At 69.6% G+C, this 115,343-nt stretch carries 84 protein-coding genes and 2 riboswitches (1 of these 86 running past the window's edge); of the genes, 46 read left to right on the top strand and 38 right to left on the bottom strand.

All coding sequences use genetic code 11. The features are described from left to right. Window positions 1–2,010, top strand: the 3' portion of a protein-coding gene (locus tag AC2YHT_RS14950; protein WP_487290580.1) for a TonB-dependent receptor. Its footprint begins 558 nt before the window's first position; only the last 2,010 of its 2,568 coding nucleotides appear in the window; its start codon lies beyond the left edge, outside the window; the stop codon is at window positions 2,008–2,010. On the opposite strand, the gene AC2YHT_RS14945 is transcribed toward AC2YHT_RS14950, so the two are convergent. The 6 genes from AC2YHT_RS14945 to AC2YHT_RS14920 all read right to left on the bottom strand — a co-directional run bounded on the left by AC2YHT_RS14945 (window position 2,007) and on the right by AC2YHT_RS14920 (window position 10,707). Beyond that, entirely contained in the window at window positions 2,007–3,419 is a 1,413-nt protein-coding gene (locus AC2YHT_RS14945; protein WP_487290579.1) for an efflux transporter outer membrane subunit, read from the bottom strand. The two genes, AC2YHT_RS14950 and AC2YHT_RS14945, sit on opposite strands and share 4 nt — an antisense overlap. Beyond that, window positions 3,406–4,590: an efflux RND transporter periplasmic adaptor subunit gene (locus tag AC2YHT_RS14940; protein WP_487290578.1), complete on the bottom strand. Its 1,185-nt coding sequence runs from the start codon at window positions 4,588–4,590 to the stop codon at window positions 3,406–3,408. The genes AC2YHT_RS14945 and AC2YHT_RS14940 overlap by 14 nt, the downstream gene beginning before the upstream one ends. Then, window positions 4,583–7,810, bottom strand: a complete 3,228-nt coding sequence (locus tag AC2YHT_RS14935) for an efflux RND transporter permease subunit (RefSeq protein ID WP_487290577.1) — start codon at window positions 7,808–7,810, stop codon at window positions 4,583–4,585. Before AC2YHT_RS14935 ends, AC2YHT_RS14940 begins: the two co-directional genes overlap by 8 nt. A 214-nt stretch (window positions 7,811–8,024) precedes the next feature. Next, window positions 8,025–8,678, bottom strand: coding sequence for a winged helix-turn-helix transcriptional regulator (locus AC2YHT_RS14930; protein WP_487290576.1), 654 nt, complete (start codon window positions 8,676–8,678; stop codon window positions 8,025–8,027). Then, the gene (locus tag AC2YHT_RS14925; RefSeq protein ID WP_487290575.1) at window positions 8,679–10,040 is read right to left on the bottom strand and encodes a sensor histidine kinase; all 1,362 of its coding nucleotides are present in this window, start codon (window positions 10,038–10,040) and stop codon (window positions 8,679–8,681) included. Then, window positions 10,027–10,707 (bottom strand): response regulator transcription factor, encoded by a 681-nt coding sequence (locus AC2YHT_RS14920; RefSeq protein ID WP_110120700.1) that lies wholly within the window; start codon window positions 10,705–10,707, stop codon window positions 10,027–10,029. The genes AC2YHT_RS14925 and AC2YHT_RS14920 overlap by 14 nt, the downstream gene beginning before the upstream one ends. 61 nt (window positions 10,708–10,768) lie before the next feature. Between AC2YHT_RS14920 and AC2YHT_RS14915 the strand changes: the two genes are divergently transcribed. After that, window positions 10,769–11,218 carry a DUF2322 family protein gene (locus tag AC2YHT_RS14915; RefSeq protein ID WP_487290574.1) on the top strand — a complete coding sequence of 150 codons (450 nt, stop codon included), beginning with the start codon at window positions 10,769–10,771 and terminating at the stop codon, window positions 11,216–11,218. A 180-nt stretch (window positions 11,219–11,398) separates the two neighbouring features. Here AC2YHT_RS14915 and AC2YHT_RS14910 read toward each other — a convergent pair whose 3' ends face one another. The 7 genes from AC2YHT_RS14910 to AC2YHT_RS14880 form a co-directional block, all read right to left on the bottom strand. Then, entirely contained in the window at window positions 11,399–12,919 is a 1,521-nt protein-coding gene (locus AC2YHT_RS14910; protein WP_487290573.1) for an alkaline phosphatase D family protein, read from the bottom strand. A 25-nt stretch (window positions 12,920–12,944) separates the two neighbouring features. Then, window positions 12,945–15,449: a TonB-dependent receptor gene (locus AC2YHT_RS14905; protein ID WP_487290572.1), complete on the bottom strand. Its 2,505-nt coding sequence runs from the start codon at window positions 15,447–15,449 to the stop codon at window positions 12,945–12,947. A gap of 110 nt (window positions 15,450–15,559) precedes the next feature. Beyond that, entirely contained in the window at window positions 15,560–16,516 is a 957-nt protein-coding gene (locus AC2YHT_RS14900; protein ID WP_487290571.1) for a FecR family protein, read from the bottom strand. Then, the gene (locus AC2YHT_RS14895) at window positions 16,516–17,070 is read right to left on the bottom strand and encodes an RNA polymerase sigma factor (protein ID WP_487290570.1); all 555 of its coding nucleotides are present in this window, start codon (window positions 17,068–17,070) and stop codon (window positions 16,516–16,518) included. Before AC2YHT_RS14895 ends, AC2YHT_RS14900 begins: the two co-directional genes overlap by 1 nt. 64 nt (window positions 17,071–17,134) lie before the next feature. Then, window positions 17,135–18,157, bottom strand: coding sequence for an alpha/beta hydrolase (locus AC2YHT_RS14890; protein WP_487290569.1), 1,023 nt, complete (start codon window positions 18,155–18,157; stop codon window positions 17,135–17,137). 157 nt (window positions 18,158–18,314) lie between these two features. Further along, entirely contained in the window at window positions 18,315–19,496 is a 1,182-nt protein-coding gene (locus AC2YHT_RS14885) for a (R)-mandelonitrile lyase (RefSeq protein WP_487290568.1), read from the bottom strand. Between the two features lie 44 nt (window positions 19,497–19,540). Continuing rightward, window positions 19,541–20,539: an aldo/keto reductase gene (locus AC2YHT_RS14880; protein WP_487290567.1), complete on the bottom strand. Its 999-nt coding sequence runs from the start codon at window positions 20,537–20,539 to the stop codon at window positions 19,541–19,543. A gap of 235 nt (window positions 20,540–20,774) precedes the next feature. On the opposite strand from AC2YHT_RS14880, the gene AC2YHT_RS14875 reads away from it, so the two are divergent. The 3 genes from AC2YHT_RS14875 (at window position 20,775) to AC2YHT_RS14865 (ending at window position 24,690) form a co-directional block, all read left to right on the top strand. Further along, complete coding sequence (locus AC2YHT_RS14875; RefSeq protein WP_487290566.1) at window positions 20,775–21,668, top strand: LysR family transcriptional regulator; 894 nt, start codon at window positions 20,775–20,777, stop codon at window positions 21,666–21,668. A gap of 114 nt (window positions 21,669–21,782) precedes the next feature. After that, complete coding sequence (locus AC2YHT_RS14870; RefSeq protein WP_487290565.1) at window positions 21,783–22,913, top strand: alpha/beta hydrolase family protein; 1,131 nt, start codon at window positions 21,783–21,785, stop codon at window positions 22,911–22,913. A gap of 166 nt (window positions 22,914–23,079) precedes the next feature. Beyond that, on the top strand, window positions 23,080–24,690 hold the full coding sequence (locus tag AC2YHT_RS14865) for a sensor histidine kinase (RefSeq protein WP_487290564.1): 1,611 nt from the start codon (window positions 23,080–23,082) through the stop codon (window positions 24,688–24,690). A 26-nt stretch (window positions 24,691–24,716) separates the two neighbouring features. Here AC2YHT_RS14865 and paoC read toward each other — a convergent pair whose 3' ends face one another. From paoC to AC2YHT_RS14845, 4 genes are all read right to left on the bottom strand, one after another. Further along, window positions 24,717–26,912: an aldehyde oxidoreductase molybdenum-binding subunit PaoC gene (paoC, locus tag AC2YHT_RS14860; protein ID WP_487290563.1), complete on the bottom strand. Its 2,196-nt coding sequence runs from the start codon at window positions 26,910–26,912 to the stop codon at window positions 24,717–24,719. A gap of 4 nt (window positions 26,913–26,916) precedes the next feature. Then, window positions 26,917–27,867 carry an FAD binding domain-containing protein gene (locus tag AC2YHT_RS14855; protein ID WP_487290562.1) on the bottom strand — a complete coding sequence of 317 codons (951 nt, stop codon included), beginning with the start codon at window positions 27,865–27,867 and terminating at the stop codon, window positions 26,917–26,919. Then, window positions 27,864–28,508 (bottom strand): aldehyde dehydrogenase iron-sulfur subunit PaoA, encoded by a 645-nt coding sequence (paoA, locus tag AC2YHT_RS14850; RefSeq protein ID WP_487290561.1) that lies wholly within the window; start codon window positions 28,506–28,508, stop codon window positions 27,864–27,866. Before paoA ends, AC2YHT_RS14855 begins: the two co-directional genes overlap by 4 nt. A 199-nt stretch (window positions 28,509–28,707) precedes the next feature. Continuing rightward, window positions 28,708–29,940 carry a LysR family transcriptional regulator gene (locus tag AC2YHT_RS14845; RefSeq protein WP_487290560.1) on the bottom strand — a complete coding sequence of 411 codons (1,233 nt, stop codon included), beginning with the start codon at window positions 29,938–29,940 and terminating at the stop codon, window positions 28,708–28,710. Window positions 29,941–30,227: 287 nt separating this feature from the next. On the opposite strand from AC2YHT_RS14845, the gene AC2YHT_RS14840 reads away from it, so the two are divergent. The 18 genes from AC2YHT_RS14840 to AC2YHT_RS14755 all read left to right on the top strand — a co-directional run bounded on the left by AC2YHT_RS14840 (window position 30,228) and on the right by AC2YHT_RS14755 (window position 55,373). Further along, a complete protein-coding gene (locus AC2YHT_RS14840; RefSeq protein WP_487290559.1) occupies window positions 30,228–33,077 on the top strand; it encodes a TonB-dependent receptor domain-containing protein in 2,850 nt (949 codons plus the stop codon). A 39-nt stretch (window positions 33,078–33,116) separates the two neighbouring features. After that, window positions 33,117–34,514, top strand: a complete 1,398-nt coding sequence (locus AC2YHT_RS14835; protein WP_487290558.1) for a hypothetical protein — start codon at window positions 33,117–33,119, stop codon at window positions 34,512–34,514. A gap of 38 nt (window positions 34,515–34,552) precedes the next feature. Beyond that, the gene (locus AC2YHT_RS14830; protein ID WP_487290557.1) at window positions 34,553–34,819 is read left to right on the top strand and encodes a hypothetical protein; all 267 of its coding nucleotides are present in this window, start codon (window positions 34,553–34,555) and stop codon (window positions 34,817–34,819) included. Further along, entirely contained in the window at window positions 34,819–35,673 is an 855-nt protein-coding gene (locus AC2YHT_RS14825) for a class III extradiol dioxygenase family protein (protein WP_487290556.1), read from the top strand. The genes AC2YHT_RS14830 and AC2YHT_RS14825 overlap by 1 nt, the downstream gene beginning before the upstream one ends. Then, complete coding sequence (locus AC2YHT_RS14820) at window positions 35,673–36,956, top strand: MFS transporter (protein WP_487290555.1); 1,284 nt, start codon at window positions 35,673–35,675, stop codon at window positions 36,954–36,956. The genes AC2YHT_RS14825 and AC2YHT_RS14820 overlap by 1 nt, the downstream gene beginning before the upstream one ends. A gap of 137 nt (window positions 36,957–37,093) precedes the next feature. Continuing rightward, window positions 37,094–39,592 carry a TonB-dependent receptor gene (locus AC2YHT_RS14815; protein WP_487290554.1) on the top strand — a complete coding sequence of 833 codons (2,499 nt, stop codon included), beginning with the start codon at window positions 37,094–37,096 and terminating at the stop codon, window positions 39,590–39,592. Window positions 39,593–39,655: 63 nt separating this feature from the next. Further along, a complete protein-coding gene (locus AC2YHT_RS14810; RefSeq protein ID WP_487290553.1) occupies window positions 39,656–41,023 on the top strand; it encodes a hypothetical protein in 1,368 nt (455 codons plus the stop codon). Window positions 41,024–41,117: 94 nt separating this feature from the next. Continuing rightward, complete coding sequence (locus tag AC2YHT_RS14805) at window positions 41,118–42,578, top strand: prolyl oligopeptidase family serine peptidase (RefSeq protein ID WP_487290552.1); 1,461 nt, start codon at window positions 41,118–41,120, stop codon at window positions 42,576–42,578. A 193-nt stretch (window positions 42,579–42,771) separates the two neighbouring features. Further along, on the top strand, window positions 42,772–43,335 hold the full coding sequence (locus tag AC2YHT_RS14800; protein WP_487290551.1) for a cytochrome b: 564 nt from the start codon (window positions 42,772–42,774) through the stop codon (window positions 43,333–43,335). 168 nt (window positions 43,336–43,503) lie between these two features. Beyond that, a complete protein-coding gene (locus AC2YHT_RS14795; RefSeq protein WP_110132841.1) occupies window positions 43,504–44,127 on the top strand; it encodes an RNA polymerase sigma factor in 624 nt (207 codons plus the stop codon). Beyond that, window positions 44,108–45,070 carry a FecR family protein gene (locus AC2YHT_RS14790; RefSeq protein ID WP_487290550.1) on the top strand — a complete coding sequence of 321 codons (963 nt, stop codon included), beginning with the start codon at window positions 44,108–44,110 and terminating at the stop codon, window positions 45,068–45,070. The genes AC2YHT_RS14795 and AC2YHT_RS14790 overlap by 20 nt, the downstream gene beginning before the upstream one ends. A gap of 101 nt (window positions 45,071–45,171) precedes the next feature. After that, window positions 45,172–48,303 (top strand): TonB-dependent receptor domain-containing protein, encoded by a 3,132-nt coding sequence (locus AC2YHT_RS14785; RefSeq protein ID WP_487290549.1) that lies wholly within the window; start codon window positions 45,172–45,174, stop codon window positions 48,301–48,303. A gap of 131 nt (window positions 48,304–48,434) precedes the next feature. After that, entirely contained in the window at window positions 48,435–50,636 is a 2,202-nt protein-coding gene (locus tag AC2YHT_RS14780) for a carboxylesterase family protein (RefSeq protein WP_487290548.1), read from the top strand. Beyond that, window positions 50,633–51,547 carry an amidohydrolase family protein gene (locus AC2YHT_RS14775; protein WP_487290547.1) on the top strand — a complete coding sequence of 305 codons (915 nt, stop codon included), beginning with the start codon at window positions 50,633–50,635 and terminating at the stop codon, window positions 51,545–51,547. The genes AC2YHT_RS14780 and AC2YHT_RS14775 overlap by 4 nt, the downstream gene beginning before the upstream one ends. Window positions 51,548–51,575: 28 nt before the next feature. Next, the gene (locus tag AC2YHT_RS14770) at window positions 51,576–52,166 is read left to right on the top strand and encodes a hypothetical protein (protein ID WP_487290546.1); all 591 of its coding nucleotides are present in this window, start codon (window positions 51,576–51,578) and stop codon (window positions 52,164–52,166) included. Between the two features lie 116 nt (window positions 52,167–52,282). After that, complete coding sequence (locus AC2YHT_RS14765; RefSeq protein WP_487290545.1) at window positions 52,283–53,641, top strand: hypothetical protein; 1,359 nt, start codon at window positions 52,283–52,285, stop codon at window positions 53,639–53,641. A 357-nt stretch (window positions 53,642–53,998) separates the two neighbouring features. Next, complete coding sequence (locus AC2YHT_RS14760) at window positions 53,999–54,325, top strand: hypothetical protein (RefSeq protein WP_487290544.1); 327 nt, start codon at window positions 53,999–54,001, stop codon at window positions 54,323–54,325. Window positions 54,326–54,377: 52 nt separating this feature from the next. After that, the gene (locus AC2YHT_RS14755; RefSeq protein WP_487290543.1) at window positions 54,378–55,373 is read left to right on the top strand and encodes an alpha/beta hydrolase; all 996 of its coding nucleotides are present in this window, start codon (window positions 54,378–54,380) and stop codon (window positions 55,371–55,373) included. Between the two features lie 91 nt (window positions 55,374–55,464). On the opposite strand, the gene AC2YHT_RS14750 is transcribed toward AC2YHT_RS14755, so the two are convergent. Continuing rightward, entirely contained in the window at window positions 55,465–56,622 is a 1,158-nt protein-coding gene (locus AC2YHT_RS14750) for an alpha/beta hydrolase-fold protein (RefSeq protein ID WP_487290542.1), read from the bottom strand. Between the two features lie 330 nt (window positions 56,623–56,952). On the opposite strand from AC2YHT_RS14750, the gene AC2YHT_RS14745 reads away from it, so the two are divergent. The 8 genes from AC2YHT_RS14745 to AC2YHT_RS14710 all read left to right on the top strand — a co-directional run bounded on the left by AC2YHT_RS14745 (window position 56,953) and on the right by AC2YHT_RS14710 (window position 67,208). Then, a complete protein-coding gene (locus AC2YHT_RS14745) occupies window positions 56,953–59,190 on the top strand; it encodes a TonB-dependent receptor (RefSeq protein ID WP_487290541.1) in 2,238 nt (745 codons plus the stop codon). A 66-nt stretch (window positions 59,191–59,256) separates the two neighbouring features. Continuing rightward, on the top strand, window positions 59,257–60,879 hold the full coding sequence (locus tag AC2YHT_RS14740) for a tannase/feruloyl esterase family alpha/beta hydrolase (RefSeq protein ID WP_487290540.1): 1,623 nt from the start codon (window positions 59,257–59,259) through the stop codon (window positions 60,877–60,879). Between the two features lie 91 nt (window positions 60,880–60,970). Further along, the gene (locus AC2YHT_RS14735; RefSeq protein ID WP_487290539.1) at window positions 60,971–61,453 is read left to right on the top strand and encodes a MarR family winged helix-turn-helix transcriptional regulator; all 483 of its coding nucleotides are present in this window, start codon (window positions 60,971–60,973) and stop codon (window positions 61,451–61,453) included. Window positions 61,454–61,455: 2 nt separating this feature from the next. Continuing rightward, window positions 61,456–62,859: an aldehyde dehydrogenase gene (locus AC2YHT_RS14730; RefSeq protein ID WP_487290538.1), complete on the top strand. Its 1,404-nt coding sequence runs from the start codon at window positions 61,456–61,458 to the stop codon at window positions 62,857–62,859. Window positions 62,860–62,897: 38 nt separating this feature from the next. After that, a complete protein-coding gene (locus AC2YHT_RS14725; protein ID WP_487290537.1) occupies window positions 62,898–63,725 on the top strand; it encodes a p-hydroxycinnamoyl CoA hydratase/lyase in 828 nt (275 codons plus the stop codon). 39 nt (window positions 63,726–63,764) lie between these two features. Next, window positions 63,765–65,255 carry an AMP-binding protein gene (locus AC2YHT_RS14720; RefSeq protein ID WP_487290536.1) on the top strand — a complete coding sequence of 497 codons (1,491 nt, stop codon included), beginning with the start codon at window positions 63,765–63,767 and terminating at the stop codon, window positions 65,253–65,255. Beyond that, on the top strand, window positions 65,252–65,797 hold the full coding sequence (locus tag AC2YHT_RS14715; protein WP_487290535.1) for a DUF3237 domain-containing protein: 546 nt from the start codon (window positions 65,252–65,254) through the stop codon (window positions 65,795–65,797). Before AC2YHT_RS14720 ends, AC2YHT_RS14715 begins: the two co-directional genes overlap by 4 nt. Window positions 65,798–65,855: 58 nt before the next feature. Further along, window positions 65,856–67,208, top strand: a complete 1,353-nt coding sequence (locus AC2YHT_RS14710) for an MFS transporter (protein WP_487290534.1) — start codon at window positions 65,856–65,858, stop codon at window positions 67,206–67,208. Between the two features lie 75 nt (window positions 67,209–67,283). Here the strand turns inward: AC2YHT_RS14710 and AC2YHT_RS14705 are convergent, their stop codons facing one another. The 5 genes from AC2YHT_RS14705 to AC2YHT_RS14685 all read right to left on the bottom strand — a co-directional run bounded on the left by AC2YHT_RS14705 (window position 67,284) and on the right by AC2YHT_RS14685 (window position 75,318). Further along, on the bottom strand, window positions 67,284–69,584 hold the full coding sequence (locus AC2YHT_RS14705; RefSeq protein ID WP_487290533.1) for a molybdopterin guanine dinucleotide-containing S/N-oxide reductase: 2,301 nt from the start codon (window positions 69,582–69,584) through the stop codon (window positions 67,284–67,286). 8 nt (window positions 69,585–69,592) lie between these two features. Continuing rightward, a complete protein-coding gene (locus AC2YHT_RS14700; RefSeq protein WP_487290532.1) occupies window positions 69,593–72,004 on the bottom strand; it encodes a TonB-dependent receptor in 2,412 nt (803 codons plus the stop codon). Window positions 72,005–72,214: 210 nt separating this feature from the next. Then, on the bottom strand, window positions 72,215–73,165 hold the full coding sequence (locus AC2YHT_RS14695) for an ABC transporter substrate-binding protein (RefSeq protein WP_487290531.1): 951 nt from the start codon (window positions 73,163–73,165) through the stop codon (window positions 72,215–72,217). Between the two features lie 132 nt (window positions 73,166–73,297). Then, entirely contained in the window at window positions 73,298–74,659 is a 1,362-nt protein-coding gene (locus AC2YHT_RS14690; RefSeq protein WP_487290530.1) for a sensor histidine kinase, read from the bottom strand. Then, window positions 74,656–75,318, bottom strand: a complete 663-nt coding sequence (locus AC2YHT_RS14685; protein ID WP_487290529.1) for a response regulator transcription factor — start codon at window positions 75,316–75,318, stop codon at window positions 74,656–74,658. The genes AC2YHT_RS14690 and AC2YHT_RS14685 overlap by 4 nt, the downstream gene beginning before the upstream one ends. Window positions 75,319–75,371: 53 nt before the next feature. On the opposite strand from AC2YHT_RS14685, the gene AC2YHT_RS14680 reads away from it, so the two are divergent. The 4 genes from AC2YHT_RS14680 (at window position 75,372) to AC2YHT_RS14665 (ending at window position 82,813) form a co-directional block, all read left to right on the top strand. Next, window positions 75,372–76,448, top strand: coding sequence for an ABC transporter substrate-binding protein (locus AC2YHT_RS14680; protein ID WP_487290528.1), 1,077 nt, complete (start codon window positions 75,372–75,374; stop codon window positions 76,446–76,448). 267 nt (window positions 76,449–76,715) lie between these two features. Next, window positions 76,716–76,804: riboswitch (glycine riboswitch) on the top strand. Window positions 76,805–76,808: 4 nt separating this feature from the next. Then, window positions 76,809–76,895: riboswitch (glycine riboswitch) on the top strand. Window positions 76,896–77,034: 139 nt separating this feature from the next. Next, entirely contained in the window at window positions 77,035–79,743 is a 2,709-nt protein-coding gene (locus tag AC2YHT_RS14675; protein WP_487290527.1) for a TonB-dependent receptor domain-containing protein, read from the top strand. A 74-nt stretch (window positions 79,744–79,817) separates the two neighbouring features. Continuing rightward, entirely contained in the window at window positions 79,818–81,782 is a 1,965-nt protein-coding gene (locus AC2YHT_RS14670; protein ID WP_487290526.1) for a prolyl oligopeptidase family serine peptidase, read from the top strand. 68 nt (window positions 81,783–81,850) lie between these two features. Next, on the top strand, window positions 81,851–82,813 hold the full coding sequence (locus AC2YHT_RS14665) for an amidohydrolase family protein (protein ID WP_487290525.1): 963 nt from the start codon (window positions 81,851–81,853) through the stop codon (window positions 82,811–82,813). Between the two features lie 18 nt (window positions 82,814–82,831). On the opposite strand, the gene AC2YHT_RS14660 is transcribed toward AC2YHT_RS14665, so the two are convergent. Beyond that, window positions 82,832–83,941, bottom strand: coding sequence for an alkene reductase (locus AC2YHT_RS14660; RefSeq protein WP_487290524.1), 1,110 nt, complete (start codon window positions 83,939–83,941; stop codon window positions 82,832–82,834). A gap of 279 nt (window positions 83,942–84,220) precedes the next feature. Between AC2YHT_RS14660 and AC2YHT_RS14655 the strand changes: the two genes are divergently transcribed. Beyond that, window positions 84,221–85,543: an LLM class flavin-dependent oxidoreductase gene (locus tag AC2YHT_RS14655; RefSeq protein WP_487290523.1), complete on the top strand. Its 1,323-nt coding sequence runs from the start codon at window positions 84,221–84,223 to the stop codon at window positions 85,541–85,543. Here AC2YHT_RS14655 and AC2YHT_RS14650 read toward each other — a convergent pair. The 8 genes from AC2YHT_RS14650 to AC2YHT_RS14615 all read right to left on the bottom strand — a co-directional run bounded on the left by AC2YHT_RS14650 (window position 85,540) and on the right by AC2YHT_RS14615 (window position 96,921). Further along, on the bottom strand, window positions 85,540–86,505 hold the full coding sequence (locus AC2YHT_RS14650; RefSeq protein WP_487290522.1) for an ABC transporter substrate-binding protein: 966 nt from the start codon (window positions 86,503–86,505) through the stop codon (window positions 85,540–85,542). The two genes, AC2YHT_RS14655 and AC2YHT_RS14650, sit on opposite strands and share 4 nt — an antisense overlap. Continuing rightward, entirely contained in the window at window positions 86,505–88,982 is a 2,478-nt protein-coding gene (locus AC2YHT_RS14645; RefSeq protein WP_487290521.1) for a TonB-dependent receptor plug domain-containing protein, read from the bottom strand. Before AC2YHT_RS14645 ends, AC2YHT_RS14650 begins: the two co-directional genes overlap by 1 nt. Before the next feature lie 235 nt (window positions 88,983–89,217). Beyond that, entirely contained in the window at window positions 89,218–90,111 is an 894-nt protein-coding gene (locus tag AC2YHT_RS14640; RefSeq protein WP_487290520.1) for a TauD/TfdA dioxygenase family protein, read from the bottom strand. Window positions 90,112–90,122: 11 nt separating this feature from the next. Further along, entirely contained in the window at window positions 90,123–91,052 is a 930-nt protein-coding gene (locus AC2YHT_RS14635; RefSeq protein WP_487290519.1) for a TauD/TfdA dioxygenase family protein, read from the bottom strand. 33 nt (window positions 91,053–91,085) lie between these two features. Continuing rightward, window positions 91,086–92,492, bottom strand: coding sequence for an MFS transporter (locus AC2YHT_RS14630; RefSeq protein ID WP_487290518.1), 1,407 nt, complete (start codon window positions 92,490–92,492; stop codon window positions 91,086–91,088). A gap of 16 nt (window positions 92,493–92,508) precedes the next feature. Continuing rightward, on the bottom strand, window positions 92,509–93,876 hold the full coding sequence (locus tag AC2YHT_RS14625; protein ID WP_487290517.1) for an LLM class flavin-dependent oxidoreductase: 1,368 nt from the start codon (window positions 93,874–93,876) through the stop codon (window positions 92,509–92,511). Window positions 93,877–93,887: 11 nt separating this feature from the next. Beyond that, a complete protein-coding gene (locus tag AC2YHT_RS14620) occupies window positions 93,888–96,224 on the bottom strand; it encodes a TonB-dependent receptor (RefSeq protein ID WP_487290516.1) in 2,337 nt (778 codons plus the stop codon). A gap of 169 nt (window positions 96,225–96,393) precedes the next feature. After that, window positions 96,394–96,921: a hypothetical protein gene (locus AC2YHT_RS14615; RefSeq protein WP_487290515.1), complete on the bottom strand. Its 528-nt coding sequence runs from the start codon at window positions 96,919–96,921 to the stop codon at window positions 96,394–96,396. 166 nt (window positions 96,922–97,087) lie between these two features. Here AC2YHT_RS14615 and AC2YHT_RS14610 point away from each other — a divergent pair, with 166 nt between their 5' ends. The 5 genes from AC2YHT_RS14610 (at window position 97,088) to AC2YHT_RS14590 (ending at window position 101,972) form a co-directional block, all read left to right on the top strand. Next, the gene (locus AC2YHT_RS14610) at window positions 97,088–97,492 is read left to right on the top strand and encodes a GNAT family N-acetyltransferase (RefSeq protein WP_487290514.1); all 405 of its coding nucleotides are present in this window, start codon (window positions 97,088–97,090) and stop codon (window positions 97,490–97,492) included. A gap of 187 nt (window positions 97,493–97,679) precedes the next feature. Continuing rightward, complete coding sequence (locus AC2YHT_RS14605) at window positions 97,680–98,375, top strand: DOPA 4,5-dioxygenase family protein (protein WP_487290513.1); 696 nt, start codon at window positions 97,680–97,682, stop codon at window positions 98,373–98,375. Between the two features lie 5 nt (window positions 98,376–98,380). Continuing rightward, window positions 98,381–100,675, top strand: coding sequence for an arylsulfatase (locus AC2YHT_RS14600; RefSeq protein WP_487290512.1), 2,295 nt, complete (start codon window positions 98,381–98,383; stop codon window positions 100,673–100,675). Beyond that, window positions 100,662–101,573 (top strand): formylglycine-generating enzyme family protein, encoded by a 912-nt coding sequence (locus AC2YHT_RS14595; protein WP_487290511.1) that lies wholly within the window; start codon window positions 100,662–100,664, stop codon window positions 101,571–101,573. The genes AC2YHT_RS14600 and AC2YHT_RS14595 overlap by 14 nt, the downstream gene beginning before the upstream one ends. 72 nt (window positions 101,574–101,645) lie before the next feature. Continuing rightward, a complete protein-coding gene (locus tag AC2YHT_RS14590) occupies window positions 101,646–101,972 on the top strand; it encodes a hypothetical protein (protein ID WP_487290510.1) in 327 nt (108 codons plus the stop codon). A 152-nt stretch (window positions 101,973–102,124) separates the two neighbouring features. Here AC2YHT_RS14590 and AC2YHT_RS14585 read toward each other — a convergent pair whose 3' ends face one another. Next, complete coding sequence (locus AC2YHT_RS14585; RefSeq protein ID WP_487290509.1) at window positions 102,125–102,562, bottom strand: NUDIX hydrolase; 438 nt, start codon at window positions 102,560–102,562, stop codon at window positions 102,125–102,127. A 145-nt stretch (window positions 102,563–102,707) separates the two neighbouring features. Here AC2YHT_RS14585 and AC2YHT_RS14580 point away from each other — a divergent pair, with 145 nt between their 5' ends. The 3 genes from AC2YHT_RS14580 (at window position 102,708) to AC2YHT_RS14570 (ending at window position 105,090) form a co-directional block, all read left to right on the top strand. Beyond that, on the top strand, window positions 102,708–103,043 hold the full coding sequence (locus AC2YHT_RS14580; RefSeq protein ID WP_487290508.1) for a hypothetical protein: 336 nt from the start codon (window positions 102,708–102,710) through the stop codon (window positions 103,041–103,043). 297 nt (window positions 103,044–103,340) lie between these two features. After that, window positions 103,341–104,345, top strand: a complete 1,005-nt coding sequence (gene dusA, locus AC2YHT_RS14575; RefSeq protein WP_487290507.1) for a tRNA dihydrouridine(20/20a) synthase DusA — start codon at window positions 103,341–103,343, stop codon at window positions 104,343–104,345. A 67-nt stretch (window positions 104,346–104,412) separates the two neighbouring features. Continuing rightward, window positions 104,413–105,090 (top strand): hypothetical protein, encoded by a 678-nt coding sequence (locus AC2YHT_RS14570; RefSeq protein WP_487290506.1) that lies wholly within the window; start codon window positions 104,413–104,415, stop codon window positions 105,088–105,090. Between the two features lie 163 nt (window positions 105,091–105,253). On the opposite strand, the gene ybaK is transcribed toward AC2YHT_RS14570, so the two are convergent. Beyond that, complete coding sequence (gene ybaK, locus AC2YHT_RS14565; protein WP_487290505.1) at window positions 105,254–105,727, bottom strand: Cys-tRNA(Pro) deacylase; 474 nt, start codon at window positions 105,725–105,727, stop codon at window positions 105,254–105,256. Between the two features lie 91 nt (window positions 105,728–105,818). Here ybaK and AC2YHT_RS14560 point away from each other — a divergent pair, with 91 nt between their 5' ends. Then, a complete protein-coding gene (locus AC2YHT_RS14560; protein ID WP_487290504.1) occupies window positions 105,819–106,964 on the top strand; it encodes a pyridoxal phosphate-dependent aminotransferase in 1,146 nt (381 codons plus the stop codon). A gap of 116 nt (window positions 106,965–107,080) precedes the next feature. Further along, on the top strand, window positions 107,081–109,852 hold the full coding sequence (locus tag AC2YHT_RS14555) for an exo-rhamnogalacturonan lyase family protein (protein WP_487290503.1): 2,772 nt from the start codon (window positions 107,081–107,083) through the stop codon (window positions 109,850–109,852). 857 nt (window positions 109,853–110,709) lie between these two features. Here the strand turns inward: AC2YHT_RS14555 and AC2YHT_RS14550 are convergent. The 4 genes from AC2YHT_RS14550 to AC2YHT_RS14535 all read right to left on the bottom strand — a co-directional run. Beyond that, window positions 110,710–112,749: an ATP-binding protein gene (locus AC2YHT_RS14550; RefSeq protein WP_487290502.1), complete on the bottom strand. Its 2,040-nt coding sequence runs from the start codon at window positions 112,747–112,749 to the stop codon at window positions 110,710–110,712. Continuing rightward, window positions 112,746–113,480: a response regulator gene (locus AC2YHT_RS14545; RefSeq protein WP_487290501.1), complete on the bottom strand. Its 735-nt coding sequence runs from the start codon at window positions 113,478–113,480 to the stop codon at window positions 112,746–112,748. Before AC2YHT_RS14545 ends, AC2YHT_RS14550 begins: the two co-directional genes overlap by 4 nt. A 122-nt stretch (window positions 113,481–113,602) precedes the next feature. Continuing rightward, entirely contained in the window at window positions 113,603–114,598 is a 996-nt protein-coding gene (virB11, locus tag AC2YHT_RS14540) for a P-type DNA transfer ATPase VirB11 (protein ID WP_487290500.1), read from the bottom strand. Continuing rightward, the coding region (locus tag AC2YHT_RS14535) for a TrbI/VirB10 family protein (RefSeq protein ID WP_487290499.1) at window positions 114,595–115,343 on the bottom strand (749 nt) is incomplete at its 5' end. The genes AC2YHT_RS14535 and virB11, both read right to left, overlap by 4 nt.

Raw genomic sequence — 115,343 nt, 5'->3', positions numbered from 1 at the left:
CTGGTCATTCGCGGCCAGCGCCGGGCGACGGCCGGGGAGTCGGCCCTGTCGGTGATCACCTATGTCAACGAGGCGCCGCTGCCCAACAACGGCTCCATCCTGCCGTCCTTCGACCTGGCCGAGGTGCAGGTGCTGCGCGGGCCGCAGGGCGTGCTGTTCGGGCGCAACACCACCGGCGGGGCGCTGCTGATCCACACCGCCGAGCCGGGCCGCCCCGGCCATGCCGGGGTGACGGTCGGCTCCTACCGCCTGCGTGAGGTCGAGGCGGCCGGCGATCTCACCCCGTCCGGCGCGCCGATCGCCGCGCGCCTGGCGGTCTATGTTCTCAAGCGCGACGGTCTCGTCGAGAACCTCGGCGTCGGCGACGATCTCGACGACCGCAACCAGGCGGCCGCGCGGCTGTCCCTGGCCTGGCGTCCGGACGGGCCGTTCTCGGCCCTGCTGGTGCTCGACGGCTTCCGCGCCGACGAGACGGGTAACGCCAACATCCTGTCGGGGACCTATCCCAATCCGCCCGACGTGACCGGCGGCGGCACGGGTCGCACGCCCGAGGCCGCGCCCTATTTCGATTGCGGCGTGGCGGGATGCGACATCGACATCGCGCTGGCCCGGCAGCGGGCCTGGGGTCCGCGCAAGACGCAGGTCGATCTCGCGCCCCGCTCGGATCGCCGCAACGACGGCGCGACCCTGCGGCTCGACTGGCTGGGACAGGCGATGAGCCTGCGCTCGGTCACGGCCTATCGGCGCAGCGTGCTCGACAGCGCGCTGGACTCCGACGGCTCGCCGCTGCCGCTCAACCAGCTCGTCCGCCACATCGACCTTGGCCAGCTGACCCAGGAACTGCGCGCGAGCGGTACGGGGGAGGGCGGCGCTTGGCAGGCTGGTCTGTTCTACCTGTCGACGACGCCGATCGGCGTGCAGAAGAGCCTGTGGGCCAGCGCCGTCACCCCGACCAATCCCGCGCGGGTTGAGTTCCAGTACCGCCGCGGCGAAAGCCTGGCCGGCTTCGTCGACGCCAACCGCCGCCTCGGGCAAGGTTTCGAGCTGGAGGCGGGCCTGCGCTACACCCGCGACGTGTCGAGCGCCTGCCTGGTCCGCGTCGCCGCCCCGGCGCCGGATATCTCGGAAGAGGCCTGCGGCGAGGCCGGGCGGGCCCAGTCCTCGGCCCCGACCTGGACCCTGGGCCTAACCTGGCGCGGCCAGCCGAACCTGACCGTCTACGCGGTCACCCGCCGGGGCTACCGGGCCGGCGGGGTCAATGCGCCGGTGTTCGGCCCGCTGCTGTCGGCCTATCAGGTCTATGCGCCGGAAAGCCTGACCGACGTCGAGCTTGGCCTGAAATGGGCGGGCGGCGCGGGCGACTGGCGCCATCGCGTCGATGCGGCCCTGTTTCGCGGCTGGTCGCGCGACGTCCAGCGGGCGTTGTTCCCGGCCGAGAACTTCGACGGCGACGGTATCGCCGCCAACGATCCGCCCAGCTTCATCATCAACGCCGGTTCGGCGACCATCAGCGGGCTGGAACTGGGCTGGAGCGGCCGTCGGGGTGAGCGGCTGACTCTGTCGGCCTCGGCGACCCTGACCCAGGCCCGGTTCACCGCCCTGACCGTCCCGGCCTCGCTGGCCAGCCTGACGCCGACCGACCCGGCCTCGCTGCGCTTTTCCTACTCGCCGCCCTACACGGTGCGGCTGGCGGCCGAGTGGCGGGCGATCCAGTCGGCGCGGCTGGGCCTCTGGACCCTCTGGGGCGACGTCTACCAGAGCGGCCGCGTGCGCTATGTCGAGCGGGCGCACGACAGCAACGGCCTGCAGCACGCCTTCGCGGTCGCCAATCTCGGCCTCGACGTCCGGCCGCCTGGGCGCGGCGACCTGACCGTTTCCGTCGCCGTCCAGAACCTGTTCGACGAGGTCTACGCCGCCGGCGGCGGGGCGATCACCCCGGCCGTCACGGCGACGACCCTGATCTACGGCGAGCCGCGCACGCTGTCCGTCGGCTTGCGTAAGCGCTTTTAGACGGCTGGGCCGCCGCCCAGGGCCCGCACCAGATCGACCGAGGCCTGCAAGCGCCGGGTCTCCAGGACCAGGGCCGAGCGTTCGGCCTGCAACGCCGCGGTCTGGGCGGTGACGACCTCCAGATAGTTGGCTGCGCCCTGGCGGTAGCGGATCATGGCGAGTTCCTCGGTGCGCTTGGCCGAAGCCATGGCGTCGTCCTGGTCCTTGGCCTCGTCGGCCAGGCGGTTGGACAGGGCCATCTGGTCCTCGACGTTGCGGAACGCGGTCAGCACCACGCCGCGGTAGTTCTCGGCGGCCTGGGCGTGGGCGGCCCGGGCGGCCTCGACCCCGGCCTTGCGCTTGCCCGCGTCGAAGATCGAGCCCGCCAGTTGCGGGGCCAGCAGCCAGACGGCGTTGGGTGCGCTGAACAGATCCACGCCGCCGTCCGACTGCCAGCCGGCCTGACCGGCGATCGTCAGGGTCGGGAAGCGCGCGGCCTGGGCGACGCCGATCTGGGCGTTGGCGGCGGCGGCGCGGCGCTCGGCGGCGGCGATATCGGGCCGGCGCTGCAACAGCACCGACGGCACGCCGACCGGCGTCTTGGGCACGCTCATCGACGCCTGGACCGGCGGCAGGTCGAAGCTGGAAGCGGTCTCGCCGACCAGTGCGGCGATGGCGTGCTCGTAGAGCGCCCGCTGGGCGGCCACGTCGCTAAGCTGGGCCTTGGCGGTCGACAGCTGGTTCTTCGCCCGGCTGACATCGAGGCCGGTCGCGGCCCCGCCGTCGTGACGGATCTGGGTGAGGTCCAGCGCCTTCTGGTAGGCCGCGACGGTGTCGGCCAGCAGGCGTGACTGGGCGTCGAGGCCGCGCAGGGCCAGATAGCTGTCGGCCAGTTCGGCCTGCAGGCTCAGGCGCACCGATTGCAGGTCTGCGGCGCTGGCCTGCGCCTGCGCGCCACTGGCGGCGACCTGGCTGCGCACCCGGCCCCAGAGATCGACCTCGTAGGACGCGCTGGCGACGGCCTGGCGGGTCGAATACTCGTCCACGCCGCCGTTGCGCAGCGGAGCGTTGTCCGAGCGGCGCTGGCGGCTGGCCAGGGCCCCGCCGTCGATCGTCGGGAACAGGCCCGATCGCGCCTGACCGGCCAGGGCGACGGCCTGGTCATGGGCGGCGGTCGCGGCGGCGAGGCCGGGATTGGCCTTGGCCGCCCGCGCCTCCAGGTCGTTCAGCACCGGGTCGTCATAGACGGCCCACCAGTCGCCGCGCGGCTGGTCGTCGGCCGGCGCGGCCGGGGTCCAGGGGCCGGCCTCCTTGAAGGCGACCGGCGCGGCGACGCTCGGTGCGACATAGGCCGGAGCGCTGGCGCAGGCGGCCAGGATAGAGGCCGCCGCCGAGACCAGCAGCAGGGCGCGCGCCTCAGCCCTTCGCATGGGCTGCTCCTTGGGCGGCGCCGGCCACCCGCACGAGGTCGCCGTCGGACAAGGCCTCGGGCGGATTGTCGATCACCCGCTCGCCCGCTTGCAGACCCGCGCCGATCTCGACCTCGGTTCCCAGGTCGCGGACGATGGTGATGGTGCGCACCTTCACGCGGCCGTCGCCGCCGACCACGGCCACGGTCGGGCCGCCGTGCTTGAAGAGGATCGCCGTCGCCGGTATCCGCGTCGTCGTCGCGGCGGCCGGCAGCTTGAACGCCGCCTGGGCGTAGGCGCCGGGCTTGAGGCGGCCGTCGGGATTGTCGATCTGCAGCTCGACCAGCATGGCGCCGTTGCGGCCCACCGACTGGGCGTCGTTCACCACCGAGGCGGTGAAGGTCTCGCCCGGATATTCCGGCACGCTCAGCTGCGCGCTCAGGCCGCGATGCACCAGGGCCGAATAGTTCTGCGGCACGCTGACATAGATCCGCATGCGGTGCTGGTCGGCGACGGTGAACAGCGCCGCATCGGCCGAGCCGCCCACCGAGATCAGCTGGCCGATGTCGGTGTTGCGAGCCGTGACCACCCCGTCGAAGGGCGCGGTGATCCGCTTGAACGACTGCTGGGCCAGCAGTCGGGCCAGATCGGCCTGGGCGGCGTTGACCGCCGAGTTGCGGGCGGCCAGGTCGCCGGTCTTCTCGTCGGACTCCTGGCGGGAGACGGCGTCCTGGGCGACCAGGCCCTCCCAGCGCTTGGCGGTCAGGGCCGACAGCCGCTGGTTGGCCTGGGCGGTCGCCAGGTTGGCGCGGGCCTGCAGCACCTGCTGGTCGAGGTCGGGCGTGTCGATCTCGGCCAGCACCTGTCCGGCCTTCACCCGCTGGCCGATGTCGGCGTACCAGCGCTTGAGATAGCCGCTGGTCCGGGCGTGGATCGGGGCGGTGTAGAAGGCCTGTACGTCGCCCGGCAGCACCAGGTCGGCGTGGCCGCCGCCGGCCACCGGGGCCAGGGCCACGGTCGGGATGGCCTGGTCGTGGGTCCAGGTCTTCAGCGACTGGTCGGCGTGGACGCGGGCGGCGAGCCCCCCCGCCACCACCACGGCGGCAAGGACCAGTCCGGCGGCGCCGGCCAGCTTCAGCCGGCGGGGCGAGATCGCGCTTTTGGCGGGAGCAGCAGCTTGTTGATCAGGCATGGGACGATGCTCCGGTGGTCGGTCCGGCGGGAAGGGTTTGGTCGGCGGTCTTGCGGCCGTGGACGAGGCGGAAGACCACGGGCACGAACAGCAGGGTGGCGGTGGTGGCGAAGATCAGGCCGCCGATGACGGCCCGGCCCAGCGGCGCGTTCTGCTCGCCGCCTTCGCCCAAACCAAGAGCCATGGGCGCCATGCCGATGATCATGGCCAGGGCGGTCATCAATACCGGGCGGAAGCGGGTGAAGCCGGCCTCGATGGCGGCGGTCAGGGCGTCGCCGGTGGCCTCCAGCCGCTCGCGGGCGAAGCTGACCACCAGGATCGAGTTGGCCGTCGCCACGCCCATGCACATGATCGCCCCGGTCAGGGCCGGCACCGACAGGGTAGTGCCGGTGGCGAACAGCATCCAGACGATGCCGGCCAGGGCCGCGGGCAGGGCGGTGATGATCACGAACGGGTCCAGCCACGACTGGAAGTTCACGACGATCAGCAGGTAGATCAGCACGATCGCGGCGACGAGGCCAAAGCCCAGGCCCGAGAAGGCGGCGTTCATGGTCACCATCTGGCCGCGCAGGGCCACCGTCGCGCCTTTCGGACGCTCCTTGGCAAGGTCCTTGAGCACCTTGTTGATATCGGCGGTCACCGCGCCCAGGTCGCGTCCCTGCGGGGTGGCGTAGATGTCGAGCACCGGCTGGATGTCGTAGTGGCTGACCACGGCCGGGGCGCTGTCGCGCTTGATCACGCCTAGGCCGCCCAGCATCTGGGCGTGCTGCGCATTGGCCGCCGTGCTGGTGATCGGGATGCCGTTCAGGTCCGACAGCGAGCCGGCGCGGTATTCCGGAACCTGGGCGACGATCGGGTAGGACACGCCGTTCTTGGGGTTCAGCCAGAAGGTCGGCGAGACCTGCGAGCTGCCGGCCAGCGAGGCCACGACGCTGTTGGTCACGTCGCGTTCGGTCAGGCCCAGCTGGGCCATGCGCGAGCGGTCGACGTCGACCCGCAGCTGCGGCGCGCCTTCCGGCTGGTGCAGGCGCACGTCGGCCAGGCCCCGGATGGTCTTCAGTCGCGCCAGGATCTTGGCGGCGTAGGCGCGGTTGGCCGCGGCGTTGGGGCCGGAGATCTGCAGGTCGATGGGCGAGGGGGCGCCGAAGTTGAGGATCTGGCTGATGATGTCGGCCGGCAGGAACGAGAAGGTCGCGCCGGGGAACTGGCGGGGCAGCTCCTCGCGCAGTTTCTTGACGTAACCGGCGGTCGGGCCGTGCTCGGCCTTCAGGGCCACGAAGATGTCGCCGTCCTGCGGACCGATCAGACCCGAGTTGCTGTAGACCATGTTGATGGCGCTGTTGGGGATGCCGATGTTGTCGACGATCGAGCCCACCTCGTCGGCCGGCACCACCTTGCGGATCGCCTCTTCCACTTGGCCGAACAGCAGCGAGGCGTCGTCCAGGCGCGTGCCGACGGGCGCGCGGACGTGCAGGGTGATCTGGCCGGCGTCCACCGTCGGGAAGAAGTTGCGGCCCAGAAACGGCGTCAGGGCGAACGAGGCCACGACCACCACCATGAAGCCGATGATGAACACCCGGCCCGAGCCCAGGGCCATGACCAGCAGGTTCTTGTAGCCTTCCCGCAGCTTGCCGAAGGCGGTCTCGAAGCTCCGCTGGAAGCGCACCAGCGGATTGCGCGAGGGCTTGCCGGCGCCGCCATGCTCGGCCGCGTGCTCGTAGTCCAGGCGCTCGCTGGCGTGGGGCTTCAGCAGATACATCGCCAGGGTCGGCACCAGGGTGCGCGACAGGATGAACGAGGCGATCATCGCGAAGACCACGGCCTCGGCCATCGGCACGAACAGGAAGCCGGCCACGCCCTTGAGCATGAACATCGGCACGAAGACGATGCAGATGCAGAGCAGGGAGACGAAGGCCGGGACCACGATCTGGGCCGCGCCGTCGAGGATGGCCGTGCGCACGTCCTTGCCGTGCTCCAGGTGCCAGTTGATGTTCTCGATGGTCACCGTGGCGTCGTCGACCAGGATGCCGACGGCGAGGGCGAGGCCCCCCAGGGTCATGATGTTCAGGGTCTGGCCGATGGCGGACAGGGCGGCGATGGCGGCCAGGATGGCCAGCGGGATCGACACCGCGATGATCACCGTCGAGCGCCAGCTGCCCAGGAACAGCAGGATCATCAGGCTGGTCAGGGCCGCGGCGATGACGCCTTCCTTGACCACGCCCTCGATCGCGCCCTTCACGAACAGCGACTGGTCGTTCAGCGGCGTGATCTTGAAGTCGTCCGGCAGGTTTTCCTTGAGCGCCGGCAGGCGGTCCTTGATCCCCTGGACGATGGCCAGGGTCGAGGCCGAGCCGTTCTTCAGGATCGTCGACAGCACCGCCCGCGCGCCGTCCACATGCACCACGTTGGTCTGCGGGGCCGAGCCGTCGCGCACCTGGCCGACGTCGCGGATGTAGATCGTCGCGCCGTCGACCGTCTTGATCGGCAGGCTGTTCAGCTCCTCGATCGTCTCGGCCGCGTCGTTGAGACGGACGTTGTACTGGAAGGTCCCGATCTTGATCGTGCCGGCCGGCAGGATCTGGTTCTGGGCGGCCAGGGCGTTGGAGACGTCCTGCGCCGACAGCCCCTTGGACTGCAGGGCGACCGGATCCAGGTCGATCATGATCTGGCGGACCTTGCCGCCATAGGGATAGGGGATCGCCGCGCCGGGCACGCTGATCAGGTTGGGGCGCACCACCGTCTGGGACAGGTCGAACAGCTTCTGTTCCGACAGCCCTTTGCCCGACTGGGCCAGCTGGAGGATCGGCACGGTGGCGGCGCTGTAGTTGATGATCAGCGGCGGGGTGGTGCCCGCCGGCATCTGCTTGACGGCCGTCTGCGAGATCGAGGTCACCTGGGCGGTGGCCGTGCGGATGTCGACGCCGGGCTGGAAGTAGATCTTCACCACGCCGATGCCGGGCAGCGACTGGCTCTCGATGTGGTCGATGTCGTTGACGGTGGTCGACAGCACCCGCTCGTAGGGGGTGACGATGCGGCCCGACATCTCCTGCGGCGACAGGCCGGCATATTGCCAGGCCACGCCGATCACCGGCACGCGGATCTCCGGAAAGATGTCGGTGGGCGTGCCGAGGGCCGCCAGGACGCCGAAGATCAGGATCAGCATCGCCATCACGATGAACGTGAGCGGGCGTTGCAGGGCGATGCGGACGATAGCGTTCAAGCGGCCTGCTCCGGACTTGCAGCAGTTGACGATTCCGCGCGCCCTGCGTCCGGGGGGGAGGGGCCGGGCGCGCGGAATCTGCGCGTACTCAAGCTGCGCCGCCGGGTGATGCGCCCGCCCGCCTAAACCTGCCGTCTCGGGCAGATGAAAATCCTGTCATGTTGGGGGCGCGGGACGAAAAATGGGCTGGACCGCGCCGGCCCCCGCAGTTGCGCTATTCGAGGTCCAGCCGGTAGCCGTGGCCGCGCAGCGTGGCCAGCAGGGGGCGTCCGAACGCGATCTCCAACTTCAGGCGCAGGCGCGCCACCGCCGTGCGCACTCGTTCGGGGCGCGGATCGTCGCTTTCGCCCCAGACGTGCTTGAGGATCTGCTCGGCGCTCAGCACCTGGCCGGCGTGGTCGGCCATGTAGGCCAGCAGGGCGTATTCGCGGCTGGGCAGGACGAGGCCGGCCTCGCCCAGCGTCACCTTGCGGCCGGCGGCGTCGAACCGCAGGCCCGTCGCGACCGCCGAACTTGGCGTCGGCGCCAGGCGGGCGAGGGCGGTCAGGCGGGCCTCCAGCTCGACCACGTGCACGGGCCGGGTCAGGCAGGCGTCGGCTCCGGCGCGCAGGGCGGCGGTCCGGGCGGCGGGCGAGGCCTGGTCGGCAATCAGCACCAGCAGGGCGCGTTCGCCCCGGCGCGCCAGGGCGGCCAGGGGAGCGTCGGCCAGGGCGGCCACCTCCAGCAGCACGGCGTCATAGTCCTCGCCGGCGCTGGCGCTGGCCGCGTCGTCCAGGCTGTCCAGGCTCTCGACCACGTGGCCGGCCTGGATCAACGCCCGGGCCAGGTAGAGGTCGCGGGGGCGATGGCTGGCGTGCAGCAGCCGCATCTAGGCCTCGAGACCGCGCGGCCAGCAGTCGATGGCGATCCGCAGGCCGGGCTGTGCGTCGTCCAGCGACAGGGTGAAGTGATGCATGCGCGCGATGGCCGCCACGATGCTGAGGCCCAGGCCCGAGCCCGGCTGCTCCAGCGTCCGCTGCGAGCGGTAGAAGCGGTTCAGCACCGCCTCGCGCTCGCCTTCCGGCACACCGGGGCCGTTGTCGACCACCTCGATGCGCGGGCCTTCGTCGAGGGCCAGCAGGCGCAGCGTCACGCGCCCGCCGCGCGGGGTGAACTTCAGGGCGTTGTCGACCAGGTTGCTGACCGCCTCGAACAGCAGGGCCGGATCGGCGAACACCGCCGGGGCCTCGGGCGCAAAACGCGTTTCGATGGCGACGCCCAGCTCCTCGGCGGCCGGGTCGTGCAGCTCGAACACCTGCTCCAGCACGTCCTGCAGCCGCACAGCCTCGAAACAGGCCTGGCGGTCGCGGCGCTCGATCTCGCCGATCCGGGTCAGGGCGCGGAAGCGCACCAGCAACTCGTCGGTTTCCTCCAGCGCCCGCTCGATCATCTCGCGCCGGCCGGCCTCGTCGGGGCTCGCGTCCTGGGTGGCGCGGTAGAGCGCCGCGCGCAGCCGGTTCAGCGGCGTGCGCAGGTCGTGGGCGACGTTGTCGCCGACGCTCTTGACCTCCCACAGCAGGCGCTCGGTCTCGTCCATCATGCCGTTGGCGAGGCTGGCCAGCATGTCGATCTCGTCGCGGCGATGCGACACCGGCAGGCGCACGCCCAGCCGGCCGGCCAGCGCCGCGCGGCTGGCGACCCGCAGCTGTTCGACGCGGCGCAGGGCGGGAAGGCTGAGCAGGGCCGCCGCGCCCAGACCCAGCAGCAGGATCAAGGCGCCGCTGACCATCAGGGCGTTGACGATGATGTCGCGCAGGCCCGTCAGCACCTTGGCGTCGTGGACGATGAACAGCTGCTCGCCCCACGGCAGGCGGCGCACCAGCCCGCGCGCGCCGGGCTGCAGGCCGGGCTCGTTTAGGGTGCGCGGCCGGTTGTCGGCCTCGGCGTTGGCGGGCAGGCGGCGGACGTTGCCGGTGATCCAGACCCCGTCGGCCGAGAACAGGCCGTAATAGGCGATCGCCCGGCCGTCGGCGGCCACGGCGGCCCGCACCCGCTCGGGCAGGGTGTCGGCCGGGCCGTTGGCCAGCATGGTGCTCTCGCTGACGATGATCGCGTCGAGCTGGCGGGTGATGTAGCCGGCGGTGCGCCAGTAGATCATGCCCAGCAGGGCGACCAGGGCCACGGCGAACACCGCGCCGTTCAGCAGGGTCAGGCGGAACGGGCTGGCCCGCCAGAGCTCACGCGGGCGCATGCAGCGCGTATCCCGAGCCGCGGACGGTATGCAGCAGCTGCGGCGCGCCCGGCCGGTCGACCTTCCTGCGCAGGCGTCCCAGGTGCACGTCGATGAGGTTGGTGCCGGGGTCGAAGTGATAGCCCCACACCGCCTCGAAGATCATCGTCCGGGTCAGCACCTGGCCGGAGTTGCGGGCCATGAACTCCAGCAGCTTGTACTCGGTGGGCATCAGCCGGATCTCGACGCCGCCGCGATGGACGGTGCGGGCCAGCAGATCGATCACTAGGTCGGCCACGGTCAGGGTGGTCTGGCGCGGGGCGCTGGCCCGACGGCGCAGCAGCACCTCCAGCCGCGCGGCCAGCTCCTCGGAGGCGAAGGGCTTGGTCATGTAGTCGTCGCCGCCGGCCCGCAGGCCCTTGACCCGCTCGTCGACGTCGCTGAGCGCGCTGATCATCAGCACCGGCGTCTCGACCCCGGCGCCGCGCATCACGGTGACGATGGCCAGGCCGTCCAGGCCGGGCAGCATGCGGTCCAGGGTGACGGCGTCGAAGTCGCCGCTGGCCGCCCGGATCAGGCCCTGGCGGCCGTCGGCGACCAGCTCCACCTCGAAGCCGTGCTGCTCCAGCTCGGCGACGATCTCCTGGCCGGTGCTCGGATCGTCTTCGATGGCGAGGATCTTGGGCATCTGGTCCCGCACTACTCCCTCCCGCCGCGCCCCTCAAGCGCGCCGAGAGCCGGCCCTCGCCGTGCGGTCGGTCTTCGACGGCGAGGCGGCGATCTACGACACGCCGCATGGCGGACGTCCGCGCGGGGTGCTAGAGGGCCGCGCGATGACCTCAGGAATTCGAGAAAACCAGGCGATGATTCAACCGGGCGCGACCTTCAAGGACAATCTCCAGCAGTTGCCGGCCATCGACGGCGTCGAGCGCATCGATCTGGTCGCCGCCGATGGAGCGGTGGTCGCCAGCATCGAGAACCAGCCGGGCAAGCAAGGCTCGCTCGCCGTCTACCAGGATCTGAAGCAGCGCTTCGGCGCCCTGAACGCGGAAGCGGCCGAGCACGGCCTGGCCGTGTTCGCCGAGCACACGGCGGACGCGCGCGAGCGTCCGGGCGCGCATCCGAACGTCGATCGCCTGCTCGCGATCGCCGCCGGCGGCGCCCCGCTGAGCATCGAAGTCGTCGCCGTCGGCGGCTGACCGGGGCCAGGGACATGTCCAGCTTTATCGGACCGTAGTCGTAGAGCGCGAAGTCCATGACGTAGCCGGGGCGGGCCTTGGGCGAGGGCGCTTCCAGCTCGAACATCGTCGCCAGCAGTTCGCGGCAGGCGGCGAACTGCGCTGGAGGCGCAGCAGCCTGCTCCCGTGATGAGCGACGCCTCAAGCCGATTGTGCGCCGGGCCGCCGGTCCTCGACGACGAAGCGGGCAAGGCTGGCGGTCGTCGCGTTCGGATCGGCCTGATCGGAGACCGCGCGCAGATCGATCTCCAGACGGTCGGGCCGGGCGTCGAGCAGCAGGTAGCCGGACCGCTTGATGTCGGCGAAGCGCAGGTGCGGATTGCGGGCTCGGGCCTCGCCGTAGCGGGCGCGCGGCGCGTGGCTGGCGGCCAGGCAGGTGGTCACCAGTTCGGTGGCGACCACGGGCGTTTCTGGCCGTTCGGGCGTCGCATGCAGGTTGGCGACCAGGAAGGCGTGGATGTCGCCGCCCAGGGTCACGGGGTTGCGGACGGCCGGCTGGGTCAGGGCCTCGATCAGCCGGCGCCGGGCGGCAGGGTAGCCGTCCCACTGGTCGGACATCACGCCCTCGGGGGTGTCGATCGGCGCGATCGGGGTCTGCTGGGCCAGCAGGGTCCAACGGGCGGTCTCGCGCTTCAGGCCGTCGGCCAGCCAGGCTTCCTGGGCCGCGCCGAGCATGGTGCGGTCGGAGGCGTCGAGTTCCGCGCAGTCGCGGCGCGGACGGTTGCCGGCCTGGCGCGGGGCGTTGCAGGCCTGGGGCGAGCGATACTGGCGACCGTCGAGGATCGGCAGGCCGACCAGATCGCCCCAGGCCAGGCGGCGATAGAGCCTGGGCGCGTCCGGCCGCGCCCACAGGCTGGGCCGCACCGGCATGTGCTCGAAATAGGCCTGGTAGGCGGCCTGGCGGCGGCGGGCGAAGACCGGTTCTTCCAGCGCCTTCAGATTGGCCAGGTCGGCATAGTCGTTCTCGACCTCGTGGTCGTCCCAGGTCACCGCCCAGGGCAGCAGGCGATGGGCTTCGCGCAGGTCGGCATCCGACTTGTAGAGCGCGTGTCGGCGGCGATAGCCCTCCAGGTCCGTGGGCTCGGGGCAGTCGAAGGCGCGGACCTTGGGAAACTGGGCGTAGCTGTTCTCGTAGATGTAGTCGCCCAGCTGGACCACCAGGTCCGGTTCGGCGGCGACCAGGTCGCGATAGGCGGTGAACCAGCCGAGCTCGAAGTGCTGGCAGGAGGTCGCCGCGATCCTGGCTCGGCTCGCCTGGCGCGGGGCCGTGGCGGTGCGGCCGACCGGGCTGACCGCGCCCAGGGCGTGGAACCTGTACCAATAGGGCCGGCCGGGACGCAGGCCGGTGATCTCCACGTGCACGGCGTGGGCCAGGGGCGGCGACGCGGCCCGCCGGCCCTTGCGGATGATGCGTGCAAAGGCCTCGTCCTCGGCGACCTCGTAGGTCACCGGCACGGAGGGCGCGTCCAGCGGCGCGCCATGGGCGCTGAGTCGGGTCCACAGCACGAAGCCGTCGAGGCTCGGGTCGCCGCTGGCGACGCCGAGCGCGAAGGGATCGAGGCCCGCCCTGCAGTCCATCTCCAGGCCCAGCACGGCGTCGGCGCGCGCCAGGGCCAGGGCGGCCGAGGCGGCGACCAGGCCGCGGCGGGTGAGATGGGACATGGCGGGCCTCCTTCAGCTTACGACATCAGAAGTCGAACCGCGCGCCGACGCCCCAGGTGGCCGGCGCCCCCACGAGACGGGCCGCGCCGTTCAGCTCGGGGAAATAGACCTCGTCGGTGATGTTCTTGCCGTAGGCATAGAGCGTCCAGTTCGACGGGGTCGCTAGCTCCATCCGCAGATTGACCAGGGTGTAGGGCTGGGCGGTGTTGCCCGGCAGGGCGTTGAGGCGATTGCTCTCCTCGCCGTGATGGGTGACGCCAACGCGGCTGCGCAGGTTCCAGCCGCCGTCCAGGAACAGCACGTGGTTCAGCGCCAGGGTGGCCGAGACGTCCGGCGCGCCCGGCAGCGGGTCGCCGACCGTCGCCAGCACGTCGGCCACGCGGTTAGAGCTGAACGACAGCACCTCGGTGTCCAGCCAGGTGGCGTTGGCGTCCAGCTGCAGGCTCTGGCGCTCGCTGCGCAGCACCTGCACGTTCAGGCCGACCTCGAAGCCCTCGCTGCTGGCCTTGCCGACATTGGCCCGGCCGTTGGTGTCGTTGGCCAGGCGGGTCGTGGCCTGCAACTCGCTGAACCGATAGCGGAAGGCGTCGAGCGACAGGCGCACGCGGCCGGTGGTCCAGCGCAGGCCGGCCTCGTAGGCTTTCACGGTCTCGGACGCGAAGGGCTTGGTCTCGGCAACGGTGAAGATCGAGGTGCCGTCGAAGCCGCCGCCGCGATAGCCGGTGCCGGCCGAGACGAAGACGTTGAGGTCGTCGGTGACGTCGTACTTGGCGGTCAGGCGGCCCGAGACGTTGTCGTCATTGAAGGTCTCGTCCCACGAGAAGTTGGCCGTGGTCGCGAAGGTGGTCGTGAAGGTGCTGATGCCCCACGGATTGCGGTCGACGTTCCTGCCTTTGTAGTCGGCGTCGTCGCGCGTGTAGCGCAGGCCCGCTGAGATCTGCAGGCGCTCGATCGGCCGATAGTCGACCTGGCCGAACAGGGCCAGGCTGGACCGTTGCTGCTTGTGCAGGTTGTCGTAGACGGTCAGGGCTGTGTAGCTGATCCAGTTGGTGTCGAACTTGACCTCGTCGGTGACGTAGAAGGCGCCGGCGATCCAGTCGACCTTGCCGCCGGTGTCGTCGGCAAGGCGCAGTTCCAGCGAGGCCTGGCTCAGCTTCTCATCGGCGTCGAAGTACGAGGCCGGGTAGGGCGAGCCGTCGCCGTTGCCCTGGATCGACCGCGTCGAGCCCTGCCAGCCGCCGACGGCGGTGAAGTTGAGGTTCTCCTTCACGCGATGGGCCAGGGTGGCCGAGCCGCCGTAGATGTCGATGCTCTGGGTCGGATAGCCGGTCGAGTAGAACTCGTAGGGATCTGCGTTCTCGCCGGCGTTGGCGATGGTGGCGTCCTGGCTACGGGCGATGCGGTCGTACTGGCGGGTGTCGCCGCGGTCGCGGCTGCCGAACAGCTTGATGGTCAGGTCGGTCTCGGGAGCCAGGGCCAGGTCGATGGTGGCGCGGGCGGCGAACAGGTCCTTGTCGCCGAAGCCTTCGCGGCGGCCGGGATCGGTCAGGGGCGGAACCTGCGTCTGGACTACGCCGCGCACCGACGGCTGGTAGCCGGCCAGCGTGCCGGCCCCCGCGCCGGTCATGAACCCGCCGCCGTTCTGCGCCAGCACCGCGATGCGGACGCCGAGGTTGTCGCTGACCGGACCGCCGGCCGAGGCCTCGAACTCGGTGTAGTCGTAGCTGCCGTATTCGACGCGGGCCGAGCCCTCGAACTCCTTGCCGGGACCGCGGGTGATGGCGTTGATCACGCCGGCCGTGGTGTTGCGGCCGTAGAGCGTGCCTTGCGGGCCTTTCAGCACTTCGACGCGGTCCAGATCGAACAGCGGCATGCCGAGATAGGCGTTGGAGGTCTGATAGACGCCGTCGACATGCAGCGCGACGGACGGATTGCCGTTGGGCTTGTAGTCGTCGGCCCCGCCGATGCCGCGGATGCTGATCAGGCCGTAGTTGGTGCCGCCGAAAGCGTAGTTCACCGACAGGCCGGCGACCTCGTCGACGAGGTCGGTGACGCTGGTGATCCCGCGACGGGAAGCGTCGGCGCCTTCGACCACGGCGACGGCCATCGGCACGTCCTGGATGGCGGCCGAGCGCTTCTGGGCGGTGACGACCACCTCTTCCAGCTGGCTGACCTCGGCGCGCTCTTCGGCGGCGGCGGTGATGGTGAAGGTGCGCTCGCCGGTGGCGACGGCCTTCAGGCCGGTGCCGGCCAGCAGGCGTTCCAGGGCCTCGGCCGGGGTGCGGGCGCCGGCCACCGCCGCGCCGCGCTTTCCGCGCACCAAAGCGGGCGCATAGAGCAGCTGGATGTCGGCCTGGCGGGCCAGGGCCGGCAGGGCCAGCTCCAGCGGCTGGCTTTGCAGGCTCAGCGCCGCAGGGCCGCTCGCCTGGGCCAGGGCCGGGGAGGCCAGGCCCGACGCCAGGCCGAGGGCGACGACCGCGCCGCAGGCCAGCAGGTTGCGTCGAAGCGCGCGTGAATTGAAGCTCGTCATGGATATGGTCCTAAACAGCCGCCGGCCCCCTGACCGATCGACTCCAGGAACCGCCGCCATGGCCGAACCCTCATCCCGTCGTGAAAATTTCACGCAACGAACGGCGGTCTCTAGGTCGTGGAGGCGGCCGTGATCGACCAGGTCGAGGCCCCGACCTGGCGCACGTCGAGGCCGAAAGCCGCCTGCATGGCCTGGGCGAATTCGCGCGCGCCGTCGTAGCGGAACGAGCCGGAGATCCGGATCGACCCCAGTTCCGGCTGGGCCAGCACCAGCTGGTCGCGGGAATAGCGGTTGAAGGCGGCCACGACGTCGGCGAGCGCCTCGTCGTCGAACACCAGCCGCCCCGTCCGCCAGGCCGTCAGCCCCTCGGCGTCCGACGTCGTGGTGACGGCCGGAGCCTCCGCCGGACCCGAGACCATCTGGCCGGCGCGGATCGCCAGCGGTCGGGCGCCGCCCGCGTCGGCGGCGACCTGAAGGGCGCCGTCCTCCAGCAGGATCTGCGCCCGCGCGCCGTCGAGCGAGACCTGGAAGCGGCCGCCCGCGCATTCGGCGACCCGGTCGCCGGCGATCAGCCTGAACGGCTTGCCCTGGCGGATCTCGAAATAGGCCTGGCCCTCGTCCAGCCGCGCGGCGCGCTTGGAGCCGCCGTAGCCGACCCGCAGCTTCGACAGCGGGGCCAGGGTGACGCGCGAGCCGTCGGGCAGGGATGTCGTCAGCCGCTCACCGGGACCGGTGCGGATGGTGGCCTGGGCCGCGCCGGCCATCATCAGGCCGATCCCGCCGGCGACCGCCGCGGCGGTCGCGCCGCCGGCCATGCCGAGGATCGCCCGCCGGCTGGGTCCCGACGCCTTGCGCAGGGCGGCCGAGCGCATGCGCAGCAGCTCGCGGTCGCCGCCGGCCTCGCCCAGTGCTTCCCAGCTCTGTTCCAGTTCGTCGAAGGCCCGGGCGTTGTCGGCCTCGCCCAGCCAGTCGGCGAAGTCCCGCTGCTCGTCCAGCGACAGACGGCCGCCCTCGACCTTGGCGAACCAGCGGGCCGAGGCATCGGTTGACTTGGGGGAGCCGGCCATCAGACCCCCTCCCGCAAGGCGTCGCGCAGCACGATCATGGCCCGGGCCAGGTGCTTTTCGACGGCGCTGACCGAGATCCGCAGGCGGGCGGCGATCTCGGCGTGGGTCATGTCCTCGAACCGGCGCAGGATCACGATCGTCCGGGCGCGCGGCGGCAGCGACTTGAGCGCCGTGCGCAGCCGCGCCAGGTTCTGGCGTCCGCCGACCACCTGCTCGGCGCCCGGCAGGTCGTCGGCCGGATCTAGCGTCTGAAGGTCCACGGGGCCGCCCTCGATCCGCGCCCGGTCGCGACGCGCCTTGTCGCGCAGCAGGTTGGCGGCCGCCTCGAAGACGTAGCCGTCGACGTTCTCCAGCGCCATCAGCCCCCGGCGACGCAGCAGCCGCAGGAACAGGTCCTGCACCAGTTCCTCGGCGTCGAGCCGCGAGCCGGTGCGGCGGGTGAAGTAGCTGAGCAGCGGCGCGCGCAGGCGGCGGGTCAGGGCCTCGAAGCGCTCGGCGCCGTCGATGTCGCCAGATTCTCGAACCGCGCAGCCGTCATAAAGGGGCAAGGGCATGGGCGGCCCATGCCAGCGGGCGGCGACAGTCGTGTGACACACGACGCCTTGGAGGCTGGCCTGGTCAGGCGGGACCCGTCGCCAATGTCCTCGCGAAGAACGGCGTCAGCTGACCCATCGCCGCATCGACGTACTTCGGAACCCAATAGGTCTCGATGTGCGTGGCGCCGTCGATCAGGAACAGGGTCTTGTCGGTCGCGCCGGTCGCCTTGGGGAAGGCGTCTTTGGTCATGTAGAGGCTGTCGGCCTTGCTGCCGGCCAACATGAGCAGCGGAACGTCGATCAGGTCGATCTGGTCGGTGGCGTCCCAGCGCATCAGGTCCAGCAAGCTGCTGGTCGTGTACTTGAAGGTCGAGCCCGGATGGGCGTGGGTCTTCCAGTAGTATGCATAGCCCTGCCGATAGAGATCGAAAGGCAATGCGGCGATCTGCGCGTCGGTCAGGTTGGCGTCCCCGGAATAGAGGATCTCGCCGCCGGCCGCTTCCTGGGCGCGGGCGCGCGAGGCTTGCTCGAGCCGGTCCTGGATCGTCGCCAGCTGCGAGTCCTGATAGCCGTTGCGCCGCACCCGCCCGGAATTGAACATGCTGAGCGTGGCGATCGACTTGAAGCGCTTGTCGGTCTTGGCCGCGGCGAGGGAATAGCCGCCGCCGCCGCAGATGCCGAACAGGCCCAGGCGCGCGGCGTCCACGCCGGGATAACGGCTGATGAAGTCGGCCATGCCGTGGATGTCCTCGATCCTGAACATCGGCTTGTCCACGCTGCGCGGCAGGCCGCCGCTGCCGCCCTGATAGGCCGCGTCGGCGGTGATGGTGATGTAGCCGTGTTCAGCCAGGCGCTGGGCGTAGAGCCCCGCGACCTGTTCCTTCACGCCGCCGTTGGGGTGCGCCACGACGATAGCCGGATAGGTCCGTCCAGGATCGTAGCCGGCTGGCGTGTAGACATTGGCCACGATATCGAGGCCGCCGAGCTTGTAGGTGACCGGATGGATATTGACCTGACCGGCCTCGTTCCTGGTGATCGCGCCGCCATAGACCAGGGTGAAGGGATTGGCCGTCTGGTCCGACGCGGCGGCGGGAGTCGTGCTCATCGTCGTAACTCCGAGAAGTGAACTGGAAAGGACGAGCGCGGATCCCGCGAGGATATCGCGCCTGCTTTTGCCGATCGGGCCGTTGGCCATCGGAAACTCCACGGGCGTGGGCTCCATCGAAACCCCGCCGTCTGTTGATGGGAATTGAGGCCGGCCCCTATCGGGCCGGCGCGCGGTATTCGGCGTCCGTCACGGGACCCAGCCAAGTCACGCTCTTGCCGTCCAAGGCCTCGGCCACCGCCACGTGGGTCATGGCGCTGGCAGGGGTCGCGCCGTGCCAGTGCCTGACGCCCGGCGGCGTCCAGACGACGTCGCCGGGCTTGATCCGCCGAACCGGCTCGCCCTCGGCCTGGACCAGGCCTTCCCCTTCGGTGACGATCAGAAGCTGGCCGAGCGGGTGGCTGTGCCAGTTGGAGCGCGCGCCCGGCTGGAAGGTGACGGTGGCGCCGCCGAGCCGCGCCTCTCCGCCGCCCTTGAACGGCGAGGCGACTGTGACCGCTCCGGTGAAGGTGGCGGCCGGCCCCTGGACCGGCTGAGCGCCTGGCGGGATGATCACCAGGCCTTCGGCGGCCGGTGCCGCGTTCGCGTCCAGGCCCTTGAACACCTTGTCGGCCAAGGCGACCGCGGCGGTCGCCTTGGGCCAGCCGGCGTAGAAGGCCAGATGGGTCAACGCTTCTCCGACCTGCGCCCGCGTCAGGCCGTTTTCGAGCCCCAGGCCGATGTGGAACGCCAGCCCGGCCTCATCGCCGTTGGCCGCCAGCGCCGCGATCGTCGCCAGGCTGCGGTCGCGTGGGGCGAGGTCGGACCGCCGCCACAGGTCGCCGAACAGGACGTCGTTGGTCAGGGTCGCCAGCTTGGGCGCGACCGGCCCGATCGTCGCCGCCACCGTCCGGGCGCGCGCGGCGTCCGAAGCGGGAGCGGGCAGGCTCGCACCCGCCGACGCGCGCAAGGACGCCATGTCGACGCCTCGGTCGGTGAACACCTTTTCGACCACCTCCAGCGACGACACCGCATTGGGCCAGCCGGTGTAGAAGGCCAGATGGGTGACGACCCCGGCGATCTCGTCGGGTTTGACGCCGTTATCCAGCGCGCGGCCCAGATGACCGGTGAGCTGGGCGGTCTTGCCGGTCGCGATCAGCACCGACACGGTCACCAGGCTGCGATCGCGCGGGCTGAGCGCGGGGCTCACCCAGACGTCGCCGAATAGCACATCGTCGGTATAGCCGGCGAGGCCGGGCGCGACGGCCTGCATGGCCTTTGGCGCGACGGACTTGCGCTCCTGGGCCTCGACCGGGGTCGCCAGCGTCAAGGCCGCCATGGCGGCGACAACAGGCTTCATGGGAAACTCCTTTGGAGAGGGGAGAGCTGTCAGCGCGTGGCGGTCTAGCGGCCGGTCTGGGCCAGGACCGCTTCGGGCAGGCGCGCGCCCTGGATCGGGATCTTCGCGGCGGCCTCTTCGATCGCCGCCAGGTCCTCGGCCGTCAGTTCGACGCCGGCCGCGCCCAGGTTCTCGTCGAGGCGATGGCGCTTGGTGGTGCCCGGGATCGGCGCGATCCAGGGCTTCTGGGCCAGCAGCCAGGCCAGGGCGATCTGGGCCGGCGTGGCCGACTTGGTTTCGGCGATCGCCTTGAGCAGATCGACCAGCGCCATGTTGGCGGCGCGGGCTGCGGCGGCGAAGCGCGGCGAGATCGAGCGGAAGTCGGTCGGGTCGAGCTTGGTGGTCTCGTCGATCTTGCCGGTCAGGAAGCCGGCCCCCAGCGGGCTGAACGGCACGAAGCCGATGCCCAGTTCCTCGCAGGCCGCCAGGATCCCGTTGTGCTCCACGTCGCGGGTCCACAGCGAATACTCGTTCTGCAGGGCGGCGACCGGCTGCACGGCGTGGGCGCGGCGCAGCGACTCGACGCTGGGCTCCGAAAGCCCGAAGTGTCCCACCTTGCCGGCTGCGATCAGGTCCTTCACTGCCCCGGCCACGTCCTCCATCGGCACGGCCGGATCGACCCGGTGCTGGTAGAGCAGGTCGATCCGGTCGGTGCGAAGGCGCTTGAGCTGCGCCTCGGCGACGGCCTTGATGTGGTCGGGCCGGCTGTTGAGGCCGCCGGTGCGCGCGCCGGTCGCGAGATCGATGTCGAAGCCGAACTTGGTGGCGACGACCACCTGATCGCGGAACGGCGCGACGGCCTCGCCCAGCAGGGTCTCGTTGGCGAACGGGCCGTAGGCCTCGGCCGTGTCGAACAGGGTGACGCCGCCGTCGAAGGCCGCGCGGATGACCGCCACGGCCTCGTCGTGAGGCGTCGCCGGACCATAGGCGGCGGTCAGCCCCATGCAGCCGTAGCCGAGGGCGGAGACTTCCAGGCCGGCCTGACCGAGTTTGCGCTTTTGCATGTTGGTTCTCCGGGGATTGAGGGATCAGGCGCTGGCGCCGGCGGCCAGGACGATGGCGGCGGACGCTCCAAAGGCGGTGCGGCGCGACATGCCCGGGTCCTGGTCTTGCATTCGGTGCTCCTGACGTTCGCGAACGCGGAGCCCTCAGCGCCTTCGCATGACCGGCAAGATAGGCCTGGCCCGTTCCGGCGATTAGGCCCCATAATCGCCATGTAGCTTTTAGTGGGGCTAACAAATGGGCCAGGGCTTCGACGAACTTGCCGTCTTCGCCGCGGTGGCCAGGGAGCGCAGCTTCACGCGCGCCGGCGCCAAGCTGGGCGTCTCGCCCTCGGCGCTCAGCCAGACGATCAAGGGCCTGGAAGGCCGGCTGGGCGTTCGCCTTCTGACGCGCACGACCCGCAGCGTCGCGCCGACCGAGGCGGGGGATCGCCTGCTTCAGACCATCGCGCCGCGCTTCGAGGAAATCGAACAGGCGCTGGTCGCCCTGGCCGAGATGCGCGAGCGCCCGGCCGGCACGATCCGCATCACGGCCGGCGAGCATGCCGCCCGGTCTGTCCTGCAGCCGGGCCTGGCCAGGCTGTTGCCGGACTATCCCGACATCCGCGTCGAGATCGTCGTCGATTACGGCATGGTCGACATCGTGTCGGAGGGGTTCGACGCGGGCGTGCGCCTGGGCGAACAGGTGGCCAAGGACATGATCGCCCTGCGCATCGGCCCCGATATGCGCATGGCCGTGGTCGGCTCACCGGCCTATTTCTCAAGCCGCCGGAAGCCGGAAAGCCCCCAGGACCTCACCGATCACAACTGCATCAACATGCGCCTGCCCACCTATGGCGGCCTCTTTCCCTGGGAGTTCGAGAAGGACGGCCGCGAGGTGAAGGTGCGGGTCGACGGCCAGTTGATCTTCAACACCATCCGCCAGCGCCTGGATTCCGCGCTGCAGGGCCTGGGCCTGGCCTACATGCCCGAGGACGTCGCCGCGCCCTGCATCGCTTCAGGCGAACTGGTCCGGGTTCTGGAGGACTGGTGTCCGCCGTTTTCCGGCTATCACCTCTACTACCCGAGCCGGCGCCACGCCTCGCCGGCGTTCGCGATGCTCACCGATGCGCTCCGGTTCAAGGACCGCTGACAGGGGCCATCGGTCGATTTGTTAGAAGAGCTAACGAGAGCAAGTCCTTTCCGCCCGCTAATCGCGCTTTCCGGGGCGCGATAGTCTTTCTTCGACACCGAAGGGAGACCCATCATGGGCCGGACGAACAGCTTCTCATCCCGCGCCGGCGCCCTGGCGCTCTGCGCGGTCCTCGGCCTTCCCTTCGCGGGGACCGCGGCGGCGCAGACCCTGAAGTCCATCCAGACGCCGGGCAAACCGCTGGTGCTGAAGGTCAGGGGCAGCTTCTTCGTGGGCGGACGATCGGTCGAGCAGAAGGCCGGGGAGATCCTGCTGGGTCCCGACGACAGCGTCACTGTCGACCAGATGTACGTCGAGTACATGGTCCCGACCGGCAGGACCAAGGTCCCGGTGGTGATGATCCATGGCGCGGGCCTCAGCGGAAAAAGCTACGACACCACGCCCGACGGCCGCATGGGCTGGTACGAGTATTTCGTTCGCAAGGCCCATCCGACCTATGTCGTCGACCAGGTCGGCCGGGCGCGGTCCGGGTTCAATCAGGCGGCGATCAACAACAGGCTGTCGGGCGCAAGCAGCGCGCCGTCGGGAGCGGTGGCGCCGACCACGCCGGGCGCGCCGGCCGCGATCGGGCAGGGGGCGTTCCGCTTCGGCGACCGGGTCGGCGTCTGGACCAACTTCCGCTTCGGGCCGAAGTTCGGTGAAGCGTTTCCGGGCGCCCAGTTCCCCGTCGAGGCCGTCGGCGAGCTTTCCAAGCAGGCCATCCCCGACCTGACCTCGCAGCTTCCCTCGCCCAATCCCACGTTCAAGGCCCTGTCCGATCTGGCGATCGACCTGGATGGCGCGGTCCTGATCAGCCACTCCCAGTCCGGACCCTTTCCGATGGATGCGGCGCTGGTGAACCCGCGAGGCGTCGCGGGCATCGTCGCCGTCGAACCCGGCGCTTGCCGGGCCAGCTACACCGACGAGCAGATCGCCAGGCTGGCCAGGATCCCGACCCTGGTCGTGTTCGGCGACAACCTGTCGGTCCAGACCGGCCTGGGCGGCATCACCTGGCAGGACCGGCTGGAGGGGTGCCGCGCCTACGCCAGGCGCATCGAGGGGGCCGGCGGACGGGTGGACGTCATCGCGACGGCCGAGCAGGGCGTCCGCGGCAACAGCCACATGTTGATGCAGGACCGGAACAACCTCCAGATCGCCGACCTCATCCTGGCGTGGATCGACAAGCGGGCCGTACGCAATCCATAGGCCGGTTCCCGACCGGCTGGACGCGGATCGCGCCAGGGGGCAAGACTAAGCCGTATCAGCGAGGCGGCTCATCCTGCACCATCACCATCATGTCTGGACCTTCGTCGCGCTTTCGTTCGGCGTCGCGGTCTTCGGCTCCTGGACCGCGCTCGACCTGGCCCGGCGTGTGTCCGGCCATCTTGGCCGCGCGCGGCTCGTCTGGACCAGCACCGCCGCCATCGCGATGGGCCTGAGCATCTGGTCGATGCACTTCATCGCCATGCTGAGCTTCGATCCCGGCGCCCCGGTCGCCTATGACCCCGGCCTGACGCTCGCTTCCCTGGCCCTGGCGGTCGGTTCGACCTGGGCCGCCTTTCTCAGCGCGACGCGCGAGCGGGCGGGGCGGCCGAGCCTGCTCGCCGCCGGCGCGGCCATGGGGGGCGGGATCTGCCTGATGCACTATGTCGGCATGGCGGCGCTGCATTCGGCGGTGTCGCTGGGCTATCGGCCGGACCTCGTCGCCGTCTCGCTGGTCATCGCCGTCGTCGCTTCGACCGCCGCGCTGGTCGTCGCGCGCGGCGCCCATGGCGCGGCGGCCAGGCTCCTGGCCGCGGTGCTGCTGGGCGCGGCCGTTGTCGGCATGCACTACACCGCCATGGCCGCCCTGGAGCTGGCGGTCGTGGGAGAGGCCCGGCATGCGCCGCCGCCCGGCGTGCAGCCTTTCCTGGTCGGGGTGGGCGTGGCGGCCGGCACGCTGCTGGTCCTGTTCCTGGCGCTGATGGCCTCGCTCTATGATCAGCGGGGCAACATCCTTCAGGCCCTCGGCGCCGGCGGCGTCGGCTATTGGGAGTTCGACCTGACGACCGGAGTGTTGCGCGTCTCCGGGCACGGCAAGGCCCTGTTCGGGCTGAAGCCCGACGACGAACTGACCTTGGAGCGATGGCTCGGCGCCTTGTCGGAAGAAGACCGCGCGCGGCGCGAGAAGGCCTTCGAGAGCGTGCTGCGCACCGGCGGCGACTACGACATCGAGTATCGCCTGGTCGAGCAGGACCGCTGGGTCAATGTCCGCGGCAAGGTGCTGCGCGACGCCCGGGGGCGGCCTCGGCGGATGATGGGCGTGGTGCTCGACGTCACTGACCGCCACATGGCCTTCGCGGCGGTCACCGCCAGCGAGCGGCGTCTGCGCCTGCTGACCAACGAGCTGAACCACCGGGTCAAGAACACCCTGGCCACCATCCAGTCGATCGCGGCCCATACCGCCCGGCGCTCGGGCTCGGTGGCCGAGTTTCGCGCCGCCTTCGAGGATCGCCTGATGGCGCTTTCGGGGACGCACAACATCCTGACGCAATCGAGCTGGGAGGCGGTGGCGATCGGCGATCTCCTGGCCCAGGAACTGGCGCCCTATCCCGAGGGCCAATACGTGCTCAGCGGCGAGCGTCTGGAGTTCGGATCGCGCCAGGCCCTGGCGCTGGGGCTGATCTTCCATGAACTGGCGACCAATGCGGCCAAGTACGGCGCCCTGTCGGTCCCCACGGGCTGCGTGCACGTGACCTGGCGCGCACGGCTGTCGCAGGGCGGATCCGGGCGCCTGACCCTCGAGTGGCGGGAGGAGGGCGGTCCGGCGGTCACGCAGCCCAAGGCCCTGGGCTTCGGCTCGCGTCTCATCCAGGTGAGCGGCCAGCAGGACCTCGGAGGGACGGTGCGCATGGCCTACGAGGAAAGCGGGCTGGTCTGCGTCCTGGAGGCGCCGCTGCCCGACCTCGCGCCGTCGGCGCCGCTCGACGCGGTTCTGGATTAGCGGTCCGGTCGTCAGCCGCCCCGATTTCAGGCGAGCGTCGGCATGCCGTCCAGCAACTTGTCGAGCGTCACCGGATAGTCCCGCACCCGCACGCCCGTGGCGTTGTAGACGGCGTTGGCCACGGCGGCGGCCACGCCGCAGATGCCCAGTTCTCCGACGCCCTTGGCCTTCATCGGCGACGACATCGGGTCTGTTTCGTCGAGGAAGATCACCTCCTGGTGCGGAATGTCCGCATGGACCGGGACCTCGTAGCCCGCCAGGTCGTGGTTGACGAAGAAGCCCAGACGCTTGTCGACCGCCAGCTCCTCCATCAGCGCCGCGCCCGCGCCCATGGTCATGGCGCCGATCACCTGGCTGCGGGCGGATTTGGGGTTCAGGATCCGGCCGGCCGCGCAGACGGCCAGCATGCGGCGGATGCGGATTTCCGCCGTGGCGGCATCGACGCCGACCTCGACGAAATGGCCGCCGAAGGTCGATTGCTGGTGGGTCTTGGTCAGGTCGCCGTATTCCATGGCGTCCTCGACGACCAGCGGCGCTTCGGCCACGGCCTGGGCCAGCGGCGCACTGCGGCCGCCCGCCTTCACCTGGCCGTCCGAGAACTCGGCGGTCGCCGGATCAAGGCCCAGCTTGGCCGCAACCGCCTCGCGCAGCTTCATGCAGGCCGCGTAGACCCCCGCCGTGGAGCTGTTGCCGCCCCACTGGCCGCCGGACCCGGCCGAGACCGGAAAGGTGGAATCGCCCAGCTTCACCGTCACGCGGTGCAACGGCACGCCCATCATCTCGGCCGCGGTCTGGGCGATGATCGTGTAGCTGCCGGTGCCGATGTCGGTCATGTCGGTCTCGACCGTGATCTGGCCGGAGGTCTCCAGCCGCACCCGCGCCGCTGATTTCATGACCATGTTGTTGCGGAACGCCGCCGCCACGCCCATGCCGACCAGCCAGCGGCCGTCGCGAACCTGGCCCGGGCGCGCCTGGCGCCTGTTCCAGCCGAACCGGTCGGCGCCGGTGCGCAGGCATTCGACCAGTCGCCGCTGCGAGAAAGGGCGTCCGGGCTTTTCCGGATCGACCTGGGTGTCGTTGAGAACACGCAGCTCGACCGGGTCCATGCCCAGCTTTTCGGCCAGTTCGTCGATCGCCACTTCCAGCGCCATCAGGCCGGGCGCCTCACCGGGCGCGCGCATGGCGTTGCCCTCGGGCAGGTCCAGCACGGCCAGCTTCATCTTGGTCATGCGGTTGGCCCCGGCGTAGAGCAGCCGGGTCTGCTGGGTGGCGGTCTCGGGCCCGCCGCCGGGCAGGTCGCCCGACCAGCTCTCGTGACCGATGGCCGTGATCCTGCCGTCCTGGGCCGCGCCGATGCGGATGCGCTGGATGGTGGCCGGGCGGTGGGTAGTGTTGTTGAACATCAGCGGCCGGGGCAGGGCGATCTTGACCGGCCGCCCCGTCGCCTTGGCGCCCAGCGCCGCCAGGATCGCGTCGGCGCGGACGAACAGCTTTCCGCCGAAGCCACCGCCGATATAGGGCGACACCAGCCGGACGTCGTCCTTCGGAATCCCAAGCGTCTTGGCCACGTCGCCCCGGCTCCAGGCGATCATCTGGTTGGACGTCCAGAGGGTCAGCTTGTCGCCCTTCCAGGCCGCGATGCTCGCATGCGGCTCCATCATCGCGTGGGCCTGGTCGGGCGTGGTGTAGGCCTCGTCCAGCTTGACCGGGGCGGCGGCGAAGGCCGTGTCGAAGTCGCCGACGGCGGTGTCGGGATTGTCCTTGGCTGGCGGCGCGCCGTCCTTGGCTAAGGCCAGGTCGAACGTTCCCTTCGCGCGCTCGTAGTCGATCTTGATCAGGGCGGCGGCGGAGCGGGCCTGCTCGAAGGTCTCGGCGACCACGACCGCGACGGCTTGGTGGTAGTGCTCGATCTCAGGGCCGCCCAACAGCCTGGCGGTGTTGTTGTCGCCCTTGCCCAGCTTGCCGGCGGTCTGGGCGGTGACGACGGCCAGCACGCCGGGCGCGGCCTTGGCGCGGCCAAGGTCCATGGCCTTGATCCGGCCCTTGGCGATGGCCGAACCCACGACGTAGCCGTAGGCGACGCCTTCGAGCGCGTCGTGGCGCTCATAGGCGTAGGGCGCGGTTCCCGTGGTCTTCAGCGGGCCGTCGATGCGGTCGACCGGCTTGCCGACGATCTTCAGCTGATCGATCGGATTGGTCGTGGCGGGGGTGAGAAACTTCATCGGATCATTCCCGGGCCTGGGCCATCGTCGCGCCCAGGGCGCGCTCGGCCAGGGTCAGCTTGAAGGCGTTCTGCGCGGTGGTGCGGGCGCCCGAGAGCAGGGCCTCGGCCGCCGCCTTGGCGCCGCGCGGCATGGCGACTTCGGCTTCCTCGACGCGCCAGGGCTTGTGCGCCACGCCGCCGAGCGCGACGCGGCCGGAGCCGTCTTCGTGAATGATCGTCGCCACCGACACCAGTGCGAAGGCGTAGGACGCCCGGTCGCGCACCTTGTGATAGGCCTGCCTGCCGCCGACCGGCTTGGGCAGGGTGACGGCGGTGATCAGTTCGCCGGACGCCAGGGTCGTCTCGATGTGCGGCGTCTCTCCGGGCAGGCGATGAAACTCGGCGATCGGGATCGTGCGGGTCGCGCCGTCAGGCCGGACGGTCTCGACCACAGCGTCGAGCAGCCGCATGGCCACCGCCATGTCGCTGGGATGGGTGGCGATGCAGGCCTGGCTGCTCCCCAGCACCGCGTGCGAGCGGGTGACCCCGCCGATCGCCGAGCAGCCCGCGCCGGGGCTGCGTTTGTTGCACGGCATATTGGTGTCGTAGAAATAGGGACAGCGTGTGCGCTGCAGCAGGTTGCCGGCGGTGGTCGCCTTGTTGCGCAGCTGTCCCGAGGCACCGGCCAGCAGCGCGCGCGACAGCACCGGATAGTCCTTGCGCACCCGTTTGTCGGCGGCGAGGTCGGTGTTGCGCGCCAGGGCGCCGATGCGCAGGCCGCCGTCCCGCGTGGCCTTGATCTCGTCCAGCTTGAGGTCGCCCAGGTCGATCAGGCGGCGCGGCGTCTCGATCTCCAGCTTCATCAGGTCGAGCAGGTTGGTGCCGCCGGCGATGAACCGCGCGCCGGGATCGCCGGCCGCCGCCGCCGCGGCCGCCGCCGGCGTGCGGGCGCGCTCATAGGTGAAGGCCCTCATGCCGGCTCTCCCTTGACCAGGTCTCCGGCGACTTCGGCGATCGCCTCGACGATGTTGGAATAGGCCCCGCAGCGACAGATGTTGCCGCTCATCCGCTCGCGTAGTTCGGCCTCGGTCAGCTTGGGCTTGTCGGACAGGTCGGCGGTCACGTGGCTGGGAACGCCGGCCTTGATCTCGTCCAGCATCGCCTTGGCCGAACAGATCTGACCCGGCGTGCAGTAGCCGCACTGATAGCCGTCGTGCCTGACGAAGGCCGCCTGCAGCGGATGTAGTCGGTCGGGTGTTCCCAGGCCTTCGATCGTGGTGATCGCGTCGCCCTCGTGCATCACCGCCAGGGTCAGGCAGGCATTGATCCGCCGCCCCTCGACGATGACCGTGCAGGCGCCGCACTGGCCATGGTCGCAGCCCTTCTTGGTCCCGGTCAGCTTCAGGTGCTCGCGCAGGGCGTCGAGAAGCGTGGTGCGGGTGTCGAGGTTCAGGCTCTGCTTGCGGCCGTTCACCTCGAGCGTGACCGTGGCCAGGCTCGGAGCGTCCTGCGCCGGGGCGGCCGTGGCGCCGGGAGCGCTGGCGACGGCGGCCGAGGCCGCGCCGACGGCCATCAGGCCGCGCCTCGAAAGGCCGGTGTCCGATTGTGCGACCATGCCATCCTCCGCTCCTCCGCGCGCCAACAACGACTAAGCGGGCGGCAAGGCCGCCGGTTGCCACGGATCGATCGAGGTTAGCCGAGGGGAGGCAAGCGGATTGGCGGCTTTTCCTCCACGAGGTGCTGAGCCGCGCTCATCAATCTGCATTTAACGCGCCGGAAGCTCGAGTTCGGTAGCGACGCTTCGAAATCTCGGATCAGGCGACCCGTCGCGACGCGCCGCCGATCGACTCGGGCGCCTCCACATTCAAATGAGCCCGCAGCAGATCGACCAGTTCGAGATGCAGTTGCGTGGGGGCGCGATCCGCCCGGCTGACGACGTCGATCCCGAGGCCTGCCTCGACTGGAAAGAACGGCATCTTCGCCAGCGCCAGGCCGCCGCAACGGCTTTCGTGCTCGGTCATCAGCGCCAGCCGGTCGCTGCCCGCGACGAAGTGGCCGACGATGGCCCCCTCGGAGGCGGCGAAGGCGACCTGAGGCGGGGACATGCCGGCGAACAGCGTCTCGCGCGCGGTCTCGCGCGCCGACCCCGGCGTTCCCCCGACCCAGTCATAGGCGATCAACTGGTCGAGCGTGGCTGTTTCCGAGCCGCTCAAGGGGTGTCCGGGCCGTCCGAACACGAAATAGGGCGTGCTGACCAGCCGCTCCTTGATCTGGTCGCGTCCGATTGCCTCGATGTCGCCGACGACGAGATCGACCTCGCCCGCGCGCAGCCTTTCCACCAATTCTACAGGGCCCTCGCGAAGCACCGTAATGCGCGCGCCGGCGTGCCGCGTCGCCAGTTCGGCCAGGACGCGCGCCAGGAAGCGGTTGCCGAACGCCTGGGCGGCGCCGACGACGATGGATTTCTCGGCGTTGGTCTGCTGCGCGTGCAGTTCGCGGACCCCGATCGCCAGATCGTCCAGGAGGGCGCGAAGGCGTTCGGCGAACGCCTGGGCCCGCGGGGTGAAGCGGGTCCCGTCCGACGTGCGGACGAAAAGCGGTCCGGTCAGCTTTTCCAGGACGCCGGCCGATCGACGAAGCCCCTCCCGCGTCACGCCGCCGGCGAGCGCCGCCCGCTCGATAGATCCGGTCTCGAGCACGGCTGACAGGGTCCTCACCTGGGCGGGGGTCAGGCGATGCTCCACGGCCTTGGTGTCGGCCGGATCAAGATCGGCGATCACCTCGTCCAGTTGGGCGCAGATCCGATCGACCCGGGCGTGAAACAGCCTGCCGAGCGGGGTCAAGGTCATGCCGCCCAGGCCGCGTTCCAGCAGGGTCGCCGCCACCTTGTCCTGAAGCTGCGAAAGGGCTTGGGTCGCGGCGGGCTGGGAAACGCCAAAGGCGTGCGCGGCGCGTTGTATGCCGCCGTGATGTCCCACGGCGGCGAACAGCCTCAGCTGCCTGAAGCTGATCGAGGCGCAGCGATCATGCACGTCCCTCGGGGTCATAGTCCGTCATCGATCCAGCGGCCACCGGCGATTTGGGCCAGGATTGCCGATCTAAATACCATCTAGGCTTGCCCTCCAGCAAGCCGACCGCCGGCCCGGATAAGGGCCGCCTTCCTCTATCTGCGCCACGGGCAGGGTCGCGAGACACGCGGACCCGACAGCAATCCGCCATGTCCGCAATCTGCGTGAAAATTATATAATAACGACAAAAACAAATATGCATGCACGCAGCCGCCTGCGTGACAGTGCGGACAAATAAAACAATCGACAGGGGAGTGAACGTGCCAATGAGCCATCGGCTTTCGAAGGGCTTGCTGCTTAGCGCCAGCGTGTCCGCTCTGGCGTTGCCTGCGCATGCGCAGACCACGGCGGACGCCAGCGCCACCGTGAGCGAAGTGGTCGTCACCGGTTCGCGTATCCCGACCAACGGCGACAACAGTCCCACGCCGTTGACGGTCGTCAGCACCCAGCAGCTGCTGGCGTCGACCCCGACGTCCGTCGCGGCCGCCCTGCAGCAGCTGCCGGTGTTCCAGAACTCGATGGGCCAGAACAGCGGCGCCGGCGGCGGCAACGGCGGGCCCAACGGCGCGGCCAACGCCCCCAATATCCGCAGCCTGGGCCTCTATCGCACGCTCACCCTGTTCGACGGCAAGCGGCTCCAGCCCAGCACCGACACGGGCCTGGTGACGATCGACATGTTCCCGCAGATGCTGCTGCAGCGGGTCGACGTCGTCACCGGCGGCGTCTCCGCGGTCTACGGTTCCGACGCCATATCGGGGGTCGTGAACTTCGTCACCGACTCCAAGTTCAACGGCCTGTCGGTCAAGGCCCAGCGCGGCGTTTCGGCGCGCGGCGACGATCGGACGACCGACATCGGCGTCGCCGCGGGAACGACCCTGTTCGACGGGCGCGGCCATGTCGAAGCCAGTCTCGAATACAATGACGATCCCGGCATTCTCGACATGTTCAGCCGCGATCTGGGGCAGCTCTGGCAGATCGAGGGCGGCGTCGCCGGTTCGACCGCGACGCCGGGCTCGGCGGCCAACCCGTTCAAGCTCTATTCGAACGTCCACAACGCCTCCCTGACGAGCGGCGGCCTGATCCGGTCGGGCCCGTTGGCCGGTCAGACCTTCTCATCCAATGGGGTCCTGTCGGCCTTTCAGAACGGGACCGCCACCGGCACCTCGGGGTTCCAGATCGGCGGCGACGGCGCCTACAACAACGACAGCTCGCTGAAAGGGGCCCTGCGCGCCAAGCGGGCGTTCGCGCGGTTCGACTACGACCTGACCGACACGCTGCACGTCTACCTGGAAGGGTTCGGCGCGAAGAACCGCAACGCGTACAACGACACCACGCTCACCATGAGCAATGTCACGCTGCGGTCGCAGAACCCCTTCCTGCCGGCCGCCTACCAGTATGGAACGGCCACGACGACCTTCACCCTTAGCAAGCAACTCGGCCCGCAGCTTGGTCCGCACACCAAGGTCTTCGACCTGGGCAGCTACTTCGTGAACGGCGGGCTCAGGGGAAAGCTCGGCAACTACATCTGGGAATTGGGCGCGGCGCACGGCGTGTCGACCCAGAAGTGGACCACGGAACGCAACATAAACCTGCAGCACCTGGCGGCCGCGCTCGACTCGGTCTCGGTCGGCGGGAACATCGTCTGCCGGATCAACGCCGACGCCATCACCACCAACGACGACGCGGCCTGCGCGCCGTTCAATCCCTTCGGCCCGAACGCGGCCTCGGCGCAGTCGGTCGCGTATCTGACCGACCGGACCGTCGGCAAGGCCAAGGGGACGATCGCCGACATCACCGGATCCATCACCGGTTCGCCGTTCGAGACCTGGGCGGGGCCGGTCAACGTCGCGCTGTCGGGAGAATGGCGCCGCGTCGGCCTGTCGGCGACCAGCGAGGTGCCGCCAGAGGACAAGGCCGACTGCACCGGCATCCTCTACAACTGCACCCAGGGCACGACCAATCTTCACCAGGTCACCTTCGGCGTCACGCCGCTGGTGCATCAGACCGTCCAGGAGGCGGCGCTGGAGGTCGAGGTCCCGCTGCTGAAGGACGCTCCGCTGGCGCAGGACCTGAGCGTCAATCTGGCCGGCCGCTACGCTAACTACGACAGCTTCGGCGGCGCATGGACCTGGAAGGTCGGCGGCGTCTGGCGGATCAATGACGAGCTGACGATCCGCGCGACCCGTTCGCGCGATTTCAGGGCGCCCAACCTCAACAACCTCTACGGCCCCGGCACGGTCAGCCGCTCCACGGTGATCGACCAACTGACCGGCGCGACCCTGGCCAATGCGCCCAATCAGGGCGGCGGCAATCCGGATCTGAAGCCCGAGATCGGCAACACCCTGACCGCGGGCGTGGTCTATCGGCCTGGCTGGCTGACCGGCGCCAGCGTCTCCGTGGATTTCTACGCCATCAAGATCAAGGACGCGATCACCGCCCTGAACGGAGCGAACGTGACCGTGCAGAAGCTCTGCATCGCCAGCGGGGGAACATCCTCGCTCTGTGATCTGATCGTCCGGCCCAACGGCTACGCCGACACCAGCACGGCGAACAACGCCACCTACTTCTACACCCGCTCGGTCAACGCCGCGGAGATCTACACCAGGGGCGTGGACCTCGAGTCGAGCTACGCGACCCAGTTCTTGGGCCGCCCGCTCTCCCTTCGGGTGCTGACCACCTACCAGCCTGTCTTGCGCCAGGACACGCCGAGCATCGGGGTCGTTGACATGGCGGGCTACGCCTACGCCCCGGCCGGCGGCCTGGGCGCCTCTCCGAAATGGCGCGTGACCAGCTTCGCCAGCTATGCGCTGACCGACCAGTTCAAGGCGACGGTGTCGACCCGCTGGCGCAGCGCCCTCGGCTGGAACGCGGACAAGACGCTGGTCTATGACGAGCCCAAGATCTCGGCCTTCTGGACGGCCAACCTAAATCTCGCGTTCACGCCCGAGATCCAGGGCGCCAGGCCCGAGTTCTTCTTCAATATCCAGAACCTCTTCGACAAGTCTCCGCCGATCGCGATCAACTCATCGGCCGACGCCGGGCGGTTCGGGGCCTACCTGCAGTCGGACGACCTGGTCGGCCGCTACTACACGACGGGCGTCCGTCTCAAGTTCTGATCGTCGCGACAGCAACAAGCTCCTGGAAAGCACGAGACCATGGATCGTAGAATCTCCCGCCTGGCGTTGCTTGCGACGACGCTGATCGCGCCCCTGGCCATCGCCGCGGCCGTCGTCGCGCCGACGATTGCGCCGGCCCAGTCCGGGGCGAGCCCTCCGCCGACGGCCGCCCCGCCCGCGAACGGCGCGCTCCTGGCTGGGGCGGCGCGGATCGACATCACCCCCGCCGTCGAAGACCTGCCCAAGCCGTTCGAAGCCATCGAGAGCCGGCTCCATGTCAGGACCGTGGTGCTGGACTCGGGCGGCAAGCGCGCCGTGCTGGTGGTCGGCGACCTGCCGATGTTCGCGCCCGACATCTTCGAAGACACGATGGCGCGCATCGCCAAGGCCTCAGGCGCGCCGCCGGAGAACATCCTGCTGGCCGTCACCCACACCCACGACACGGTGCGGATGGACAACAATCCCGTCGGCATCATCCTGCCGGGATCCGAGAAGATCACCCGCATGACCACCGACGCAATCGTCGCGTCGGTGCAGCAGGCGATCGCCAACCGCCGGCCGGCGCGGGCGGGCTACGCCAACGGCGTTTTCCGGCTGGCCGGGCGCAATGAAGGCGGCCCAGGCGCCGAGGGGGCGGCCGAAAGCGGCCGGACCCAGAGCACGGACGCCTCGATCGGCGTGTTCAAGGTCGAAACCCTGCAAGGCGAGCCCATCGCCCTGATGGTCAGCAACGGCCCGGGACCCGGCGTGCCGGGGCTGGGCGGCGGCAAGCGCTCGAAGGTCAGCGCCGACATGGTCGGCATGGTCGAGCGCTATGTCGAGCAGCGCTTCGGCGACAAGGTCGTGGCGATGTACACGGTCGGCGCGCCGATGGGGATCGCCATGAACCCCGGGCGCAAGGGGGCGGGGCTGACCCCGCCCGAGCCGAACGCGGTCAAGGGCGCGGTGGCGACCGTGCTGGGCGAGGAGGTCGTGGCGACCGCGCTCAGGATCAAGTCCTCGGACAGGCTGACGATCTCCGGTTCGCTCGAAGTCCTGATGTGTCCTGGCAAGTCGACGTTCCCGCTCAACAATCCGGGCGCCTGCTCCGATGCGCCGGACTCGAAGCTGCCCCGATGCGTGTTCACCGACACCGACATCGCGCCGGTGCCGCTGCGGTTCGGAACCATCCAGCTCGGCGACTTCACGATCGTCCACAGCGACGCGAACGTGATGCCGCCGCTCTGGGCCAGGGTGAAGCAGGGCGCCCCCCGGCCCGCCAGCACCATGCTCGTGTCGCTGGGCTACGGGCCGGTCCACTACGTCGTGCCCGACGAGGACTATCCCTCCAACAGCTATCCGGTGACGGCGAGCATGGCCAAGCGCGGCTGCGCGGCGGGCGGCTTCGTCGACGGCGCGCTCAAGATGGTCAACGCCTCCAGGGCCAGCGGCGGATGACGACCCCGGAGCGACCTTCAACCCAATCGAGATCGACCATGACAGATGTCCAACCCGGCAAGTTCCACCCCGAGGCCGCGCTGAAGGGCTACGCGCTCAACCGCATGTGCTTCACGCTCAATTCGGCGGAAAGCCGCGCCGCCTTCATCGCCGATCCGGACGGCTACTGCGCGCGGTTCGGCCTCAACGACGAGGAAGTCGCGGCGGTGCGGTCGAGGGACAAGAAGCGGTTGTTCGCGGCGGGAGGAAACATGTACTTCCTGGCCAAGCTCGACAGGGTTCCCAAGCCGCAGGGAGCCCGCTGATGGGCGTCGTCATCGGAGGATTGGGCACCAGCCACGTGCCGATGATCGGCCGGGCGATCGCGGCCAACAAGCAGGCCGAGGTGCCGTTCGCGCCGTTCTTCGCCAGCTTCGGCAGGGTCCATGCGTGGCTGGACGAGGCCAGGCCCGACGTCGTGATCGTCTTCTACAACGATCATGGCCTCAACTTCTTCCTCGACAACATGCCGACCTTCGCGATCGGGGTGGCGCACGACTATAGCAACGCCGACGAGGGGTGGGGGCCGCCCGAGCCGAGGACCTTCCGCGGCGACGCGGAACTCGCCTGGCACATCGTCGGATCGCTGATGGCCGACGAGTTCGATGTCGCCACCTGCCAGGAGATGATCTTCGATCACGCCGGCATCACCGCCCTGGACCTGCTTTTCCCGGCCGACGGCGCGGGGCATGGCGACATCCCCGTCGCCACGATCCCGATCATGATCAACGGCGTCCTGCCGCCGCTGCCGACGCCCGCCCGCTGCTACAAGCTGGGGCAAGCGATCGGTCGGGCCATTCGCTCCTTCCCCGGCGATCGCAGGGTCCTTCTGGTCGGCAGCGGCGGGCTGAGCCACGAGCTCGGCATCAGCGGCAAGATCAACCAGGACTTCGACCGGCTGACCCTCGAGAAGATCGAGCACGACCCGCAAGCCCTGACCCAATTCACCAATGACGAGATCGTCGATCTGGCCGGCGCCCAGGGGCTGGAGCTGATGACCTGGCTTGCCATGCGCGGCGCGGCCGCGGGCGGCGACATCGTCACCAGCCTCTATCACGCCCCGATCTCGCATACGGGCGGCGCGATGATGCTGATCGACACACGCGAAGGCGAACGCTGATGACCGAGGCCGTTTCCCTGAGCGCGCCGAGCGAAAAGGCGCCGTCGCGCGCCAAGCACTGGGGCATCCTGCTGCTGCTCTCGGTCGGCGTGCTGATCGCCTATGCCGACCGCTCCAGCATTTCCGCGGCGCTGGCCAACAAGGACTTCGTCCACCACTTCGGCATGACGTCCGTCGGGCGCGGCTGGGTCGGGGCGGCGTTCTTCTGGGCCTATGCGGCCGCCCTGATGCCCCTGGGCTGGGTGGTCGACCGCTATGGCGCGAAGATCCCCTACGCCATCTGCTTCGCGCTCTGGTGTCTGGCCACGGCGGCGACCGGCGCCATGCCGGCCTTGCTGGGCATCGTGATCATGCGCTCGTTGGTCGGGGCGGCCGAGGGGGTCGTGATGCCGGCCAGCTACCGCTGGATCCGCCACAACGTGCCCGAGCGCCACACCGGCGCGGCGCTGGGCGTGTTCTCGTTCGGCAACAAGGTCGGAACGGCCATCGGCGCGCCGATGGGCGCCTGGCTGATCACGGCCTCGGACTGGCGGCTGATGTTCGTCATCACCGGGGCGTGCGGCCTTGTGTGGCTCGTCCCCTGGATGATGCGCGTGCAGAACGACTTCCCGCGCAAGGACCAGCGCGCCGAGGCCCGGCGGCGGGCCGCCTCGGTGCCGTTCGGGCGCATCATCACCTCGCCGGTGGTCTGGGGCGGGATCATCGTCAACTTCTGCTACAGCTACTTCGTCTTCTTCTGCATGACCTGGATGCCGTCCTACCTGGTCGAGCAGCGCGGGTTGTCGCTGACCAATTCGGGGCTCTACACCTTCTTCAGCTTCGCCGGCATCGCGATCGTCGCCGTCGTCGCGGGCTGGGCGGCCGACCGCATCATCGACCGGGGCGGAGACCCAGTGGTGACGCGCAAGGTGTTCATCGTCGCCGGCTTCATCGGCGCGACGACGGTGTTGTTCGGCGCCTACGCCCACAGCCTGGGCGCGGCCCTGTTCTGGAACATCTTCTCGCTGTCGTGTCTTGGCCTCGCCAGCGCCAACAACCTCGCGCTCACCAAGGTCACGCTCATTCCACGGCCGGCCATCGGCATGATCGTCGGCGTCCAGCACGTCGCCGCGGGACTGTCCGGCGGCGCGGCGGCGGCCATCTCCGGCTGGCTCCTCCACGTCAGCGGCGGCTATCAGCTGCCGATGCTGGTGATCGTGGTGTTCCTGGTGCTGGGGGCCACGACGTCGGTCGTGCTGCTGCGCCCCAAATGGTCGCCGAAGGTGACGGACGGGGAGGCGTGATCCGTCCGCCGCCAACCGCTTGTGACGCGCCGATCCCAGGTTTCGGAAGATTTCCGGGCGGCGTTCGGGGGGAACTCGCCGCCTGAGGCATCTAACCCTCAAACAAACGGGCAAGCGCCCAAGAACGAGGGGAAACGATGAAGCGCTATCCGAGCATTTTCTGTGGGGTCTCGCTGGCGGTCATGCTGGCGGCGACCGGCGCGGCGGCGCAGGAGCGGACGTTCGACGTGCCGGCCGGACCGGCGTCCGACGCCATCCCGCTGTTCGCGCGTCAGGCGGGCGTCCAGATCATCGCCCCCGCCGGCCGCCTGAAGGGCGTCTCGACCCCGGCGGTGAAGGGCCGCCAGGACGCCCGCGCGGCGCTGAAGACCTTCCTGGCCGCGACCAATCTCGAGATCGCCGCCGACAACGGCTCGGTGATCATCCTGCGGGAAGCCGCCCGGCCCGCCGCCGCCCCGGTCCAGCAGACCTCCGCCACCGGCGACGCGGTCGAAGGCGGCGCCGAGCTGGCCGAGGTGATCGTCACCGCCGCGCGCCAGACCCAGAACATGCAGAAGGTCTCGGCCGCGGTGCAGGTGGTGGGCGGCGACGAACTGCGCCGGCAGGCCGCGAGCAACGTCTCGCAGGTCTTCGCCTCGACGCCCAGCGTCCAGGTCACGGCCCAGCCCGGCGGCTTCTCGATCGACATCCGGGGGCAGGGCGGCGACATGCCGTCGGGCACCACCCAGGGCTCGGTCGCGCTCGAGTTCGACGGGGTCTACAGCATCCTGTCGCAGTCCTCGATCGTCGGCTTCTTCGACGTCGATCGTGTGGAAGTGCTGCCGGGGCCGCAGAGCACCCGCTATGGCCCCAACGCCGACGGCGGCGTGGTCAATGTCATCACCAAGGACCCGATCCTGAACGACGCCTCGGGCGCGGCCTCGCTGAGCGTCGGCAACTACGGCCTGGTGCGCGGCGAGGCGGCCCAGAACCTGGCGCTGGGCGACAAGGCCGCGCTGCGGATCTCGGCGGCCGCCATCCATCGCGACGCCTATCTCAAGCCGATCGGCGCCAACGCCGTGGGCCAGTCGGTGCGCCTGAAGTTCCTGGCGCAGCCCACCGACGACCTGACCCTGAAGCTCGCCTACCAGTACGACCACATCGGCGGCACAGGTCCCGGCGTCGAGCCCTATGTGATGTCCAAGGTCGCGCCCTACAGCGGCGACAGCATCAACGACGCCTCCAATCCCTGGGACATGGGCGACAGCTCGACCAACACCACCTCGTCGGACAACAAGGCCGACATCAAGCAGCAGACCCTGACGGCCAATCTGGACTACCGGATCTCTGACTGGGGCGTGTTCGACGTCACCTCGTCCTACACCAAGGTGACCGGCAAGGAGACCGACTGCTACGCGGGCGGTCCGCCCTGGATCACGGGCGGCGACCACACCTGCTACCAGTACTACCAGTTCGCGCCGTTCCATCAGTTCTCGACCGAGGCGCGCCTGCACAACGCGCCGGGGGCCGAGATCCTGTGGAACCTGGGCTACTACCACTTCGACTACCGGCGCGGGACCTACAACAACACCTCGGGCAACGTGCCCTCCGGCATCGTCGGCGGGACCATCGCGGCCACGACCACCAACGCCCTGTTCGGCGAGCTGACCTATCCGGTGAGCGAACGTCTGCGTGTCATCATCGGCGGTCGCCAGAGCTACGACACCCGCGAGCTGAAGCCGGCCGGGATCGCCACCAACTATTCCCGCGACCTGCATCATTTCGACTATCGGCTGGGCGGCGAGTTCGACGTCTCGCCGACCTCGATGGCCTATCTGACCGTCTCGACCGGCTATCGCCCCGGCGGCCTGACCGGCTACGACACCACCACGTCCAAGCCCTATACCTACGAGAGCGAGGTCAACACGGCCTTCGAGCTGGGTTCGAAGAACCGCTTCCTCGACAACCGCCTGCAGGTCAACGCCGACCTCTTCTACTACAAGCAGGACGGCTATCAGAACATCGACACCTACCACGGCTTCGTGCCGTCAACCGGCGGTTCGGCCTGCACGCCCAACGACGCGCGGCCGTCCTGCACCGTGCCGACCTTCAACCTCGACGCTCACGCCATTGGCTTCGAGACCCAGGTGCGGTTCAACCTGACGCGGGTCGACACCGTGGGCCTGAACGCCACCTGGCTGAAGGCCAAGTTCGACAAGAGCCAGGGGACCTGCGCGACCGTCGGGGCGCCGACCACGGCCGGTTGCTGGATCGGCTACAACGACCAGGGCACCGACGCCCTGCTGTTCTTCGACGTGGCCGGCGCGGTGCAGCCGCACTCGCCGAACTTCGCCGGGACCCTGACCTATCGCCACAGCTTCGAATTCGCCTCAGGGGCCTCGCTGGCCGTGGGCGGCGAGGTCTTCTACAGCGGCGGCTACTGGGTGCACCCGGTGCAGGACGCCTCGAAGTACGGCTGGCAGCCGGCCTATACGCAGGGCGGGCTGAACGCCAGCTACACCCCGGCCGACGGCCCGTGGAGCCTCAGCGCCTATGTGCGCAACATTTCCAACTACGCCGTCAAGCAGTCGACCCTGCCGGTGACCACGATCGGTGATCCGCGGACCTTCGGCCTGACGCTGAGCACCCGCTGGTGATCGACGACGCCCGGCCGTTCACGCGGCCGGGCGACACATGAAGGCGCTGAACGGAGACGACAGATGGGTGCGAAGACCGGGATGGCCATGGGGGCCGTGATGGCGCTGACGCTGGCGATCGCCGCCGTCGCGTCGCCGGCGATGGCGCAACTGCGGGCCGGCGCCGGCAAGGCCGAGATCGTGCTGGGTCCGGACCTGCTGCCGATGCAGGGCTTCTCGGCGCAGCGCGACCCGCTGGAGGCCCGGGTGCTGGTGGTCGAGGCCGGCGGCCGTCGCGCCGCATTGGCGGTGGTCGACCTGACCTCGATCTTCGCCGACGAGGTCGCGGCGATGCAGGGCGTGGTGGCCGATGCGAGCGGCGTGGCGCCGGCGAACGTCCTGATCGTCGCCAGCCACACCTTCTCGGCGCCGCACATCATGCCCGCCGGTCGGCCGTTCCCCGGACTGGAGTCCGAGGCCGAGCAGCGCAAGAACGCCCTGTTCAAGGCCGCCGTCGAGGACGCCCTGAGGCAGGCGGCCCTGGCGGCCAATCACCTGAGGCCCGCCAGGCTGGGCGCGGGCCGGGGCGTCAGCGACATCAACATCAACCGCGACCAGCACACGCCGGAGGGGTTCTGGCTGGGCGTCGACAGCGCCGGCGCGTCCGACAAGACCCTTTCCGTGGTGCGGATCGAAGACGAGGCCCGCCATCCCATCGCGCTGCTGGCCAACTACGCCGTGCAGCCGTCGGTCATGGACCAGGCGATCGTCTCCGGCGGCGGCAAGGCCGTCACCAGCGACCTGGCCGGGGCGGCCATGCGGCGCGTCGAGGCGCTGTACGGGGAGGGGACGATCGGCTTCTTCCTGATCGGCGCCGCCGGCGACCAGGCCCCGATCCTCAAGGCCGTCCGCGCGGTTCCCGACAAGGACGGCCGGCTGACGAGCGTCGATATCGGCGAGCGCGGCTATCTGCTGGTCGATCTTCTGGGCGAGCGCCTGGCCCAGGACGTGGTGCGCACGAGCGAGCGCATGGCGCCGCCGGCCGATGTGGCGCTTGTCGACGTCGCCGCCGGCGCGGTCGATCTCACCGCCCAGGCGCGGCCCAAGGCGCTGGCGGACCTCAAGCCCAGCAAGGCCTACGCCTTCACGCCGGCGGGCGCCACGAGCGCGCCGTTCACCGTCCTGCGTCTGGGTCCGGTGGCCATCGCCGGGGTCCAGGTCGAGCTTTCCAGCGAGACGGGGCGGCAGATCCGGTCCCAGTCGCCGTTCGCCGACACGCTGGTGACGACGATGGTCAACGGCGCGGCCAAGTACATGCCGGATGCGGCCGCCTATGACAAAATCACCTACGAGGCCATGAATTCGTCCTTCGCGCGCGGCTCAGCCGAAACGCTCGCGGCCGAGGTCGTCGGCCGGTTGCGGCAGCTCGATGCGAGCCAGTCCAGAAAGTGATCACGGGACCTCCCGCCGGTCCGGGAGCCCACCAGCGTTCTCCTGCCGGCCGGCGCGAGGATCGAGAATGAGAAGGGTTTGAGGAATGGGACGCATGAAAGGCCTGTCGCGGCGCAGTTTGGTATCGATGGGCGCGGCCCTGGTGTCGGCCGGCGGGCTGGGCGTGCGCAAGAGCCGCGCCCAGGCCGACGGCTTCACGGCGGCGACCTCGGCGGCGAGCGGTCCAGGCAAGCGTAAGAGCGCCGGCCCAGGGCTGCAGGCCATTCAGGCGCTCTGCGAGGTCACCGGCGGTGGTCAGAAGGTCTACGGGATCGCGGTCGAGTACGACGTGGCGATCGACCCCGCGAGCCTGGCCCTGGACACCTACGGCGCGGCGGTCTTTCCGGCGGCCAAGGGCTTCTTCGCGGGCATGCCCCAGTCGGTCGACAAGAACGCCACGACGGCGCAGGCCGCGGCGCGAAGCCCCGTGGCCGTCTACACCAACGCCGCGCCGGCCCTGCGTCCCGATCGCGCCAGCGTGGCCGGCCCGTATGTCATCGTGGAGTTCGCGCGCGACCCGGACCTCAGCCTCCCGACGGGCGACAGCGACAAGGCGGCTCTGACGCAGGACAAGGACGTCAGGACAGCGGCCGGCGCCCTCTATCCCGCCAGCAAGACCGCCTGGAGCAATGCCGGGGCTCGCGGCAACAGCGTCGTCATCCGCGGCGTCGACGCCTGGGAACAGAACCACTGGTGGTGGGACGACACGCGCTCGGCCTGGCTGGAATACAGCATCTACCTGCCCAAGTCGTTTCTGGAGAAGGGCGGCGAGAACAAGGCCTATCCGCTGGTCCTGGCCGTCACCCACTCGGGAACCAGTTATGACGGAACCTGCGCCCAGACCCTGACCGAGCAATGCATCGCCAGCATCTGGAGCCTGCCCGAGGAGCAGGCGCGGAATGAATGCGTGGTCATCACGCCGCGCTACGAGCGCACGACGATGAACGACTATTGGGAGCACACCGCCGACGTCGAGAACACCTACAGGCTGGTGCAGTCGCTGCTGAGCAACACCTGGAACTTCGGCAATCCCAACCTCGACGACCGCAGGGACAAGGTGCTGAAGATCGATCCCAAGCGGGTCTATTGCACCGGCTGGTCCATGGGGGCCATGACCTCCCTGTGGCTGATGGCCAAGCACCCCCAGACTTTCGCGGCGGGCCTGATCATCGCCGGCCAGCAGCGGCCCGGCGACGTCGTCGCCCTGGCCAAGCAGAACGTGCTGATCATCACCGGGACGGAGGACGGCAAAGCCACGCCCTGGAACGAGCAGTGCGTTCCGATCTGGGAGCACGCGGGAGGCAAGGTGACCCGGCCGGCCGAACGCCTGGACCCCGCCCGGATCTTCCCGGTCGAGAAGCAGCAGGCGCTGACCTCCCAGATCGACGGCTATCTGGGCAAGGGCGGCAACATCACCTTCCTGACGTTCGAGGGGGTCGACCACATGGCGTCGGCGCGCAAGTTCTTCCACATCCAGGCGGCTCGCGACTGGTTGTTCAGGCAGAGGAAAGCCTAGAGGCGCGTCTTTCCTTTCCACCTCCCGACGATTTCGCCCGGCGCTGTGCGCCGGGCTTTCTTCGTTGGGAAGTACAGGCGGCGTGATCGAAAAATAGAAACACGGCGCTGGTGATAGGTTCTGCGCGCGCCGTAAATCATCGCCTGACCATCGTGTTACCGTCCCGCAAAGATCATGCTTTGGGAGGTTGGGCGTGAGTGGACAGGTTTCTTTCGAACGCTATTCACGGGTGGCCGTGTTTCTGCATTGGGTGATGGCCGCGCTCATCCTGGTCAATCTGATCCTGGCGGTCGTTTCGGCCAATTCCGAGGGCGGCGCGCACCGCGTCGTGCTCAATCTGCACAAGTCGATCGGCTTCAGCGTGCTGCTGCTCAGCATGGCCCGGCTGGCCTGGCGGCTCTATCGCCCGCCGCCGCCGATGCTGGCGGGCAAGGCGGCCTGGGAGCGTCCCGTCGCCGGGATCGTGCACACGGCCTTCTACTTCATGATGGTGCTGATCCCGTTCCTGGGCTGGTGGGTCAGCTCGGCCGCGCCCAAGCGCCATGCGATCAACGTGCTGGGCTGGGAGGCGCCGTTCTTGCCGGTCATGCAGGGGAAGGCCTTCGCCGGGGCGGCGATGGCCGGCCACAAGGTGCTGGGCTTCACCATGGCCGCGCTGCTGGTGCTGCACATCGGCGCGGCGCTGAAGCACCACTTCATCGATCGCGACAAGGTCCTGAGCCGCATGACCTTTCCGCCCCTTCGGCCGCGCGCCTGACGCCTGAAAGCCGCTTCGCGACCGCGCCGGAATCAATGCACGCCGTCGTCGATTGAATGATCGCCGCGGCCTGGCTTTGGTCATGCTGGCGGTCACGATGCGGCCTCGCGCCGCGTCGTCGGGCCGCCGTTTCGGCGTCGGCCCCAACGACTTGGGAGGACGGCGCCCGTGAAGAGGCCCGCAGAAGACCTGGCGCCCGAAGCCCGCGCCTATTTCGACCCGGAGCGCGCGCTCTGGCTGTCGCGCAACATCCTGCCTCACGAGCCGGCGCTGCGCCGATGGCTGCTCAAGCGTCGCCAGCCGCCGGCCGACATCGACGATCTGATCCAGGAGAGCTACGCCAAGATCTCCGGGCTCAAGTCGGTGGCCCACATCGATCACCCGAAGGCCTATTTCTTCCAGACCGCCCAGTCGCTGATCCTGCGCCAGGCACGGCGGGCCAAGGTCATCCCCATCGGCGCGATGGAAAGTCTGGATATTCCGAGCCTTACCGACGAACTCTCGCCCGAGCGCCAGGTCGCTGGCCGAGAAGAGCTGCGCCTGATCAACGAGGCGCTGGAGACCTTTCCGAGCAAGCGCCGCGAGGCCTTTCGCATGCGCAAGGTCGAGGGGCTTTCGCAGAAGGAAGTCGCCGCGCGGCTGGGATTGACGGAGAAGGCGGTGGAGAAGCACGTGGCCCGTGCGGCCGCCCTGCTGATAAATCTTTACAGCCGTGGCGGGAAAATCGGTTCTCGCGCATCTATCATGGAGACCATCCGCTCCCGGTTCAGGCGTGACCAGACGAGACACTAGCCAGGAAATCGACGAGGCCGCCGCCGCCTGGGTGGCGCGCCTCGATCGTGGCCCTTTGACTGACGACGAGCGCGGGGCGCTCGACGCCTGGCTGGACGGCGATGTCCGCCGCCAGGGCGCCTTCGCGCGCGCCAACGCCGTCATGGCCCGCCTGGACTCCGCCTATCCCACGCTCGAGGCCGCTTACAGCCTGCGTGGGTCGGCCATGCTGCGCCGACGCCTGATCGGCGGCGGGCTGGCCGCCGGGTTCGCCGGCGTCGTCTTCGTCGGAGCGCGGTCCTGGAGCGCGCCACTGGTCCTGAAGTCGTCCAAGGGCGAGGTGCGGCGCGTGCCGCTTCCCGACGGCTCGAACGTGACCCTCAACACCGCCTCGCTGGTCAAGGTGCGCTATACGTCTCGGAGCCGCGACGTTCAGCTGCTGTCGGGCGAGGCCCTGTTCAACGTCGCGCCGGATCCGCAGCGGCCCTTCCTGGTCCGGGCCGGCGAGGTGAGCCTCGCCGGGCAGTCGGGCAGTTTCGTGGTGCGCAAGGACGAGCAGGGGCCCGTCCGGGTCCTCGTCCAGGGCGGCCATGTCGAGATGACCTGCAAGGGCGCGGCCGCGCCGCGCCTGGTCGCCGCCAACACGGCCGCCGTCGTGCCCAACGGCGATCTTGGCGGTCGCGAGGCGCCGCACCCCGTCAGGCTGGACGCCGACGAGGTCTCCCGCCGTCTCAGCTGGCAGGACGGCCTGCTGTCCTTCAACGGCGAGACCCTGGCCCAGGCGGCCAGCGAGTTCGCGCGGTATTCCTCGACGCGCATCATCGTCGATGATCCGGCCTTGGCGGCCGAAACCCTGACCGGCCTCTATGCTTCAAGCGACCCGGGCGGCTTCGCCCGCGACGTCGCGGTGTCGCTCGGCGCGCGCACGGTCAGCACGGCGGACGGCGTCCACATCCTCCGTTAGTATTGCGGGATTGAAAAAATATTGCGGCAGGGGAGGGGGAAATTCTCTCTCGGCGCATCTTTTCCCAAAACAACGGGCGACAGCCCACGCAGGGGGAAACGATGACCACCACTTCACGCATGTTCTGCGGCGCGTCCTTGGCGGTACTGCTTTGCGCGACCAGCGCCATGGCTCAGGACCGCACCTTCGACGTTCCGGCCGGTCCCGCGGCCAACGCCATTCCCATCTTCGCCCGCCAGGCGGGCCTTCAGATCGTCGCGCCGGCCGGCCGCCTGAAGGGGATCTCGACCCCGGCCGTGAAGGGCCGCCAGGACGCCCGCGCCGCCCTCAAGGCCCTGCTGGCCGGCGCCAACCTGGAGATCGCCAGCGACAACGGCTCGACGATCATCCTGCGCGAGGCCGGGAGCGCCGCCGGCCCCCAGCCCGACCGGGCGGCCGAGTCCGCCCAGGCCGCCGGATCCACGATTGAAGAGGCTTCGGCCGTCACCGAGGTGGTGGTCACCGGTTCGCGCGTGATCCGCAACGGCAACAACAGCCCGACCCCGATCACCGTCGTTCCGGCCGAGGACATCCAGCGCGTCCAGCCGACCACGATCGCCGACGGCCTGAACCAGCTGCCGGTCTTCTCCAGCCCGCGCAACCAGTACGGCAACCCCAACGCCGGCGTCGGCGGCGGGGCGGGCGGCAACGCGGCCGCCAACCAGTTGAACCTCCGCAACCTCGGCTCGGTGCGCAACCTGATCCTGCTCGACGGCCACCGCGTGCCGCCGACCTCGGTCAACGGCATCGTCGATGTCGACATGATCCCGCAGATGCTGCTGCAGCGGGTCGACACGGTCACCGGCGGCGTCTCGGCCGTCTATGGCTCGGACGCGGTGACCGGCGTCGTCAACTTCGTCACCGACACCAAGTTCAACGGCCTGAAGTTGGCCGCCCAGGCGGGCGTCTCCAAATACGGCGACGACGAGCAGCAGAGCTTCGGCGTCGCCTACGGCCGCAAGATCCTCGACGGCCGCGGCCACTTCGAAGGCAGCTACGAGTACCGCAACGACGAGGGCGTGCTGCGCCGCTCGGACCGTCCCTGGTTCCGCCAGCAGAGCATCAGCGGCGCCGGCACGACAGCCGCGCCCTACCAGCTCTACAGCGACGTGCGGCTGCTGAATTTCCCGTTCGGCGGCAAGATCACCAGCGGCGCCCTGGCCAACCAGTATTTCGCCGCCGACGGGGTGCTCAGCCCGTTCGTCAACGGAACCGCGATCACGGGTTCCAGCTGCTGCCAGATCGGCGGAGCAGGGGGCTATTACGACTCGTCGCTGAAGGCGCCGCTGCGCAGCCACCAGGCCTATGCGCGCTTCGACTACGACCTGACCGACGACGTTCACGCCTATGCGGCTGTCAGCTTCAACGACAAGCGCAACGAACAGTACCTGACCCCGCCGCTGCTCAGCAACGTGACCATGAGCAGCACGAACGCCTTCCTCGCCTCGGCCTACCAGACCCAGTTGGCGACCGCTGGCCAGTCGACCTTCACCTTCAACCGCATGTTCGCCCAGGCGCCGCGGCTGAACCCGGTCGCCGAGGAGCGCCAGACGACCGTCAACATCGGGCTGGACGGCAAGCTCGGCGACTACAGCTGGGGCCTGAACTACACCCACGGCGGCGCGCGCCTGAAGACGACGCTCAACAACAACCCCAACAACCAGCGCCTGGCCGCCGCCCTCGACGCGGTCATCAGCCCCACGACCGGCCAGCCGGTCTGCTACGCCTCGCTGACCAACAGCGCCTACGCCAACTGCGCGCCGCTGAACGTCTTTGGCCCCACCTCGGCCAGCCAGGCGGCGATGGACTACATCATGGGCAGTACGCACATGGTCGCCGATACGGGCCTGGACGCCTTCTCGGCCGAGATCGGCGGCGCGCCGTTCTCGACCTGGGCGGGGCCGGTGAACATGGCCCTGTCGGCCGAGTGGCGGCGGCTGGAATATCAGTCGTCCAGCGACGCCCTGCCCACCGACCGGGCCAACTGCGCGGGCTTGCGCTACAACTGCACGAGCTCGACGGTGCTCTACCAGAACACCTTCGCCGCCCGCTCGCCGGTCAGCGACGAGGTCAAGGAGGCCGCCGCCGAGATCGACGTGCCGCTGCTCGACGGCTTCGTCCTGGCCAAGTCGCTGAACCTCAACGGCGCGGCCCGCTTCACCAGCTACGCCAGCAGCGGGAACTACTGGACCTGGAAGCTGGGTCTGGACTGGCACCTGACCGACGACCTGCGGGTGCGGGCCACGCGCTCGCGCGACATCCGCGCGCCGACCCTCGACGACCTCTACGCCCCGGCCTCGGTCAACGTCCTGACCAACAAGGACGAACTGACCGGCCTGACCCCGGGCCTGACCGCCGGCACCTCGCCGGTGCCGGGTCTCTCGGCCGGCAACCCCGACCTGAAGGCCGAGATCGGCCACACCAGCACGGTTGGCGTCGTCTGGCAGGTCCTGCCGCGCCTCAGCTTCGCGTTGGACGCCTACTGGATCCGCATCAGCGACGCGATCACCAACATCCAGGGCTTCAACCCGACCATCCAGAAGGCCTGCTACGACAGCGGCGGCTCCTCGCCCTACTGCGCCCTGCAGGTCCGCCCGCTGGGCTACACCAACACCACGGCGGCCAACCTGGTCACCCAGTGGATCTCGACGGTGATCAACATCGCCGAGATCGAGAGCAAGGGCGTCGACTTCGAGGCGAACTACGGGACCGAACTCTTCGGTCGCTCGCTGTCGCTGCGGGGCCTGGCCAGCTACCAGCCGCACATCTACTACCGCACGCCCGCCCTGGTGACGATCGACGCCGCCGGCAGCGCCTTCGGCACCAACGGCCTGCAGGCCAGCCCCAAGCTGCGCCTGACCGGCTTCCTGCGCTACGCCATCACCGACACCCTGACCATCGACGTCATGGAGCGGTGGCGCAGCGAGCTGAAGCACAGCGCCGATCCCACCCAGGTCTGGACCGACAACCACGTCGACGCCTTCGCTACCACCAACGTCAACCTGCTGTTCCGACCCAAGGACGCGTTCGGCGACGCCGAATACTTCCTCAACGTCCAGAACCTGTTCAACGCCACCCCGCCGGCCACCGCCTTCTTCGGCGCGGCCACCATCCCGGGGCAGTTCGGCGGCTTCGCCATCGGCGATGACCCGACCGGCCGCTACGTCACGGTCGGTGCGCGGATGAAGTTCTAGCGTCCCCCCCTGGGTGTTCCTTCATCCCCAGGGATCCTGCGCCGAGGCGGCGGCCTTCTTCTCCGCGCCGCCGTCTCGGTTCTTTTCGGCCTCGCTTCATCTCGGGGACGGCCGAATAGTGTGAGAACGACATGATGCACGGCTTCCGCGGCGCTGCGGCCCTTATGGCGCTCCTGCTTCTGGCCCCGGTGGCGGCTGGGGCGCAGACAGCGCCCGCGCCCTCGATCGGTCACGCGCCGACCCTGCTGACGGCGGCTGTCCCCGCGCCGGCGGGTGCACGGTTGATCGTTTCTTCGCCGGCCTTCGCCGACGGCGGCGACCTGCCGATCGACAACACCCAGTACGGCGCCAACCGCTTTCCGGGGCTGGACTGGTCGGCGGGGCCGGCCGGAACGCGGTCCTATGTCGTGGTCCTGCAAGGGCAGGGCGGCAAGGCGACGTCCATCCATCTGACCCTGTTCAACATCCCCGCCGGCACGACGAGCCTGGCCCCTGGCCTGATGGATCCGCCGTCGGGCGCGATCTACGGCGTCAACGTCCATGGCGCGAACCAGCCCTATGTCGGCCCCCACACCCACGGCGCGGCCAAGGTGGCCTATCCCTTCCAGGTGTTCGCCCTGGACCGGACGCTGCCCGCCGATCCGAACCTGAGCTTCGAGGCGCTGACCGAGGCCATGCGAGGCCACGTGCTGGCCAGCGGAACCCTGACCGCGATGTCGGCCCGCCCGCCTGGGGCCGGCGAGGAGACCGCACGCTCGCCCCTACGGATCGAGACCGGCCTCCTGGCCGGCGTCCCTGGCCGCGATCCGACGATCACCGTCTACAAGGGCGTGCCCTATGCCGCCGCGCCCGTGGGTCCCCTGCGCTTTCGTCCGCCGGCCGCGCCGACGGCCTGGGAGGGCGTTCGCCAGGCCGACCGCTTCGGCGCGCTCTGTCCTCAGCCGCAAGGCGGCGGGCCGCCGCCGGCCGGCCCGATGGACGAGGACTGCCTGACCGCCAATGTCTGGACCGCCGCATCGGCCGGCGAGAAGCGGCCGGTGCTGGTGTGGATCTATGGCGGGGGCTTTCTCACGGGCACGGGCGCCAGCCCGGAGTTCGATGGCGAGGGGCTGGTCCGTAAGGGCGTCGTCGTCGTCACCTTCAACTATCGGCTGGGGGCGCTGGGCTTCCTGGCCACGCCCGCGCTCAGCGCCGAGGTCGAGCATGGCGCCTCGGGCAACTACGGCCTGCTAGACGACATCGCGCTGCTCAAGTGGGTCAGGCGCAACATCGCGGCCTTCGGCGGCGATCCCGACCAGGTGACCATCGCCGGCCAATCGGCGGGCGCCGGTTCGGTCGGCTTCCTCAGCATGTCGCCCCTGGCCAAGGGGCTCTTCAAGCGCGCCATCGCCCAGAGCCATTCGCGCTACCCCCGCGACCCGGACCTGCGGTTCCTGTCGGTGTCCTATCGCTCCCGTTCCGCGGCCGAACAGGCCGGGCAGGCTTACGCCCAGGCCCATGGCGCGACCACCGTGGAGGCCCTTCGCGCCATGCCCTGGCGCGACCTGATCGAGGGCAGCGACGCGGTCGAGGCCGCCGTCGAGACCGGCTCGACCGGAAAGCCGCCGCTGTTCCGGCCCGTGCTCGACGGCTGGGTGATCCCCTCCACCTACGAGGCGGCCCTGGCCAAGGGCGCGTTCAACGACGTGGTCGTGGTGACCGGCAACAATCGCGACGAGACCGGCGCGGTTCCGGTCACGGCCTTCGCGGCCCTGCGCGCCCGGTCGGGACCGCCCAGGGCCGGCGCGCCGCAGGTCAGCGTCACCCTGACGGCCTACGTCCAGGCCGCGCGGGCCAAGTACGGGGCGATGGCTGATGCGTTCCTTCGGCTCTACCCGGCGACCACCGACGACGAGGCGGCCCTGGCCAGCAACGCCGCCGCCTACGACAACAACCGCGTCTCGACCTATCTCTGGGCGGCCGAGCGCGCCAAGGGGACCTCGCGGCCGATCTTCACCTACTGGTGGACCCACGCGCCGCCTGGCGCCGGCCACGACCTGCGCGGCGCCTATCACGGCTCGGAGATCAACTACGCCTTCGGCAATCTCGACGCCAACGACCGTCCCTGGACGGCCGAGGACCGGGCCATCGCCGAGCGGATGTCGTCCTACTGGGCCAACATCATCAAGACCGGTGATCCGAACGGGGAGGGACTTCCGACCTGGGCGTCGTTCGACGCCAAGGCCGGCTCGGTGATGATGCTCGGCGACCAGTGGGGCGCGACGTCCGTCGCCGCCAGCGCCGCTAAACTCGACTTCTGGCGCCGCTTCTACGCGACCCAGGCCGCGTGGTGAGCACGACCATGCGCCTGGCCGCGCGGGCTCTGTCGGCGGCGATGCTTCTCGCGGCGAGCGGAGCCGTCGCCGCGCCACGGGACCAGATCCCCTATATCGACGCCCATTCGCACCTGCTGACGGTGATCTCGCCGGACGAGGAGATCGCCTTGTTCCGAAAGGCCGGTCTGGCGGGCGTGGTGATCATGTATCCCGACATCGAGGCGCTGGAGGGCGTCGCGGCCCGCAATCGCGGCTATGTGATCCCGTCGGCCAGCGTGGCGCGCACCACCCAGGCCGCCGGCCTGCGCCTTGGCCCCGACATGGCGACCGTCCTTGGGCGGTTGCAGGGGCAGGGGGCGATCTGCGGGTTCGGCGAGTTGCCGACGCGGTTCGCGCCCAACCCCTATCCCAGCGACGCGGCCTCGATCACCGCGCCGGAGCGGCGGGCGATCTACGCCCTGGCCGCCGCGCGAGGCGTTCCGGTGTCGGCGCATGTCAGTCTGGAGACGCCCGAGACCATCGCCGCCGTCGAGGCCATGGCCACGGCCTATCCCGGCATGCCGCTGATCCTCGCCCACGCCGGATGGGGCGCTGACGCCGGCCTGATCGGACGGCTGATGGCGGCGCACCCCAATCTCTACGCCGACCTGTCGATTCGGCTCGATCCGGCGCGCGGCGACAATCCGAACCTCGCGCTCTCGATCCTGACGCCGGAGGGCGCGCTCGATCCCGCGTGGCGGGCCGTGATCGAGCGCTTTCCCGGCCGCTTCCTGTTCGCCATGGACATCACCGAAAGCCAGCGCCACGGACGCATATCCGAACTTCTGGCTGCCGCTCGCACGGCCTTCGCGCCGCTCGCCCCGGAGGTCGAAACCGCCGTGGCCCACGGCAACATCCAGCGCCTGATGCGCGGGTGTCCGGCGGACTGACGCGCACGTCCATCATACGGAGGTTTTCATGTTGAACGGGTTCTCGCTGGTCGGTCCGCTGGCCGTGGTCTCCCTGCTGGTCTCGACAGCGGGGCATGCGCAGCCCGTCGAGCATCCGATCGGCCGCGCCGGCGCCCTGGTGAGCTATTCGGACGCCGACGTCACCCTGCGGGACAAGGAAGGCAAGGAGGTCGTCGTGGCGATGACACCGGGGTGGACGGTGGTCACCGCGCGCAAGGTCGCGCCGGACACGATCAAGGCCGGCGATTTCGTCGCCACCATCAACGCCGACCTCGGACCCGACGCGGGCCGAGCGACGGAGCTGCGCCTGTTCGAGCCCGGCTACCGCCCTGAACTGGGCACGCACGCCATGCCGCAGCCGGCGACGTCGATCACCCACGGGACGGTGACGGTTGTCCGCAAGGTCGATACGGGTTTGGAGCTGGACGTGACCTATCCTGGCGGCGCTCGCCGCATCGAGGTTCCGGCGGCGATCCAGCCGATCGCCTATGAGGTCCACGATCGTCTGTTCGCTCAGCCCGGAATGCAGGCGACGGCTGTCACCCGGCGAGACGCCGACGGCGTATGGCGCGCGGGCCGCATCATGCTCCAGTCCTAGGAACCGAAAGCGTGGGCGGCCCAGGCTTTGCGCCGCGATTGACAACCTGCGCGCCGCAGCGACCTAGTATCCGCAACGACGCCTGAAGGCGCGAGGGTTACGGGGAGGGGCGATATATGGCGACGGGCGTGCCGACCTTGGCGTTCGACCTCGCGCCCGCTCCATTCCGCGCCACCCCCGAAATCCTGGCCCAATACGGCGCGCTGACCGGCGCCGAGGACCCGCGCCTGGCGCCGCAGGTGGCCATGGCCATTGAGGACGCCCTGGACCGGGCCGGCTGGCCGGTCGGCCGGGTCTGCGGTCCGGAAACGGCGCTGGCCGACAATTTCGACGTCTCCGTCCGCGTGCTTCGCCAGGCGTTGCGGATCCTGGAGGCGAGGGGGTCTTGCCGGCCTCGGCGCGGCCCTTCCGGCGGGCTGATCGTCCTGGCGCCCGACCAGGCCGCCATCGCCGCGGCCATGGCCAATCATCTGCTGTGGACCGGGGTTCGCGACGACGAGGTCTGGGAGGCGCGGGCGCTGATCGAGCCCCTGGCCCTGGCCGCGGCGGCGCAGGCGTCGGATCAAGGTGAGGCCGCGGCCCCGCCCTTTCTCGGCTTGGCCCTGGCCTGCCTCGAACGCTTCGGCGGCGGCATGTCCAGCGCTCCCAAGGACCTGAGCCGGGCGCTGAATGTGGCGATGCGCGCCGGTGACGCCGACCGCGCCTTCGACCTGGCCCGCGAGAGCGTCAGAATCCGTCGTGGCCTGGACCTGGCTGTCGTGGCTGGCAGCGCGCCCAGTTTCCCCGGCGCGACCGTTGGCCAGAACCTCGCCGCCAGGGTCGCGGCCCGCATCGGCGCGGAGATCCGCCCGGAAGCCTGCCGCGACGGCGAGCCCCTCGGCACGGTCTGGACCTTGTCGGAGCGATACGGCGTCAGTCCGGGCGTGATGACCGAGGCGGTGCGCCTGCTCGAGGACGCCGGTGTAGCGAAAAGCGTCAAGGGACGGGGCGGCGGCATACGCCTGCGCCAGCCCGATCCTGCGTCGATCATCACCACCGTACACGGCTATCTGGCCGCCCACGCCGCCATGCCCGAGGCCGAGGTCTGCTTCCACCTCAACGCCTGGGCCACCGAGCAGGCGGCGCGGACCCGCTCGAACGCGCAGATGGACGACCTGGGCCGGCTGTGGGGCCTGGTCGAGGCCGCGCCCGAGCCGGTCAGGGCGCAGGCCTGGTTCGCGTTGCAGCGGCGGCTCTACGAGATCGCCGACAACGGCCCCCTGCATCTGCTGGCCATCTGCTTCGCGGGCTTTACCGTGCGGGCCCAGGCCGCCGCGCCGCCGGCGTCGGACCCCGCCCTGACCGGCGGTATCCGCGAGGCCGGCTGGGCGATCGTCCGTGGCGTCGCCGAGCGCGATGCGATGCTGGCGAGCGCGGGCCATGAGCGGGCCAGGGCGATCTTCATTCCCGGCCCCAGGCGCCTGATGCGAGCGTGAGGCCATGGCCCGGTCCGTTGGGCGCTGGGCAATTGTGAGCGCTATTTAACGGCGCCCGCTCCAACTTAGATCGTCCCCAAGCGGCGGGCTTCGTCCCCGCCGCGAACGCAGCGCCGCGCCACGGCGCCCGGGGGAAGTCAGCGTATGGACCGCCTTGTGCAGGCGCCGCGAGCGGCGATGAGCCGTCGGGCGTCGACGGGGTGAGGCGGTCCCGCGTCGGTCGATCCGTCCGGGCGCGATGCGGGCGGCGCTACGGCTGCGGCGGCGCGCAAGGGGGCGTCGCCGCAGGACCCCGTCATGGCGAGCGCCTTTAAGGCGGCGCCAGCCCCACGACATTTCAACAATCGGAGACATTCAATGTCCAAGTCCGCGACCGCCTTCCTGCTCGGCCTGACGCTCGCCCTCGGCGGCGCCGGCGCGAGCCTGGCCCAAACTCCGGCGCCCGCCGCCGCGCCGGCGGCCAAGCTCAGCGTCGACAGCCTCGTCGGCGACCTGATCAAGGATCCCGACGCCAAGGCCGTGCTGACCGCTAACATCCCCGAGGTCGTGGCCAATCCGCAGCTGACCATGGGCTACGGCATGAAGCTGCGTGACATCGCCCAGTTCGAACCGACCCTGACGGCCGAGAAGCTGGCCAAGATCGACAAGGATCTGGCCGAACTGCAGGCCAAGCGCGGTCACTGACATGCAGGGTCTGAGCAGGCGGCGACTGGGGCTCCTCGGCGCGGGCGCCGCCATGGCCGCTGTGGCGGGTAAGGCGGCGCTCGCCGGCGAGCCGGAGGATCTGCTGGCCTACGTCAATCCGGAACTGCGGCCCGCCGCGCGCCAGATCCAGGCCATGAGCGCCAAGTTCCCGCCGCCGGCCGCGGAGACCCTGATCCCCTGGCGCAAGTTCGTGTCGGGCTTCGGCGCGCCTGCGGCCGCCACGCCGCCGGTGCAGAGGCTGGCGATCAAGGGCCCCTCGGGGGCTCCCGACGTCACGATCTTCGTCATCAACGCCAAGCCGGGCGCCACGCGGCCGGCGATCCTCCACATGCATGGCGGCGGCTTCGTCGGCGGCAGCGCCGAGTCCAGCGTCCGCCAGCTGCAGGACCTGGCCGCGGCGCTCGACTACGGGATCGTCACGGTCGAGCACCGGCTGGCGCCGGAGGCGACCTACGCCGCCTCGGTTGAGGACAACTACGCCGGCCTGCGCTGGCTGCGCGACCACGCCGCCGAGGTCGGGATCGATCCGGCCAGGATCGCGGTCATGGGCGAGAGCGCGGGCGGCGGCCACGCGGCCCTGCTGGCCATCGCGGCCCGTGATCGGGGCGAGATCCCGCTGGCCTTCCAGATGCTGATCTATCCCATGCTCGATGACCGCACCGGCAGCACGCGTACGCCGCCAGGGGCGATCGGCAAGATCGGCTGGGACGCCAAGGCCAACGCCTTCGGCTGGCGGTCCTTCCTGGGTCAGGCGCCCGGCGGCGCCAGGGTCCCGGCCAAGGCGGTCCCCGCCAGGACCGCCAGTCTTGCCGGCCTGCCGCCGACCTTCATCGGCGTCGGCTCGATCGATCTCTTCGTCGACGAGGACGTGGATTACGCCAGGCGCCTGATCGACGCCGGCGTGGCGACCGAGCTTCTGGTCGTGCCCGGCGCCTTCCACGGCTTCGACGGCATCGCGCCGACGACCTCGGTCGCCCAGCAGTTCGTGGCCGCCAAGATCTCCGCCCTGCGGCGGGCGTTTGCCTAAGGCCCAAGTCATGAGCGGGGCCGAACATTCATCGAACGAAGCCAAGGATGCTCAGGGCGCTGAGCATCCTTGGCTGGTCTTCCTCCCGGCCCTAGCGGAAGAGCTTCTGCGCGAAGTCACGCAGGCTGGCCCGCCACACCGACCATTCGTGGCCGCCCGGAAATTCGTGGGTCTCCACCCGCACCCCGTGGCGATCGAACATCTCGAACGCCTTTTTGGCCTGGGGCAGAGCGATGTCGGTCTCGCCGTTGGAATAGTAGAACAGCTTCAGCCTGGCGGCCTTCGCGCCCAGGTCGGCGCCGTTGTGGTCCTCGAACGCCTTCAGGTCGCCGGGGAACCAGCCCGAGCTGAACACCCCGATCCAGTTGAACCGCTCGGTATGGGTCAGGCCGATGTTGAGGGTCTGGATGCCGCCCATCGACAGGCCGGCCAGAGCCGTCTGGCCCGGCGCCTTGGAGACCCGATAGTTGGCCTCGACATAGGGCATGACCGCGCCCAGCAGGTCGGCGGTGAACGGGTCCTGGCCGGCGTCCCAGGTCATCGGCTGGCCGGTCGGCTTCACGGCGCCGGCGGGCATGACGACGATCATCGGCGGGGCCTTCTTCGCCGCGATCAGGTTGTCGAGGATGAAGCCGGCCCGGCCGACCGTGGGCCAGGAATCATCGGCGTCGCCGCCCCCGTGCAGCAGGTAGAGCACCGGATAGGTCTTGCCGTCGCGGCCGTAGCCGGGCGGGGTGTAGACCTGCATCTGGCGCTCGACGCCCAGGGCTGGCGAGGTATAGCGCACGCGGGCGATCGCGCCGTGCGGGACGCCCGGCCGGTCGGCGGCGAAATCGTCGTCCGAAACGACCAGCAGGCTCTTGGCCTGGGTCAGCGAGGCCGAGGTGGCCGGATTGCGCGGATCGACCACCTGCACCCCGTCCATCAGGAAGGCGTAGCGATAGGCGCCGGACGGAAGCGCGTCGCTGACGCCCGTCCAGACCCCGTCGGCGCCCTTGGCCAGGGTCAGCGGCGGCCCGCCCCAGGCCAGGAACTCGCCGGTCACGGCGACGGCGCGGGCCTCGGGCGCGTAGAGGCGGAAGGTCACGCGCCGGTCGGCGGCGACTTCCGGGGAAACCAGTCTGTCGTTGGGCGTTGGGGCCGGCATGCCGGGCGGGCGCGCCGCCGGCGGCTGGGCCTGGGCGGCGCTGGTCAGCAGGGTGGTGGCGACCAAGGTCGCGGCCAGAGTCCGCGCGAGCGTCTGGTTCATCTTGCCTGTCACGCGCCTGCGCGCGCCTCCCGTTTTGTGACGTCTAAGCGACGGAGGTCGCCCGCATCGATTAGGTGAAATCAATAAAATCGAATCTCACTCAACAACTGGAATCGATAAATCTCTGTTGTCGATTCTAAAATAGAATAATCATGCTCGAATTTGGCATCAATTATTTGAATATGTAGTGTTATTAGATTCAATGAATGCTTGATGGTATCATTGGCATACAGTGTGAAAATAAGAGCGCGTGGGACCACTCGCGCCGGGATGGAAACGCAGCCGTCAGCCGAGGCTCCGCCGAACGGCTGGCCGAAGAGGGGGAAAGCTATGCTCGATAGAAACCGACTGGCCGCCGTCATGGTCACCACCAGCGTCCTGGCGCTGGCTACGGCCGCTCAGGCCCAGACACAGACGCAGGCGGCGCCGGCCGCCGATCAGGACGCCGTGGTGACCGAGATCGTGGTCACCGCCCAGAAGCGCGAAGAGCGCCTGCAGGAAGTGCCGCTGTCGATCACCGTCGCCGGCTCGGCCCAGCTGGAGCGTCAGCAGGTCAACCAGGTCTCCGACCTGGCGCGGATCGCGCCGTCGCTGGAAGTGCAGCAGGCGCCCGGCCAGAGCGTCGGGGGCGGCGGCCAGATCCGCGGCATCGGCACCCAGTCGTTCCAGGCGGGCGCGGTCGGCTCGGTCGGCATCGTCGTCGACCAGGTCAGCCAGGGCAACGTCAACATCTCCGACCTGTTCGACATCGCCCGGGTCGAGGTGCTGAAAGGGCCGCAAGGCACGCTGTTTGGCCTGACGACCTCGGCCGGGGTGATCAACATCGCCACCAACGCCCCGCAGTTCGGCCAGTTCAGCGGGCGGGTGCGCACGGAGTTGTCCAAGGACGGAACGGCGGGCTCGAAATACGGCCAGCAGGTGGTGCAGGGGCTGCTCAACATTCCTCTGGCCGAGACCGCGGCTCTGCGGGTGTCGGCCAGCGTCAACCAGCGCCAGGGCGTCAACCGCAACACGCTGACCGGCGACCTCGACGACCACGCCGCCTACGCCCTGCGCGGCCGACTGCTGTGGGAGCCCGGCGACAAGCTGACCGTCAACCTGATCGGCGACTACAGCAAGACCGACGACGACGGCACGGACTTCTTCGTGCTCTACAAGGCCAACACCGCCCTGACCGCCGAGCTGGCGCAGTGCGGCATCGTCGCCAGCCAGGCCAATCGCGACTACTGCTCGACCAGCAAGCTGATCAACAGGAACGAGTCCTACGGCGGCTCGCTGCAGCTGGACTACGACCTGGGCGCGGCGAGCGTGACCTCGATCACGGCCCTGCGGAAGCTCGAGGCCGGTCCCGGCTTCCTCGACATCTTCCGCCTGGACGTCAATCCGCTGAAGGTCCGGCAGGGGCCCAGCACCGGCGACGGCGAGCTGTTCACCCAGGAGATCCGGATCGCCTCGCCGTCCAGCGCGGTGTTCGAATATACGGCCGGGCTGTTCTACTCGAGCCAGACCAACCACACCGACCCCGTCGCCATGGCGATCAACGTCACGCCCTTTCCGGGCCTGACCATCCCGATCAGCAACCTTCTCGGCTACGACCTCGACATCAAGGACCGCTCGGCCGCCGCCTTCGGCCAGGCGACCTACCATGTCGGCGACAAGCTGCGGCTGATCGCCGGGGCGCGCTACACCCACGAAACGATGAAGGTCGGCTACGCTTCGCTCGACTCCGGCACGGGCGGCGGCCGCGAGACGACGATCGATAACTGGTCCTGGAAGCTCGGGCCGCAGTACCAGTTCGACAAGGACACCATGGCCTATGCGACCGTGTCGCGCGGCTACAAGGGCCCGCAGGTGGCGGTGGGGGATCCGACCATCCCGACCAACCAGCCCGCCCTGATCCGTCCGGAGATCCCGACCAACTACGAGGCCGGGCTGAAGGGCGCCTTGCTGGGTGGGCGGCTGCTGGCCGACGTCAGCGCCTTCTACATGAACCTCAAGGACTACCAGGGCCAGCTCTGCACCCCCAACCAGAGCGGCGGCCTGACCTGCGCGCCGCAGAACATCGGCAAGGTGATCTCCAAGGGCGTCGAGGTGAACCTGTTCGGCCAGCCGGTTCACGGCCTCTCGCTCAACACCGGCGTGATCTACAACCCCGTCACCTATCCCAAGGGCTTCACGGCGCAGGACGGCAGCGACCTGGGCGGCGAGCAGATGGCCAATGCGCCCAAGTGGAAGTTCACCCTGTCGGGAGAATACCGTCATGCCGTGGCCGGGACCGTCGAAGGCTTCGCCGCCGCCGACACCGTCTACAAGTCGGCCGTGCGCTACGCGGCCTCGACCGACGCGAACGTCACCTTCGACGCCCACTGGGCCGTCGGCGGCCGCATCGGGGTGCGCGATCCGGACAAGGGTTGGACCGCGGCGATCTTCGTGCGGAACCTGACCGACAGCCACGAGCCGACCGTCCGTTACGCCAACTTCCCCGACGGCTCGATCGGCTCCTACGGCCAGATCCTGACGCCGCAGTCGTTCCGGCTGGTCGGCCTGAGCCTGGACGCCCGTTTCTAGAGGTCCCCGACTGAGGCGGGGCTTCGGCTCCGCCTCGTTTTTTGATCGCACTATCGAGGTTCAAGCATGTTTGTCGCCGCTCTTCTCGTCAGCGCCGTCGCAGCGCCCGATCCCGCCGCCTTCGGTCAGGCCTGCGCGGCGTTGCAGGGCAGGGCGTTCGGCGACCTGGTGGTCACCGGCGCCAGCGAGGTCCCTGCAGGATCGGCCCCGCCGCCTGTGCTGATGTCGCCCAACGGCGGCGCGCCCGCCGCCCGGCCGCCGCTGCCGGCGCACTGCCTAGTCTCCGCCGACATCGCCCGCCGCACCGGGGCCGACGGCCAGCCCTACGCCATCAAGATCGAGCTGCGCGTGCCCGCCGACTGGAACGGGCGCTTCCTCTACCAGGGCGGCGGCGGCATGAACGGCGTGGTGATGACCGCGCTCGGCGAGCCGACGCCTTCCGGCAGCCGCGAGCCGCCGGCCCTGGCGCGCGGCTTCGCGGTGGTCTCGACAGACAGCGGCCACCAGGCCGCCAACCCCGCCGACTCCCGCTTCGCCAAGGACCAGCAGGCCAAGCTCGACTACGGCTACGCCGCGATCGGCAAGGTCACGGCCGGCGCCAAGCTGCTGATCGGCGAGCTGACCGGCCGCGCGCCGGCCAAGAGCTACTTCATGGGCTGCTCGAACGGCGGCCGCGAGGCCCTGATCGCCGCCCAGCGCTATCCCACCGAGTTCGACGGCGTCATCGCCGCCAATCCGGCCTTCGAGCTCAGCCGCGCGGCGATCCTGTCGACCTATTCGGCCAATGTCTTCGCCGCCGCGGCCGCCCGCCGCCAGACCGACGCCTCGCGCCTGCTGACCCCGGCCGACGGCGCGCTGCTGCAAAAGGCGATCCTGGCCCAGTGCGACGACCTCGACGGCGCCAAGGACGGCATGATCTTCGGCGCCTGCCGCTTCGACATCCGCAAGATCACCTGCAAGGGCAAGGCGACCGAAGCCTGCCTGGAGGCCGACAAGGCCGAGGCGGTGGAGAAAGCCTTCCGCGGCCCCCGCGACCGCGACGGCAAGGCGGTGGTTGGCAGCTGGCCCTACGACGCCAGCCAGTTCAGCCAGGGCTGGCGGATCTGGCAGACCGGCGCGCCCACGCCCAACGGCGGCGCCTTCACCCTGCTGCGCGACCTGGTGACCAATTCCCTCAGCGACTATTTCGCCTTCCCGGCGCTCCAGCGACCGATCGCCACCGACGACGTCGCCCCGCTCCTGAAGGCCGTGGCAGCCACCGCGGCCTATACCGACGCCGACGCCACCGACTTCCGCACCTTCGAGGCGCGCGGCGGCAAGCTGATCCTGGTCACCGGCGGCTCGGATCCGATCTTCTCGGCCCCGCAGCTGGAAGCCTGGTACGGCAAGATGTCGTCGGACATGCGGGGCGCCACCGGCCGGCCCGCCGCCGACTTCGCGCGGCTGTTCGTCGTGCCGGGCATGGAGCATTGCGGCGGCGGAGCGGGCCTGGACGACTTCGATCCGCTGCCGTCCCTGGTGGCCTGGACCGAGGGCAAGCCCGGCCCCGATCTCTTCGTGGCCAAGGGTCGGGCCTTCCCGGGCGTGACCCGCCCGATCTGCGCCTATCCGGCCGCCGCCCGCTATGACGGCAAGGGGGCGTTGCAGGACGCCGGCAGCTTCCAGTGCAAGGCGCCCAAGGCCGAGTAAGGGGCGCCGGCGACCGGCCAATTCGGTGTTGACGATACTGTTTGCCAAGCATACGAATTGATCAACAAACGAACGCGCCAGGGAGCGAAGCGTGGAAGAGATCGAGGCGTTCGGCGCCCTGGGCGAACGCCTGGGCCTCCAGCTCCACTATGCCGACGTCCGCGCCATGGCGGCCCTGGCCGAGCGCCTGGCTCCGCTGGGCGTGACGCCGGCCCGGGCGACCGCCGTCGTCTACATCGCCCTGCACGAGGGCTGCGACCAGATCACCCTGGGCCGCGCGCTCGGGGTTAATCGGGCCAGCACCATGAAGGCGGTCGATGAACTCGAAGCGCTGGGCGTCCTCGAACGCCGCCCCGGCCGCGACCGCCGCACCAACGCCCTGCACCTGACCCCGGCCGGCGCGGCCCTGCGCCACCAGGTCGAGGCGGTGACCCGCGAGCACGACATCGCCGCCTTCGCGCCGCTCGACCCCGCCGAGCGCGCGCAACTGGGCCACCTGCTGGCCAAGCTCCGCCTCAATGACGACGCCGCCGATCAGGGCGACGCCGCTATCGCCGCTTCCAAGGAAGGATGACCATGAGCACGACGTTCGAACGCCGCGACCCGGTGACCGGCGCGGTCGCCAGCACCTCCGAGGCGATGACCGTGGCGCAAGCCCAAGCCGCCGCTGACGCCGCCCAGGCCGCCTTCGCCGGCTGGAGCGCCCTGGGCCCCAACGCCCGCCGCGCCCTGCTGTCCAAGGCCGCCGACGCGCTGGAAGCCAAGGCCGGCGCTTTCGTCGAGGCGATGATGGGCGAGATCGGCGCCACCGAGGGCTGGGCGCGGTTCAACCTGATGCTGGCCGTCGGCATCGTCCGCGAGGCCGCCGCGCTCACCACCCAGGTCGCCGGCGAGGTGATCCCGTCCGACAAGCCCGGCTGCATCTCCATGGCCGTGCGTGAGCCGGCAGGCGTGGTGCTGGGCGTGGCCCCCTGGAACGCCCCGATCATCCTGGGCGTGCGGGCCATCGCCACGCCCCTGGCCTGCGGCAACACCGTGGTGCTGAAGGCCTCGGAGACCTGTCCGCGCACCCACAGCCTGATCATTGAGGCCTTCGCCGATGCTGGGTTGCCCCCAGGAGTCGTCAATGTGGTGACCAACGCGCCCGCCGACGCCGGCGAGATCGTCGGCGCCCTGATCGACCACCCGGCCGTGCGGCGCGTGAACTTCACCGGCTCTACCGCGGTCGGCAAGATCATCGCCAAGCGCTGCGCCGAACACCTGAAGCCGGCCTTGCTGGAGCTGGGCGGCAAGGCCCCGCTGATCGTGCTGGACGACGCCGACCTGGACGAGGCGGTCAAGGCCGCCGCCTTCGGGGCCTTCATGAACCAGGGCCAGATCTGCATGTCGACCGAGCGGATCATCGTCGTCGAGACCGTGGCCGACGCTTTCGTCGAGAAGTTCCAGGCCAAGGTCGCCACCCTGGCGGCCGGCGACCCGCGCGCCGGCAAGACGCCGCTGGGCGCGGTGGTGGATCTGAAGACCGTCGCCCATGTCGAAGGCCTGGTCGCCGACGCGATCGGCGCCGGCGCGGTGCGGGTCAACGGCGGCGCGGCCGACGGCGTGCTGATGCCGGCCACGGTGGTCGACAAGGTCACCCCCGACATGAAGCTGTTCCGCGAGGAGAGCTTCGGTCCGGTGGTCGGGATCACTCGCGCCCGCGACGAAGCCCACGCGATCGAACTGGCTAACGACACCGAGTACGGCCTGTCGGCGGCGGTCTTCACCCGGGACACCGCCCGCGGCCTGCGCGTGGCGCGCCAGATCAAGTCCGGCATCTGCCACGTCAACGGTCCGACCGTGCACGATGAGGCCCAGATGCCGTTCGGCGGGGTCAAGGCCAGCGGCTACGGCCGGTTCGGCGGCAAGGCCGGGATCGAGGCCTTCACCGACCTGCGCTGGATCACCATCGAGACCCAGCCCGGCCACTTCCCGATCTGACGCGCCGCGCGTCGTCCAAACTTCTCAAGGATCCCGTCATGACCGAGGTCAACGACACCGCCACCTTCACGGTCGAGAACCGCATCGCCTGGGTGAAGTTCAACCGTCCCGAAAAGCGCAACTGCATGAGCCCGACCCTGAACCGTCGGATGATGGAGGTGCTGGACGAACTCGAATACCGCGACGACGTCGGGGTGGTGGTGCTGACCGGCGAGGGCTCGGCCTGGTCGGCGGGCATGGACCTGAAGGAGTATTTCCGCGAGACCGAAGCCAAGGGTCTGGGCGCGGTGCGCCAGGCCCAGCGCGAGTCCTACGGCTGGTGGCGGCGCCTGCGCTGGTACAACAAGCCGACCATCGCCATGGTCAACGGCTGGTGCTTCGGCGGCGGCTATGGTCCGCTCTATTCCTGCGACCTGGCGATCGCCGCCGACGAGGCCCAGTTCGCCCTGTCGGAGATCAACTGGGGCATCCTGCCCGGCGGCGGGGCCACCAAGGTGGTCGTCGACCTGATCCCGATGCGCGATGCGATGTACCACGCCCTGACCGGCGAGCTGATCGACGGCCGCAAGGCCGCCCAGTGGCGCCTGGTCAACGAAAGCGTGCCGCTTAGCCAGCTCGAAGCGCGGGTCCGTGAGCTCGCCGAGGTGCTGCTCAAGAAGAACCCGGTGGCGCTGAAGGCGACCAAGGACGCCGTCCGCAGGGTCAAGGAAATGACCTACGACAACGCCGAGGACTACCTAGTCAGGGCCCAGGAGGCGGCCAACTCCTTCGACAACGACGGCCGCAAGGAGGGCATCAAGCAGTTCATCGACGACAAGAGCTACAAGCCCGGACTTGGCGCCTACGATCTGGCCAAGCAGAGCTGAGACGGGGCAGGGAGGAAACGGCGAAAAGGGGAGGGTTCCATGAGCGGCCCCATCGACCATGTCGGCCTGCAGGCCAGGCTCCAGCCCACCCGCCTCGCGGCCGTCGACCTGGCCAGCGGGCGGCGCTGGACCTACGCCCAGCTCGACGCCGATGTCGCCGCCTGCGCCCGCGTGCTGGTCGAGCGCGGCGTGGCGTTCGGCGAGCGGGTCGTCAGTCTGGCCCGCAACCGGGTCGAGTTGGTGATTTTGCACCTGGCCTGCGCCCGGATCGGCGCGGTCTACGCGCCTCTGAACTGGCGGCTCAGCCCGGCCGAGATCCTGGCCCTGGTCGAGGACGCCGATCCCCGGCTGGTGGTCGGCGACCAGGAGCTGGACCGCGTCGGACTGGAGGGCCTCTCCCTCGACCGCCTGGCCGCCGAGATCGCCGCCGCCGAGCCGCTGCCCGCCATGCCGTTCGATCGCGACCGGCCGTCGCTGATCCTCTACACCTCGGGCACCTCCGGCCGCCCCAAGGGCGTCGTTTTGTCCGAGCGCAACCTCGACCACACGGCGGTCAATTTCGGCCGCTTGGGGCAGGTCACGCACCAGAGCGCCTTCCTGATCGACGCGCCGATGTTCCATGTCCTGGGCCTGGTCACCACGGTGCGGCCGCCCTTGCTGCACGGCGGGACAATCCTGGTCTCGGACGGCTTCGAGCCGGCCCGCACCCTGGCGCGGCTGTCCGATCCGGACCTCGCCGTCAGCCACTATTTCTGCGTGCCGCAGATGGCTCAGGCCCTGCGCAACCATCCCGATCTCGCCCCTGACCGCCTGGCCGGCCTGACCGCGATCTTCACCGGCGGGGCGCCGCACGCGGCCGCCGACATCCGCGCCTGGCTGGCGATCGGCGTGCCGGTGGTCGACGGCTTCGGCATGAGCGAGACCGGCACGGTGTTCGGCATGCCGGTCGATCCGGCCCAGATCGACGCCCGCGCCGGCTCGGTGGGCGTGGCCCTGCCGGGCGTGCGCAGCCGCATCGTCGACGCCGCCGGCCGAGACTGTCCGGACGACCAGCCCGGCGAGTTGCTGCTCAAGGGCGACAACGTCTTTTCCGGCTACTGGCGGCGTCCGGACGACACCGCGGCGGCCTTCACCGCCGACGGCTGGTTCCGCACCGGCGACATCGCCCGCGCCGACGCCGAGGGCTTCCACTGGCTGGTCGATCGCAAGAAGGACATGTTCATCTCGGGCGGCGAGAACGTCTATCCGGCCGAGATCGAGGCGGCCCTGGCCGACCATCCCGGCATCGCCGAATGCGCGGTGCTGGGCCTGCCCGATCCCCGCTGGGGAGAGGTGGGCCACCTGATCCTCGTGCCCAGGACGGGCGCGGTCGTCAGCCACGCCGCTGTCGTCGCGCACCTGGAGCTTCGGCTGGCCCGCTACAAGCTGCCCAAGGCCACGACCATCGTCGACAGTCTGCCGCGCACCGGCTCGGGCAAGATCCAGAAGGCGATCTTGAAGGCCCTGATCCTGGAAAGGACCCCCGCATGAGCCCTCCGCCCATCAGCCGGCGCGGGCTGGGTCTCGCCGTCGCCGCCGCCGGCCTGGCCGGCGCGACCCAGGCTGTCGCCGCCAACCCGCCGCCGGCGCTCGCGCATGTCTTCGACCTCGCCGTCGAGGTGGGGCCGGCCCAGGAGCTGGGCGATGTCGGCGGCGGCCGGCGGCGAGTGATCCCAATCACTGGCGGCAGCCTGACCGGTCCGGGCCTGTCGGGTGAGATCCTGCCTGGCGGCGCCGACTGGCAGACCATTCGTCCCGACGGCGTCACCCTGCTGCAGGCCCGCTACACCGTGCGGATGAGCGACGGAGCGACGATCGGCGTCATCAACACCGGCGTGCGCCGGGCCGACGCCGAGGTCGTGCGCCGCCTGACCGCCGGCGAGGACGTGGATCCGTCGCTCTACTATTTCCGCGCCACGCCGATCTTCGAGGTCGGGCCGGGGCCGTATCTGTGGCTGACCGAAAGCGTCTTCGTCAGCGCCGGCGCGCGACGGCCGCGCCGGGTGGAGCTGGGCGTCTTCAAGGTCGCCTGACGGGTCCGGAAAACGTTGTGATAAAGACCAAGCGCCTGCCAAGGGCCGGGAGGAAACGATGACCACGGGATCAGAGGCCGTGCGCCGACCGGCCATGGAAAGCGGGGCGTTGACCGTCCTGCTGTGTTTCCTCGTCGCCGTGCTCGAAGGCTTCGACATCCAGGCCATGGGCGTGGCCGCGCCGAAGCTGGGACCGGAACTGGGCCTGGCCAAGGCCGTGCTAGGCGAGGCCCTGGCCGCCAGCAATATCGGCTTGGTGCTGGGCGCGGTGCTCGGCGGCTGGCTGGCCGACCGCCTGGGACGCAAGGCCGTGCTGATCGGCGCGGTGCTGGGCTTCGGCGGCTTCACCCTGCTGACCATGTTCGCCCACGACTTCTCGATGCTGTTCGCCGCGCGGCTGGGCGCGGGGCTCGGCTTCGGCGCGGCCCTGCCCAACATCATGGCCCTGGCCGCCGAGGTGGCGCCGGCCGGCAAGCGCGGCTCGACCGGCACGATGATGTTCTGCGGCATGCCACTGGGCGGCGGGCTGGTCGCCCTGGTCAGCTGGCTGAACCCGAGCCTCGACTGGCGGCACCTTTTCCTGATCGGCGGTCTGGCGCCGCTGCTGCTGGCCCCGCTGATCCTGGTGCTGATGAAGGAGACCGCGCGGCCCGCGTCGTCGTCCTCCGGCGGCGCGGCCTGGACGTGGCTGGGCCTGATCCCGCTCTATGGCCTGTCCTATCTGGCCCTGCTGTGGCTCGGCGGCCTTCCGGGCCTGGGATCGCTGCGCGGCCTGGCGCCGTGGCTGGCGACCCTGCCGACGGTGATCATCGCGTACATGGTCGTGAACCGCGCGGCGCTGTTCGGCGAGCGGCGGGCCTTGCCGTCGCTGCTGCTGTGGGCCGTGTTCTTTCCGACCCTGCTGATCCTCTATCTGGTGCTCAACTGGCTGCCGACCCTGGTCATCGCCAAGGGCTTCGCGCCCCAGGCCAGTCTGGCCTCGGCCTGCTTCAACTTCGCCAGCGTCGTCGGCGCCCTGATCCTGGGACGGCTGGTCGACCGCTTTGGCCTGCGCTGGCCAATGATCGCCGGCTATGTCGGCCTGACCGCGAGCCTGATGCTGCTGGCCCGGGCCGACGGCCTTACGGCGGTGCTGGCCCTGAGCGGCGCGGTCGGCTTCTTCGTGCTGGGCGCCAACTACGCCCTCTACGGCGCGGCCGCCTCCTACTATCCGGCGTCGGCGCGGGGCAGGGGATCGGGCGCCGCCGTGGCCTGGGGGCGGATGGGCGCCGTCGTCGGTCCCCTGGTCGGCGGACAGCTGCTGCAGGCGGGCGACAGCGCCGGCTCGGTCGTCGCCGCCATGACCCCGCTGGCCCTGACGGCGCTGGTCGGGATCGTGCTGCTGACGCTTCTCGAGCCGCCCCGGCACTAGGCCGGATCGACCTCGCCACTTCGAGATCGTGCGGCCCTGGTCGCCTTCGAGCGCGTTCTCAGGCTTCAGAACGACCTAGCGGGACGCAAGCGCGGGCAGTTCATAGACCTCGACCGCCGGCTCGGGCCCTTCATGCCGTCGAACCTCGACCAGGCAGGTCTGGGCCGCGCAGCCTTGAGCGAAGGCCGAAGAGCCTCGGTCCAGGGTCAGCACATTGGGGTTGCCGTTGCGCTCGAGGTCCGCGCCTGGATCGAACCAGGCCCCCGTCGCCAGTCTGGCTACGCCCGGCATGATGTCGTCGGTGACGATCGCTCCCGCCAGGCAGCGGCCGCGATCGTTGAAGAGTTCGACCAGGTCGCCGTCGGCGATGCCCCGCGCGGCGGCGTCGCCGGGGTTGAGATAGACCGGCTCGCGCCCGGCCACCTTGCCGGCCCGGCTGTAGGGGCTGTGGTCCAGCTGGCCGTGCAGCCGCCGCTTTGGTTGGTCCGACAGCAGGTGCAGCGGATGGCGGGCGGCCTCGGGGTGGCCCAGCCACTCGAACGGCTCGAACCAGGCCGGATGCCCGGGGCAGTCGTCGAGGCCGTAGCCGGCGATGCGCTCGGAGAAGATCTCGATCTTGCCCGAGGGCGTGCCCAGCCGATGGGTTTCCGGATCGGCGCGGAAGGCCTCGTGCATGACCAGCGGCCGGTCGTGCGGCGCAAGGTCGATCAGCCCCTGGTCCCAGAAGGCGTCGAAGGCGGGCAGGTCGAAGCCGGCCTTGGCCACGCGCGCGGCGTTCTCGTCATAGAGCCGCCGCAGCCAGGCCTCGGCGTCGAGCCCTTCGGTATAGGCCTCGCCGACCCCGAGACGGCCGGCCAGGTTGGCGAAGATCGCGTAGTCGTCGCGCGCCTGGCCCTGCGGCTCGACCGCCTTCTTCATGGCGATGAAATAGCCTTCGCGGCCGGCGAAGCCGATGTCGTTGCGCTCCAGCGAGGTGGTGGCCGGCAGCACGATGTCGGCGAAGCGGGCGGCGGGGGTCCAGTACTGCTCGTGGACGATGATGCTGCGCGGCTTGCGCCAGGCCAGGCTCAGACGGTTCAGGTCCTGGTGGTGGTGGAACGGGTTGCCCCCGGCCCAGTACAGCAGCTGGATATCGGGATAGGCGTGGGTGACGCCGTTGTAGGTGAAGGGCGCGCCGGGCTGCAGCAGCATGTCGGCGATGCGGGCCACGGGGATGAAGGCCGGCACCGCGTTCTGACCCTGGGAAAACACCGGACCCGACAGCCGCGCATGGGCGCTGCCCTGCGTGTTCATCGCGCCGTAGCCCAGGCCGTAGCCGCCGCCAGGCAGGCCGACCTGGCCCAGCATGCAGGCCAGGGTGACCAGCGCCCAGAACGGCTGCTCGCCATGGGCGGCGCGTTGCAGGGCCCAGGCGACGTTGACCATGGTGCGGGCCGACAGCATCTCGTCGGCCAGGGCGACGATGCGGGCGGCCGGCACGCCGGTGATCGCCTCGGCCCAGGCCGGGGTCTTGGCGACGCCGTCCTGCTGTCCTGTCAGGTAGGGCTCGAAGCGGTCGTAGCCGACCGTGCAGCGGTCGATGAAGCCGCGGTCGAAGCGCGGGTCCTGGCGGATCACGAAGGCCAGGGCCAGCATCAGGGCGGTGTCGGTGTTGGGGCGGATCGGGATCCACTCGACAGGACCGCCGGTCTCCAGGTTGTCGCGCACCGGGCTGATGTTGACGAAGCGCGCCCCGGCCCTGGCCATGGCCGCCAGGCCGTCGCGCGTGCGGTGGCGGCCCGAGCCGCCGGACGAGACCTGGGTGTTCTTCAGCGGCACGCCGCCGAAGGTCACGAACAGCTGCGTATGCTCGGCCAGCACGTCCCAGGAGGTGTGGGACAGGTTCGACTCGTCCATCGAGGCGACGATGTGCGGCATCAGGGCCCGGCCCGCGCCCAGGCTGTAGCTGTCGACGCTGCGCACATAGCCGCCCAGCAGGTTGAGGAACCGGTGCACCTGGCTCTGGGCATGATGGAACCGCCCAGCGCTGGACCAGCCGTAGGAACCGCCGAAGATCGCTTCGTTGCCGAAGCGCTCGCGCACGTCGCCGACTTCTCTCGCCACCAGATCCAGCGCGGTGTCCCAGTCGACCTCGACGAAGCGTTCCCGGCCTCGCAGGTCCGGCCGCGAGCCCGGTCCGCCGTTCAGCCAGCTCTCGCGCACCGCCGGTCGGGCGATGCGCAGGGCCTGGGTGGCCGGGTCCAGCTGGTCAAGGCCGATCAGCGACGGATCGCTGTCGCCGGTCAGGGGAAAGAGGCGAGGGGGCGCGCCGTCGAGCCCGGCCTCGACCTCGTAGATCCCCCAGTGGGCGGCGGTATAGGTGCGGGCCGGGCTCATGCGGACGTCTAGCGCTTGATCCGCAGGGTCGCGCCGAAGGTGCGCGGCTCGCCCAGCGTGCCCTGGACGATGCCGTAGGTGGCGTTGACCGACAGGGTGTTGAAGTACTCTTCGTCGAACAGGTTGCGCGCCCAGATCGAGACGTCCCAGCCCTTGTCCGAGCGCACGCCGCCGTTCAGCCCGAACACCTGGTAGCCAGGCACCAGGCTGAAGATGTCGTCGTTGACGGCCGCGAAGAAGTGCGAGCGGTGGCTGTAGTCGCCGCCGATATAGGCCTCGCCGCCGTCGCCGCCCGGCAGGGTGATCGGCTTGGCGTAGCGAAGCGTCGCGGCCACCGTCCAGCGCGGCGCGCCCGAGGCTTCGGCTCCCGACAGGTCCTTCACCCCCTGGTACGAGGTCAGGTACTGGGCCGAGGCGTTCTTGTAGGACTGGTAGCGGGCCTCGTTGTAGGTCGCTGACAGGGTGGCGGTCAGGCCGCTGAACGGCGCGGCGCGGGCGTCCAGCTCCACCCCGCGCGAGCGAAGCGTGCCGGTGTTGGCGATGTAGGTGACGGCTGGGCTGACCGTCGTGTTTACGTAGTTGGCCTGATAGTTCTCGTCGGTGGTCCAGAACAGGTTGGCGTTCAGCTCCAGGCGGCGGTCCAGCAGCCTGGTCTTCACGCCCAGCTCGTAGTCATCGACCTTTTCGGGGGCGACGAAGATGTCCACGCCCGTGGTCTGGCGCACCAGGTTGATGCCCGCCGACTTGTAGCCGCGCGAATAGCTGGCGTAGGCGTGGGCGTCGTCGCTGAGGTCGTAGCTGGCGCTGAGCAGGCCCGAGACGTTGTCGCCGTTCCAGTCGGCCTCGTAGCGGCTGACTGGGGCGTAGGTGGCGCGGGCGGTCACCGCCAGAGCCTGCCAGGCCGTGGGCAGGTCGGCGATGGCGACGGCCGAGCCGCCGATCTTGGCGTCATAGAGGCCGGTCTTTTCTTCGTAGGTGTAGCGCAGGCCCGCGGTCAGCCGCAGATCGGGGCGCAGTTTCCAGGTCGCCTGGCCGTAGGCGGCGTAGCTGTGGGTGGCCGGCACGACGTGCGCCACCGAGGCCAGACCGTTCAGCACCTCGTCCGGATAGGTCGGGCCCAGCAGCCATTTGGCGGCGTCGCGGCCGTAGGCCGAGGTCGTCCAGTCGTCGGCCTCCTGCCAGAAGTAGTAGAGGCCGGCGGTGTACTGCAGGCGGCGTTCGTCCGGCGAGACCAGGCGCAGTTCCTGGCTGAACTGGGTCTGGACGGTGTCGACGATGCCCTGGGTCGAGACGTTGGCCCCGATCTGGTCGCCGTCGTAGTTGGGGATCCAGCGCCAGTCGCGATAGGCCGAGATCGAGCTCAGGGTGAAGCCGCCGACCTGCCAGTCGGCGCGCGACTGCACGCCCCAGCTGGGCATGCGGTCGAACTGGGAGTTGTCGAGGTCGATCTGGCGGGCGAACGGGTCGATAGCCAGGGGCGTGTAGCCGACCGAGGCGGCCTTCTCGTAGAAGCCGCGCACGACCGAGCCATTGGCCTTGGTGGTGGGCAGCACGGCCGTCACCACGTTGAAGCCCATATTGCCCTTCTGGATGCTGTAGTCGGCCGTCACCCGCAGCTTGAAGTCGTCGTTGGGCTTGTACAGCAGGTCCAGCCGGTAGGCGTTATTGTCGAGGTTGTCCCAGCGCTTCTTGTAGACGGTGTTGTAGTAGAGGCCCTCGCGCTCGTTGCGCAGGTAGCTGACGCGGACGGCCAGGTTGTCGGTGATCGGCCCGCTGTAGCTGCCATAGGCCCGCAGGTACTTGTAGTTGCCGACCGAGACCTCGCCGCGCCATTCGGGCGTGAACGACGGTTCGCGGGTGCGGATGTCGATGGCCCCGGCGACGGTGTTCTTGCCGAACAGCGTGCCCTGCGGGCCGCGCAGCAGCTGGATGCTTTCGACATCGACCAGGTCGGTGATCGCCGTGCCGGTGCGCGGGCGGTAGACGCCGTCGATATAGAGGCCCACGCCCTGTTCGAGGCCGTCGTTGGTGCCGCCGGCGTTGGTGCCGATGCCGCGGATGGTGGTGGTCTGGTTGCGACCGCTGAAGCCCTGGATGTTCAGGCTGGGCAGCTGGCTCATCAACTGCTTGAGATTGAAGGTCCCGCCCAGCGCTTCCAGCTGCTGGCCGCCGAGGGCCGTGATCGGGATCGGCACGGTCTGGACGTCTTCGCTGCGATAGCGGGCCGTGACCACCAGGGCGTCGACCTCGGCCGCGCCGGCGTTGTCGGGCGTCGCGGCGCCGCTGGTGGGCGCGTCGCTCGCGTCGGCGGCCAGCGCGTGGCCCGCAAAGCCGGCGCTGGAGAGCAGGGCCGATGCCGTCAGCAGCAAAGCTTTCAGCGTCGGCGCGCCGCCGGCGCGTCGAGCAGAAGTGGTCGTCATGAGATCCCCCGATCGAAGACCCGCCAAGTTCTCTCAAGGCGAGGCGATGCTTTGTGGTCGCCGGTGTTGGGAGCGGCGCGACGCTTCAATGGCAGTGGGGTGTTGATCCGTGCAAACGACTATTTGTTTGCTGCTGCATGAGCGCGAAGAATAGGATTTGCGCGGTAAATATGGCTCGCGAGCCGACGGGAATATTAATCTGGATTGAAATCAACCGAGGGTGTCGAAGCCTTTGGCGACCTCGATCCTCTTGGCGATCACGCCGGCCCGCAGATAGCGATCGGCCGTGCGCTGCTCGGTGGCGATCAGCGCCGCGTCGATCTGCACGGGCAGGCGCTGCGTGCGTCCGATCATGGTCTTCAGGATCGCCGGATCCATGCCGGTGTCGCGGTACATCGCCTCGGCGTAGGCGGTTCGGTTGGCCGCCGCCCAGGTCCAGCCCTCGTAGAGTCGGTCGCGGTAGTCGCGCAGATAGTCGGGCTTCTCGGCGATGGCGCCGTCGCGGCCGAACATCAGGGTGTAGCCGGGGTCCTCGTCCTGCTTGCCCGTCAGGATCCGGGCGCCCTGGCTTTCGGCCAGCGCGATATGCGGGTCCCAGATCGCCCAGGCGTCGACCGACCCGCCCTGGAAGGCGGCGCGACCGTCGTTGGGCGACAGGAAGGCGAACTTCACCGCGTCATAGGGCAGGCCGTTGGCCTCCAGTATGCCCAGCACGTGGTTGTGGCTGATCGAGCCGCGCGGGGTGGCGATCGTCTTGCCCGCCAGGTCCTTGAAGTCCCGAACGGCGGAGCCGCCGCGAACGACGATTGCGGGGCCCATGCCCTGGCTGATTTGGGCGCCGATCGCCTTGATCCTGGCGTCCGATCCGATGGCGAAGATGAAGGCGGAGTCGCCGCCTATGCCGGTGTCGATGGCGCCCGCGTTCAACGCCTCCAGCAGCGGGGCGGCGTTGGGAAACTGCGACCACTCGATGCGGTAGGGCGTGTCGTCCAACTTGCCGGCGCCGGCCAGCACCAGGCGCGAGCCGCCACGCTGGTCGCCGACCAGGAGCTTGCCGGCGGGTTTGGCGACCTTCGGCGCGCAGGCCGCCACCAGGCCGGCGGCGGTCAGGCCGAGCATGGCGCGGCGGGTTTGGTGGGAGGGGAGGGCGATCCCGGTCATGACGGCGGCGTCCTTGCTGAGGCAGGCCTCGTGGCATGGCCGTCCGCCGTGGCCAGCACAAACGAGTTTCGTTAAAGCATGGCCTTACCGTCGGTGAACTGGATCTGGCGTGTCGGCATGAAAGCCTGCGTCCTAAAGGACCGGAAACGTCAGTTCTGCGATCAGGCCAGGGCGCCGGCGGCGACTACGCAGCGCGACCGCGATGGCCAGCCGGCTTGCGATCGATCCGGTGATCGCAAGGCCCAGGCCCGTGCCGACCATCGTCTGGCCCGCGGCGCCGCGGCTGAAGGGGATGAACAGGCGCTGCAGTTCCGCCGCATCGACGCCGGGGCCATGGTCCCAGATCACCAGCCTCGGCGCCTTGCCCTCGGTATGGACGAGGATGCGGACCTTGCCCGCGCCGTAGGCGCAGGCGTTGAACACCAAATTGCGCAGCAGCTCGCCGATCAGCACGGGATTGCCACGCACTAGGGGAACGTTCATGGGCGCGCGGGCCAATACCTCGACATTGGGAAAGGCTTGGGCCGCCTCGATCCGGATCGTGTTCAGCAAGGCCGTGAGGTCGGCTTCCCCCTCGGTGACGGCGGCCTCCGATCGCGCCAGCGCCAGGAACTGCGATAGCACCCGCAGCAGGTTGGCGGCCGCCGACCGGGAGTCGCCTAGCAGGGCCTTGTCGCGCGGCGTCGCGGCGGATCGTTCCAGCAAGGCCAGATTGGCGATGATCACCGACAGCGGGGTCCGCAACTGGTGCGACGCATCCGCGGAGAAGCGTTCAAGCGCGCGCGTGAAGCGCTCCAGGCTGCCCATCAGGCGGTTGAAGCCGTCGACGACCGGCGAAAGTTCGGCCGGGACGCTGGCGGGATCGACCGGCGCGAGATCGGGGCGCGAGGCCTGGGCTCTGGCCGTCAGGTCCTCGGCCAGGCGGCGCAGGGGCGCGAGGCCCCAGCGCACCGCGGGCACGACCAGGACGGCGGCGACCGCCGCCAGCAGGACCGGCAGGCCGATCAGGTTGGACAACAGCTCGCGCACGCTGGCGTGGCGGGAGTCCAGGCTCTGGGCCACGGCCACCACCACCGGGTCGCGAACCCCGGGGATCATGACCGTCGATTGCGCCACGCGGACCTTGTAGCCGCGCATTTCCGCGTAGCTGAAGCTGGTTTCGTTGGGCGCCGGCGCGGGCGGGCGCGGCAGGTCTTCGTAGCCGGTGACGAGGCGGGGACCTTCCCGGACGGCGTAGAACACCGCGTCGCGTTCCGGGCTGTCGAGGAGGCCCAGCGACCAGGGCGGCAGGGCGACCTGCGCCCGGCCATCCCGGCTTCCGACCTGGGCGACGATCGAGGCGACGGATCCGGCGAGCAGGCGGTCCGAGGTCTTCTCGACCACCTGCATGGCGGCCAGGGCGCCCGCCAGGGCGAGGGCCGCGCCCAGCAAGGCCAGCGGTGCGACCTGGGCGATGAGCAGGCGCCCGATCAGGCTGGGGCGGCGCGGCTTCACGGATCGAGCCGGTAGCCGGCGCCGCGCAGGGTCTGCAGTCTGGGACCGTCCGGAAGCAGCTTGCGTCGCAGGCGCCCGACATGGACGTCGAGGGCGTTGGGCTGCACCGACTGATCGTCGGGAAAGACCTCGGTCGCCAATTGCGCCCGATCCACGACCCGGCCTGGCCGCGTGGCCAGCGCGCGCAGCACCGCCCATTCGCGGGGGCGCAGGTCCAGGCGGCGCTCGCCGATCCAGGCCGCGCCGGCTTCCCAGTCGCAGGTCAGGGCGCCCACGCTCACGTTGCGCGTGGCGTAGCCGCCCTTGCGCCGGACGACGGCGCGCACCCGCGCCACCAGTTCGAACGGGTCGAAGGGCTTCAGCACGTAGTCGTCCGCCCCCATGTCGAGGCCCGCGATGCGATCCTGCACGGCGTCCCTGGCCGTCAGGACGACGATGGGCGTGGAGAAGCCCTCACGGCGCAGGCGGCCCAGGATCTCGAAGCCGTCGATGTCCGGCAGGCCGATGTCGAGGACCATGGCGTCGAAGTCGGACCGCGCGGCCAGGGACAGAGCCTCGGCGCCGGTCTCGGCGCAGACGGGCGCGTGGCCTTCGCTTTCGAGCGTGGCGATCAGCGAACGGCGGAGGAGCAGATCATCCTCGACAACGAGTATCTTCATCGGGGATGTAGCGGCAGGCTTCACATTGAAGGAGCGCGGCCATCCGACGCCGATTGCCAGTCCAGGTCAAGGGAGCCCGTTTCGCCGCCGCCGTGCTCGGCGTGATCGCCCTTGTCTCGGTCATGGCGGGATGCGCGCCGCGGGCGCCCGGGCAGGCCACCAGCGGCTGGGACGTCCGCAGGGCCGAGCGGGAAGGCGAGGTCGTCGTCTATATCAACAACGACGTGCACCAGCGGCTGGTCGAGGATTTCGAGCGCCGATTTCCAAAGGTGAAGCTCAGGTTCGTCGTGTTGACCTCGCGCGACATGCAGGCCCGGGTCATCGAGGAAGCCAGGCGTGGCGAGCCTGTCGCCGACGTCGTCTGGACCTCGGCGATGGACACCCAGGTCAAGCTGATCAACGATGGCTACGCCCAGACCTATCGTAGTCCCGAGGCCGGAAACCTGCCCACCTGGGCGCGGTGGCGTGACCAGGGCTTTGGCGTCACCAGCGAGCCGATCGTCTTCGTCTACAACAAGCGGCTCCTGAAAGGCGGCGAGGCGCCGCGCAGTCACGCGGCCCTGCTGGCCTCCCTGCGCGCCGACCCCGGGCGCTGGCGCGGCAAGGTGGCGATGTACGATCCCGAGCGCAGCGGCATGGGGTTCTTCTATCTGTCGAGCAACACCCAGTTCTATCCGGACGCCTGGGCGCTGTACGATGCGATCGGCGCGACCGGCGTGCGCACCTACGTGCCCGGCAGGCCGATGTTGGATCGGGTGGCGTCCGGCGAGCACCTGCTGGCCCTGGACATGAACGGGTCCTATGCCGACTGGTACGTGCGCAAGCACGAGGCCGACGTCGGCTATGTCGTTCCGGAAGACTATCACCTGTCGATTTCGCGGGTCGCCTTCATCACCCGCACCGCGCGGCATCCCGGCGCGGCGCGCCTGTTCCTGGACTATCTGATGTCGGACGCGGGGCAGCGGGTTCTGCTCGACGTGCGCCTGACCCCGATCCGTCCAGGGCTGGGCGCGACGCCTCCCGCGGGCGGGCGTCCCATTCGCGTCGGGCCCGCTCTGCTGGCCAATTTCGACCAGGGCCGGCGCGCCGAACTTCTGGCCCGCTGGAAGAGCGGGGCGGCCGGCCGCTGATATCTGGTCACGCCTTGAGCACTTGCTGCCCATAACTGCGGCGATCGGGTCGGTCGGCTCGGGGCTTCACCCATTTCTTGGGTTCCGCGCGGCGACGTCGAAGCTGTCACCGACCTGTCACGTCCCCTGAGCGCGGGAGGCCTCCGCGAACTTGCGGAGGCAGGCTGTTCGGGCTCTGGGAATATCATTCCGACATTTCCGAGTGTGCGGGCAATTCATGCCGGATGAGGGCGTTTTGACGCCTCGCGCCGAACCGTTCGTACTGGTTTGGCTCTTGCGGAAGAGATCAGGTTCGACCCGACGCCGAAGGCGCAACCGCCCCGGAAACGCTCAGGCAAAAGGACCGCGGAGCACAAGGAAGCTGGAAAGCAGTCGCCTCTGAACGAGGCGCCTCGCCGAAGGAGCAAGGGCGCGTCGCGTTCCGAATCTCTCAGGCCACAAGACAGCGGGGGCAGAGGAACGCCTTGCGGTTTCGCGAGCGGCGCGTGGTGCGCCGGTGGCGGGCCGCGGCCTCTGGAACGTCCACTCAAGTGTGACGTCGGGGGCGCGGGCGACTGTCGACTGCATACTTGAGAGGGGATCTCACTTGGCAATTTCACGTCAAACCCGCCGCGCCCTGTTGATTGGCGCGAGCATTCTGCCGGCGGCGCTCGCGCTGCACGGCGCGGCCTACGCCCAGGCCGCTAACACCGACAAGGATGACAGCAGCGTCGGCGAAATCGTCGTCACCGCCTCGCGCATCGATCGCGCCGGCTTCCAGGCGCCGACGCCCACCGTGCACGTCTCGGCCGAAGACCTCAGCGTCGGCGCGCGTCCCAACGTCGCCGCGGCCCTGAACGACCTGCCGCAGTTCCGCGCCACCACCTCGGCGCAGACCACGGGCACCAACACCGGCGCGGGCAACGCGCCGGTCGATCTGCGGGGCCTCGGCATCAGCCGCACCCTGGTGCTGATCGACGGCCGCCGCTTCGCCGGCGACAACGACCTGAACGTCGTTCCCACCGTGCTGCTCAAGAGCGCCGACGTGGTCACCGGGGGCGCCTCGGCGGCCTGGGGCTCGGGCGCCGTGGCCGGCGTCGTCAACCTGGCGATCGATCGCAACTTCACCGGCTTCAAGATGGGCGTGCAGGGCGGCATCTCGTCCTATGACGACGCCGAGGAAGTCCGCATCGAGGCGGCCGGCGGCAAGAGCTTCGCGGACGGCCGCGGCCACTTCGTCATCGGCGGGGAGTACCTGAACAACGAGGGCGTCACGCCCAAGACCAGCCGTCCCAATGTCGGCCGCTGGGCGACCGTCTCCAACGGCGACGGCCGCTACAAGCTGGCTCCCGACGTCGGCTTCTCCAACGCGGCCTATGGCGGCCTGATCCTGTCGGGCGTGCTGAAGGGCAAGGCCTTCAACGCCGACGGCTCCCTGCGCGACTTCGACTATGGCACGGTCATCGGCACCAACTCGGTCGGTGGCGAAGGCCCGTCCAACGACGACCTCAGCCCGCTGGTCACGCCGCAACGCCGCTACAGCGCCCTGGCCAGCGTCACCTACGACCTGACCGACAACGTCAAGCTCACCGCCGAACTGCGCCATTCGCGGATGTGGAACAACTACATCTGGTTCGGCGACCACAACCGCGGCAACCTGACCATCAGCATCGACAACGCCTTCCTCTCCGACGAGGTGCGCTCGGCGATGGTCACGGCGGGCCAGACCTCGTTCACCATGGGCCGCTTCAACAGCGACCTGTCCTATTCGCGGATCGATTTCGAGCGCCTCTCCACCCAGGGGACGATCGCCCTCGACGGCAACTTCGGGGACGGCTGGCGCTGGAGCGCCTACTACAGCCACGGGGAGAACGAGAACAACATCGACACCCCCGGGTTCCTGCTGACCCAGAACTACGCCAACGCCGTGGACTCGGTGATCGACCCGAGCACGGGCAATGCGATCTGCCGTATCGCCCTGACCGATCCGACCACCAGCTGCGTGCCGATCAACCTGTTCGGCGAAGGCTCGCCCTCGGCCGCGGCCATCGCCTATGTCACCGGCACGCCCAGCATGCGCGAGACCAGCAAGCTCGACGTCGGCGGCTTCAGCCTGCGCGGCGAGCCCTTCGAACTGCCGGCCGGTCCGGTCTCGATCGCCGTCGGCGCCGAGGCCCGCAAGGAGTCGGTCGATCGCTCGGTCGGCGCGCTCGACACGGCCAAGGCCTTCACGACCTTCAGCTTCTCGGCCATGGCCGGCAGCTTCAACGTCAAGGAGGCCTTCGCCGAAGTGCTGGTGCCCGTCGTCCGCGACGTGCCGGTGTTCAACAAGCTCGAGATCAACGCCGCCGCCCGCGTCAGCGACTATAACACCACCGGCTCGATCTGGTCCTGGAAGCTGGGGGCGACCAACGAGTTCTTCCCGGGCTTCCGCGGCCGGGTCACCGAGTCCCGCGACATCCGTTCGGCCAACCTGACCGAGCTCTTCACCACCAGCACCACCGGCTACAACACCATCGTCGATCCGCTGACCAGTTCCAGTGTCTATGTGCTGACGAACGGCGGCGGCAATCCCGACCTCGTGCCGGAAACAGCCAACACCTTCACGGCCGGCGTCGTCTATTCGCCGCCCGCGCTGCCGGGCTTCAACGTGTCGCTCGACTACTACAACATCGACATCGACAACGTGATCACCACGATTTCCGCCCAGGACATCGTGACCCGCTGCGCCGCCGGCAACGCCGACATGTGCTCGCGGATCACCCGCGACAGCAGCAACACGATCACCCGGATCGTCTCGACCTACGTCAACCTGGCCAACTACAAGACCGACGGCATCGATGCGGAGATCTCCTACTCGATGAACGCCGACCGCGTTCTGTCGAGCCTGGAAGGCCGCCTGCGCTTCAAGACCCTGGCCACCTGGGTCCACAGCATGACGACCAACGACGGCGTCAGCGAGATCGAATATGTCCGCTCGCAGGGCTATTCGTTCGGTCTGGGCGTGCCGGAATTCCGCGTCGTCAGCAGCGTCGACTACTCGGGCCGGATCTTCAGCGGCAACCTGCGGGCCCGCTACCTCTCGCCGGGCAACTACAACAACACGGTCGACATCGTGAACGGCCACATCAAGGCCTACACCTACTTCGATCTGGGCGTGCAGGCGAAGCTGCCGCAGTACCGCGGCCACGACGTCGAGCTCTACGCCAACGCCACGAACCTGTTCGACAAGGATCCGCCGATCGGTTCGCTCTACTCGCCCTACTACGACGTGATCGGTCGGTACGTGACCCTCGGCGCGCGGATGCGCTTCTAGGTCCGAACCGGCTCCGCGCCGCCGGCTGTGTCCCCCGGGCCGGCGGCGCCCCTCCTTTCTGATTGGTGTCCCCAATGATCTCCCGTCTCACTCTGGCGCTCGCCCTGTCCCTGGCGAGCGGCGGGGCCGTCATGGCCCAGACTGTTCCCCCGTCCTTGGCCCCAATGCCTTCCGCGATCGTCGCCGACGGTCCGCCGGCCATCCCGCAGGAGCTGGTGGCGGCCACCACGCCCTATCTGCAGGCCCGTCACGCCAATTTCCTGGGCTGGAACGCCGCCGACCGCTCGATGCTGGTCAAGACCCGCTTCGGCGGTTCCGATCAGGTCCACAGCGTCGCCAGGCCCGACGCCGACCGTCGTCAGCTTAGCTTCGAGGCCGAGCCGATCCTGGCCGCCGCCCTGTCGCCCAAGGGCGAGGGGTTGCTGATCCAGAAGGATCGCGGCGGCGACGAATTCTACCAGCTCTACCTGCTGAAGGACGGCCGTCCGCGCCTGCTGACTGACGGCAAGAGCCGCAACTGGTTCGGCTCCTGGTCGCCCGACGGCCGCCTGGTTGGCTACGCCTCCTCGCGCCGCAACGGCGCGGACATGGACCTCTATGTCGTCGATCCCAGCGATCCCAAGACCGATCGTCTGGTCGCCAAGGTCTCCGGCGGCGGCTGGAACATCGCCGACTTCTCGGCCGACGGCGCCAAGGCTCTCGTCCTCAATCGCATGTCGATCAACGAGGCGCAGGTCTTCGAACTCGACCTCGCCAGCGGCGTGATGAAGCCGCTGACCGACCCCAAGGCCAAGGCCTCCTTCGTCGAGCCGCGCTATGGCCATGACGGCGCGGTCTGGCTGACCTCGGACCTGAATTCCGACTTCCTGCGCCTGGGCCGCCTGGACCCCAAGACCGGGGCCTTCGTCGCCGTCAGCAAGGAGACGCGCTGGGACGTCAGCGACTTCTCCCTGTCGCCCGACGGCGCCTTCGCGGTCTATGCGATCAACGAAGCGGGCGTCTCGCGGGTGCGGGTGCTCGACCTGGCGAGCGGGGCGGTGCGCAAGGTCGACGGCCTGCCGGCCGGCGTGATCCCCTACAGCATCGGCCCGGCGATCCAGGTTTCGCCCTGGGGCGAGATCGGCCTCAGCATGGCCGCCGCCCGCGTGGCCGGCGACGCCTTCTCGATCGATCCCAAGTCGCTGAAGGTCACCCAGTGGACCCACAGCGAGACGGGCGGCCTCGACCCCGCCAAGAACGTCGAACCGCGCCTTGTCGAGATCAAGAGCTTCGACGGCGAGACCGTCTCGGGCTTCCTCTACCAGCCCGACCCGGCCAAATTTCCCGGCAAGCGGCCGCTGATTATCGACATCCACGGGGGCCCCGAAGGCCAGACCCGGCCCGACTTCCTGGGCGGCAACAACTACCTGCTCAACGAGCTGGGCGTGGCGCTGTTCTTCCCCAACGTCCGCGGCTCGTCGGGCTACGGCAAGCGGTTCGTCAACCTCGACAACGGGCCGTTCAAGCGCGAGGACTCGGTCAGGGACGTCGGGGCCTTCCTCGACGCCCTGGGCAAGGAGTCGGCGCTCGACGCCGACCGCTTCGCCGTCAACGGCGTCTCCTACGGCGGCTACATGTGCTACGCCTCGGCCACGCACTACAGCCCGCGCCTTAAGGGCGCCAACTGCTACGTCGCGATCTCCAACTTCGTCACCTTCCTGGAGAACACCCAGTCCTACCGCCGCGACCTGCGCCGGGTGGAGTACGGCGACGAGCGCGATCCGGCCCAGCGCGCCCAGCTGATGAAGATCTCGCCGCTGACCAGCGTGAGCAAGATCACCATCCCGCTGTTGGTGGCCACGGGCGGCACCGATCCGCGTGTGCCGGCCTCCGAGGCCGACCAGATGATCGCCGCCGTCCGCGCCCAGGGCGGTTCGGCCTGGCACCTGCTGGCCAAGAACGAGGGCCACGTCTTCCGCAAGAAGGAGAACGAGGACTACTACTTCTGGACCAGCATCATGTTCTGGCGAAAGACCCTCCTGGGCGAGGGCGGCCAGTAGGGGCGGGGCAGGGGCGCGGAACCTGGTTTCGCGCCCCGTCTCCTTTTTCACGAGCCGAGAGCCTGATGATGTCCATTCCTCCTGGGGCGGCGCTGGCCCTGGCGTTGGCGCTGGCGCCGCTCGCCTCGGCGCATGCCCAGATCCCTGTCGATCACCACATGCACGTGCATTCGCCGGCGATCCTGAGGATCCTGCCGGCCTATTGCGCCAGTCCTATGCGCAAGAGCCCGTGCGATCCGAAGTTCACCGCGCCGCTGACGGCCGACGACGCCCTGAAGGCCATGGACGAGGCCGGGATCAGGAAGGGCTGGCTGATGTCGACGGCCTATCTCGCCGAGAGCCCCCTGGCCGACCCCGTGCCGGATGCGCCTGGCGTCGTGCGTGAGGCCAACGACTTCACGGTAGGCCTGGCCCGGGCGCGTCCGGACCGTTTCGCCGCCTTCGTCAGCGTCAATCCCACCGCGCCCGACGCCCTGGCCGAGATCGTGCGCTGGAAGGGCGATCGCGCCGTGACCGGGCTGAAGCTGCATCTGACCAATTCCGACGTCGATCTTCGCAACCCCGACCATGTCGCCAGGCTGGCGGCGGTGTTCCGGGCCGCGGCCGACAACGGCTGGACGATCATGATCCACATGCGCACCCGGGCGTCCGACTACGGCGCGCGGGACGTCCACGTCTTTCTGGACCAGGTGCTGCCCGCGGCGGGCGGCGCGCCCGTCGTCATCGCCCACGCCGGCGGATGGGGCGGCGTCGACGCCGTCACCCTCGACGCCCTGGGCGCCTTCGCCGACGCCTTTGAGCAGGACCCCAATTCCGTCCGCAATCTGCGTTTCGATCTCGCCCAGGTCTTCAAGGCGCAGGCGACCCGCGACGAGCGGGCGAAGATGGCCAGGCTCATCCGCCGGATCGGACCCGACCGGTTCGTCGCCGGCTCGGACTGGCCGTTCGCCGAGAACCTGAAGACCTACTATTCGACGGCCTATGCTTGGCCTGAACTCTCGCACAGCGAGTGGCGGGCGATCCTGCACTAGCGGGCCAGCAGCTAGAGCCTACCCCGCCGTCGCCGCGGCGATGCGAAGAACGGGATAGTCGATATAGCCGGCCGCGCCGCCGCTGTAGAAGGTCGAGGGATCTGGCGCGTTCCAGGGCGCATCCCGGCGCAGGCGTTCGACCAGGTCGGGATTGGCAATGAAGCCCGCGCCGAAGGCGACCAGGTCAGCCTCGTTCTCGGCGACGGCCGCTTCCGCCGAGGCCCGATCATAGCCGCCGCAGACGATGAGGGGCGCGCCGAACGCCTCGCGCACGGTCGGGGCGATGCGCTCGGACGGCGCCGTGGCGACAGGTTCGACGAGGTGGATATAGGCCAGACCGCGCGCGGCCAGGCCTTGGGCCACATGGCGGACCAGCCGCCTGGGCGCTGAATCGGCCGTGCCGTCCGTGTGCGGATGAGGCGAGAGGCGCACGCCGATCCTGTTGGCGGGCCAGTGCGCGGCGGCCGCTTCGACCACCTCGAACAGGAAGCGCGCCCGGCCCTCGACGTCGCCGCCGTAGAGGTCGTAGCGCTGGTTGGCGCCGTCGCGCAGGAACTGGTCGATCAGGTAGCCATTGGCGCCGTGGATCTCGATCCCGTCGAAGCCCGCCCGGCGGGCGTTGGCGGCGGCGACGCCGAAGGCCTCGACAAGGCGGGCGATGTCGTCGCGCTGCAGCGCGCGGGGGATGGGGAAAGGCTCGGGACCGTCGGTCGTTGCGAACTGGGCCTTGGCGGCGATCGCCGACGGCGCGCCGGGCCAGCTTCCGGCCGGCAGCAGGGATGGATCGGCCTTGCGGCCGAGGTGGAAGAGCTGCTGGAAGATGCGGCCGCCCGCCTCGTGCACGGCGTCGGTCACCTTTCGCCAGGCCGCCACCTGGCCTTCGGTGTGGATCGCGGTGGTCCCGCGACGACTGATCGTCTCGGCCGAGATGTGGGTGGCCTCGGAGATGATCAGCCCGGCGGCGGCGCGCTGGACGTAATATTCGGCCACCAGGCCGGTCGGTTCGCGCGAGGCCGGCGTGCCCCGCGCCCGGCCCAGCGGCGCCATGACGATGCGGTTGGGCAGGACCAGCCCGCCCAGCGTCAGAGGTTCGAACAGCGACAGGCGACGGTTGGGATGCTGGGTCATGCTCGAGCCCTCGTGGAAGCTCGATGCTAGGATGCGATGGGTGGGCGGGAATAATGAGCAGTGCTGAACAGGGGGATTTTCAGGCGTCAACTCGGAGTCGAAAGTTCAATGGAAACAATGGTGGTTTGGGATTTCTCGCGGATGTTGAAGAAAAACTGCGCCGGGGATTTCGGGCGGCGGCCGATTTTCGATCGGAATAGGAGGCGTCACTCGTGGCCAGGCAGGCGAGGGGCGCCTATCTGCGTCGTCGGCGGCGGCCTGCCGGCCAGAGGATGAGATATGGGCAAGCAACTGAAGCTGGGCGCCTTCATGCGTCCGGTCAGCATCCACACCGGCGCCTGGCGCTATCCGGGCGCCATCGCCGACGCCAACTTCAACTTCCCGGCCATGAAGCGCTTCATCCAGACGCTGGAGCGCGCCAAGTTCGACGCCTTCTTCATGGCCGACCATCTGGCCGTGCTGAACATGCCGATCAACGCGCTCAAGCGCAGCCACACGGTGACCTCGTTCGAGCCCTTCACCCTGCTGTCGGCCCTGGCGGCGGTTACGGAAAACATCGGCCTGATGGCCACGGCCTCGACGACCTATGACGCGCCGTATCACATCGCCCGCCGGTTCGCCTCGCTCGACCATATCAGCGGCGGCCGGGCGGGCTGGAACATCGTCACCACCTCCAACCCCGACGCGGCGCTCAATTTCGGACTCGAGGAGGACATGGAACACGACGCCCGCTACGCCCGGGCGCGGGAGTTCTACGACGTCGTCACCGGCCTGTGGGACAGCTTCGCCGACGACGCCTTCGTCCGCGACGTCGAGGCGGGCCTCTATTTCGATCCGACCCGCATGCACGTGCTCGACCACAAGGGGCCCAGTCTCTCGGTTCGCGGCCCGCTCAACATCGCCCGCCCGGTCCAGGGCTGGCCGGTGATCATCCAGGCCGGGGCCTCGGAAGCGGGTCGCCAACTGGCCGCCGAGACCGCCGAGGTGATCTTCGCGGCCGGCGCCAATCTTGAGAACGCCAAGGCCTTCTACGCCGACATCAAGCGGCGCATGGCCCTTGTCGGCCGCGATCCTGACAGCCTGAAGATCCTGCCGGCGGCCTTCGTGGTGGTGGGCGAGACGGTCGAGGAGGCCAGGGCCAAGCGCGCCCTGCTCGACAGCCTGGTGCACTACGACAGCGGCATCGGCACGCTCAACAGCATGCTCGGCCACGATGTCTCGAGCTATGATCCGGACGGGCCTCTGCCCGAAATCCCGCCGACCAACGCCAGCCACAGCGCCCGTGAGCGGGTGATCGAACTGGCCGCGCGCGAGCACCTCACCATCCGTCAGCTGGCCGCGCGCATGGGCAGCTACGGCGGGCCCGCCTTCGTGGGCACAGCCCAGACCATCGCCGACGAGATGCAGCAGTGGCTGGAAGAGGAGGGATCCGACGGCTTCAACATCATGTTCCCCTACCTGCCCGAAGGCCTGGACGACTTCGTCGACCAGGTGGTGCCTGAACTGCAGCGGCGGGGGATCTTCCGCACCGAATACGAGGGCGCGACCCTGCGCGAGAACCTGGGCCTGAAACGCCCGCCCAATCGCTTCTTCGCCGACTAGGCAGGACCCAGCAAGGATCCGTCCGCCAGCCTGGCCGCATCGACGGCGCGCGGCAGGAGGCTGGCCGCGAAGAAGGTGTCGCCGACCCGCTGGAGGTCGGCGATGTCGGCGGCGGTGACCGGCGCCAGCACGGGGGTCTCGCGTTCGACCAGCAGCCTAGCGACGGCGAGCGGGGCGCTGGTGGTCTTGGAATAGACCTCGGCATAGGCGACCTTGTTGGCGTTGGCCCAGGCGTAGGCGGATTGGAACTGCCGCAGGGCGTCGGCGATGGCCCCACGCTTGAAGTCCGAGGCCAGGGCCTTGGTCGAGGCGGTCACGAAGCTGAGGCCCGTGTTGATCCCGGTCCCGTCGCGCAGCACCCGCGCTCCGTTATGCTCGGCCAGGGCCTGATAGAGGCCGAAGGTCGCCCAGACCTGGATGCGGCCGGCCTCGAAGGCGGCCTGGGCCTCGCCCGGCAGCATGAAGCCCACCTTCACGTCGCCGATCGACAGGCCCGCCTCGCGCAGCGCGCCCAGCAGCAGATAGTGGGCGATGCTGCCGCGCGCCGACGAGACGATCACCTCGGCCCCGCGCAGGTCGGGCAGCCTGCGGATCGGCGAGCCCGGCGGAACCAGCAGCGCGATGCTGCGGCCCGACGAGCGGACGGCCGCCACCAGCTTGATCGGCACGCCGGCGGCCGCGGCGGCCAGCACCGGGGTGTCGCCGGCCGGCGCGGTGTCGACCGCCCCGGCCATCACCGCCTCGAACAGCGGCGCGGCGCCGACGAAATTGGCCCAGCGGAAGGCGTAGGGCCGGTTCTGCAACAGCCCGGCCGCCTCGACCCTGGCGCGGGTCAGGTTGGCCTGGTCGCCGAGCACCAGCACCTCGTCGGGCGTGCGTCCGCCGCAGGCCGAGACGGCGGCGCCGGCCAGGCCGGACGCCAGCAGGCTCCGGCGCGAGAGGAAGGAAGGGCGCGTCGTCATCAGAAGTCGTACGCGATCTTGCCGTAGTAGAACCCGCCGCTCGGCGCGAACGGCGAGGGGCCGTAGACCGAGCTGGCCACCCCGGTCTTGGCGTCGCCGGGGCCGTTGGCGTCGGGCCGCACATCGAACAGGTTCACCGCCCCGACTGACACCCGCAACTGCTCGGTGACGGCGAAGCCGACGTCCAGATCGGTGATCCACTTGGCGCCGTACTTCACGTCCTGGGCCGGATCCTGCGACCGCTGCCAGGTGACGCCGCCATAGCGGGCGGTCTGCAGGTTGACGCCCAGCTTGCCCAGGGCCCAGCGGCCGCTCAGCACCCACTTGGTCTGCGGGTTGCCGACCGTCAGTTCGCCCTGCCGGTCGCGGCCGAAATAGTAGAAGCCGCTGTCCAGCGTCCCGACGGCCGAAGGCGTCGCGGCGATGCGGTCGAGCTTGGTCTTGTTGTAGTTGAACGCGGCGCTGAGGTTCAGCCCGCCCCAGCGGCCAAGGTCGTGCTTGGTCTCGGCGACGATGTCGACGCCCGTCGTCGTGGTGTCGACGGCGTTGGTGAAGTAGGCGACGTATTCGGTGCCGGAGAAGCCGTTGGCGACCAGGGCCGCGCGCACCGTCGGGCCGTAGAGCAGGCTGGTGCGGATGATCCGGTCCTCGACCACCACGCGGTAGCCGTCGATGGTGACGCTGACGTCGTCCAGCGGCCGCCAGACCGCGCCGAGGCCCAGGTTCCACGACTTCTCGGGCTTGAGGTCGCTCGCGCCCAGGGCCTTGGCCAGGGTCGAGCCGTTGCGGGCCAGGTACGAGAGGCTGGGCACCAGCACGTTGTTGATCAGGGCGGTGCGGTTGTCGGTCTGGGCGTAGCCCAGCTGGCTCAGCGACGGCGCGCGGAACCCGCTGCCGACCGTGCCGCGAATGGCGAACCGCTCCGTCACGTCCCAGCGCGAGTTCAGCTTGCCGCCGACCGTGTCGCCGGAGCTGTCGTCATTGTGCTCGGCCCGGACGGCCGCCCCGACGTACCAGGTCTCGGCCGGATAGATCCCAAGATCCAGATAGCCGGCGACGACGTTGCGGGTCAGCCGGGCTTCGTCCTGCGGGCGCAGGGTGATGGCGGCCTGCGCCCCGATCGCCGCCAGCTTGCCGACATTGGGATCGCCCTCCTGGTCGCCGGCCTGGATCACGTAGCCGCCGTTGGCGTAGCCGAGCGGATCGCCGGCGAAGGTCGAGAACCTGTCGGTGCGGTACTCCGCGCCCCACGACACCTGCACCGGCTTGGCCAGGCCGAGGTCGAAGCCGCGGGTGACGTCGAGGTTCTGGGTCCACTGCTCGAACTGGTAGGTCGCCAGGTTGTCGAAGCGGGTCGGCGAGGCGCGGCCCAGCGACGGGTTGATCGTGTAGTCGCTATACTGGCGCACCCGGTTCTTGCCGTAGGAGGTGCTGGCGTCCCAGCGCCAGCCGGCGGTCACGCCGCGCCCGCCCGCCACGACCTGGAAGTCGTATTCGGCGGTGTTGTTGAGCGGATAATAGCCGTCGGGCGAAAACCAGGTGAAGCTGGCCGTCTCGTTGGGCCGGCGGAAGTTGTTGCCGATGACGGTGTCGCGCTCGCCATAGGTGGCGAATGAATAGAGGACCGTCTCCTCGCCCAGCTCGTATTCGGCGTTGTAGGCCAGGTTGAAGGCCTTGATCTCCGGGTCGCCGTTGTGGGCGCCGTCGCCGCTCCAGGTCGCGTTCTTGGCGTTGGAGGCCGGCGCGTAGATGGTCTTGTTGCTGGCCGCGAAGTTCCACCACGCCAGGCCGCGCTTGCGGGCGTCGGCGCTGAAGTGGATGAAGCCCCTGTCGCCCAGGGCCAGGCCGAAGTCGGCCTCGGCCTTGTAGGTCTCCAGGTCGCCGTAGCCGTCATAGAGGCTGCCGGCGGTGATCCCGACATGGCCGCCCTTGGCGCCGCGCTTGAGCTGTACGTTGATGACGCCGGCCACGGCGTCGGAGCCGTACTGGGCCGCGGCGCTGTCCTTGAGCACCTCGATGCTGCGCACCGCGCTCAGCGGCACGAGGTCGAGATCGACCGGATTGACGCCGCTGTTGTCGCCCGAGCCGTTGGTGATCTGGGCGCCGTTGTGGCGGCGCTTTCCATTGACCAGCACCAGGGTGTAGGCCGGGCCGAGGCCCCGGTTGGTCACCGGCCGGACGATCGAGCTGATGCCTGCTGAATTGCTGGCGAAGTTGAACGACGGCAGCAGCTTGCCCAGGGCCTCGCCGAATTCCGAGCGGCCGGTCAGCTGCAGCTTCTCGCTGGAGATCACGTCGATCGGGGCGGGGCTTTCGGCCACCGTGCGGGCCACGCCGCGCGAGCCTGTGACGATCAGCTGATCGACCTCGACGGCGCTGTCGGCGGCCGGGTTGTCAGCGGCGGGGGCTGGTTCCGCCGCTTGCGCCGCGACATGGATCAGCACCGAAGTCGCCGCGCCGAAATACAAGCGTGACAACGGCGACCGTATCGCCCGTCGCGCATGTTTTGAAATTTCTGAAAACAACATCGATCGCCCCGGTTCGATTTCAGTCAGGGCGAGAGGTAGATTTCAATTTTGATCACATTGGCATCGATTATATTCAATGCATGTGATGAGCGTTGTTTGAATATTTAGGAAATTTGCAAGGCGGAGTCAGGTGGGCTGATAGCCGAGCGCCGGCGCGGCCAGGAGGCGGCGCCGGCGCGGGGCCTCAGTGCGGCGCGTCCGTGCCGACCACGGTGACGCGTTCGACGATCCGCTCGTGCGGCCAGTAGTCGAGCGTGGCGTAGTGCTGGGTGGCTGTGTTGTCCCAGAACACGATGGCGTTCGGGCTCCAGCGGAAGCGCACCTGGTATTCCGGCTGCTTGACCCGCTCGACCAGGAAGGCCAGCAGCTTGCGCGCCTCCTCGTCGGGAAGGCCCAGGATCCGCGTCGTGAAGACGTGATTGACGAACAGGTGCTTCTCGCCGGTCACCGGATGGTGGCGCACCACCGGGTGGGTCTTGGCCGGATAGTCGCGGATCAACTGCTGGCGCTTTTCCTCGGTCACCCGGTAGCCGAAGCTCTGCAGGATGTCGTGCTCGGCGGTGAGGCCCGCGATCCTGTCCTTCACGTCCTGGGGCAGGTCGGCATAGACGGCGGCGGTGTCGGCGAACAGGGTGTCGCCGCCCCATTCGGGCAGCTTGCGCGCCCGCAGTATGCCGGCGAAGGACGGCTTCTCGCGGAAGGTGACGTCGGTGTGCCACTTGTTGGCCGCGCGGGCGTAGGGAAGGATCTGCTCGGTCACCTTCAGGCCGTCGGCGGCCTCGATGTGCAGGATCTCGGGATAGCCCGGCACGGTGGCGGTGACCGGATGGCCTTCCAGGTCGCCGAAATAGCGGCCGAAGCGGATGTGGTCGTCGTGGCTGACGTCCTGGTCGCGGAAGAACAGCACCTTGAAGCGGGTCAGGCCCGCGCGGATCGCGTCGATCACGGCGGGGGTCAGGTCCTGTCGCAGGTCCAGGCCCGAGACCTCCGCGCCCAGCAGCGGCCCGGCGGGGGTGAAGGTCAGGCCCGCGTCATTGGCGGCGTCCTGGAACGACTTGGGATCGGTGATGGCGTTCATCGCGGGCTCCTTCAGGCGGCGGCTTGCGGGACGGGGGCGACCAGGCGGCTCGACACGCCGTCGATCGAGACGGGCACGTCGCCGGCCAGGGTGACGCGGCGCATGACGCGGTGCTGGTCGCCATAGTCGTCGACGGCGTAGTGCTGGGTGGCGCGGTTGTCCCAGATGGCCACGTCGCCGGCGCGCCAGCGCCAGCGGACCGTGTTCTCCAGCCGGATCACCTGCTCCTGCAGGCTGTCGAACAGTCGCCGGGAGTCCGCGGTCGACAGGCCCTTCAGCGACTTGACGAAGTGGCCCAGCACCAGCGTGCGCTCACCGGTCTGCGGATGGACGCGCACCACCGGATGCTCGGTCTCGTAGACCGTCGAGGCGAACACCGCGCGATGCTTCTCCAGCGCCTCGCGGCTGAGGTCGGGGCGGGCGGCGGCGTAGTCGTAGGCGTTGGTGTGGATGGCCCACAGCTGGTCGGCCAGGGCCTTCAGCGGCGCGGGCAGACGGGCATAGGCCTCGGCGGTGTTGGCCCACACCGTGTCGCCGCCGTACTCCGGCGAGACCACCTGGCGCAGGATCGAGGCCTTGGGATAGGCCGGCAGGAAGGTGACGTCGGTGTGCCAGCTGTTGGCGCGTCCGCCATGCTGGGAGTCGAGTTCCAGCAGGTACTTGGTGCCCTCGCGCACCGGCACGGTCGGGTGGGCCTGGGGCTGGCCCAGGCGGATGGCGAAGGCCTCCTGGCCCGCGTCGTCCAGGTGGTGCTGGTCGCGGAAGAACAGCACCTTGTGCTTCAGCAGGGCCGTCTCGATGGCCTGCACCGCGTCCCGCGACAGGTCGGCCGACAGCCGCAGGCCGCGCACCTCGGCGCCGATGCGGCCGCCGACGCGCTGGATGTCCAGCTGTGTTTCGCTGGTCTCTGTTTCGATGGGAAGGTGTCCGTCGGCGCTCATGGGGGATCCTTTCGGAGGAGAAAGAGGAGGCGGCTATTCGGCCGCGACGGGGAGAAGGGCGGGCTCGGCGTCCTGGTCGTCGAGGGCGGCGCGGATCTGCCGGTGGCGGGCCTCGTCGAGATCGAAGCCGGCCAGCAGCAGGGCCGAGGCGGCGTGCGCCAGGGCCGGACCGAGCGCGAAGACGAGCTTGAGACCGAGCAAGGCCTCGGCGGTGTTGGCCACGCCCGGCTTGAAGCCGAGCAGGGCCACCAGCGGCAGGGCGACGCCCACGGCGACGGCGGTCGCCGACTTGGAGGCCAGGGTGAAGATCGAGAACAGCAGGCCGGTGCGCTCTTCGCCGCTCTCCAGGCGCTGCTTGTCGGCGACGTCCGAGACCATGGCCCGCAGCATCAGGTTGCCGGAGTTCTGGGCCAGGCCCTGGGCGATGGTCAGGGCCAGCAGCAGCGGCAGGGCCTGCGGGACCACCAGCAGCAGGCCCAGGTTGATCGCCACCTGCACCAGCTCGCCAGCGATGGCGGTTTTGTGCTTGCCCAGGCGATAGCCGATGGCCAGCCAGATCGGACCGGCGAAGACGCCAAAGAAGAACTGCAGCAGGAAGAGGCCCGCCGCCAGGTCCGGCCGGCCCATATAGGCCGAGACGAAGAACACGAAGAGCGAGCTGCGGATCAGCTGGCCCAGGGTGACGGCGAAGTCCGAGGTCAGGATCTTCAGCAGCAGGCGGTCGCCGAAGATCGCCGCCAGGGCCTGGCCGACGCGGACCTTGCGGTGCTCGACCCGCGGCGGGGCGGGCGGCTCCTTGACGAAGACCAGCACGGCGGCCGCCGACAGCGTGAAGCTGACCAGGATGAAGCCCGCCATGGCCGCGACCTTGCGCCCGCCGTCGGCGGCCTGGCCGGGTCCGGCGAGGCGGTCGAGGATCGCCGGCAGGATCAACACCAGCAGCAGGCCAAGCGCGATGGCCACCTGCACGAAGGTCTGGACCTTGCTGCGGCCGTGATACTGGCTGGAGAGCTCGCCGGCCCAGGCCGTGACCGGGATCAGGATCGCCGCCCAGGCCAGGTAGAAGACGGCGAGCCAGGCCGCCAGCCACACCGGCCCCGGCCGCTCGACGCCGAACAGGCCAGGCGTAAAGACGGCCAACGTCGAGACCAGGAACAGCGGCGCGGCGCCCAGCACCCAGGGCTTTCGCCGGCCGATGCGCGTGCGGGTGCGGTCCGACAGCGCCCCGACGACCGGGTCCAGCGCCGCGCCCCACACCTGGGTCAGCATGAACACCGCCCCGACCGTGGTCAGGCCCAGGCCCAGCTCCTGGGCGTAGTAGGGCGGCAGGTAGACGGCCAGCGGCAGGCCCGCGCCGGCCAGCGGAATGATCAGGCTGGCGAAGATCGAAAGGCGCAGCCAGCCCAGCGGGCGATCCTGAGGCGAAGGGGTGTCGGTCACGGCGGTCTCCGGCGCGTCAGGTCGTTTGCAGGTCGGGGGAGAGAGCAGGCGCGGGCGCGGCGTCCGGCGCGCGGACCGGCCGGCGAAGGCCCAGGTGCTCGCGCAGGGTCGAGCCGTCATAGGCGTCGCGGAACAGGCCCCGGCGGCGCAGCTCGGGCACGACCAGTTCGATGAACGCGGTCAGGTCGCCCGGCAGGGTCGGCGGCAGGATGTTGAAGCCGTCGGCGGCCCCGCCTTCGAACCAGGCCTGGAGCTGGTCGGCCACCTGGCGCGGATCGCCGACGACCACCTTGTGGCCGCGGGCGGCGGCCACGCGGCCGGCCAGCTGGCGCAGGGTCAGGTTTTCGCGCCGCGACAGGTCGACGAACAGCTTCTGGCGGCTCTGCCAGCCTTCGGTCACCGGCAGGTCGGGCAGGGGCTCGTCCAGCGGCAGGCTTGACAGGTCGGCGCCGGCCATGGCCGACAGCAGGCCGATGCCGATGCGCGGATCGACGAGATTCTGCAGAGCCTCGTATTGGGCGCGGGCCTGGCTTTCCGTCTCGGCGACGAAGGGCATGATCCCAGGCATAACCAGGATGTCGTCGGGGCTGCGACCTAAGCCGGCGGCCTGGGCCTTCAGCCCTTGCGTGAAGGCGCGCGCCTCTTCCAGGGTCTGCTGGGCGGTGAACACCACCTCGGCCGTGCGCGCCGCCAGGGCCTGGCCGTCGCCCGACGATCCGGCCTGCACGATCACCGGCCAGCCCTGCACGGGCCGGCTCGACTGCAGCGGTCCCTGGACCGAGAAATGGCGGCCCACATGGTTCAGGGGTCGCACCTTGGCCGGATCGAAGGCCCGCTGGGCGTCCTTGTCGAACAGCCAGGCGTCGTCGTCCCAGCTGTCCCACAGGCCCTTGACCACCTCGACATATTCCTCTGCCCGGGCGTAGCGCTCGGCGTGGGCCAGCTGGTGGTCGAGACCGAAGTTGCGGGCCTCGGCGTCGCTGCCGGAGGTGACCAGGTTCCAGCCGACGCGGCCGCCGCTGATGTGGTCGATCGAGGCGAACTTCCGCGCCAGGTGATAGGGCGGCAGGTAGGTGGCCGAGACCGTCGCGATCAGTCCGATCCGCGTGGTCAGCGGCGCCAGGGCCGAAAGCAGGGCCAGCGGCTCGAAATAGTAGGGCGTCGGCGCCCGGGCCAGAAGCTCGGGCGGACCGGCGGGGAAGGCGACGTTGTCGGCGAAGAACACCGCGTCGAACCCCGCCGCCTCGGCCGCCAGGGTCAGGCGGCGGTAGTGCTCGAAATCGACGAGGTCGGCGGGGCGGACGTCGGGATGACGCCACGCCGCCAGGTGGTGGCCGACCCCCATCAGGAAGGCCCCGAGCTTGATCTGGCGGCGGGCGCTCATGCTCCCGGCCCTCAGAACGGCTTGGCGGTGAGGGTGACGCCCACCGTGCGCGGCTCGCCGAGGATGGCGATGTAGGGCGTGACGGTCGTGGCCGAGCCGTAGGCGATCGCGTACTTCTTGTCGAAGAGGTTGCGCGACCAGACGGTGACGCTCCAGCGGTCGTTGGCCGAGCGCAGGCCCAGGCCCACATTGGTCAGGCCGTAGCCGGGCTGGCGGCCGTAGGACGACAGCGGGTGCAGCGAGGTGCGGCTGCGCCAGACCTCGTTGGCGTAGGCGAAGCCGACGAAGCTTCCGACCGGCTGCTCCCAGCGGGCGCTGAATTGACCGGTCCAGTTGGGCGCGGTCGGAACCTGCTTGCCCGACAGGTCCACCGAGGCCGGCGCGCCGGCATAGGTCCATTCGGCCGGCGGCGGGGCGTCCTCGTAGGAGACGTAGACGGCCTCGCCATAGGCGGTGCTGAAGGAGAGGTTCAGGTGGTCGTTCACCTGGGCCGCGCCCTCGACCTCCACGCCCTGCAGCCGCACCTTGCCGACATTGGCCAGGTAGGACCGCGCGGCCGAGCCGGTGGAGTCGATGAGGGTGGCCTGATAGTCGTCGATGTCGTTGCGATAGACGTTGACGTTCAGCGTCGCCCGGCCGCCGGCCAGGGTGGTCTTCACGCCCAGCTCGAAGTCGGTCGACTTCTCCGGATCGATGATGACGCGGTCGTTGGCCTTGGCGCCGAGATTGGCCGCGCCGGACTTCTCGGCGTAGCTGGCGGTGGCGTAGACCAGCACGGTGTCGGAGAGCTTGTAAGACGGGTTGATCAGCCAGGACAGCGAGCCGTCCTTGTCGTGGCCATCGACATAGTAGGCTGTGCCCGTCACCGCCGTGCGATAGGCCGCATAAGGCGCCAGCGCGCCGGTCAGGGCGGTCCCGCCGAACGAATAGACGTTGTTGGAGGCGTCCTTGTCTTCGTGGGTGTAGCGCAGGCCGGCCGTCAGGCTGGCGCGGTCGGTGAACCGCCACGTGCCCTGGCCGAACAGCGCCGCGCTGGTGGTCTTGCTCTTGCCGACCTGGTCGGCCTCGACGCCGTTGAGGATCGCCGACGGCAGCAGCGGCGACAGCAGGAAGGCCGTCGCCGACGACAGCAGCTGGGTGCGGTAGTTGCTGGTCAGCTCCTGGCGCAGCAGGTAGACGCCCGCCTGCCAGTCGAAGTGCTCGCCCACAGGCGAGGCCAGGCGCAGTTCCTGCGAGAACTGCTCGACATCGACGTCATAGCCGGCCCGCAGGATCGGGTAGGGGGTGTAGTCGCTGTCGTTGTAGGGGCGGAAATAGAGCTTCCGCCAGGCGCTGACCGAGGTCAGGGTGTAGTCGTCGACCTTGAAGGTCGCCTGGTTCGACAGGCCGTCGGTCTTGGCGACCAGGCGTTCCTGGTTGTCCAGGTTGGAGTCCTCGGTGTCGTAGGACGGCGTGTAGCCGAAGGCCGTCTTCAGCTTGGTCGCCCAGCCGTTGCGCGCCGTGCCGTTGACATAGGTCGTGGGGTCGGCGACGGCCGGATAGTAGTTGTTGTATTCCTTGGTGTCGTAGTGCTCGGCGATCAGGCGGTCGCTGAACACGGCGTTGGGCTCGAACAGCAGCTGGCCGCGCAGGGCCCAGCGATGGTTGTCGAGATACTTGGCGCCATCCGACTTGTTGGTGATCCAGCCGCCGCCGGTGTCGCCATAGGCGGTCAGGCGTCCGGCCAGGGTCTGGCTGAGCGGGCCGGAGATGTTGGCGCGGACCTGGTAGCGCTCGTTGCTGGCGGCGGTGGCGCTGATCGAGGCTTCGGGCGTGAACGACGGGGCCTTGGTGGTGACGATCAGCGCGCCCAGGGTGGTGTTCTTGCCCAGCAGCGTGCCCTGCGGTCCTCGCGCCAGCTCGATGTGATCCAGGTCGACGAAGTCGAGCCACGAGAAGCCCGGGTGCGTGAAGAACACGTTGTCGACGATCAGGCCGACGCCGGCCTCGGAGCCGTCGCTATTGGCGTTGCCGCCGACGCCCCGGATGGTCAGGGTCGAGACCCGGGTGTTCTGCTGCACGGCCTGGAAGTTGGCGATCTTGGCCGCGTAGTCGGCGACGCGGTCGATGCGCTCGCTCTGCAGCACACGGCCCGAAACGGCCGAGACGGTGATCGGCGCGTCCTGCAGCTTCTCCTCGCGGCGACGGGCGGTGACGACCAGCTGCTCGACCGCGGAGTCCGCATCGGCGGCGTCCGGCGTCGCGGGCGCGGCGGGTTCCGCGGCGTGGGCGGCGCCGGCCAGGGCCATGCCGAGCAGGCTGGCGGCGGCGAGTTGGGCGTAGGTCGGTCTTTGTCGGCGAACGGTCATGAATCCCCCTCGGCCGGAGGGTTCCCTCTCAGCCAAACTAAACACGACTATTCTGATAGGCTTTGGTGAAAGCGGCCGACAAACCAGAACGTTTGGCTGCGCCAGGCCCTTTTCCTAAAGTCGACCCGATTTGGGTCGGGCGTAGAGAAACTGATGGCCGATTGAGGTCTCAGCGGACCAGGCTGGCGATCGTCTCGCAGCGGGCGCGATAGCGCTCCACGGCCTCGTCGACCTGGCGGGCGACGTCCTCCAGCCCTTCTGTGGTCCAGCCCTCGCTGCGGATGCGCAGGCGGCCGAAGGCGTCCTCGATCAGTATCCCCTGGGCGACCAGGTTGGCCGCCTTGCGGCGCACGGTCTCGCGCGGCAGGCCGGTTTCCTCGGCCACGGCCCGGCGGCTGATCCCCTCGCGGACGGTGTCGGAGACCACCGACGCCCGATGCCAGGCCTTGGCCGTGTCGGGATTGAGCAGGAACGAGCCCATCGATCGCTGGGTGACGTGCAGGATGATCCAGATCGACTCCGCGTCCAGATCCAGCGCCCGGCCGTAGACGCCCAACAGGTCGAGCATCAGGGCCGACCCCGAGAACAGCATCGGGCGCAGCATGGCCGGCATGGTCTCGTCCGGCGGCGGCGCGGCGGCGGCGGCCGTGGGCGACCGGGTTCGTCGCTTGGCGGAGGAGGGCGGGGTGGCGGTCATTCCGGCGCGCTTTGCGAAGGCGCTCGGCGGGCCTTCCTTGTAATCCTACAAAAATGATGGGAATTATATCGAGAGAGTTTTTCTAAGCCGGTTTCCGCGCTTTCCTCGGTCTGTGACAGGGGATGGGGCGTCGGCTGTTCCGATCGATGCAAGGTGGGAAGCGCGAGTGGCGCAGCTGTGGTCCGAGCACGTTCCGGAAGATCGCTTCGAGGAACTCTACGCGCTGTATGTCCAGGAATGGTGGACGCAAACGCGCCAGTTCGACGACGTCGTGAAGATGATCTCGCACTCCGACATCGTCATCGTTCGCTATGCCGAAGGCGGGGCGATCGTCGGCTTCGCCCGCGTGCTCACCGACTTCACGTTCAAGGCGATGATCTACGACGTCATCGTCTCCGACGACCATCGGAGCCGCGGCCTCGGTAGCGAGATCGTCGAGAAGATCGTCCACCACCCGCTGCTGGCCGGCGTCAGAAGCTTCGAGCTCTACTGCCCCGACCGCCTGGCGCCGTTCTACGAGAAGCTCGGTTTCAACAAGAGCGCCTCGTCCATCATGTCCCGGAAGCGCTAGCCTCGCGACACCGTCTTGGCGATCTCCGCCACGGCCCGGTTCAATCGCCAGAGGGGGCGTCAGTACCCCAAGGCATGAGCCGCGCCTTACAGCTTTGCTGTATTCCTACCAAGACGATCTGGATTGCGATCGCACGCTCAAGGCTTCTGGATGGAGACCAGCCAAGCTTCTTCCGTGCGAGTTCCCGATGAGCGATCCTTCCCCGTCCGCCCGCAGCGCCGTGCAGGATGCACAGGACATCCAGCGACGCGATCTCCTGCTGACCGGCGGACTGGTCGCGGCGGCCGCCGCCGCGCCTGGCGTTGGCAGGGCGCAGGAGGCCTCACAGGAGGCCTCGTCGGTTCCGCCGCCGGCCCGCCAGCCGCGCGCCCCGGCTGGCGGCAAGAGCCCCTGGGGTTACGACACCTGGAAGCAGACGACGCCGCAGCCGGTCTCGGTCCGTCCAGGCGAGACCCCGCTGCCTCTGCAGCCGCGCGCCTATACCGACATCAAGAGCTATCACGCCCACGTCTATTTCGACGAGGACACCTCGGAGAAGGCGGCCCTGCTGCGTCGCTGGGTGTCCGAGCGGTTCCTGGTCGAGCTGGGCGACTGGAACCTTACGCCTCGCGGTCCGCACGTGACGCCGTCGTTCTATTTCGGCTTCACCAACGACCTGCTGCACGTGATCCTGCCGTGGCTGCAGCTCAACAGCCTGGGCCTGACGATCCTGCTGCACCCCAATACCGATGATCCGCGTTCGGATCACCTCTACTACACCGCCTGGATCAACCGCTCCCAACCGGTCAACGGCTACGGCATGAAGAAGCCCGGCGAGGGCGAGCCGCCGGTGGAGCTGATCTATCCCAACACCAAGCCGCATGTTCAGATCGAGAGGGCCTGATCGCCATGACCCCCTCGCGCCGTTTCCTCGTCTCGGCCTCGGCCGTCGTCCTGGCGCTCGCCGCCTTCGGCCCGGCCCTGGCCCAGACCACGCCGGCCGCCCAACCTGGCGCGCCGCCCGTCGCCATCGTCCAGAAGGCGGCCCCCAAGGGCGCGCCGAACATTCTGCTGGTGCTGCTCGACGACGTCGGCTTCGGCGCGGCCTCGACCTTCGGCGGCCCGGCGCAGACGCCCGCCCTCGACGCCCTGGCGCGCGACGGCCTGCGCTACAACCGCTTCCACACCACGGCCATCTGCTCGCCGACCCGGGCCTCGCTGCTGACGGGACGCAACCCGCACGCCACGGGCATCGGCGCGGTGATGAACCTGGCCGACAGCCGACCTGGCTACAGCGGCTATCACGGCAAGGACACCGCCACGGTCGCCGAGGTGCTGCGCGAGAACGGCTACAGCACCGCCGCCTTCGGCAAGTGGCACCAGACCCCGGACTGGGAGCTGACGCCGGCCGGTCCCTTCGACCGCTGGCCCACGGGCGAAGGCTTCGAGACCTTCTATGGCTTCATCGGCGGCGAGACGTCCCAGTTCGAGCCGACCCTGTTCGAGGGAACCAAGCCTGTGCTGCGGCCGCCGGGACCCGGCTATCACCTCAGCGAAGACCTCGCCCAGCACAGCATCGACTGGCTGCGCGGCCAGCATTCGGTGGCGCCCGACAAGCCGTTCTTCCTCTACCTGGCCACCGGCGGCATCCATGCGCCGATCCAGGTCCCGCAGGACTGGATCGAGCGCTATCGCGGCAAGTTCGACGGCGGCTGGGACAAGCTGCGCGAAGACATCTTCGCTCGTGAGAAACGCCTGGGCGTCATTCCCAAGGACGCCAAGCTGACCCCGCGCCCCGCCGAGCTGCCGGCCTGGGACAGCCTCACGCCCGAGCAGAAGAAGGTCTCGGCCCGGCTGATGGAATCCTACGCCGCCTTCCTGGCCCACACCGACGCCCAGGTCGGCAAGGTGGTGCAGGCCCTCAAGGACAGCGGCCAGTACGACAACACGGTCGTGGTCTATGTCGTCGGCGACAACGGCGCCAGCCTCGAGGGCGGCCTGCGGGGCAGCAACAGCTATCTGCGGCAACTGATCGGGTTCCCTGATCCTCCGGGCGGGACCAAGCTGGAAGAGATCGGTACGGAAAAGGCCTACAGTCACGTCAACGCCGCCTGGGCCTGGGCGACCAACGCCCCGTTTCCGTGGGGCAAGACCATGGCCGCCCACCTGGGCGGGGTTCGCAATCCGCTGGTCATCAGTTGGCCGGCCGGCATCAAGGACAAGGGCGGGCTGCGCACCCAGTTCGGCCACGTCAACGACATCGCCCCGACCCTGCTCGACATCGTCGGCATTGCGGCGCCGGACACCGTCAACGGCGTGGCCCAGAAGCGTATCGACGGCGTCAGCCTGCGCTACAGCTTCGATGCGCCCGCCGCGCCCGAGCGGCACGACACACAGTATTTCGAGGTCTTCGGCCGGCGGGCCATCTATCACGACGGCTGGTTCGCCTCGGCCAATCACGGCGCGCCGCCCTGGCAGCTCTCGCTGGTCGACAGCGATCCCGCCCAGGACAAATGGGAGCTCTACGACCTGCGCGCCGACTTCTCGCAGTCGACCGACCTGGCGGCCAAGCAGCCGGCCAAGCTGGAGGAGCTCAAGCAGCTCTTCCAGCGCGAGGCCCAGGCCAACCAGGTCCTGCCGATCGCCGGGGCCAAGATCTTCAACCGCGGCTTGCCCGATCCGGCCGCGAGCCTGAAGCGGGCGACCTATTATCCGGGCGCGTTGGGCGTTCCGGAAACGGCCCTGCCAAAGGTCGCCAACCGCTCGTGGGGGATCTCGGCCAAGCTGCGCGCGACGCCGACGGCCCAGGGCGTGGTGGCCGCCGTGGGCGGTAATTCGGCGGGCTGGTCGCTCTATCTCGACGCCGAGCATCACGCCGTCTTCCGCTACAAGGCCTACGACCTGCAGACCCTGGAACTGCGCACGCCCACCCCCTTGCCGCCGGGCGAGCACAGGCTGGACATCGACCTGGCCTATGCCGGCCCCGGTTTCGCCCGGGGCGCGAAGGTCACGCTGGGCGTCGACGGCCAGGTCCAGGCGGAAGGCCAGCTGGGCCTGACGGCGCCGAACCTGTTCACCATCGACGAGACCTTCGACGTCGGGCTGGACCGGGGCTCGCCGGTCGGGGCCTATCCCGCCGACGCCGCGCCGGGCTACGCCTATACCGGCGGCGACATCGTGCAGGTCGATATTGTCCAGAAGTAGCGCCGCGCTCGGCCGTACGCGTTCGACCGCGCCGGCCGGCATGCGGCAGGTGCGCGGCGGCGTCTTCGCCATGGGATCGAACGATTTCTATCCCGAGGAGGCGCCGGTCCGCACCGCCCAGATCGACGACTTCTGGATCGACGAAACGCCGGTGACCAACGCCCAGTTCGGCCGTTTCGTGCGCGCCACGGGCTACGTCACCTTCGCCGAGCGCGCGCCCGATCCGGCGGACTATCCGGGCCTGGAGCCGCGCAATGCCGTCGCCGGTTCGCTGGTGTTCACCCCGCCGGACGCGCCGCCGCCGGAAGACGCGGTCGAGCACTGGTGGTCGTTCGTGCACGGCGCCAACTGGCGCGCGCCGCTGGGGCCGGGCAGCGACCTGGTCGGCAAGGCCGACCATCCCGTGGTCCATGTCGCCTTCGGCGACGCGCTGGCCTATGCCGACTGGGCGGGCAAGGCGCTGCCGAGCGAAGCGGAGTGGGAATACGCCGCCCGCGGCGGGCTGGAGGGCAAGGCCTATGCCTGGGGCGACGCGCTGGCTCCCGACGGCCGAATGCTCGCCAAGATCTGGTTGGGGACCTTCCCACACCGGAATCTGGCTCCGGCCGGCCTGGAGCGAACCTCGCCGGTCCGGTTCTTTCCGCCGAACGGCTACGGCCTCTTCGACATGACCGGCAATGTCTGGGAGCTGACCGCCGAACGCTACGACGCGCCGGGCGGGGAGGGCGCCTGCTGCGGCAAGGCCAGGGTCGGCGCCCAGGCGCGGCGCGTAGCCAAGGGTGGATCGCATCTGTGCGCCCCCAACTACTGCCAACGCTATCGACCGGCCGCCCGCCTGGCGCAGCCGGAAGACACCTCGACCTCGCACATGGGCTTTCGCTGCATCCGACGCGGCTAGCGAGGCGGGCGGGCGCTCCTGCGAGCGTCCCGGCCCGGACAACGGAACACTGGTTCACACTTGGAGAAACACATGCGTATCGCTCTCGCCGTCCTTTCCCTGGCCCTGGCCGCGCCCGGCGCCGCGGTCCTCGCCCAACCGGCGGCCGCGCCTGCGTCCGCCGAGGCCGCCAAGCCGACGTTCAGCACCGGCCAGACGGCCCTGGGCGTCCTGCTCGACAATCCGACCACCAAGGCCGTGCTCGAAAAGCACGTCCCCGCGCTGGTCAGCGACGCCCGCATCGGCATGGCGCGCGGCCTGACTCTGAAGGGCCTGCAGACCTATGCGGCCGAACAGCTGACCGACGCCAAGCTGGCGGCCATCGACGCCGACCTGGCCAAGATCCCGAGCGCGAAATAGCAGGGCGAACGGAGAGGGTCGCACCGCTCTAGGCCTCACGGCTCCAGCGGTGCGACCCTCTCCGATAAAGCCTCGGACGGCAGTGGTCGATCGGCTCAGGCGTCATGCCAAGGCCTGACATAGGGCGTGATGGACCGCCCAATGGGCGACGATCAGCGGTCGCGCTCGCGGTGGGCCTCGATCGCAGTCTCCGCGGGGCGCCGCCGTTCGTCTCGCGCCGCCCGCGCCCAGGCCAGGTGGTCGTGGCTCGCCAGGTGCGGCAGCCGCGCCAGCGCCGTCTCCGAGAACCAGTTCAGCGCCACATGTTCTTCTGATCGATTGGCCGGGTTGCCTCCCAGCCATTCGGGCACGGCGAAGACCGATAGGTGATAGGACTGGCCTCCGGTCTCACGTGGACCGGAGGCGATCAGAACCAGGCGGGACGGACGCACGCCCAGTTCCTCCTCCAGTTCCCGGGCGAGGGCGGCCTCGTCGGTCTCGCCGTCTTCGACCCGGCCGCCGATGGCGTCCCAGCGCGCGGGCAGGACGGCCTTGGACGGTGCGCGCAGGCCCAGAAGAACACGCCCGGTCTCGTCGACCAGCAATCCCATAGCCACTCGCCCCACGGTCCCGACCTCCTTCGCAACAGCCCAGGAAGCCTTCAGCAGCACGGCGGTCGCGTCCAATGAGCAATGCTCATTTGTCCTTTCGCGGCGACGGCGATCAGATGGGGCCGAACCACGACGAGCCCGTTCCATGTCCACGACCGACCTCGCCTTCGAGTTTCGCCGCCGTCTCGACGGCCAGGTCTATCGCTTCGTTCCCGCGGAGGACCGCGACGGCCGCCGGGCCTGGCGCCGCGTCGATCTGCCCTTGAGCCTCGCCTGGACCCACGAGCGCGGCTGGACGGTGACCGACGAGGACGGCCTGGTGCTCAGCGCGCCATGGGATCTCGACAAGGCCCTGCAAGGCGCTCTGCCGCCCGAGACCATCTGGATCAGCCGCAAGGGCGACAAGTCCTACGTCTATGAACTCCGGGGCGCCGTGCCGGAGGAAGGCCACGAGACGCGCCCGCCGGCTCTTCAGGTTTAGGGATCGGCCGGGGAGGGGGGGCGAATGGCGGACTTTGGCGATCGGGCGGATAGCGGGGCGAGGTCGCCCATGCTCATCGCCATCGCGTCGGATCATGCAGCCTTCGGACTGAAGGCGTCGAAAAGCTCAGCACGCCTTGTTTCTGAGGCGTTTCGTCGAGGTCTCACAGAACGCGCGCGAAATTGCGCCGTGTTCTTGCACGCGAGATTCCACTAAGGCATTGAAAGATCGATGAAGTCGCTCCAGTCCTTCTCTGGCGCGATGCTTCGTAATTTTTATTAATAAAATCAAGTATTTATGACGAAATTCTCCGTTGCGCCCATGATGGATTGGAGCGACCGCCACTGCCGGTCGCTGCATCGCGTGCTGTCGTCGCAGGCGCTGCTCTATTCGGAGATGGTCACCACCGGCGCGGTGCTGCACGGCGATCGCGAGCGGCTGCTGGGCTATTCGAGCGACCAGCATCCGGTGGCGCTGCAACTGGGCGGGTCCGAGCCCGCCGACCTGGCCGCCGCCGCCCGCATCGGCGAGGACTACGGCTACGACGAGATCAATCTCAACGTCGGCTGCCCGTCCGACCGTGTGCAGAGCGGCCGGTTCGGGGCCTGCCTGATGCGCGAGCCCGACCTGGTGGCCGAGTGCATGGCCGCGATGGCCGACGCGGTGAAGGTTCCGGTGACGGTCAAGTGCCGCATCGGCGTCGACGACCAGGATCCGGAGGAGGCGCTGTTCACCCTGGTGGACAAGTGCGTCGCCGCCGGCGTCACCAGCTTCATCGTCCACGCCCGCAAGGCCTGGCTGCAGGGCCTGTCGCCCAAGGAAAACCGCGACGTCCCGCCGCTCGACTATCCGCTGGTCTATCGGCTCAAACGCGAGCGCCCGGACCTGTTCATCGCCATCAACGGCGGCGTGCCCAGTGTCGACGCGGCGCTGGAGCACCTGCAGCACGTCGACAGCGTCATGCTGGGCCGCGCGGCCTATCACGAAGCTGGCCTGCTGGGCGAAGTCGACCGCCGCGTCTATGGCCTGGACGTTCCCGACGTCTCGCCCTTCGAGGCCGTCGAGCGCTACCGCCCCTATATCGAGCGCAGCCTGGCCGAGGGCTGGCGCCTGGCCGGGATCACCCGCCACATGCTGGGCCTGTTCCACGGCCTGCCGGGCGCGCGCGCCTGGCGGCGGATCCTCACCGTCGAGGGCGTGGCCGAGGGCGCGGGGATCGCGGTCGTCGACAAGGCCCTGGAGGCCGTCCGCCGCGCCGTCGACGAGCGCGAGGCGAGAGGACTGGAGTCGGCCGCAGGCTGAGCCTTGGGAACTCTTGCCGTCTTTCAAGGGTTTGCCGCCCGAGCAAGACTTCAAGGGACGTCCTGAAATGAAGATTCGATTTTTCGTGGCGGGTGTCGGCGCGGCGCTGCTGGCGGCCGCCGGTTCTCAAGCCCTGGCCCAGGACGGCGGAAACTTCGCCGTCGGCGGCAACATCGGCACGCCCGGTATCGGGCTCGAGGCCCAGTATCGCCTGAACGACAGCTTCGTGGTCCGCGGCGGCGGCGACTGGCTCGACTTCGACCGCGACGAGACCTATGGCGACGTCGCCTACAGCGGCAAGGTCAAGTCCAAGACCGCCGGCCTGTTCCTCGACTGGCACCCGATGCAGGGCGGCTTCTTCGTCTCGGGCGGCAGCTATTTCGGCAAGCGCAAGCTGAACCTCTCCGGAACCCCGACCCGCAACACCGAGATCGGCGGCGTCACCTTCACCCCCGCCCAGATCGGCACGATCACCGGCGACGTCGAGCTGTCCGACGCCCAGCCATTCCTGGGCCTGGGCTGGGACAACACCTTCAGCGACGAGGGCGGCTGGGGCTTCCGCGTGCTGGGCGGCGTGTCGTTCAGCGACAGCCCCAAGGTCGACCTGACGGCCTCTGGCGGCACGCTCTCCAACGACCCAACCTTCCAGCAGCGCCTGCGCGAGGAAGAAGCCGAGGTCCGCGACGACGCCAAGGACTTCAAGTACTTCCCGGTCGCCCAGATCGGGCTGACGTACCGGTTCTAACGTCCCCCACGCCCGTCATCCCGGAAAGCCCGCAGGGCTTATCCGGGACCCAGGGGACTGGGCTCCGCGCTTGGGTTCGCCGTCCTCCCAGTGGCCGATGCGATGCGGCGGCCCCTGGGTCCCGGCTCTGCGCTTCGCTCCGGCCGGGATGACGACGAAGGGGCTAAGCCACCAGCGCCGCCCGGATCGCGCCCGCCGCCGCCATCGCGTCGGCCGGGGCCAGCAGCACCTGCAGGCCCCGCTGGCCGCCGTTGATGAACACCCGCTCCAGCACGAAGGCCTCGTCCTCGATGGCGGTGGGGACCTTCTTGCGCTGGCCGAACGGGCTGACCCCGCCCACCTTGAAGCCGGTCAGGCGCTCGGCGTCGGCCGGCTTCATCATGGCCGCCGCCTTGCCGCCGAAGGCCGCCGCCAGCTTCTTCATGCTGACCTCGCGGTCGGACGGCACGATCACGCAGACCGGCTTGCCGTCCACCTGGGCCATCAGGGTCTTGAGCACCTGGCCGGGCTCCACGCCCAGGGCCTCGGCCGCCTGCAAGCCCACGCGCTCGGCATTGGGGTCATAGTCGTAGGTCGCCACCTCGAAGGCGACGCCGGCCTTGGAAAGCGCCAGGGTCGCGGGCGTGCTCTTGGACATCGGTCATCCCCCTTCAACTGTCGCGGTTGATGGCGCAAACCGCAAAACCCGTCTAGCAGTCGGCCTCTGTTTTCCGACGGACCGCCTGCCGATGACCCGCGCCGAGATCGAACCCTTCCACGCCATCGGCATCAGCCGCCTGGCGCACCAGCTGAAGGGGGAGGGCGCTTCGGTCATCCACATGGAGTTCGGCCAGCCCTCGACCGGCGCGCCCGCGCCCGCCATCGCCCGCGCCCACCAGGTGCTCGACAGCGACGGCATGGGCTATTGGGAGAGCCCGGCGCTCAAGGCCCGCATCGCCCGCCACTACCAGGAGACCTACGGCGTCGCCATCGAGGCCGAACAGGTCATCCTGACCTGCGGCGCCTCGCCGGCCCTGGTGCTGGCCCTGTCCAGCGCCTTCTCGCCCGGCGACCGCGTCGCCCTGGCCCGGCCGGGCTATGTCGCCTACCGCAATAGCCTCAAGGCCCTGCACCTGACGCCGGTCGAGATCGCCTGCGGTCCCGAGAGCCGCTACCAGCTGACCGCCCAGGCCCTGGCGGCGCTGCATCCGGCTCCGGCCGGGGTGATCATCGCCAGCCCCGCCAACCCGACCGGCACCATCATCCCGCCGGAGGAGCTGAAGGCCATAGCGGACGTCTGCCGCGAGCGCGGGATCCGCATCGTCTCCGACGAGATCTATCATGGCCTCAGCTATGTCGGCCCGACCCACTCGATGCTGGAATTCGAGTCGACGGCCCTGATCGTCAACAGCTTCTCCAAGTACTTCAGCATGGTCGGCTGGCGTCTCGGCTGGCTGGTGGCGCCGGCCGATCTGACGGCCCGCGCCCGCGCCTTCGTCGGCAACCTGTTCCTGACCGCGCCGTCGCTCAGCCAGCACGCGGGCTTGGCCGCCATGGACGCCCGCGACGAGCTGGAAGGCCACGTCGCCGTCTATCGCGCCAACCGCCAGCTGCTGCTCGACGCCCTGCCGACCCTGGGCCTGACCGCCATCGCCCCGCCGGACGGGGCCTTCTACATCTGGGCCGACATCGGCCACCTGACCAACGACAGCCTGGCCTTCTGCGAGCGCCTGCTGCGCGAGACCGGCGTGGCCACGGCCCCCGGCCTCGATTTCGACCCGGTCGAGGGACGACATTTCATCCGCTTCAGCTTCGCGGTCTCGACGCCGCTGGTGAAGGAGGCGCTGGAGCGCATCACGCCCTGGTTCGCGGCTCAAACAGCATATTCCAAATAATGCATTGACTATCCATTATGTGAGAATAAACCTGCGCTCGTTCCGGTGTTGAATGGGCGGGTAGTCTTCCGTCTGCGCGGCGTCTCGACCGCCCCGGTACGGGAGGGCGCACCGCCATGGATCCTTTCAACCGCCGCGATTTCCTGCGCACGGCCGCCGTGGCCGGGGCCATGGTCCCCGTCGCCGCCCAGGCCGCTCAGGCCGCCGCTCCAGCCCCCGTCGCGCTGGACGCTGACGGCGTCCGCTGGCTCGACGGTGCGCCGCCCGCCGCCCACGAGGGCCAGACCTTCGGCCTGCCGTGGCCGCGAGGCGCCCAGAAGGCCAAGACGACCTTCACCATCGCCGGCGCCGACGGCCAGCCCGTGCCCGTCCAGACCTGGCCGCTGGCCTACTGGCCCGACGGTTCGTTGAAGTGGACCGGCCACGCCGTCCCCGCCGGCGCCGGCCTCGGCGCCGTCGCCCTCAAGGTCCAGCCCGGCAAGCCGGTCGCTCCCGCCTCGGGCGTTTCCGTGCGCGAGACCGCCGACGCGGTCGAGATCGTCAGCGGCGAGCAGTCCTGGCTGATCCCCCGCAAGGGCCCCAACGTCATCGCCCGCGCCACGGTGGCCGGCCGCGAGACCCTGCGTGACGTGCGCCTGGTGGCCCTGACCCAGGACAAGCCCGACCTCGACGACGGTCCCGTCACCCAGACCCGCTTCGAGGGCGAGGTCACGGCCGTGACCGTCGAACAGAAAGGCCCGGTCCGCGCCGTCGTGAAGCTTGAAGGCCAGCACCGCCAGGGCGATCGCGCCTGGCTGCCCTTCACCCTGCGCCTCTACGTCCATGCCGGCGCCCGCTCGCTGCGGATCATGCACAGCTTCATCTTCGACGGCGACGAGAACCGCGACTTCCTGCGCGGCCTGGGCCTCGTCGGCACGGCCCCGCTGACCGACGCCCTCTACGACCGTCACGTCCGCTTCTCGGGCGAGGGCGACGGCGTCTGGGGCGAGGGCGTGCGGCCGCTGACCGGCCTGCGCCGCGATCCCGGCAAGGCCTGGCGCGACGCCCAGGTGGCCGGCCAGAAGACCCCGGGGCTGGAGGGCATGGCCCCGACCGTCTCCAAGCGCCTTGACCTGATCCCGGCCTGGGGCGACTTCACGCTCAGCCAGCCCAATTCCGACGGCTTCTCCATCCGCAAGCGCACCAAGGCCGGCCACGGCTGGATCGACGCGGTGACCAGCGGCCGGGCCACGGGCCTGGGCTATATCGGCGGGGCCAGCGGCGGCGTCGCCTTCGCCCTGACCGACTTCTGGAAGCGCTGCCCCACGCGCCTGGACATCCGTAACGCTCATACCGAAGCAGCCGAGTTCACCATCTGGCTGTGGTCGCCGGACGCCCCGGCCATGGACCTGCGCTTCTATCACGACGGCCTGGGTCAGACCGATCACGCCGCCGAGCGCGAAGGCCTGGAGATCACCTACGAGGATTACGAAAAGGGCTGGGGCCGCCCGCTGGGCATCGCCCGCACCAACGAGATCTCCCTCTGGGCTTTGCCGACCACCCCGTCGCGGGATGAGTTCGCGGCCATGGCCGGCCGCCTGCGCGCCGCCCCGCGCCTGGTCGCCACCCCGGCCCGGCTGAAGGCGGCGCAGGTGTTCGGCGACTGGAGCCTGGTTGACCGCTCCACCCCGACCCGCCGCGTCATCGAGGATCAGAACGACGGCCTGCTCGACTTCTACATGAAGGACGTCGAACAGCGCCGCTGGTACGGCTTCTGGAACCACGGCGACGTCATGCACACCTATGACAGCGACCGTCACGTCTGGCGCTACGACATCGGCGGCTTCGCCTGGGCCAATTCCGAGCTGTCGCCGGACCTGTGGCTGTGGCTGTCGTTCGTGCGCTCGGGCCGCGCCGACGTCTTCCGCTTCGCCGAGGCCATGACCCGCCACACCGGTGAGGTCGATGTCTGCCACCTCGGACCCTATCGCGGCTTCGGCACGCGCCATGGCGTGCAGCACTGGGCCGACAGCTCCAAGCAGCCGCGCGTCTCCAACGCCGCCTATCGCCGCTACTACTACTACCTGACCGCCGACGAGCGGGTCGGCGACCTGATGCACGACCTGATCGGCGCCGACGAGACCCTCAGCCGCGTCGATATCAGCCGGAAATTGCCGGGCGGTCCCGCCTCGCATCCGCCGGGCGTCGTCGACATGGGCTTCGGCACCAGCTGGAGCGCCTTCGCCGCCGCCTGGCTCACCGAGTGGGAGCGCACCGGCGACAAGCGCTGGCGCGACCGCCTGCTGGCCGGCATGGACAGCATCGCCGGCTTCAAGCAGCAGTGGTTCGCTGGCGGCGCCGACTTCGACCTCAAGACCGGCCGCTTCCTGGGCGCGGGCGACAAGGTCAGCGTCTCGCACCTCAACGCCGTGTTCGGCGCGGTCGAGGTCCATTCCGAGCTGTTCCAGCTGATCGACGACCCGGCCTACAAGAACGCCTGGCTCGACTACTGCCAGTTCTACAACGCTTCGGACGCCGAGTTCCGGGCCAAGACCGGCGCGCCGGCCAAGGGGCGTAACCTCAAGGAAGGCCATTCGCGCCTGACCGCCTACGCCGCCTTCCAGCGCAAAGACCCGGCCCTGGCCGAACGCGCCTGGCTGGAGTTCTTCAGCGGCGATGCTGGCCTGGGCATTGGCGCGGTGGCCACCGAGCGCCGGATCGAAGGCCCGGCCGTCATCGAGCCGATCGTCGAGATCCCCCGCGTCTCGACCAACGCCTCGTCCCAGTGGGGCCTGGCCGCCATCCAGAACCTCGCCCTGGTCGGCGACTCCCTGGAAGCCGCCCGCGCCAAACTCCCCACCGCCCCCCGCCGCTCCAACGGCGGCGACGCCGGCAAGGACGCGTTCTGAACCTGCTCCTCCCCCGTGCAACGGGGGAGGGGGACCACGAAGTGGTGGAGGGGGGCGAGACTGGGCGCTGTGCTCGATCCCCTCCCTCCGTAAAATCCCCGCGAAAGCGGGGACCCAGGTGTTTTATCGTCGAGCGCCACGCGTTTCAGAAAAAGCCTGGGTCCCCGCTTTCGCGGGGATTTTACGGGTTGGGTGGCGCGGACGGGGATAGACGAAGCTGGATCCCCAGCGGCCTCGCCAAAGACCCCAACCAATCCAACCCCTTGCAACTTTCTCACCGCTCTGGATCAGACGCGCTCAAACCACCCGCACAATCACTGGGTCTCGCCGCACCGAAGGGGCGCAAGGCCAGCGACCATGCGGCGGCGGGATGCGATCGAGCGGGACTGGGACGGATTGGGAAGATCCGTCGCGTCCGGGGACCTGGCGCTGGCCAGGCCCGCCCGCCGTCGGCTTGGGCGAGGATTACAGAGCGTCCCTCTCCTCGTCGCCGTCCAAACGGGAAACCCGGCGGATGGTCCTGGTAAGGCGTTAAGAGCGCCGCCGCCCGGGAAGCCGGCAGCCAAACGACCGCGCGGAGCGCCTTGGCTTCGTCGAAACGGTATCTGTCTACACACCTCCGGGCGTCGCCCGGGCGCTCCGCTCTCCTTCACCAACTCAGCGCAATCGCGCGTGAGATCGCCCACCCGTTCCCTCTCCCCTTGCGGGAGAGGGTGGCCTCCGAAGGAGGTCGGGTGAGGGGTCTCTCAGAACTCAAAACCGCGTGCGGCGGTCAGATCGGGCGAGGCGTCCAACGTTTGAGAAACCCCTCATCCGACCTGCTTCGCAGGCCACCTTCTCCCGCAAGGGGAGAAGGATCACTCCGCGGCGATCGGCAGGGGCGGTTCGGTCTGCGAGCCGCCGCGCTGGGCGGCGAGCGGCAGGCGGACCTGGGCCATCAGGCCGCCTTCGACGTTCTCCAGCCGGATGTCGCCGCCATGAGCCCGGACGGTCGAGCGCGAGGTGGCCAGTCCAAGACCCACGCCCTGCTTGGTCGAGGTGCGGGCCGCGACGCTGCGGTAGAAGGGGGTGAAGACGCGCTTGAGCTCGTCCTCGCTCATGCCCGGACCCTTGTCGCGGATCTCGGCCACGGCCTCGTCGCCGTCGACATAGAGGCTGACCCGGGCGCTGTCGCCGTACTTGACGGCGTTGTCCACGAGGTTGGTGAACACCCGCTGCAGGCCCAGCACGTCGATCTCGACCTGCGGCGTCTGGCCCGGCTCCAGGGCCACGTCGCCGCCGGTGACCTCGGCGTCGTCGACCACGCATTCGAGCAGCGAGCGCAGGTCCACATGCTGGCGGGCGCCGGCCTCGGCGTTCTCGCGCATGAAGGCCAGCACCGAGTTGATCATGGCCTCCATCTGGTCGATGTCCTGGCCGATCTCGCGGCGCAGGGACGGCGAGGCCCGCTCAAGCCGGAAGCGCATGCGGGTCAGGGGCGTGCGCAGGTCGTGCGAGATCGCTCCGATCATCGCCGTGCGGTCGTTGATGAACCGGGTCAGGCGCGCCTGCATCTGGTTGAAGGCGCGGGCGGCGCGGCCCACCTCGGCCGGACCGTCGGCGGCCAGCACCGGCGAGGACGGGTCGCGGCCCAGGGCCTCGGCGGCGTCGGCGAAGCCGGCCAGCGGCGCGGCCAGGCGCCGGGCGAAGACGTAGCCGATCGGGCCGACGATGGCGAACGAGACCAGGAACCACAGCAGCACACGGCGCTGCCAGCTGTTGGGGAAGCCCTCGGGCTTGGGCTGCAGGGTCACCCAGCGGCCGTCGGAGACGCGCATGGCGGCCACGAAGTCGCCCTCGATATAGGGCGCGGGGGCCAGGCCGAAGAGGCCGCGGGCCACCGGCGCGGCCAGGGGGCGGCCTTGCGGCTGCGGCTTGGCGACGGGCTTGGCGGGCGCGGCCGAGGCCAGGCGCGGCGCGGCGCCGATCGTCTCGCTGGCCGGCTTGGCGCGCGCGGTCAGGGCCGGAGCGACGGCGACCGTGTGGCTGGTCACCGGCGCGTCGTCGTCGCTGGTGTCCGGCGGCGGCAGGGCCTCGATCGGATCGACCGCGTGCGGGGCGCCGATCGTGAAGCTCGACGAGCGGAACGGGGCGGTGAACAGCGGGTCGGTGGCGAAGCGCGGCTGCAGACGCTGGCCGACGCGCGGCGGAGCGCCGCCGCCGATGATCCCGCCGGGCGGAACGCCGCCGGCGCTGGTCCCGGGGAAGCGCTGCTGGCCATAGCGCGAAGGCGTTCCGCCGGGGCGGTAGTCGGAGCGGGCGCCGCTGTTGCCGCCGGCCAGGGCCGCGCGGGCGGCGCGCCACATGGCGGGATTGTTCTGGGCGGCGCTGACCGGGAAGCCGACCGAGCCCGGGCCGACCGACGGCTGGGCCATCATGCCGCCGCCGGGGCCGGCCATGCGGCCGCCGGGGGCGGGCCCCTGGGCATAGGCGCTGGAGCCGAGCACGGCGGTGAAGGGCAGGGCGGCGGCGTCGGCCCTGCGGCTGGCCGCGCCCGCGCCGGCGAAGGGCGGCGGCGCGTAGAACAGCAGGCGCACGTCGTCGGGATCGGCGTTCAGCAGGCGGGCGAGATCGGCGCTCGACTTCTCCGAGGCCACCCAGCCGGGGCTCGACAGCGACGGCGGTTCCTTCTCGACCGTGCGCACCAGCGGACGGGTCTCGCTGGCGTCGATCGGTCCGCCCTTCAGGCCGGCCGCGATGTCGGCCAGGCTGTGCTGGGCCGGCGGCTTGGGCGGCAGAAGCAAGGTCAGGGCCAGGGTCGCCAGCTGCGCCACGACCAGGCTGGCCAGCAGCAGAGCGACGATCTGCAGGGCGATCGGGGCGCTGGGACGGCGCAAGGAAGCGACCAGTGACTTCATTCGACCACCACCTTGGCGTCCAGCACGTAGCCGACGCCGCGATAGGTCTTGATCAGCTCCTGGTCGCACTGGGCCTCGATCTTGCGACGCAGGCGGCTGATGTGCAGGTCCACGCCGCGGCCGACGGTCTCGGCGGCCTCGCCGCGGATGACGGTCAGCAGGTCCTCGCGCGACACCACCGAGCGGGCGTTGTCGAGCAGCAGCGACAGGATGGCCAGCTCGCCCCGCGTCAGCAGCAGCAGCGTGCCGCCCGGCGCGGTCAGCTGGCGGGCCGACAGGTCCAGGCGGAAGCCGGCGAAGGCGTAGGTGTTGCGCTTGGGGTTCTTGCCCGGAGGGCCGGCGGCGCTGCGGCGGCGCAGCAGGGCCTTGACCCGGGCCAGCAGTTCGCGCGGCGGGATCGGCTTGACCACGTAGTCGTCGGCGCCGAGCTCCAGGCCCAGGATCCGGTCGACCGGCTCGCCCATGGCGCTGAGCATCAGGATGGCCGGACCATCGCCCCGCGCCAGCTGGCGGCACAGCGACAGACCGTCCTCGCCGGGCAGGTTGACGTCGAGCACGACCACGTCGACGGCGCGGGCGTCCAGCACCTCGCGCGCCGCGCCGACCGTCGAGGCCTGGCGCACGGCGTAGCCCTGGGCGCCGAGGTAGCCGGCCATCTCGCGGCGGAGGACGTCGTCGTCTTCCACCAGGAGGACGGTCGCGGTCTCGGTGATCGAGGCGTCGGGGGTCATCGCGTCTGGACTATGACACACCAAAAGGCTCCGAGTCATAGGGGGAGGGGCTGCAAGCGGGCCTCTATGCGCGTCACGACGTCGCGCGGGGGTGGTATTTGCGACCGAGGCGGGAAACCCGATCATCGTTCCGCTCCGCAGTTGAGCGTGAGGATGTCGAGAATCCGCCGTTCGCCGCCGATTCGGCCCAGCTGCACGACGACGTCGACCATGGTCGAGACATAGTCGATGGTCTCACGCCGCGAGAGCGCCAGGCCCGCCTGCATCGTCATGAGGGCGATCTGCTCCAGGGCGCCGCGCGGCGTGCTGGCGTGCACCGTGCTCAGCGAGCCCGGGTGGCCGGTGTTGATCGCCCGCAGGAACGTCGCCGCCTCGCGGCCGCGCATCTCGCCCAGGATGATCCGGTCGGGACGCAGCCGCAGGGCGGCCTGCAGCAGGTCGTCGACATCGACCCGCGCCTCGCCCTCGTCGCCCTTCACGGCCACCAGGCCAAGGGCGTTGGGCTGGGAGAGGGCCAGTTCCGGCGCGTCCTCGACCAGCACGATGCGGTCCTCGGCCGGGGCGGTGCGCAGCAGGGCGTTCAGGAACGTCGTCTTGCCCGACGAGGTGCCGCCCGAGATCAGGATCGTCTTCCGCGCGGCGACGGCCTCGCGCAGGAACTCGATCGGCTCCTGGCGGGCGGCGGCGTCGAGGGCTTCGGGCGAGGCGGGCGCTGCGGGCGGCGGCAGCGGACCCTTGCGGAAGGCCTCCAGGTCGAGATCGGCCAGGCGGTGGCGGCGGATGGCCAGGGCCCAGCCGGCGCGGGTGGCGGGCGGTCCGACCATCTGCAACCGCTCGCCGCCGGGCAGGGTGGCGGCCAGCAGCGGGCTCTGGCGATTGACGCCCTGGAAGGTCCAGCGCGCCACCTGGGTCGCCAGCCGCTCCAGCAGCCGGTCGTCGATGGCGGGCACGAGCACGCGCTGCATGCTCCGCGCGCCGGCGGTCTCGATCCACACCTCGCCCGGCCGGTTGACCAGGATCTCCGAGACGTCGGCGCGCTCCAGCCACGGCGCGAACGGCGCCAGGTAGGTGCGCAGATAGACGTCCTGCGGGGGAAGGGCGGCCGCCGGGGCGTTCACCGGCCGAACTCCAGGTCGCGGGCGACGAATACCTGCACCGGCGTTCCCTGGGCGACGCGGATGGTCGGCGAGATCTTGCCGTCGGTCTGCAGGGCCTGGCTGGCGGCGCTGGACGCGTCGCCGCTGGAGCCGATGACCACCGTGCTCGACGAGCCGTTCCCGAGCGACGAGGCCGCTCCGGACACCACCGACAGCAGGATCGCCGCGCCGAACCGCTGGGCGAAGTGGCGGTCGACCTTGCCGCCGACCCCAGCCTGGCCGGTCTCGTCGGTGACGGGCGAGGCCAGCTGCACCGAGACGCCGTCGGGGCGGATCAGGCGGGTCCAGACCACGAAGGCCCGGCTCTGGCCGGTGGCGACGCCGCTCTTGTACTGGCCGATCAGCCGGCTGCCGCGCGGGATCAGCACCCGCGAGCCGTCGAAACCGCGCACGTCGCGGCTGACGATGGCGCGGGCGTAGCCGGGCAGGTCGGAGTTCAGCGCCGTCTCCAGCACCGCCGGGATGATCGCGCCCTGCACGACGGTGCCGGCCGGGTCGGAAAGGCTGGAGGCGCGGGCGCTGGGCGGGGCGTCGTTTCCGGCTCGCAGCGCGAACTGCTCGTCGGCGCTGAGCTGTCCCTGCGGCGTGGCCGAGCTGGCCGGGCCGCCCGAGACGCGCGGCGCCGAGGCCTCGATCGCCGTGTTGTCGATGACCATCGGCCCGGCTCGCGACTGGTTCGGATCCACCCCGACGGGCGGGGGCGGTC

Source organism: Caulobacter sp. SRI_008 (assembly GCF_057586355.1).
This window is presented reverse-complemented; position numbering and strand designations above follow the sequence as displayed.

Coding starts and splice junctions, on each gene's coding strand:
- AC2YHT_RS14885 (WP_487290568.1), bottom strand. CDS start 19,496: ATGAAGCCTGTTGTCGCCGCCATGGCGGCCTTGACGCTGGCGACCCCG.
- AC2YHT_RS14700 (WP_487290532.1), bottom strand. CDS start 72,004: ATGACGACCACTTCTGCTCGACGCGCCGGCGGCGCGCCGACGCTGAAA.
- AC2YHT_RS14930 (WP_487290576.1), bottom strand. CDS start 8,678: ATGCGGCTGCTGCACGCCAGCCATCGCCCCCGCGACCTCTACCTGGCC.
- AC2YHT_RS14705 (WP_487290533.1), bottom strand. CDS start 69,584: ATGAGCCCGGCCCGCACCTATACCGCCGCCCACTGGGGGATCTACGAG.
- AC2YHT_RS14715 (WP_487290535.1), top strand. CDS start 65,252: ATGAGCCCTCCGCCCATCAGCCGGCGCGGGCTGGGTCTCGCCGTCGCC.
- AC2YHT_RS14890 (WP_487290569.1), bottom strand. CDS start 18,157: ATGAGCACGACTCCCGCCGCCGCGTCGGACCAGACGGCCAATCCCTTC.
- AC2YHT_RS14590 (WP_487290510.1), top strand. CDS start 101,646: ATGCGTATCGCTCTCGCCGTCCTTTCCCTGGCCCTGGCCGCGCCCGGC.
- AC2YHT_RS14940 (WP_487290578.1), bottom strand. CDS start 4,590: ATGCCTGATCAACAAGCTGCTGCTCCCGCCAAAAGCGCGATCTCGCCC.
- paoC (WP_487290563.1), bottom strand. CDS start 26,912: ATGAAGTTTCTCACCCCCGCCACGACCAATCCGATCGATCAGCTGAAG.
- AC2YHT_RS14835 (WP_487290558.1), top strand. CDS start 33,117: ATGGATCGTAGAATCTCCCGCCTGGCGTTGCTTGCGACGACGCTGATC.
- AC2YHT_RS14600 (WP_487290512.1), top strand. CDS start 98,381: ATGACCCCCTCGCGCCGTTTCCTCGTCTCGGCCTCGGCCGTCGTCCTG.
- AC2YHT_RS14910 (WP_487290573.1), bottom strand. CDS start 12,919: ATGTCCCATCTCACCCGCCGCGGCCTGGTCGCCGCCTCGGCCGCCCTG.
- AC2YHT_RS14780 (WP_487290548.1), top strand. CDS start 48,435: ATGATGCACGGCTTCCGCGGCGCTGCGGCCCTTATGGCGCTCCTGCTT.
- AC2YHT_RS14920 (WP_110120700.1), bottom strand. CDS start 10,707: ATGCCCAAGATCCTCGCCATCGAAGACGATCCGAGCACCGGCCAGGAG.
- AC2YHT_RS14765 (WP_487290545.1), top strand. CDS start 52,283: ATGGCGACGGGCGTGCCGACCTTGGCGTTCGACCTCGCGCCCGCTCCA.
- AC2YHT_RS14695 (WP_487290531.1), bottom strand. CDS start 73,165: ATGACCGGGATCGCCCTCCCCTCCCACCAAACCCGCCGCGCCATGCTC.
- AC2YHT_RS14945 (WP_487290579.1), bottom strand. CDS start 3,419: ATGCGAAGGGCTGAGGCGCGCGCCCTGCTGCTGGTCTCGGCGGCGGCC.
- AC2YHT_RS14785 (WP_487290549.1), top strand. CDS start 45,172: ATGACCACCACTTCACGCATGTTCTGCGGCGCGTCCTTGGCGGTACTG.
- AC2YHT_RS14725 (WP_487290537.1), top strand. CDS start 62,898: ATGACCGAGGTCAACGACACCGCCACCTTCACGGTCGAGAACCGCATC.
- AC2YHT_RS14870 (WP_487290565.1), top strand. CDS start 21,783: ATGGGCCGGACGAACAGCTTCTCATCCCGCGCCGGCGCCCTGGCGCTC.
- AC2YHT_RS14545 (WP_487290501.1), bottom strand. CDS start 113,480: ATGACCCCCGACGCCTCGATCACCGAGACCGCGACCGTCCTCCTGGTG.
- AC2YHT_RS14895 (WP_487290570.1), bottom strand. CDS start 17,070: ATGCCCTTGCCCCTTTATGACGGCTGCGCGGTTCGAGAATCTGGCGAC.
- ybaK (WP_487290505.1), bottom strand. CDS start 105,727: ATGTCCAAGAGCACGCCCGCGACCCTGGCGCTTTCCAAGGCCGGCGTC.
- AC2YHT_RS14845 (WP_487290560.1), bottom strand. CDS start 29,940: ATGACCCCGAGGGACGTGCATGATCGCTGCGCCTCGATCAGCTTCAGG.
- paoA (WP_487290561.1), bottom strand. CDS start 28,508: ATGGTCGCACAATCGGACACCGGCCTTTCGAGGCGCGGCCTGATGGCC.
- AC2YHT_RS14670 (WP_487290526.1), top strand. CDS start 79,818: ATGATCTCCCGTCTCACTCTGGCGCTCGCCCTGTCCCTGGCGAGCGGC.
- AC2YHT_RS14585 (WP_487290509.1), bottom strand. CDS start 102,562: ATGGGATTGCTGGTCGACGAGACCGGGCGTGTTCTTCTGGGCCTGCGC.
- AC2YHT_RS14605 (WP_487290513.1), top strand. CDS start 97,680: ATGAGCGATCCTTCCCCGTCCGCCCGCAGCGCCGTGCAGGATGCACAG.
- AC2YHT_RS14560 (WP_487290504.1), top strand. CDS start 105,819: ATGACCCGCGCCGAGATCGAACCCTTCCACGCCATCGGCATCAGCCGC.
- AC2YHT_RS14830 (WP_487290557.1), top strand. CDS start 34,553: ATGACAGATGTCCAACCCGGCAAGTTCCACCCCGAGGCCGCGCTGAAG.
- AC2YHT_RS14555 (WP_487290503.1), top strand. CDS start 107,081: ATGGATCCTTTCAACCGCCGCGATTTCCTGCGCACGGCCGCCGTGGCC.
- AC2YHT_RS14905 (WP_487290572.1), bottom strand. CDS start 15,449: ATGACGAGCTTCAATTCACGCGCGCTTCGACGCAACCTGCTGGCCTGC.
- AC2YHT_RS14650 (WP_487290522.1), bottom strand. CDS start 86,505: ATGACGACGCGCCCTTCCTTCCTCTCGCGCCGGAGCCTGCTGGCGTCC.
- AC2YHT_RS14665 (WP_487290525.1), top strand. CDS start 81,851: ATGTCCATTCCTCCTGGGGCGGCGCTGGCCCTGGCGTTGGCGCTGGCG.
- dusA (WP_487290507.1), top strand. CDS start 103,341: ATGACGAAATTCTCCGTTGCGCCCATGATGGATTGGAGCGACCGCCAC.
- AC2YHT_RS14750 (WP_487290542.1), bottom strand. CDS start 56,622: ATGAACCAGACGCTCGCGCGGACTCTGGCCGCGACCTTGGTCGCCACC.
- AC2YHT_RS14755 (WP_487290543.1), top strand. CDS start 54,378: ATGGCCGCTGTGGCGGGTAAGGCGGCGCTCGCCGGCGAGCCGGAGGAT.
- AC2YHT_RS14655 (WP_487290523.1), top strand. CDS start 84,221: ATGGGCAAGCAACTGAAGCTGGGCGCCTTCATGCGTCCGGTCAGCATC.
- AC2YHT_RS14875 (WP_487290566.1), top strand. CDS start 20,775: ATGGGCCAGGGCTTCGACGAACTTGCCGTCTTCGCCGCGGTGGCCAGG.
- AC2YHT_RS14760 (WP_487290544.1), top strand. CDS start 53,999: ATGTCCAAGTCCGCGACCGCCTTCCTGCTCGGCCTGACGCTCGCCCTC.
- AC2YHT_RS14685 (WP_487290529.1), bottom strand. CDS start 75,318: ATGAAGATACTCGTTGTCGAGGATGATCTGCTCCTCCGCCGTTCGCTG.
- AC2YHT_RS14635 (WP_487290519.1), bottom strand. CDS start 91,052: ATGAGCGCCGACGGACACCTTCCCATCGAAACAGAGACCAGCGAAACA.
- AC2YHT_RS14720 (WP_487290536.1), top strand. CDS start 63,765: ATGAGCGGCCCCATCGACCATGTCGGCCTGCAGGCCAGGCTCCAGCCC.
- AC2YHT_RS14855 (WP_487290562.1), bottom strand. CDS start 27,867: ATGAGGGCCTTCACCTATGAGCGCGCCCGCACGCCGGCGGCGGCCGCG.
- AC2YHT_RS14730 (WP_487290538.1), top strand. CDS start 61,456: ATGAGCACGACGTTCGAACGCCGCGACCCGGTGACCGGCGCGGTCGCC.
- AC2YHT_RS14810 (WP_487290553.1), top strand. CDS start 39,656: ATGGGTGCGAAGACCGGGATGGCCATGGGGGCCGTGATGGCGCTGACG.
- AC2YHT_RS14815 (WP_487290554.1), top strand. CDS start 37,094: ATGAAGCGCTATCCGAGCATTTTCTGTGGGGTCTCGCTGGCGGTCATG.
- AC2YHT_RS14825 (WP_487290556.1), top strand. CDS start 34,819: ATGGGCGTCGTCATCGGAGGATTGGGCACCAGCCACGTGCCGATGATC.
- AC2YHT_RS14615 (WP_487290515.1), bottom strand. CDS start 96,921: ATGACCGCCACCCCGCCCTCCTCCGCCAAGCGACGAACCCGGTCGCCC.
- AC2YHT_RS14640 (WP_487290520.1), bottom strand. CDS start 90,111: ATGAACGCCATCACCGATCCCAAGTCGTTCCAGGACGCCGCCAATGAC.
- AC2YHT_RS14580 (WP_487290508.1), top strand. CDS start 102,708: ATGTCCACGACCGACCTCGCCTTCGAGTTTCGCCGCCGTCTCGACGGC.
- AC2YHT_RS14770 (WP_487290546.1), top strand. CDS start 51,576: ATGTTGAACGGGTTCTCGCTGGTCGGTCCGCTGGCCGTGGTCTCCCTG.
- AC2YHT_RS14880 (WP_487290567.1), bottom strand. CDS start 20,539: ATGCAAAAGCGCAAACTCGGTCAGGCCGGCCTGGAAGTCTCCGCCCTC.
- AC2YHT_RS14625 (WP_487290517.1), bottom strand. CDS start 93,876: ATGAGCGCCCGCCGCCAGATCAAGCTCGGGGCCTTCCTGATGGGGGTC.
- AC2YHT_RS14805 (WP_487290552.1), top strand. CDS start 41,118: ATGAAAGGCCTGTCGCGGCGCAGTTTGGTATCGATGGGCGCGGCCCTG.
- AC2YHT_RS14900 (WP_487290571.1), bottom strand. CDS start 16,516: ATGGCCGGCTCCCCCAAGTCAACCGATGCCTCGGCCCGCTGGTTCGCC.
- AC2YHT_RS14925 (WP_487290575.1), bottom strand. CDS start 10,040: ATGCGCCCGCGTGAGCTCTGGCGGGCCAGCCCGTTCCGCCTGACCCTG.
- AC2YHT_RS14620 (WP_487290516.1), bottom strand. CDS start 96,224: ATGACCGTTCGCCGACAAAGACCGACCTACGCCCAACTCGCCGCCGCC.
- AC2YHT_RS14570 (WP_487290506.1), top strand. CDS start 104,413: ATGAAGATTCGATTTTTCGTGGCGGGTGTCGGCGCGGCGCTGCTGGCG.
- AC2YHT_RS14550 (WP_487290502.1), bottom strand. CDS start 112,749: ATGAAGTCACTGGTCGCTTCCTTGCGCCGTCCCAGCGCCCCGATCGCC.
- AC2YHT_RS14820 (WP_487290555.1), top strand. CDS start 35,673: ATGACCGAGGCCGTTTCCCTGAGCGCGCCGAGCGAAAAGGCGCCGTCG.
- AC2YHT_RS14710 (WP_487290534.1), top strand. CDS start 65,856: ATGACCACGGGATCAGAGGCCGTGCGCCGACCGGCCATGGAAAGCGGG.
- AC2YHT_RS14740 (WP_487290540.1), top strand. CDS start 59,257: ATGTTTGTCGCCGCTCTTCTCGTCAGCGCCGTCGCAGCGCCCGATCCC.
- AC2YHT_RS14840 (WP_487290559.1), top strand. CDS start 30,228: ATGAGCCATCGGCTTTCGAAGGGCTTGCTGCTTAGCGCCAGCGTGTCC.
- AC2YHT_RS14660 (WP_487290524.1), bottom strand. CDS start 83,941: ATGACCCAGCATCCCAACCGTCGCCTGTCGCTGTTCGAACCTCTGACG.
- AC2YHT_RS14745 (WP_487290541.1), top strand. CDS start 56,953: ATGCTCGATAGAAACCGACTGGCCGCCGTCATGGTCACCACCAGCGTC.